The organism is Metallosphaera sedula DSM 5348, assembly GCF_000016605.1.
In the GTDB taxonomy this organism is placed as follows: domain Archaea; phylum Thermoproteota; class Thermoprotei_A; order Sulfolobales; family Sulfolobaceae; genus Metallosphaera; species Metallosphaera sedula.
On record NC_009440.1, the window covers coordinates 1,017,743 to 1,133,085 of the forward strand.

The 115,343-nt window shown below is 46.1% G+C and carries 91 protein-coding genes and 4 CRISPR repeat arrays (2 of these 95 running past the window's edge); of the genes, 43 read left to right on the plus strand and 48 right to left on the minus strand.

Annotated features, from left to right (window positions below):
• Positions 1-480, minus strand: partial view of a dihydrolipoyl dehydrogenase gene (locus tag MSED_RS05520; RefSeq protein ID WP_012021042.1) — the 5' end (the start) only. The gene continues 855 nt to the left of window position 1, outside the view; 480 of the gene's 1,335 nt are visible here — the first part of the coding sequence; it begins with the start codon at positions 478-480; its stop codon lies off the left edge, out of view.
• 265 nt (positions 481-745) lie between these two features.
• Positions 746-1,633, minus strand: coding sequence for a pirin family protein (locus MSED_RS05525; protein WP_048060047.1), 888 nt, complete (start codon positions 1,631-1,633; stop codon positions 746-748).
• A gap of 156 nt (positions 1,634-1,789) precedes the next feature.
• On the opposite strand from MSED_RS05525, the gene MSED_RS05530 reads away from it, so the two are divergent.
• Positions 1,790-2,203 (plus strand): nucleotidyltransferase domain-containing protein, encoded by a 414-nt coding sequence (locus tag MSED_RS05530; protein ID WP_012021044.1) that lies wholly within the window; start codon positions 1,790-1,792, stop codon positions 2,201-2,203.
• Between the two features lie 199 nt (positions 2,204-2,402).
• Positions 2,403-3,686, plus strand: a complete 1,284-nt coding sequence (locus MSED_RS05535) for an MFS transporter (RefSeq protein ID WP_012021045.1) — start codon at positions 2,403-2,405, stop codon at positions 3,684-3,686.
• An 86-nt stretch (positions 3,687-3,772) separates the two neighbouring features.
• On the opposite strand, the gene MSED_RS05540 is transcribed toward MSED_RS05535, so the two are convergent.
• Positions 3,773-5,224 (minus strand): MFS transporter, encoded by a 1,452-nt coding sequence (locus MSED_RS05540; RefSeq protein ID WP_048060049.1) that lies wholly within the window; start codon positions 5,222-5,224, stop codon positions 3,773-3,775.
• 124 nt (positions 5,225-5,348) lie between these two features.
• Positions 5,349-6,086 carry an NAD-dependent protein deacetylase gene (gene cobB, locus MSED_RS05545; protein ID WP_012021047.1) on the minus strand — a complete coding sequence of 246 codons (738 nt, stop codon included), beginning with the start codon at positions 6,084-6,086 and terminating at the stop codon, positions 5,349-5,351.
• 112 nt (positions 6,087-6,198) lie between these two features.
• On the opposite strand from cobB, the gene MSED_RS05550 reads away from it, so the two are divergent.
• A complete protein-coding gene (locus MSED_RS05550; RefSeq protein WP_048060050.1) occupies positions 6,199-6,954 on the plus strand; it encodes a sulfite exporter TauE/SafE family protein in 756 nt (251 codons plus the stop codon).
• A gap of 89 nt (positions 6,955-7,043) precedes the next feature.
• Here MSED_RS05550 and MSED_RS05555 read toward each other — a convergent pair whose 3' ends face one another.
• The 5 genes from MSED_RS05555 to MSED_RS05575 all read right to left on the minus strand — a co-directional run bounded on the left by MSED_RS05555 (position 7,044) and on the right by MSED_RS05575 (position 11,715).
• Positions 7,044-8,609 carry an ATP-binding protein gene (locus MSED_RS05555; protein ID WP_012021049.1) on the minus strand — a complete coding sequence of 522 codons (1,566 nt, stop codon included), beginning with the start codon at positions 8,607-8,609 and terminating at the stop codon, positions 7,044-7,046.
• A gap of 71 nt (positions 8,610-8,680) precedes the next feature.
• Positions 8,681-9,691 (minus strand): DNA double-strand break repair nuclease NurA, encoded by a 1,011-nt coding sequence (locus MSED_RS05560; protein WP_048060051.1) that lies wholly within the window; start codon positions 9,689-9,691, stop codon positions 8,681-8,683.
• A gap of 104 nt (positions 9,692-9,795) precedes the next feature.
• Entirely contained in the window at positions 9,796-9,981 is a 186-nt protein-coding gene (locus MSED_RS05565) for a hypothetical protein (RefSeq protein WP_048060052.1), read from the minus strand.
• 506 nt (positions 9,982-10,487) lie between these two features.
• Complete coding sequence (locus tag MSED_RS05570; RefSeq protein WP_012021051.1) at positions 10,488-10,970, minus strand: hypothetical protein; 483 nt, start codon at positions 10,968-10,970, stop codon at positions 10,488-10,490.
• A 58-nt stretch (positions 10,971-11,028) separates the two neighbouring features.
• Complete coding sequence (locus MSED_RS05575; RefSeq protein ID WP_309498308.1) at positions 11,029-11,715, minus strand: ADP-ribose-binding protein; 687 nt, start codon at positions 11,713-11,715, stop codon at positions 11,029-11,031.
• 134 nt (positions 11,716-11,849) lie between these two features.
• On the opposite strand from MSED_RS05575, the gene MSED_RS05580 reads away from it, so the two are divergent.
• Positions 11,850-13,085, plus strand: a complete 1,236-nt coding sequence (locus tag MSED_RS05580) for an AAA family ATPase (RefSeq protein ID WP_012021053.1) — start codon at positions 11,850-11,852, stop codon at positions 13,083-13,085.
• An 11-nt stretch (positions 13,086-13,096) separates the two neighbouring features.
• Positions 13,097-13,825, plus strand: coding sequence for a hypothetical protein (locus MSED_RS05585; protein WP_144418757.1), 729 nt, complete (start codon positions 13,097-13,099; stop codon positions 13,823-13,825).
• A gap of 257 nt (positions 13,826-14,082) precedes the next feature.
• On the opposite strand, the gene MSED_RS05590 is transcribed toward MSED_RS05585, so the two are convergent.
• Positions 14,083-15,012, minus strand: a complete 930-nt coding sequence (locus MSED_RS05590) for a hypothetical protein (RefSeq protein WP_012021055.1) — start codon at positions 15,010-15,012, stop codon at positions 14,083-14,085.
• Positions 15,013-15,353: 341 nt separating this feature from the next.
• On the opposite strand from MSED_RS05590, the gene MSED_RS05595 reads away from it, so the two are divergent.
• Positions 15,354-16,538 carry an AAA family ATPase gene (locus MSED_RS05595; RefSeq protein WP_012021056.1) on the plus strand — a complete coding sequence of 395 codons (1,185 nt, stop codon included), beginning with the start codon at positions 15,354-15,356 and terminating at the stop codon, positions 16,536-16,538.
• A 145-nt stretch (positions 16,539-16,683) separates the two neighbouring features.
• Here MSED_RS05595 and MSED_RS05600 read toward each other — a convergent pair whose 3' ends face one another.
• The 14 genes from MSED_RS05600 to MSED_RS05665 form a co-directional block, all read right to left on the minus strand.
• Positions 16,684-17,154 (minus strand): hypothetical protein, encoded by a 471-nt coding sequence (locus MSED_RS05600; RefSeq protein ID WP_012021057.1) that lies wholly within the window; start codon positions 17,152-17,154, stop codon positions 16,684-16,686.
• Positions 17,141-17,764, minus strand: a complete 624-nt coding sequence (locus tag MSED_RS05605; RefSeq protein WP_012021058.1) for a molybdopterin-dependent oxidoreductase — start codon at positions 17,762-17,764, stop codon at positions 17,141-17,143. The genes MSED_RS05600 and MSED_RS05605 overlap by 14 nt, the downstream gene beginning before the upstream one ends.
• Before the next feature lie 290 nt (positions 17,765-18,054).
• A complete protein-coding gene (locus MSED_RS05610; RefSeq protein ID WP_012021059.1) occupies positions 18,055-19,524 on the minus strand; it encodes a thiamine pyrophosphate-binding protein in 1,470 nt (489 codons plus the stop codon).
• 63 nt (positions 19,525-19,587) lie between these two features.
• Positions 19,588-20,037: a 4Fe-4S dicluster domain-containing protein gene (locus MSED_RS05615; RefSeq protein ID WP_080512764.1), complete on the minus strand. Its 450-nt coding sequence runs from the start codon at positions 20,035-20,037 to the stop codon at positions 19,588-19,590.
• 18 nt (positions 20,038-20,055) lie between these two features.
• A complete protein-coding gene (locus MSED_RS05620) occupies positions 20,056-21,291 on the minus strand; it encodes an RNA-guided endonuclease InsQ/TnpB family protein (protein ID WP_048060053.1) in 1,236 nt (411 codons plus the stop codon).
• Entirely contained in the window at positions 21,257-21,904 is a 648-nt protein-coding gene (locus MSED_RS05625) for an IS607 family transposase (RefSeq protein WP_012021061.1), read from the minus strand. The genes MSED_RS05620 and MSED_RS05625 overlap by 35 nt, the downstream gene beginning before the upstream one ends.
• A 42-nt stretch (positions 21,905-21,946) precedes the next feature.
• Positions 21,947-22,198, minus strand: coding sequence for a 2Fe-2S iron-sulfur cluster-binding protein (locus MSED_RS05630; RefSeq protein ID WP_052292728.1), 252 nt, complete (start codon positions 22,196-22,198; stop codon positions 21,947-21,949).
• A gap of 4 nt (positions 22,199-22,202) precedes the next feature.
• A complete protein-coding gene (locus tag MSED_RS05635; protein ID WP_012021062.1) occupies positions 22,203-22,526 on the minus strand; it encodes a hypothetical protein in 324 nt (107 codons plus the stop codon).
• Positions 22,523-22,924, minus strand: coding sequence for a succinate dehydrogenase (locus tag MSED_RS05640; protein WP_012021063.1), 402 nt, complete (start codon positions 22,922-22,924; stop codon positions 22,523-22,525). Before MSED_RS05640 ends, MSED_RS05635 begins: the two co-directional genes overlap by 4 nt.
• Before the next feature lies 1 nt (position 22,925).
• Complete coding sequence (locus MSED_RS05645) at positions 22,926-24,647, minus strand: FAD-binding protein (RefSeq protein ID WP_012021064.1); 1,722 nt, start codon at positions 24,645-24,647, stop codon at positions 22,926-22,928.
• A gap of 1 nt (position 24,648) precedes the next feature.
• The gene (locus MSED_RS05650; RefSeq protein ID WP_012021065.1) at positions 24,649-25,224 is read right to left on the minus strand and encodes a FumA C-terminus/TtdB family hydratase beta subunit; all 576 of its coding nucleotides are present in this window, start codon (positions 25,222-25,224) and stop codon (positions 24,649-24,651) included.
• Between the two features lies 1 nt (position 25,225).
• Positions 25,226-26,110, minus strand: a complete 885-nt coding sequence (locus tag MSED_RS05655; RefSeq protein WP_012021066.1) for a fumarate hydratase — start codon at positions 26,108-26,110, stop codon at positions 25,226-25,228.
• Between the two features lie 500 nt (positions 26,111-26,610).
• Positions 26,611-27,996 (minus strand): MFS transporter, encoded by a 1,386-nt coding sequence (locus tag MSED_RS05660; RefSeq protein WP_012021067.1) that lies wholly within the window; start codon positions 27,994-27,996, stop codon positions 26,611-26,613.
• 143 nt (positions 27,997-28,139) lie between these two features.
• Positions 28,140-29,498 carry an FAD-binding oxidoreductase gene (locus MSED_RS05665; RefSeq protein WP_012021068.1) on the minus strand — a complete coding sequence of 453 codons (1,359 nt, stop codon included), beginning with the start codon at positions 29,496-29,498 and terminating at the stop codon, positions 28,140-28,142.
• 88 nt (positions 29,499-29,586) lie between these two features.
• Between MSED_RS05665 and MSED_RS05670 the strand changes: the two genes are divergently transcribed.
• The gene (locus MSED_RS05670; RefSeq protein ID WP_012021069.1) at positions 29,587-31,023 is read left to right on the plus strand and encodes an aldehyde dehydrogenase family protein; all 1,437 of its coding nucleotides are present in this window, start codon (positions 29,587-29,589) and stop codon (positions 31,021-31,023) included.
• A gap of 26 nt (positions 31,024-31,049) precedes the next feature.
• Here MSED_RS05670 and MSED_RS05675 read toward each other — a convergent pair whose 3' ends face one another.
• The 3 genes from MSED_RS05675 to MSED_RS05685 form a co-directional block, all read right to left on the minus strand.
• Positions 31,050-31,625, minus strand: a complete 576-nt coding sequence (locus MSED_RS05675) for an MFS transporter (protein ID WP_048060054.1) — start codon at positions 31,623-31,625, stop codon at positions 31,050-31,052.
• 7 nt (positions 31,626-31,632) lie between these two features.
• Positions 31,633-32,403, minus strand: a complete 771-nt coding sequence (locus tag MSED_RS05680) for an MFS transporter (RefSeq protein ID WP_158497969.1) — start codon at positions 32,401-32,403, stop codon at positions 31,633-31,635.
• Between the two features lie 348 nt (positions 32,404-32,751).
• Positions 32,752-34,224 carry an APC family permease gene (locus MSED_RS05685; RefSeq protein WP_012021070.1) on the minus strand — a complete coding sequence of 491 codons (1,473 nt, stop codon included), beginning with the start codon at positions 34,222-34,224 and terminating at the stop codon, positions 32,752-32,754.
• Between the two features lie 303 nt (positions 34,225-34,527).
• On the opposite strand from MSED_RS05685, the gene MSED_RS05690 reads away from it, so the two are divergent.
• From MSED_RS05690 to MSED_RS05720, 8 genes are all read left to right on the plus strand, one after another.
• Entirely contained in the window at positions 34,528-35,514 is a 987-nt protein-coding gene (locus MSED_RS05690; RefSeq protein WP_012021071.1) for an Ldh family oxidoreductase, read from the plus strand.
• Between the two features lie 108 nt (positions 35,515-35,622).
• A complete protein-coding gene (locus MSED_RS05695; RefSeq protein ID WP_012021072.1) occupies positions 35,623-35,910 on the plus strand; it encodes a UxaA family hydrolase in 288 nt (95 codons plus the stop codon).
• Entirely contained in the window at positions 35,907-37,067 is a 1,161-nt protein-coding gene (locus MSED_RS05700) for a UxaA family hydrolase (RefSeq protein WP_012021073.1), read from the plus strand. Before MSED_RS05695 ends, MSED_RS05700 begins: the two co-directional genes overlap by 4 nt.
• Positions 37,068-37,096: 29 nt before the next feature.
• Positions 37,097-38,239: a mandelate racemase/muconate lactonizing enzyme family protein gene (locus MSED_RS05705; RefSeq protein WP_012021074.1), complete on the plus strand. Its 1,143-nt coding sequence runs from the start codon at positions 37,097-37,099 to the stop codon at positions 38,237-38,239.
• A 34-nt stretch (positions 38,240-38,273) separates the two neighbouring features.
• Positions 38,274-38,933 (plus strand): GntR family transcriptional regulator, encoded by a 660-nt coding sequence (locus MSED_RS05710; RefSeq protein ID WP_012021075.1) that lies wholly within the window; start codon positions 38,274-38,276, stop codon positions 38,931-38,933.
• Positions 38,934-38,944: 11 nt separating this feature from the next.
• On the plus strand, positions 38,945-39,097 hold the full coding sequence (locus tag MSED_RS12305; protein WP_155464936.1) for a hypothetical protein: 153 nt from the start codon (positions 38,945-38,947) through the stop codon (positions 39,095-39,097).
• A gap of 95 nt (positions 39,098-39,192) precedes the next feature.
• Positions 39,193-41,118, plus strand: a complete 1,926-nt coding sequence (locus MSED_RS05715) for a hydantoinase/oxoprolinase family protein (RefSeq protein ID WP_012021076.1) — start codon at positions 39,193-39,195, stop codon at positions 41,116-41,118.
• Positions 41,115-42,647 (plus strand): hydantoinase B/oxoprolinase family protein, encoded by a 1,533-nt coding sequence (locus MSED_RS05720; RefSeq protein ID WP_012021077.1) that lies wholly within the window; start codon positions 41,115-41,117, stop codon positions 42,645-42,647. Before MSED_RS05715 ends, MSED_RS05720 begins: the two co-directional genes overlap by 4 nt.
• Before the next feature lie 44 nt (positions 42,648-42,691).
• On the opposite strand, the gene MSED_RS05725 is transcribed toward MSED_RS05720, so the two are convergent.
• The 7 genes from MSED_RS05725 to MSED_RS05750 form a co-directional block, all read right to left on the minus strand.
• Positions 42,692-43,486 carry a hypothetical protein gene (locus MSED_RS05725; protein WP_012021078.1) on the minus strand — a complete coding sequence of 265 codons (795 nt, stop codon included), beginning with the start codon at positions 43,484-43,486 and terminating at the stop codon, positions 42,692-42,694.
• Positions 43,487-43,651: 165 nt separating this feature from the next.
• Positions 43,652-44,674 (minus strand): ATP-binding protein, encoded by a 1,023-nt coding sequence (locus MSED_RS05730; protein WP_012021079.1) that lies wholly within the window; start codon positions 44,672-44,674, stop codon positions 43,652-43,654.
• A 153-nt stretch (positions 44,675-44,827) separates the two neighbouring features.
• Positions 44,828-45,451, minus strand: a complete 624-nt coding sequence (locus MSED_RS12310; protein WP_012021080.1) for a hypothetical protein — start codon at positions 45,449-45,451, stop codon at positions 44,828-44,830.
• Complete coding sequence (locus MSED_RS05740) at positions 45,448-46,524, minus strand: AAA family ATPase (RefSeq protein WP_012021081.1); 1,077 nt, start codon at positions 46,522-46,524, stop codon at positions 45,448-45,450. The genes MSED_RS12310 and MSED_RS05740 overlap by 4 nt, the downstream gene beginning before the upstream one ends.
• A 431-nt stretch (positions 46,525-46,955) precedes the next feature.
• On the minus strand, positions 46,956-47,831 hold the full coding sequence (locus MSED_RS05745; protein ID WP_230842413.1) for an ATP-binding protein: 876 nt from the start codon (positions 47,829-47,831) through the stop codon (positions 46,956-46,958).
• 127 nt (positions 47,832-47,958) lie between these two features.
• On the minus strand, positions 47,959-48,186 hold the full coding sequence (locus tag MSED_RS12480; RefSeq protein WP_225938853.1) for a hypothetical protein: 228 nt from the start codon (positions 48,184-48,186) through the stop codon (positions 47,959-47,961).
• A gap of 127 nt (positions 48,187-48,313) precedes the next feature.
• A complete protein-coding gene (locus MSED_RS05750) occupies positions 48,314-52,681 on the minus strand; it encodes a coiled-coil domain-containing protein (RefSeq protein WP_012021082.1) in 4,368 nt (1,455 codons plus the stop codon).
• A gap of 523 nt (positions 52,682-53,204) precedes the next feature.
• Here MSED_RS05750 and MSED_RS05755 point away from each other — a divergent pair.
• Both MSED_RS05755 and MSED_RS05760 read left to right on the plus strand, forming a co-directional pair.
• Entirely contained in the window at positions 53,205-54,584 is a 1,380-nt protein-coding gene (locus MSED_RS05755; protein WP_012021083.1) for a purine-cytosine permease family protein, read from the plus strand.
• Complete coding sequence (locus MSED_RS05760) at positions 54,585-55,361, plus strand: BtpA/SgcQ family protein (RefSeq protein WP_012021084.1); 777 nt, start codon at positions 54,585-54,587, stop codon at positions 55,359-55,361.
• A gap of 195 nt (positions 55,362-55,556) precedes the next feature.
• Here the strand turns inward: MSED_RS05760 and cas6 (MSED_RS05765) are convergent, their stop codons facing one another.
• Entirely contained in the window at positions 55,557-56,405 is an 849-nt protein-coding gene (cas6, locus tag MSED_RS05765; protein WP_048060056.1) for a CRISPR system precrRNA processing endoribonuclease RAMP protein Cas6, read from the minus strand.
• 521 nt (positions 56,406-56,926) lie between these two features.
• On the opposite strand from cas6 (MSED_RS05765), the gene MSED_RS05770 reads away from it, so the two are divergent.
• A complete protein-coding gene (locus MSED_RS05770; protein WP_012021086.1) occupies positions 56,927-58,174 on the plus strand; it encodes an ATP-binding protein in 1,248 nt (415 codons plus the stop codon).
• Between the two features lie 250 nt (positions 58,175-58,424).
• Here the strand turns inward: MSED_RS05770 and csaX are convergent, their stop codons facing one another.
• The 7 genes from csaX to csa3 (MSED_RS05805) all read right to left on the minus strand — a co-directional run bounded on the left by csaX (position 58,425) and on the right by csa3 (MSED_RS05805) (position 64,441).
• Entirely contained in the window at positions 58,425-59,453 is a 1,029-nt protein-coding gene (gene csaX / locus MSED_RS05775; protein WP_012021087.1) for a type I-A CRISPR-associated protein CsaX, read from the minus strand.
• Positions 59,443-60,201 carry an HD domain-containing protein gene (locus MSED_RS05780; protein WP_012021088.1) on the minus strand — a complete coding sequence of 253 codons (759 nt, stop codon included), beginning with the start codon at positions 60,199-60,201 and terminating at the stop codon, positions 59,443-59,445. Before MSED_RS05780 ends, csaX begins: the two co-directional genes overlap by 11 nt.
• Positions 60,198-61,676: a CRISPR-associated helicase Cas3' gene (gene cas3 / locus MSED_RS05785; RefSeq protein WP_012021089.1), complete on the minus strand. Its 1,479-nt coding sequence runs from the start codon at positions 61,674-61,676 to the stop codon at positions 60,198-60,200. Before cas3 ends, MSED_RS05780 begins: the two co-directional genes overlap by 4 nt.
• Positions 61,660-62,385 carry a type I-A CRISPR-associated protein Cas5a gene (gene cas5a, locus MSED_RS05790; protein ID WP_012021090.1) on the minus strand — a complete coding sequence of 242 codons (726 nt, stop codon included), beginning with the start codon at positions 62,383-62,385 and terminating at the stop codon, positions 61,660-61,662. Before cas5a ends, cas3 begins: the two co-directional genes overlap by 17 nt.
• Entirely contained in the window at positions 62,385-63,356 is a 972-nt protein-coding gene (gene cas7a / locus MSED_RS05795) for a type I-A CRISPR-associated protein Cas7/Csa2 (protein ID WP_012021091.1), read from the minus strand. The genes cas5a and cas7a overlap by 1 nt, the downstream gene beginning before the upstream one ends.
• 26 nt (positions 63,357-63,382) lie before the next feature.
• Positions 63,383-63,748, minus strand: coding sequence for a type I-A CRISPR-associated protein Csa5 (gene csa5, locus MSED_RS05800; protein WP_012021092.1), 366 nt, complete (start codon positions 63,746-63,748; stop codon positions 63,383-63,385).
• Between the two features lie 69 nt (positions 63,749-63,817).
• Entirely contained in the window at positions 63,818-64,441 is a 624-nt protein-coding gene (csa3, locus tag MSED_RS05805) for a CRISPR-associated CARF protein Csa3 (protein WP_048060057.1), read from the minus strand.
• A 58-nt stretch (positions 64,442-64,499) separates the two neighbouring features.
• A CRISPR array of direct repeats spans positions 64,500-74,154; the repeat unit is 24 nt; unit sequence CTTTCAACTCTATAGGAGATTAAC.
• Positions 74,155-74,564: 410 nt separating this feature from the next.
• Between csa3 (MSED_RS05805) and cas4a the strand changes: the two genes are divergently transcribed.
• The 9 genes from cas4a to MSED_RS12320 all read left to right on the plus strand — a co-directional run bounded on the left by cas4a (position 74,565) and on the right by MSED_RS12320 (position 85,992).
• The gene (gene cas4a, locus MSED_RS05810) at positions 74,565-75,383 is read left to right on the plus strand and encodes a type I-A CRISPR-associated protein Cas4/Csa1 (protein WP_012021094.1); all 819 of its coding nucleotides are present in this window, start codon (positions 74,565-74,567) and stop codon (positions 75,381-75,383) included.
• Complete coding sequence (gene cas1 / locus MSED_RS05815; RefSeq protein WP_012021095.1) at positions 75,384-76,292, plus strand: CRISPR-associated endonuclease Cas1; 909 nt, start codon at positions 75,384-75,386, stop codon at positions 76,290-76,292.
• Positions 76,292-76,651 carry a hypothetical protein gene (locus tag MSED_RS05820; RefSeq protein ID WP_048060058.1) on the plus strand — a complete coding sequence of 120 codons (360 nt, stop codon included), beginning with the start codon at positions 76,292-76,294 and terminating at the stop codon, positions 76,649-76,651. Before cas1 ends, MSED_RS05820 begins: the two co-directional genes overlap by 1 nt.
• Positions 76,652-76,655: 4 nt before the next feature.
• The gene (gene cas2 / locus MSED_RS05825; RefSeq protein WP_012021097.1) at positions 76,656-76,916 is read left to right on the plus strand and encodes a CRISPR-associated endonuclease Cas2; all 261 of its coding nucleotides are present in this window, start codon (positions 76,656-76,658) and stop codon (positions 76,914-76,916) included.
• Positions 76,913-77,428, plus strand: coding sequence for a CRISPR-associated protein Cas4 (gene cas4 / locus MSED_RS05830; RefSeq protein WP_012021098.1), 516 nt, complete (start codon positions 76,913-76,915; stop codon positions 77,426-77,428). Before cas2 ends, cas4 begins: the two co-directional genes overlap by 4 nt.
• 514 nt (positions 77,429-77,942) lie before the next feature.
• Entirely contained in the window at positions 77,943-78,593 is a 651-nt protein-coding gene (csa3, locus tag MSED_RS05835; protein ID WP_012021099.1) for a CRISPR-associated CARF protein Csa3, read from the plus strand.
• Between the two features lie 977 nt (positions 78,594-79,570).
• A CRISPR array of direct repeats spans positions 79,571-82,248; the repeat unit is 24 nt; unit sequence CTTAATCTCCTATAGAGTTGAAAG.
• A 95-nt stretch (positions 82,249-82,343) separates the two neighbouring features.
• Positions 82,344-83,133: a CRISPR direct-repeat array (repeat unit 24 nt).
• Between the two features lie 408 nt (positions 83,134-83,541).
• The gene (gene cas6 / locus MSED_RS05845) at positions 83,542-84,396 is read left to right on the plus strand and encodes a CRISPR system precrRNA processing endoribonuclease RAMP protein Cas6 (RefSeq protein ID WP_012021100.1); all 855 of its coding nucleotides are present in this window, start codon (positions 83,542-83,544) and stop codon (positions 84,394-84,396) included.
• 1,230 nt (positions 84,397-85,626) lie between these two features.
• On the plus strand, positions 85,627-85,764 hold the full coding sequence (locus tag MSED_RS12315; protein WP_155464938.1) for a hypothetical protein: 138 nt from the start codon (positions 85,627-85,629) through the stop codon (positions 85,762-85,764).
• Between the two features lie 63 nt (positions 85,765-85,827).
• Positions 85,828-85,992: a hypothetical protein gene (locus MSED_RS12320; protein ID WP_155464940.1), complete on the plus strand. Its 165-nt coding sequence runs from the start codon at positions 85,828-85,830 to the stop codon at positions 85,990-85,992.
• A 592-nt stretch (positions 85,993-86,584) separates the two neighbouring features.
• Positions 86,585-96,930: a CRISPR direct-repeat array (repeat unit 24 nt; unit sequence GTTAATCTTCTATAGAGTTGAAAG).
• A 134-nt stretch (positions 96,931-97,064) separates the two neighbouring features.
• Here MSED_RS12320 and MSED_RS12325 read toward each other — a convergent pair.
• A complete protein-coding gene (locus MSED_RS12325; RefSeq protein ID WP_155464942.1) occupies positions 97,065-97,220 on the minus strand; it encodes a hypothetical protein in 156 nt (51 codons plus the stop codon).
• A 596-nt stretch (positions 97,221-97,816) separates the two neighbouring features.
• Here MSED_RS12325 and crn1 point away from each other — a divergent pair.
• Complete coding sequence (gene crn1, locus MSED_RS05850; protein ID WP_048060060.1) at positions 97,817-98,356, plus strand: CRISPR-associated ring nuclease Crn1; 540 nt, start codon at positions 97,817-97,819, stop codon at positions 98,354-98,356.
• Positions 98,357-99,048: 692 nt separating this feature from the next.
• Here the strand turns inward: crn1 and MSED_RS12485 are convergent.
• Positions 99,049-99,180, minus strand: a complete 132-nt coding sequence (locus MSED_RS12485; protein ID WP_256464098.1) for a hypothetical protein — start codon at positions 99,178-99,180, stop codon at positions 99,049-99,051.
• A 242-nt stretch (positions 99,181-99,422) separates the two neighbouring features.
• Here MSED_RS12485 and csx1 point away from each other — a divergent pair, with 242 nt between their 5' ends.
• The 3 genes from csx1 to MSED_RS05860 all read left to right on the plus strand — a co-directional run bounded on the left by csx1 (position 99,423) and on the right by MSED_RS05860 (position 103,061).
• The gene (csx1, locus tag MSED_RS05855; RefSeq protein WP_048060061.1) at positions 99,423-100,634 is read left to right on the plus strand and encodes a CRISPR-associated CARF protein Csx1; all 1,212 of its coding nucleotides are present in this window, start codon (positions 99,423-99,425) and stop codon (positions 100,632-100,634) included.
• Between the two features lie 379 nt (positions 100,635-101,013).
• The gene (locus MSED_RS12330; RefSeq protein ID WP_155464944.1) at positions 101,014-101,172 is read left to right on the plus strand and encodes a hypothetical protein; all 159 of its coding nucleotides are present in this window, start codon (positions 101,014-101,016) and stop codon (positions 101,170-101,172) included.
• Positions 101,173-101,318: 146 nt separating this feature from the next.
• Entirely contained in the window at positions 101,319-103,061 is a 1,743-nt protein-coding gene (locus tag MSED_RS05860) for a hypothetical protein (RefSeq protein ID WP_048060062.1), read from the plus strand.
• Between the two features lie 165 nt (positions 103,062-103,226).
• On the opposite strand, the gene MSED_RS12490 is transcribed toward MSED_RS05860, so the two are convergent.
• Both MSED_RS12490 and MSED_RS12170 read right to left on the minus strand, forming a co-directional pair.
• Positions 103,227-103,355, minus strand: coding sequence for a hypothetical protein (locus tag MSED_RS12490; RefSeq protein ID WP_256464099.1), 129 nt, complete (start codon positions 103,353-103,355; stop codon positions 103,227-103,229).
• The gene (locus MSED_RS12170; protein WP_144418759.1) at positions 103,355-103,555 is read right to left on the minus strand and encodes a hypothetical protein; all 201 of its coding nucleotides are present in this window, start codon (positions 103,553-103,555) and stop codon (positions 103,355-103,357) included. Before MSED_RS12170 ends, MSED_RS12490 begins: the two co-directional genes overlap by 1 nt.
• A gap of 317 nt (positions 103,556-103,872) precedes the next feature.
• Here MSED_RS12170 and MSED_RS05865 point away from each other — a divergent pair, with 317 nt between their 5' ends.
• The 12 genes from MSED_RS05865 to MSED_RS05915 all read left to right on the plus strand — a co-directional run bounded on the left by MSED_RS05865 (position 103,873) and on the right by MSED_RS05915 (position 114,015).
• Complete coding sequence (locus tag MSED_RS05865; protein WP_230842416.1) at positions 103,873-105,105, plus strand: YeeE/YedE thiosulfate transporter family protein; 1,233 nt, start codon at positions 103,873-103,875, stop codon at positions 105,103-105,105.
• The gene (locus MSED_RS05870; RefSeq protein WP_012021105.1) at positions 105,102-105,365 is read left to right on the plus strand and encodes a hypothetical protein; all 264 of its coding nucleotides are present in this window, start codon (positions 105,102-105,104) and stop codon (positions 105,363-105,365) included. The genes MSED_RS05865 and MSED_RS05870 overlap by 4 nt, the downstream gene beginning before the upstream one ends.
• Before the next feature lie 161 nt (positions 105,366-105,526).
• Complete coding sequence (locus tag MSED_RS05875; protein WP_012021106.1) at positions 105,527-105,859, plus strand: CRISPR system precrRNA processing endoribonuclease RAMP protein Cas6; 333 nt, start codon at positions 105,527-105,529, stop codon at positions 105,857-105,859.
• A gap of 56 nt (positions 105,860-105,915) precedes the next feature.
• Entirely contained in the window at positions 105,916-106,374 is a 459-nt protein-coding gene (locus MSED_RS05880) for a hypothetical protein (protein WP_012021107.1), read from the plus strand.
• A 7-nt stretch (positions 106,375-106,381) separates the two neighbouring features.
• On the plus strand, positions 106,382-107,146 hold the full coding sequence (gene csx7, locus MSED_RS05885) for a type III CRISPR-associated RAMP protein Csx7 (protein ID WP_012021108.1): 765 nt from the start codon (positions 106,382-106,384) through the stop codon (positions 107,144-107,146).
• On the plus strand, positions 107,146-107,994 hold the full coding sequence (gene csx7, locus MSED_RS05890) for a type III CRISPR-associated RAMP protein Csx7 (RefSeq protein WP_012021109.1): 849 nt from the start codon (positions 107,146-107,148) through the stop codon (positions 107,992-107,994). The genes csx7 (MSED_RS05885) and csx7 (MSED_RS05890) overlap by 1 nt, the downstream gene beginning before the upstream one ends.
• Entirely contained in the window at positions 107,969-108,796 is an 828-nt protein-coding gene (locus MSED_RS05895; RefSeq protein ID WP_012021110.1) for an RAMP superfamily CRISPR-associated protein, read from the plus strand. Before csx7 (MSED_RS05890) ends, MSED_RS05895 begins: the two co-directional genes overlap by 26 nt.
• A 3-nt stretch (positions 108,797-108,799) precedes the next feature.
• Complete coding sequence (locus tag MSED_RS12335) at positions 108,800-108,949, plus strand: hypothetical protein (RefSeq protein ID WP_155464946.1); 150 nt, start codon at positions 108,800-108,802, stop codon at positions 108,947-108,949.
• Positions 108,946-111,606, plus strand: coding sequence for a hypothetical protein (locus MSED_RS05900; protein ID WP_012021111.1), 2,661 nt, complete (start codon positions 108,946-108,948; stop codon positions 111,604-111,606). Before MSED_RS12335 ends, MSED_RS05900 begins: the two co-directional genes overlap by 4 nt.
• On the plus strand, positions 111,603-112,238 hold the full coding sequence (locus MSED_RS05905) for an RAMP superfamily CRISPR-associated protein (protein ID WP_012021112.1): 636 nt from the start codon (positions 111,603-111,605) through the stop codon (positions 112,236-112,238). The genes MSED_RS05900 and MSED_RS05905 overlap by 4 nt, the downstream gene beginning before the upstream one ends.
• Complete coding sequence (locus MSED_RS05910) at positions 112,235-113,185, plus strand: hypothetical protein (protein ID WP_012021113.1); 951 nt, start codon at positions 112,235-112,237, stop codon at positions 113,183-113,185. Before MSED_RS05905 ends, MSED_RS05910 begins: the two co-directional genes overlap by 4 nt.
• Positions 113,182-114,015, plus strand: coding sequence for an RAMP superfamily CRISPR-associated protein (locus MSED_RS05915; RefSeq protein WP_012021114.1), 834 nt, complete (start codon positions 113,182-113,184; stop codon positions 114,013-114,015). The genes MSED_RS05910 and MSED_RS05915 overlap by 4 nt, the downstream gene beginning before the upstream one ends.
• Positions 114,016-114,297: 282 nt before the next feature.
• On the opposite strand, the gene MSED_RS12340 is transcribed toward MSED_RS05915, so the two are convergent.
• Both MSED_RS12340 and MSED_RS05920 read right to left on the minus strand, forming a co-directional pair.
• Complete coding sequence (locus MSED_RS12340) at positions 114,298-114,438, minus strand: hypothetical protein (RefSeq protein ID WP_155464948.1); 141 nt, start codon at positions 114,436-114,438, stop codon at positions 114,298-114,300.
• 242 nt (positions 114,439-114,680) lie between these two features.
• Positions 114,681-115,343, minus strand: partial view of a PIN domain-containing protein gene (locus MSED_RS05920; RefSeq protein ID WP_012021115.1) — the 3' portion only. The gene runs 591 nt beyond the window's last position; the window shows 663 of its 1,254 coding nt (coding positions 592-1,254); its start codon lies beyond the right edge, outside the window — the gene reads right to left on this strand; it ends in the stop codon at positions 114,681-114,683.

Consider the following 115,343-nt stretch of genomic DNA (forward strand, 5'->3'; position numbering starts at 1 on the left):
TATCCTAGTTTTCGGCATAAGGAGTTCGTGAGTGGTTATCCCGGCCTCATATCCCTTTGGGATCACGGGATCGGCCCCGGTGGCTATCACTAGGTACTTGGTGCTATAGACTCTATCCTCCACCTTCACGTGGTTTTGATCCACTATGATTCCAGACTTAGCCAAGAAGGTTAGGCTCTCGTGTTCCCTAATTTCGTCGTCGTGTTGCCTGAACCTCCTCTCCTGTACCTGATCCTTCCAGTCCACGAGCTTGGGGAAGGAAATCTCTGCCTTCATGAAGGGAACTCTCTTCGCAGTTTCGAGTTGTCGCGCTCCATACCAGTAGGTCTTAGAGGGTATGCAACCTTCGTAAAGACAATTTCCTCCTAGAACGCCCTTTGGGTCGAGCATGAGGACCTTCATTCCGCCCCTTGAGAGCTCGAAGGCTGTGGTGTAACCTGCGCCACCTCCTCCCAGGATTATGGCATCGAAATCAGTCATGGGATTACATGTATTAAAACAGTTAAATCTTTATTTACTGTGAATAGTGGGGGAAGCGTTTTTATGGAGGTTTTGAAGATTTGGGTTTAGTCCCGATGAGAGGAGTTATTTTATCCAGCGTCTCATCTCCCCACGTAAAGTGAATGTGCCAACCTAGATCCGACTTGAAAGTTCAAGAGAATCTCTCGTGAGAATCTGAACAGTTCTACCTAGGTTTTCACGCCCTAACGAGGTTCAGGTCACACCCATATCCTAGACTCTTCAGTCACTGGGTGATCGGGGCCTTCTTCACGAATGTACCTCTTCTCAAATCTATAAGGGCCTGGGTTAGCTCCTCCTCAGTGTTCATCACAATGGGTCCGTACCACGCTATGGGCTCATTGATTGGCCTCCCAGACAGGATGATGACGTGGGCCCCCTTTCTCGTGGAGATCTGAACCTCGTCCCCATCATCGTAGATCGCTAGGTTACCCTCAGACAAGGTCACGGAATCATCCATCTTGGCACTTCCCTCAACCACGAAGGCAAGGACAGTGTAACCTCTCTTTACCTTGGCCTTGAACTCCTTCTCGGGTTCCAGCTTGACCTCGTAGTAGGTAGGATCCACGGGACTAGTCACCCTAACGGGGCCCTCCACCCCATCGTACTCACCCGTGATGATCCTAACCCTCCCACCGTCTATCTTGACCTCTGGTATGTCTCCTCTCCTTGCGTCTCTATATACAGGGTCGGTCATTTTCATGTTCCTCGGAAGGTTAATCCACAGCTGTAATCCCTTGTTCATCGTGTTCAGTACGGTGGCGTGAAGCACGTCCTCCTCTCCCAGGGGTTTAGGCATTTCCTGGTGGAATATTCCGCTCCCGGCAGTCATCCACTGTGCATCCCCCGGATAGAGAACGCCCTTACTCCCGGTACTATCCTCATGTTCCACCTTGCCCTGGATCAAATAGGTGAGGGTCTCAATACCCCTGTGGGGATGCCACGGAAACCCCGCAATGTAGTCCTCAACCCTATCTGAACCGAAGAAGTCTAGGAGAAGGAAGGGGTCAGTCAGGGAGTACGTGTGAGGTCCACCAAAGACCCTGTAAAGCTTTACCCCAGCTCCATCCCTAGTCTCCTTTCCCTCTAACATGTATGAGACTTTTCTAATCATAAACTAACTTTACCAAGTAAAGTATTTAAGCTTGTTTCAACTTGGGCAAGTCTATCTTGAGAGGGTTGAGATGGTGTAGTTAACCGTTACTGGTTTTTAGATCCTGTTCCTTCACTAGAAGCGGAGCTAATTAGTCGGATTCGCACTTATCCTTATATGCCAGAACCACTCGAACTTTCGCGTTACTTAGACAGGTTGAGGGCCTTCAAATGGAGGGACTTTGACGTATACTACGCAATCCTCTTTGGGTCACTGGCCAAGCGCGGTCGGGGAAACGACATTGATATAGCTGTAGAGTTTAAGAGGAAGAGTCTGGACGCGTATTCCTCTCTCCTCGCATCCCTAAGGAATTATCTAGATGAGGATAGGGTGGATTTAGTCATGATATCAGACAATTCCGATTGCTTCCTTGTTCATGAGGTCTTCAGCGACTCACTGATCCTATACATGGAAGATTATGATAGAATGCATAGGATAGCGTCAATCTGCGAGGACTTCCTCATAGATCTAAAGAAGTTACAGATACTGGAAAACGCTGGGAGGGCGATCATGAGGCGATGGCAGTCCTAGATAAGTTGCTTAGAACAGTTGAGGATGTGACTAACAATCTTGAAGCTCGTCCCTCGCAGTTATGATCTAAGCTGGGAAGACCAGATGGCAATCCATAACAACTAGAAAGGCCTGGTTAAGACCTCGTTCTCAGGTCTACTGAAAGGCGCGGAGCTACCTGGAAGTGAAAGAATTTAAGTGACAACTGGAAGAGGAGACTGTGTCCAGTCCTCCTGGAAAACTAAAATCCTTCTTCATCTCCTCCGCAGGGTTCCTCCTTGACGGATATGATCTCTCGGTGATATCCTTCGCGCTTCTGTTCCTTCCGAAGGAACTTCATCTTACCCCATTACAGGAGGGACTCGTTAGCTCTGCCTCGCTCATGGGAATGATACTCGGTTCAGTCCTACTCGGGTTACTCTCCGACAAGATGGGGAGGAAAAGGCTCATGGGCTTGGATCTAGTAATCTTCACGGTCTTCGCCATAACCTCGGCCCTGTCCCAGAACTTCCTGGAAATGTTCCTATCTAGGCTACTCCTGGGGGTTGGCATAGGTGGAGATTATCCCCTAAGTAGTTCCCTCATGGCTGAGTACTCCCCCTCAAGGTCGAGGGGAAGGTACCTCGTGGGGGCAGTGTCCATGTATTGGGTAGGAACACTGCTCTCTGCTGTCGTGAACCTAGTCTTCCTTCCCACGGGTGACTATTTCTGGAGGTATTCCTTCGCGTTTGGAGCCCTTCTATCCATCCCAGTCATAGTAGCCAGGTTCTCTCTCCCCGAGTCACCCAGATGGTTAATAAGCAAGGGTAAACTTAAGGGAGATGGAATCCCAACCCAAGAGGAGGAAAACAAGGGAGTTACAGGTTTCCTTGACCTGTTCAGGATGAGATTACTTCCATACCTCCTCCTAGTCTCAGCAATCTGGTTCTTGTTTGACGTTGCGTCATACGGTATAGGACTTTACTACCCAGCAATATTTAGGGAGTTCTCTTTACCCTCCAACTACGAGGTGATTTACGCCACCATGATAATCGCGGTGGGAGCAATCCTCGGCTATATCCTGGCGGAGGTCGCCATAGATTCGCTGGGAAGGAGAGCTGTTCTTCTATCCGGGCTTGGCGTAATGGCACTTCTCCTGGCTGTGGGAGGTGTCCTGAGGCTTACCGGGGTTGTTTTGGTGCCATACTTTGCGGTCTTCGTGGCAATGGAGCAGTGGGCTGGCGCGGTCACACTCTTTTACCCCGCTGAGCTCTTCCCTACCCCAGTTAGGTCATCCGCTCAAGGATTTGCGACAGCAGTGAGCAGGATAGGAGCTGTCCTGGGAGTCGTGTTTTTCCCTAGCATGGTGAAGGTCCTTGGTCTCTCTAACTCCCTGATTCTGTTCTCTGTAACGTCGGCTATCGCATTCATATTGGCACTCCTGCTGAGGGAAACTAAGAGAAAGGAACTAGAGGAGATCTCCCTTGGGCTAAAGGAGGTGAAAGGGAGAAATCCGAGTACATGATGAAGGCGTTCAGGTTAAGGATGAAGGAACATGAAGTCGCGTAGCGTTGGCCCGTCAAGGGCCTGATTTTAGTCTCCAACTTCTTTTCATCCAGGATGTTTGGCCTCAACTACTTCCCTTTTCACCTCCTGTCTGGCCTTTATAACATAGTTTTTCGTGAACAATGAGGCTATCAAACTCAGGAACATAAGGGCAATTGCTACCATGTACATGTAGTGGAAGGCCGAGTAGTCAGGTACCTGTGCCACGGGAATGAACTGTCCATTAACGTCATATAGCAACCACGTGACATAAGTGTCCATGAACACTGTTGATATCACTGGACCGATTGCGCTTCCTATGGTCCTTATCAAGGTGTTCATTCCGATCCCTATTCCCCTTTGCTCCTCAGGTAAAGCCAAGGCGACCATGTTAACTAGGGGGATAATCAGGTTAACCAATCCTGCAGCTGTCACTATCACGTCAAATAGAACCTCGTACTCGCTATACCTAAAGGTGTCCAGTAGGAAGTAGCCCAACATGCTGACCGATGATCCTACGACGAGCAGAGGTTTCGGGCCAATCACATTTATAGCTCTACCCACAATAGGACCCAAGGTCATCATGACCAGGGCAACGGGTGCCATGAGGAGACCTGACTCGATAATAGTTAAACCTAGTCCGTAGGGTCTGGGTAGCTGAAGGTAGTAAACCAATCCAGTGAACATCAGGAACATACCCGTACCGGAAATGAGACCAGCCACGTTTGCCACCATGAGGTTCCTTACCCTAAAGAGGTCAAGCCTCATCAAGGGCTCCGAGGTTCTCCTCTCCACGATCAAGAAGATAGGGAACGCTACCACTGACACCACGATGAGGGCTATCTGGCTCAAGGTGGTCCACCCCACGTTGGGCCCATTGGAAAGATAAACTAGGAGTGGCACCACTGTTAACATGAGGAAGGTAGCACCAAGGTAGTCAATCTTTTCCCTAGTCTTCTCAGGGATTTCCACGATGTACTTGGCCGAGATGCCCAGCAAAATCAAGGAGAGGATGAAAGCCGTGTGAAAGGCGTACGGCCACCCCAAGTCCTGGACTATATAGGATCCCACAAGGAGACCTAGTGCAGGACCAGCAGCCAAGGTTGCGCTAAGTATGCCCTGTGCCCATGCCACCCTTTCCTTGGGGAACAGGTCAGTGATGATGGCAATAGCCAAGGGAAATGTGGAATATCCTATTCCCTGAACTCCCCTAGAGAAGATCAGGAAGTAAATGTTCGGAGAGAAACCTGCCATCAAAACCGCAAGCGAGTAGAACCCGATTGAGATCAGGTAAACCTTCTTTTTCCCGTATCTGTCGCCCAGTTTGCCGAAAATCGGAGACGCGACCGCCCCCACAATGAGGTATGCCGAGGTTACCCACGCCACGGTGGTCGCGGTTGTGGAGAATTGGTCCTCTATCTTAGGCAGTGCTGGAATCACCATGGTCTCCACGTAGTTCACAAGCATTAACATAAGGGTTAGGGAGAGAAGAGTTCTCATAACTCCCTTGGGATTCATGACATGATATTGTATTTAACACGAATTAAACTTTTCGATATATCTTTTTAATCAGGGCTTAAACTCCTTACCGTCAAGGGTTTTCCAAGCTCAAGGATCTCTAGGTCCTGTCGGGTTCATGATTCTAACCATTTCCGACGAGTTCCTTAATCTTCTTCACCGTTCTCGGCAGGACCTCCTCTGCTCTTTCCCTTATTACTAGGTCCGCAAATTCGTCAAGAGGAGTCTCCTCCATGTTAATGATCACGAGCACCCCTCCATTTTGCTTCACGACCTGGGGGATAAGATTTGCTGGGTAAACCGTCAGTGAGGACCCAACTACCAGGACAAGGTCGGACTCCTGTGCAATCCTTAAGGCCTCGTGAATCAAGTGAACTGGTTCGTCGAAGAGAACAACTCCCGGTCTGATCACCCCTCCGCACCTACAACGTGGCGGGAGTTCCCCATCCTGAACCTTTCCTAGGACCTCTTTCCTTTCAAAGTTCATCCCGCAATCCTCGCAATAGAACCTCCTCGAGGTACCGTGGAGTTCTATTACGTTCCTCGAGCCCGCGTCCTGATGAAGACCATCTATGTTCTGCGTGATCACGTACTTGATCAGGCCCATCCTCTCAAGCTCTGCGAGCGCGTAATGGGCCGGGTTAGGGGCCACAGAGTCCATGGCCTTGAGCCTGAAGGCATAAAACTCCCAGAACCCCTTGGGGTCCCTCCTAAGGTAAGATGCAGAGGATAACTCCTGAGGATATTTCTTCCAGAGTCCCTGAGGACCCCTGAAGTCCGGGATTCCTGAGGCTGTACTAATTCCAGCCCCAGTGAAGGCAATTCCGTGAGTTGAGGTCAGGAGGAGTTCAGCGAGGTCCATAATTTACTTTTCTAGATCCTAATTAAAATCTTGAGTGAACCTGGTTAGGTAGAGCTCACAGCCTTCAAGGGTTGGGGTAATGATATTAACTGTCTGGTTTGGTAAGTCTCACATGGATTCGATAATTATCCTCCTGCTTGTAGGGATCGCTGTTGGAGCCTTAACAGGGATAACTGGGTCGAGCGGTGTCCTCATTGTGGTTCCAGCCCTATCCTACCTAGGTCTCAGCTTCGTGGACTCCGTTGGTTCAAGCCTTTGGGTTGATATAATCACGACGTTGTCCGTTATCTTCGTCTATTTCCGTCACGGAAACGTGGACCTCAAGACATCCCTGATCATGGGGGTTGGGGCGGTCCTGGGCGCTCAGCTTGGATCAAGGCTCGCCTTCATCACTCCGGATAAACTTCTGGAGGGAGCCTTCACCGTGTTCACCACCGTGATGGCTTACGTTTCCTTCCGAAGGTCCAGGAATCCCTCCCTGAAAATAAGGACGAGAAACCTCGGGACCTGGAGTTACGTTTTAGCGCCAATTCTGAGCGTGGTCATAGGTATAGTTACGGGAACCTTAGGAGCCAGTGGTGGTATCATGTTCATAGCCGTGATGATGATGCTTTTCTCAATGGATGTAAGAAGAATGATTGGAACCGCTACGCTGGCCATGTTACTGTCAGCGGTGAGTGGGGGAGTATCTTACGCAATTGCGGGAAGGATAGATGAGTTAGCCTCCATCGTAATAGGAGTGACTGCCCTAGTCTCAGGCTACTTCTTCGCTAGGTTGGCCAATGGGATGAGGTCGTGTCACATTTACCTCTTTCTAGGTAGCGTCTTCGTCATAACCTCGGTGAGCGAAGTACTCAAGATGGTGTAACGCCTCCTCGAGTTAAGTCACGGTGAGGGAGCCTTGCCATGTCTCATCCCTGGACTCACTCTATTGCTAAACGTTCCCACTTAATTCCCTTACTCGTACTTATCCGTCCTGAACACTAGGTCCTGGACCTTCAAGGAGAAAGTCCTCATAACTGCGTACCCAGGTGGTGAGGCCTGCAGTATGTTCGCGTACTCCTCCATCCCTATCTTCTCGAGAGCATCCTCGTCAGCCCTCATGGCGATCTTCGTGTTCGTGAGTGTAAGGATGAGGTCGTTTAGGTCCGTCGGCCTGTGGGTAGCCAACACCGTGCCCATTCCCCTTACCCTCCCCAGCCTAAGTATTCTGTTGATGAGTCTCTCAAGCCCCTCCTTCTCCTCATCCCTCCTTGACTGCGGGAAGTACTCGTGAGCCTCATCGAATACGAGGAGGTAAGGAGTCTCAACCCCCTCATTCTTGTATTTCGCGTCTATCAGTCTGAACAATCTGTCCACAATGAGGAAGGCCGTGGTGGTTGCGGTGGAAATTCCTTTCTCCATTACCCATCTCAAGTCCACTATTGCCTTCTTTCTTACTAGGTCCTCGTAGTTGGGTTCCCCAAGGAACCCCTTTTCCAGGGGTATGTCCAGGATGCCAGTCTCCTTCAGCATAATAACTGACCTCCTTATGTTGTCCTCTGTGGTCTTATGAACATGAAACTCAGAAAAGAGTTCCTCACATTCCCCAATCCAATTGTCAATTTCCGTTAGGCAGTGCTCTGTGATCAACTTGAAGAAATAGGCTCCCTGCCCAGAGAAGAGGGGCGACACATCTGGAATCTCCTTGTAGGTCTCCCTCAACCTGAAACCCAAGAGCTCCACGTGAAAGGTTTTCTCACCGTTGGTCAACGTGATCCTTTGGCCGTCAACCTGGGATATCCTGAAGTCCTGCAGGTTGCTCCTCTTCAAGAAGAGCGAAACGAATTCAGTTACCTTCCCCATATCCCTCGTCACAGGAACAAGGACGGTTCCCCCAATCTTCGCCATGGTCTTCACGTAATCTCCCTGAATGTCGAAGCCTAGGACCGGGATCCTGCTCCTGGTGATCAGGAGGCGAAGAAGGTTTGTTTTCCCCGCACCCGTAGTTCCCACTACGAGGACGTGGTGTCTCAACGCCTCCTCGGTGAGGTTGACAGGTACGTCAAGGATCCTGTAACCCTCGACGATCTTCCCTATGGGTATTCCGTCTTGCGGTAACCCCAACATTTCCTTTATGAACTCCTGGCTTGGAACGAAGATAGGACTCTGCGGGTCCACAGGTGAACTGGGCGGAACCACCTCATTCTCCACCTTCTCGGACAGGAGCTCTATGGTCAGGGAGAGAGGGGTGGTAATAGCGGACACGTCTTCAACAGGGGAGAGAGCTGGGATCCTGGAGATTGCAAGGATGTCTGCCCTCTCGACCGAGGTAATCCTCCCCAGCATGAGAGTCCCTGACACGGGTATAGATATCCCCACATAACTCCCTATGAGGAACTTCCTCTTGAGATAGACCTCGTAGGGGATCTCAGCCCTAATCTGGTTATTGTCCTTTCCGTGGGAGATTGGGGTCACCCTGCTAATGAGACCCACAACCTCGCCGTACTTACTCGCACGACTCTTAGCGTCCTCAAGGCTCATGGAATTAAAGGAGATTTTCCCTTTTTAAATTATCAAGAAGTAGTTCAGCTTCAGGTGAGACCTGTCCAGCCTTATCCCATCTCTAGGTCGAGGTTGGCCTGTTGAAACCTGTTCCAGTCGTCGTAGGTCACCTCAACTTGCCCCTTTGCGTATATGAAGGAGAGGATGAAAGTTGAGGCGCTCAACTTCCTTGATAACCTATCGGCGACCTCTATGAAAGTTGGTAATCCCCTATACGATGCGTGGGAAAGCGAGGTCGCGACTCCTTGACAAAGGAGATTCCTGGATGGGCTCTCAACCCTGAAAACAGAGTCCCGGACCTTCACGTAAACCATGTAACGCTGAAGCGAGGAATTGGAGAGCTGGAATTCCTCCCTTAGGACTGGAGTAATGTAGGTGATCTTGCCTTTCCCCAGTTCTAGGGTAAGCACGTCGTCTGTGGGAGTTACGTCACCTTTCCATAGTTCCTTCACCCTCGATAACTTCCTTGAGGTGGAGAGTCTCTTCACGATACCCACCAGTTGATCCTTTCTTCTCTCCTGGATGAGTCTCTCGTACGCTGACCTGTAGGGCTCCCCCACCATGGGCAGATAGGGTCCAGGGAAGACTGGTCCGTCAACTACGGCTATCCTGGCTCTCTCAATGGCCCTATTCTCCAGGTAAATCCTCAGCTCGTCAAGGATGTTATCGTCCTTGTACCCAGGGTCATAAGGAACGTCGTTCACGTTCCTGGTTCTCACCACCTTGGAGAGTGGAGAGGTTTCTATCATCTCCACGACGTCCCTAGATCCCTTTATTGCTAGGAAGGGGAACGAGGCATTGAGCGGAACGGTCATGTGCTCCCCCTCAATATTCGCGTAAAGTGAGGCGAGATATATGTTGGCTCCCCTCACAGTCATATACCTCGAGGAGGTATCTAGGTAGGAAAAAGAGGAGAGGGGGTCACACTTCTCAAGGGGACCCTCAACCTCAACGGGCCATGAGTCCTCGAATTCCTGAAGGGACACCCCTAGAAAGACTTTCTCCTTGGACAACCTTGATAGAGTCGTCATAAGATCCCTGATAACCTCGTGAACCTCCAAGATTATCGTGTTGGGATAGACAAGCCCAATTATAAAGATTCTTAAAGCTTAAGATTCTGGAAAGAATATCAAAGAGATTTAGCTCAATCCCTATAGGTTTCTCCTCAGGTCCTGATCATGAATGATACCACAATAAATACTGCAAAGAGAACAATCTCAAGCACTACGACGTATAGGAACGCTAATCTTAGACCCGGAGTATCCTTTGTACGCAAATATGCTATCAATCCTGTCACCCAGGATATGAGAAGTCCTATGGCGACTCCTCTAAAATAGTCCGAATTAGCCATAATAGTAGTGTAAAATATCAAGAATAAAAGGATGTATTTGGTTAGGTTCTAATTTTCTACTTCTATGCGGTTCAAAAGGCGTGAGGGTCTATTGATCTTGATCTCTGCACTCTAACCCCACTAATCCTTGAGACCCAATTAAGGTTTCAAGTTACAGGGGTGTAACTTGTTTTCGACGCATGGCCTAAGGACTCCTTCTAAGGCCTCTATGGCAAGGAAGGATAGCTAAGAGGGGACTACCCTTGGCAAAATTCATTCTCATGTGGGACTCTCATCGTACGTGGATTTCCTGAGTAGATAAAATCTTACTGCTATATCTGCCTGATATTATTTAGGTCGGAGCTCACTTTCTCCAACAAAATTAAATTCAACGTAAAATCGTAGATATTTTATATCAGTTGGGATGGTAATCCCCGAACTTCACCTATACTATCCATACTAGCTAGATCTGACTTCAGTCACCAGATAAAACTAGTTTATCGGTTTCATGATTTGATATGTGCAACTCACTCTCCCTTAAGTAGTTTCACCTTTCCTCCCTCTATCTTAACCTTCTTGTCCTTCATGGGTCCACGAACATAGGCTGCGTATTCTTCTCCCAAGGCACTCCTTATCTCCTCGAGAGTACTTTCCCCTCCTATGTCCCTCAGGAAATTGATGATCTCCCTCTCCATGAGTTCAGGCGTTAACTCCTCCTCTTCCTCGTTCTCTGCCCTCTTGGTTCTCTTGTATTGTTCGTACGAGAGTTCATCAAGCTTGGCGAAGGTTCTCACATGTCTCCTGTAGGTCTCTATTATCCTGTAGGCTATGTCGAGGGCTTCTTGGTCGGACAACCTTATCATTTTATCTCCAGAATCGTCGCCGATTCTAATGAAGAAACCGCCATCTATTACAGAGCCGTCCTTTATTATCGGGGAGGAGTCTCCGACTCTTATCCAGACAGTTGTTCCGTCGTCCCTTTTGTGAACCTTTCTTACTATGATGGCCATTACCTGAAGTTGGTAAAGGGTGAATATAAAGGTTCTCGATTGCCCCCAGTAAGGAGACCTAGCTAGACTCCTGTAGTTCCCTTGTGAAGACCTTCTCAAATGTGGAGTATGCCATGTCGTCGTAAAGTACCACAATCACCTTCTCGAGGATTTTAGGCTTGTAAGATCTAAGAACGCTAGCCATAACCCTTGCGCATACCTCCATGGGATAGCCGTAAATCCCCGTGGATATGGCTGGGAGAGCTAGACTCCTCAGTCCAAGTTCCTCTGCCTTCTCCAGAGATCTCCTAATGGCAGAGTGCAACTTGTCCTCTCCCTCCAAGCCATACCTCGGACCGACAGCGTGAATCACGTATTTCGCCCGCAGGGATCCTGCACCAGTGACCGCAACCTCTCCGACGGGAACAGGACCGTGTTCCCTGACGTATTGGTCACTTTCCCTTTGAATGGCCTCTCCACCTCTCCTGACAATGGCCCACGCTACTCCCCCTCCATGGGAGAGGTATGAGTTTGCTGCATTAACAATAGCATCTGCCTCGATCTTCGTGATGTCTCCCTTCATCAGGTCAACCTCAAATCCAAGGTTGAAGGTTTTCACGAGATAATCTTCGAGTACTATCTTAAATCGTTCACGTTGACTAGCCCCTGTCAAGGTGAAATCTTCAACGATCCTCCTCTCAGACCTTATGTGGTGATTATGTATGACCAGTTTCGGACTCATAACACGTAAATTTCGAATCATCATAAGGAGATTTGGGGGTCTTGTTCCCTGATAAACAGGAGCTATTACGTGAGATTCTTATTCATCCATGCCCTCTCTGATCTAAACCTTCTCCAAGAAACGATAATATTTATTGTTGTTGACTGATATCGTGTAGTATGATATACAGGGTAATTCCCTCGAGGCCAGTGACAGTGATAGAGAGCTTACCGAACAAAAGTGTATCCTCTGACGATCCGAGCAGTTTCCTTGTGGTTGATCAGGAGGATAATCCCCTGGACTCTTATTGGGACGGAAAGAGACTCTACGTCGTTCCTAAGGAGAACACCACTGCTATTTACCTCATAGAGGCCTCACCTGGTTCCACGGAGTTCAAGGGATCCAACCCGCCCATGACGGAGAGACCCTCATCACCCGGTATTCCACGGGAAGTTGGGGTTGATAGGTTGAGGTTCTCCAACTTCAAGGGGATCGCTGAGGGTGAGCTTGATCTTAGGGACGTGGCGATCATATTAGGAGGAAATAACGCAGGCAAAACAACCGTCCTGGAGGCCATCTACCTGCTCCTTAATCCCGACATAAGGGAGGCGTTCAACGTCCTTCCATATCTTCGTCAGGTCGATGAATTGAGTGTAAAGGCTGGCATTAACGAGATCCAGAATTGGGTAAACCTGTTCCGATACTATCAGAGGGGAAATTTTAGGATTGAGTCTGGATCGAATTTCGTGGAAGGTCGTTACGATAACCAGAGAATTCTCCTGAAGCATCCGGATTATGAGGCTGGCATGACTCCTGGTGAAGGATTTAGCATCATGAAGGGAGTTTCCCCCGAGTCTAGAATTGAAACCTTGTTATTCAGTCCAAGACTTGCATACGTTTATTTCTCGAGAATAGCTCAAAATTGGGAGGAAATATCCAATCTAACCGAAGCCGTAAACTCTATTCTCGACGAGTTGAATGAAATTAGCAATGAAAAGTATCAATTTATCACCTTCGAGCCCTTCAGAGGTATTCAGACGCTGTACCTAGTGAAGGATGATAAGAAGAGAGTTAGGATTGCTGATGTAGGTGAGGGGTTCAAGATATATGTAATCCTGAGGCTAATGTTTGAGTATTATAAGCCAAGGGTTCTCCTATGGGATGATATAGAGAGTCACATGAATCCCTTCACCCTAGCCTCGATTTCAGGTTGGCTCTATAGGATATCCAAGACAAGGCAGATCCTTGTGTCTACCCATAGTCTCGAGGCTGCGAAGATCGTGATGAACGCCACAGGAAAGGACAGTATAATAGTGGATGTTATCGATGGTAAAATGACATACAGGAGACTTTCCCTCTCTGAGTTAGAGAGATATGAGGATTTGGGAGTTGATCCCAGGACCCTGAGGGTTTAACGATGAATATAGTGATCAGAGCTTCTCATCTGTTTTCTAGGGCGAGGATAACGATAGAGATCCTTCGTGACTTAAGCAAGGTCGATCAGTCCCTCAAGGTAAATATCCCCAGCTTAATGGCAGGTGGGAAGGCTGATAGGGGTCTATTAATCCTTAATGGTAGGTTGGACCTCGAGATCATATTGGCCGTTCTATCATCGGCAGGGCTTAACAGCGAGAATCCCTTGGATATTTTGCAACCTAAGGCTATGAGAGGGCTAATCAACTGGAGAAAAGCAATCAAAGAGGTCTCACAACTTGGGCATAGAGTATACGGGGTCATAGGAGATATAGATAGCGAGGAAAATATTGAGAGAATTTTTGACAACAATCAGAGTTACCTTCAATCCCCTTACGAGTTTACGGATCCTGATAGGAAGATATTTCTAGCATTTAATGGTGTACCCAGTGATAAAAGATTCAGTCAATTTGAAATGGAACAGAACATAATTAGATGTTTTGAAAGAGTTCCCAAGTATGCCCCTGTCGTCAAGGAGCTTCTGAGATCCGGACCAGTGGACCCAAAGATAGCTCTGAGGAACTTTCAGGAAAAGTATGAGCGTGACGGTAACCTAAAGCAGAAGGTTGGAGGAAGACCATTAGAACTTCATCAAGCTTTAATGTACTTCATCGTGAAAAACCAGGAGTGCAGAAGCGAATTCCAACATCTATATGATCTAGTGAAGAAAGTGATAGCCTAAACTTGTCCGTTAACCCTTCTCGGTATAGTAAGATGCAATCTAATTGGAGTGTGAATTTTATCAAAGATGTAAAATCTAATCCACAGGCCGTGATGAGATTTAGTACACGAAACATGTATAAAAATCAATTCCACGTTGTTGAACCATACCATACTAGTAATTCTCGAGGCATTTCTATTTAGGCCAGCTTCTCATGCTCCTCTTAAAGGAACCGTCAAAAATGAAATAGTAACCCGAAAACTCCTCGATTAGTGATCTCATCTCACTTTCCTGAGATTGATCGTGAGCGTATCATTAACTACCCTCTTTGAGACCATTTCCGCTACCCCAGGCAAGTTCACCCTAATCTCCTTTCCCCTTACCTCTATCACGAGCTCGTCTCGCTCAACTCTGGCGTTCACCTCATCCTCCCTTGCGTCACTGAGCTCCATCACTACAAGAATGACGTCTCCGTTCACAATTACCTCAGGCTCACCTGAGGCAGAGATCGGCTTCCCAAGGTTAAACCTCCTCACTACTCCCTCCAGTAATGAATGTAGGGTGCTCACTTCGAGGAGTAACTCGTTGAGCCTGTCCCCAAGCTCGTTGTATCTCACCATTACTTTCACTAACCCTTCAACAGTGTCCATCAGGTCCTGAACAACCGGAGTCAGCCTAGATTTCAGATCCTCTAGTCTTCTAATCTCCAACTCTGGATCTATCGAGGAGGGGTCCTTCTCCATCATTTCCACAACCCTGATAACCTCCTGGTACTCCTGATTTAGAAGGCCGGCCTCCTTCACAACCTGCATGGACTTGTCCCTAAGTTTCTCAGTTTCCGCAGACAAGGTTCTACTCATCTCCCTAAGCCTCTTGAACTTGTCCCATAGCCCATTGGCCTTTAACTTGATGTTAGCCATGTCAAGGAGAAGGTTTCTCACATCGTCGCGGAACTCCCTTGTCACGTTTCCCGGTAACTCGCGTAGGTCCTCTATTGCCCTCCCTATTTCATCCATGTAATACCCGTTAATCCCCGCCAACTTCTCGATCTGTTCTAGGGTCTTGGTCACCCTCTCAAGGACTTCATCTAGGTCCTCCATGACGCGTCTGCTCAGGGATATGGCCTTAGTCATCTCCTTGTGCTTTCCAAACAAATACACGATTAACAGCAACATCCTCCTTTCGTCGTCATCCGTCCATTGGGACATGATTTATTTTAACCTTGAGAAGATATAAACCTGACCTCGAGGACATGAAGGGTTGGGGTGTAGTAGTATTCTCGCGGTCTTTCCCCGCGTGAAGATGGCTCATCACTCCTCACGGGTCTTCCAGGGTGGAGAAGATTTTGGTAACTCCAGGTTAAAGTCAGGTTTCGAGTGTCCTCTCCATCTAACTCGTCAAAGATGTCAGGGAAAGTAAATACTCTTCCTCTAGGCATTGTCAACCGTCCAACCCATACCAAACACGTGAGAGGTTCATAGCTACACACGTTCAATCGCTTGATCTGTGAGGAATAGTTTTATGTATCTAGTCTCATAAGACTAGTCTCATGAGACTAGTACTACAGAGAAAGGAGTGCGAAGAGCTCAAGCGGGTAGATTACTGGATATTGCTTTTCGGGAGAAGGAAAACTGGGAAGACGACGCTAATCAAGAACTGTGCCAAATACGATTATTTCGTCACAATAGCCAATGAATCTGAAGGTCTGCTCGAGGACGGTGAGAGGATAGGAATCCCAGAGCTGTTGAGGGAAATTCGCTCAGAGGTGAGAAGGGGTGGTAGGGTGGTCATTGACGAGTTTCAGAGATTACCAGAGAGGTTCTACGCGGACATCTCCACTCTCGACAGGACGGGAGGGCTAGTCCTAGCCGGCTCGAGTTACGGGGTTCTCAACAAGGTCTTTGACAGTAATTCCCCACTTCTCGGCCTTGTGACCCCAAGAGAGATTCCCATCCTGAGGTATGAGGAGGTCTTGTCCCAGGTTGGGGACCCAGTTCTCTCAACTCTCTTCAGGGATCCGTGGGTTATCCCCTTCGTGAACTCCTACGGGGAATTCCTGGATAGGATAAGGGAGTTCTCCCTCATCTCCAAGGGGTTAGTTGGCGAAATATTCAAGGAGGAGGAGAGAAGCCTGACCGAGCTGTACTATCAGTCCCTCCTGAAGGTGGCTGAGGGCGTGTGGAAGACCTCGGATCTAGCGGGTATCCTCCAGGTTAAGGGAGGAGAGGCCACCGTTTCCTCCCTGATGAACCGGTTAAGTAAGATGGGCTTAGTGAGGAAGATCAGAACCCTGGGGAAAGAACTGTATTACAGGCACGTCTCCCCAGTGATCTCGTTGGCGTTTTACGCTGAGTCAAAATATCTAGTCAGTGACAGAGACGTCAAAATCCCAGAGTTGCCCATTGGCCTCGAGGTTCAGTTCTCAGTGGGCGAGATGATCAGCGAGTACTATGGCGGAGACTTCGTTTACTCCCCTAGGGAAGACATCGACGTGATTGTCATGAAGGGGAGGAGAAGGTTGATTGCCTTTGAGGTCAAGATGGGCGAGATAAGTGAGTCAGAGGCAAGGGAGGCGGTGAGGAGGATGGGTAGGGTCGCGGAGAGGGTGGGGCTGATAAGCTTGAGGGAGAGACCCCCCGAGATCGGTGACGTCTCCTTGGGGCCTACGGAGCTTCTTGAGATGTCCAGGGAGTTGGTGGCGGGGAAAAGGGTCCCAGGTCCTGAGGTGGATTGACGGGGCGGGGACAGGACAGGGGATCCGCTGGTTAGCCCCAATATCACCGTTACCCAGGTTTGACTCCGCTCACATCATAACCTCGAGCGAGATTCCAGAGATTCACTAGTTCCCAAGTCTCCTCTTCCTGGTCCTAGACTTCAGCTCACAGGAAGTATTCCAGATCAAGGTAGAGCATGGCGAGATAAAGCAAGATCCAGGTTATGGGTATTACGTAACTGTAAATTACTTGATTCTTGACTCCCCTGCTCACGAGGAGAGATCCGAAACCCGACACCGTGTGAAGCGTGAACAGCAGACCCAGGGGGATGACCAGAGCCAGGTGAAGTTCTAGGGAGAGGCCCCTGGTTAGGATCCCGAAGGTCAGATTGGAGATCACAGTGGACGTGGAGGGACCTGAGCCGAAGCCCGTCACTCCCTCGAGGATCGAGAGGATCAAGAGAGCCAGCGAGGTGTTTCTCCTGAACCCGGGGGAGTAGATTGAGTCCTTCGTGAACGGATTGAATGCCCTTGACGAGAAGGCAGAGAGGACAATGACAGCTAGGGTCGCGTAGGGATACAGGGCAGAGAAAAAGGAGAGAGCAGAAGCCAGCAGGAGAACCTTACTTCTTTGCATCGTCAGGATACCCCAGCGACTCCCAGTAACCTAGGACATTCCTTGAGGTGAAGTGTAACCTCGTGAGCCACTTCACGTAGGTGTAACCCCACCACCCAGGGACCGCAAGCCTCACAGGGAAGCCGTGATTCACGGGAAGATTCTGCCCGTCAACCGCGTAAACGACCAGGACGTCCTTCATCGCCTTCTCAAGGGGTAAGTCAGCGACGTAGCCGTCGGCACCGTACGCGAGGATCTTTATCACGGAGGATGAAGGGTTGACCTTCTCTATCAGGTAGCTCATGGGAACGCCCCTCCACACCACATTCGCGCTTAACAGGGAGGGTAGGGAGACACACTGAATCGTGTCCTGAACCTCCTGGTAGGGCATCTGAAGGATGTCCTGGTAAGTCAGCTGGAGAGGGTTCTGTACCTCTCCGTCGACCGTGAGGACGTAACTGGAGATGGAGAGGGAGGGAGTATAGTTGCTGTATTGGACCACATACCAGCTGGAGAAGGAGGTGAGGCCGTGGGACCCACTCTGAAGGTTTAGCCCCAACCTCCCGAGGACCAGGATTGACGAGGTTATGACGAGGGCCTTGAGGAAATCTCTCCTTCTCTTTAGATCCATAAGTATCACTGGACTGTGGTTATTATCTATTTTTTCCCAAATCATGACCAGGGAGCTATTCCTAGAGACATATCCTATTTTCAGTCTAGCGAAATCAATTTCTAGGGAGGGTAGTTTGAAGACTGTAGTTACTCGACGGGGGTTAGTAACGAGTTGAACGAAATCTCTGGGGAGATCATGTGGGGCAGTTCACCCTCCTCTCGAAGACACATTAACGCGCCCATCTCTGGACCTAAAATTTTGAAGAAGACGGGTCTCTATGTTTAGTCTTTCCATGACAAGCTAGCAAGTTATTTTAGTACAATTTCCACAACTCTCCTCTTCCCTCCCTTTTCCATTAGCCAATCCACACCATCTGCTAAATGGTCAGTCTCGAACGTCTCAAATCCATAAGCCTCAGCGACTTTTAGGGGTTGTGTCCTTGGATTGAAGAAGTTAGCTTGATAATCAGCTCTCCCCCTCAACGATTCATACCCATGGTTGTTAAGTATCATTATTCTCATTTCTAGGTCATAGTAGGATGCGGTCCAAAGTGTCTGTGGAGAAAAGTGGAAACTTCCATCTCCTATGAGAGTGACAGCCTTACCTCCGGCAGTAACGTAGCCCAGTGATGCAGGTAGAGCCCAACCCAGGAATCCAGATCTATTGGAGAAGAAGAGATGTTTCCTAATCCCAATTACTTTCTTAACTACCTCCTTATGGGACGGAGTCTCTTCAAATATGGCGTGTCCGTTTAGCTTTGAAACCAGGTACTCCATTAGCTCCGTGACCTTATTTTTGTTATCCGGCTTGAGATCGTGAGAACCGACTTTTTCCCTTACCTTAGGGAGAAGGTGTCTCAGGAAGTCCTTTGGATTACAGAGGACGGTTCTCCAAATCCTCTTGGATTTCTCCTCTGGGTCCATGGTAATCTGAAGTATGTTGAACCTGAACTCTTGGTCCATGTACAACACGTTGTGAAGGGTACCTCCGAGGAGGAGGACTAGATCGTATTGACCAAGAATCCTGTTTATCCCACTGGCACTTCTTGGTAATATAACGTCGATCTTTGAACCTGGAGACCGGGAGAAGTGGGGTTCTGTGAAGATAGGTGAACCCACCTTTCTTGCCAACTCCACAACTTCCTCGTGAGCATCCACTATGTCCAATTCGTATCCTGCAACTACTGCAACTTTATTGACTGCATTGATCTCCTCGGCTACCATCTCTACGTCTAGGAGATTGCAGGGACAGTTCCATTCAACTCTTCCAGAGATGTAACTCTCCGTGTTCCCTATCTCCTCCTCCATGATGTCATATGGTAGCCCGAGGATAACCGGTCCGGGCGGAAGAGAAACAGCCGTTTTGATTCCCCTAATCAAGGCTTTACTAACTTCCTCCTTCCTTCTCACCTCTATCACATCCTTTGCATATGGAACGGTCCTTAGATCTACGGAAAGTATGGGCTCATCCAACAACTGGGTAGAAGACTGTTGCCCCACCGTGATGAGAAGGGGAGTTCTGTCAAGTCTTGCCGAATAAACGTAACCCAAGGAATTCATTAACCCAGGAGCTGCATGCGTGTTGGTTACCCCTACCTTACCTGTCATGAGAGAGTAACCACTGGCCATACCTATGGCTGGGCCATCGTGGAGGGCTAGGAAATATCGAAATTCGCTCGGTAGATACTTGAGAAAGGAAATCTCCGTGGTTCCTGGGTTCCCGTACACGGTTGTGGTAGAACTTGACAGGGTTTTGAATATTGATTCTGCTACATTCATTTTATCACCTTAAACAGGATGTTTTGCCATGAAAAGCTGTGACCGACAAGACCTCGAAAATACTCACGGTTTACCACCTCTAAGAAGAGACGATTTAACAAGTTGTATGGCGAGGGAGGGATCAACACCCTTGGGACAAACGAAGGAACACGAACCTGCAACTCTACATGACCACACTCCCTCTGGCGTGTCTAACTTTAGAACTCTCTGGGGATTCCTATCCCTTGAGTCTGCAGAGTAGCGGTAGGCCACGTTTATTGCAGCAGGTCCCGGGAACTTCTCGTTTGTCGCAACGATGGGGCAGGCAGAATAACATAGGCCGCATTGTATGCAGTAGTTGAACTGTAGGTATCTCTTAACCTGATTGTCAGTCTGGGTATATGCCCTTGTGGGCCTCTCCTGCTCCTCATCTCCAATTAGATGGGGAGTTACAGACCTGTACTTCTGGAAGAACGGGATAAGATCGGGGACTAGACCTCTTATGGTTGGTAAGTTTCTAAGGGGTTCAACCATTATTTTCTCCGTTTGTCCCTACACTTTCATTTCACTCATTTTATCTTCAATCATGATCAAGTGTAGGGACTTAGCCCTCAACCACCTGCCAGCCTTAACGACAGGTGGGTCATGGGACTCCTTCGAGCCCAACGGCACGGGGCTCACATCTCCAGCTCTTTTCCTCAAATTATATAACGCAACAACATCCCTATGCCACCTCTCTCCTCCCTTCCCACAAACACCAACCCTTGGGGCAGAGCCCCCATCGGGTTGATAAATAATCTTCGACCCGTGAACAAGGCAAATAGAAGAAGTATAAGAAGGATCAACCAAGATTACGGGAACACCAAACTCCCTAGCCTTCTCAACAATAGCATTTTTCATTGAAGAAAATGCCGAACGATAAATCCTCAACCTAAGCTGTTTATCCTTCACGCCCTTAACCATATGCTCCGGAACTCTCTTTGGCAAATCCTCCAAGACTATAGCACTCCTACTCCCAAAAGCCTCCTTAACAATCAACTTAGCAAACTTCCTCCTAACATCAAGCTTCTTATCCCTCTCCCTCAACTTCCTTAACTTCCTCCTAACCTCCCTATCCTTAGTAGACCTACCATTAGTTATCGACCTCCTTTTATACTCATAACCCAGAGTAATCATCCTAGTGTTAGTCTCTAAAAGTATCGGCTTCCCATTAATTAATACAGAGACTGAACCCTCATTCAAATCAACTGGAATAAAACCCCTTGGATCGTAAGATTTAACATCCTTCTTAAAAACTATGAAGAACTCTACAACATTCCCCTTCAACAGTTTAAACCTAGCCTCACTAGCAATTAACCAATTGTCGTTATAATACCTCCAAAAGATCTTTGGAAAGATTGGAGAAATGAAAACTCTACCCCTCTTAGTAGCAATTGAAATCACGCTGAGGCTGAACTTCCACAAGTGGTCATCAAGATGAACAGTAACCCTCCTAACTGACGGTCTGTCAGTGTAACTCCTTCCTCTCTTCTTCAACTTATTGAAGCTATCTAGCCTCTCGCTGGCATCTTCACAAGCGGTGTAAATATAATGGGATGGCAAGTCCCTGTGCTTCTCCCTCTCAGTCTTGTAAATCCCAGCCTTAATCCTAGTGAATGACGTTGTGTTCTTTGCAAGCCCGTAATTTACTGCCTCCTCAAGAACCTCTCTATACTCTTTCTCAACTTCTTTGAGTGCTGAGTAGGTGGCGTAATTAACCTTGACTCTTAACTTCACCGTCCTCTCCACTTAACTCACCTATTAGTTTTTTTGCACCTTGAACTAGGAGTGTTTTTTTATGGCTTCTCATTCCGTAAATTTTTCCAGCGAATGATGTGATGATGGAGATTAAGTCTTCAACTAGTTCTTGTGTAGAATCTTTTGGTTCTTCTCCGAAAACTACTTCAATCTTAACACCCATTGTTGTGAAGAATTCTTCAAGGTATTCAAATCCGAATCTTGTTAGCCTATCTTTGTAGGTTATTAGTATGACGTCGACGCTTCTTTCCTCGACTAGTTTGAATAGTCTGAGTAAACCTTTCCTTTGTGTGTTTAATCCGCTTCCAATATCTTTTATTATTTCTATTGCCTTGTAACCTTTTGCTGTTGCGTAGTTCGTTAGGTAGTTTATTTGTCTCTCTAAATCCTCTTTTTGGTCTGTTGAGGATACTCTTGCGTAAATTACTGCCCTTATTTCCTCCCTTCTTTCTAGGTATTTTTTCACCTCGCCGTAGGGTATTCTGTACTTCCCGCCTTCAGTTGTTATTGCCCTAATTTTTCCTTCCCTAATCCATCTTAACAAGGTTGTGTATGAAATGCCGAGCAGTTGGCAAGCCTCCCTGGGTCTCAGTAGTTTCTCCACAAAATTAGCTGATAATAGACGAATATAAAAAGTTTTCAATTGTCATGAAAAAGGATTCAGCCCAAGGCTTTTTACCTTGGTTAGGCAAGCCAGCCTTGGTTTACCATTGATCACCATTCCGCAAGAACCGCACAATGCCATCCTACAGGAATAGCGGAGGACTAGGCTAGGATCTCTCTCCTCCCTAAGCTTTAGGAGTAACTCGAGCACTGTGGTATAATCATCTATCTCCTCTTCCTTGACGTCAAAGGTCTTCACATTCAAGGTTTTTCCGTCCTTTACCATTACCTTCATGATATCACCCGATCACCGTTAATATGCCGAGGGCAAGTACAAGGGTAAAAATCACGACGATCACCCCCATGATTGCCTTCACTCTGCCTCCGTTACCTGAATCTATGAGAGCTCTCCTTAATCCTAAGCCTGAGTGGACAAGGGTGAAAAGTAAGAGTAGCACAAGCGCAGTGGAGTATCCCACGTTCTCAAGTTCCCTGACCACCACGCCATAGGAGACGTTTCGGCTCAATCCTCCAGGCGAGAGGATAAGGAGATGTACCGTCACGAGTGCCAACACCAGAATTCCCGTCCCGTAGGTCAACATCCTAATTGTGGACTCCCTCATGAGAAGATCACCAGTCCTGCGACTATGGTGAGCACTATCCCTATTACCCCCATTATCATGACGTAGGTCTGGTGCCTTTTTCCCGTGAGCCACGTGGTATAGGGATACTCCTGTTCCTTAGGTTTAGTTAGGAGGTGGCCAGACTCTATCAACATTATCCTAATTCCATTCAACCCGTGGAATATTAGTGCCATCATTATCACGACTAAGAGGACCTTTCCGAGGACGCTCTCGTCAATAGCAAGTAGGGAATTCCATACGTACGAGCCATATCTCACCTCATGAACGAAGACGATGTGGCCCACAATGAATAGTGTTAACCCCCACCCAGTTATCCTGTGGAGAGCCATGAGGGTTCTCTCCTTGTTCCAGCCCAGTATCCTGAACCACTCCCTCACGTTAATACACCCTCTCTGTTGGCTTCCACTTGGTGATGTTTACCGGAATGTAGGATATTACCGGTCCATCGCTCCTGTAGGTTGCCAAGGTATGCTTCAGGAAACCCTGATCGTCCCTTGAAGGGAAGTCCTGTCTGAAGTGGGCACCCCTTGACTCCCTCCTGTTCAGGGCCGATACCGCTATTACCTCAGCCATATCCAGCAAATTCATGATTTCGTGAGCATGTATCCATTCAAGGTTATACTCGAATGCCCTATCCCTAACGTAGACCCCGGTGTAAGCCTCCTTTAGACCCTTTATTCTCTTTATGGCGTCCAGAAGTCCCTCCTCGTTCCTGAACACTCCCACACCATCCTCCATTACCTCCTGCAGTTTGTTCCTCACCTCGTACGCAGTTATGGATCCGTTCTCCTTCTTTATGAGAGAGTAGGATCTTTCCACTTCAAGTTTCACCTTATCGTTCAAGTCCTCAAGGACGTCATTTTCAAGTTTTGAGATATAGTTGAAGGCACTTCTCCCGGCCCATCTCCCCATGACTAAACAGGCCGGTAAGGAGTTAGAGCCTAGCCTATTTGCCCCGTGAAGACTCACGTTGGCCACTTCCCCTGCTGCGAACACTCCCTTTAGTGGAGTCGAGAGTTCAGTTCCCTGAACGTGAATTCCTCCCATAGAGTAATGCGCCGCAGGGAGGACTGGGATGGGCTCTTCTAGGGGATCCTTACCTAGGAACTGGATTGCGTTCTCCCTGAAGGTCTTGTAGATGGTTTTGAGCCTCTCCTCTCCCACTGGCCTAGTATCGAGGAGAACTGCCCTCATACCCCTGGGACCCCCAACGCCCTTACCCTCCTTGATCTCCGTAAGAATTGCCCTAGTTACTACGTCCCTGGCCGCAAGCTCCATCTTCCTCGGGGCATACTTCTTCATGAACCTCTCCCCCTCAGAGTTAAGGAGGAGAGCCCCATGTCCCCTTAATGCCTCAGTCGCTGGAATACCGTATGGAACCATGGTAGTGGGCAACCATTGAATGAACTCCATGTCCTTGAGGGGTATCCCCGCCCTATAGGCTATGGCAAGTCCGTCACCTGTTACCGTGTGGGAGTAGGTCACGTATTTATATATCCTCCCAATCCCACCGGTGGCCATGATCAAGGCCTTACCCTTGAACAGGTAGAAATTTCCCGTTGCCCTATCCATGGCGAGAAGGCCCCTGAACCTGGAACCGTCGTGAATTATGGCAGTGGCGAAATACTCGTGGTAGAACTTTATGTTGTTCCCGCCCAGGGCCCTATCGTAAAGGGTTTTCATGAGGAAAAATCCGGTTCTATCGTAGGCGAAATACGTTCTCGGAACTTCGTGAGCCCCAAAGGCCCTTGCCAGCAGGTTTCCCTCCGAGTCCCTAGCCCAGGGCATCCCCCAATGCTCAAGCTGAAGGATTTCCTGGGGAGCATCCACAACAAATTGCTCCACGGCGTCCTGATCTGCTAGGAAATCTGACCCCTTAACTGTGTCGTATGCGTGTTGCTCAAAGGAGTCTCCAACCTGCATGACCGCAGCTGCTCCTCCCTCAGGAGCCACAGAATGAGACCTCATTACCTGAACCTTGGACAGAACAGAAACCTCGTATTTCCCCCCTGAAAGCTTATCGAACTCTATCGCTGACCTCAGGCCAGCAAGTCCACTTCCCAGCACGATGAGGTCTGTGGTAATTACTTCAGCGTCCATTTCACTCCTCCTTTAGAAGGGCGTTCAAGTTCCTCAGCACTTTCTCCCTATTCTCCATAAGAAGGTTACCTCCCTGAGCGTCTATGGCCACAAAGGCAGGTCCTAAGGAGTTTACCTCAACCTCGAAGAGTGCCTCTCCCCTGAGGTCCTCCCACCAAACCTTGTTAACCCTCTGTATGGATGAGGTAGCTAGTGCAGCGGCGCCTCCCACGAAAAGGAGGTACACCGACTTGGCCCTTGAAAACTCTGGGTTCATCCTCTCGCTCAGCTCTCCCTTCCCTACAATACCCTTCACCCCAAGCTCATTGAGGAGGCGAGGAATATACTTTTCCATGCGCTGGGAAGTGGTTACCCCAACTGAGAGGATTGTGTACCCGTTGGAGTCCTTTGTGAAGCTTGGTGCCCCAAAGAATACAACCTGGTCTTTCAAGTTTACAGGTGGAGCAACTCCCTGCTCGAAGATTCTCCTGAGGGTAGCGTCTCTCATGATGTAAATTTTCCCTGAGAGGTATACCTCTTCTCCAAGACGTAAAGATTGGACAACGTCCTCCTTGAGTGGAGTTTCCAATTTACTCATCTCAATCACCCATGTTAACCTTCATGTCGAGGGTTACCTCAGCCGTAGCCCTTTCTCCCCTCCAACACTGGACGTTCACGGCAACGGGCAAGCTACTTATGTGTGTTTCCCCAATTTCAACGTGAACCCCTATGGCCGTGAACTTTCCTCCAACACCCATGGGACCCACTCCCAACCCATTCACCAGGTAGAAGAGCTCCTCCTCAAGTTTAGCTCCCTCAGGGTCCGAGCTCCTGGATCCCACAGGACGCATAACTGCCCTCTTAGCTAAGTGAGACACCGATTCGAAATCTCCTCCAATTCCTACCCCCACTATGTAGGGAGGGCATCCCTTCCCTCCAGCGTTCGCTATGGTCTCTAACACGAACTTCTTCGCCCCCAAGATACCATCCGCGGGCCTAAGCATTTTCAGGGATGACATATTCTCAGAGCCTGAGCCCTTCGGTAGGGCGGTAATTCTTATTTTATCCTTTAGTTCTTCGTTGATTTCAAAGTGTATTATTGGTGAACTTCTCCCCGTGTTATCACCCGTGTTTTCCCTAGTAATGGGATGTACCATGTTGGGTCTCAAGTGATACTTCAGCGTAGCTTTCCTCACGCCCCGCGCGATACTATCCCTAAGCTTAGGAAGGGAGATCTCGAAATCTCCCAGCTCTACGGAGTACACTGGCGTTCCCGTATCTTGACATACAAGTAGGTTCCTTTTGGTCGCTACCTCTATGTTCTTCATTATCGTATCCAACACTCGCCTTCCCAGCTCACTTTGTTCCATCTCGTAGGCCTTTCCTATTCTTTCAACCACGTCCTTTGGAATGACTGTAAGGGCCTTATAGTAAAGAGTTTCTGATACCTCCTCTACAAGGCTATAGAAAGTATCCGAAGTCATTAACTATAGTAAGATGAGCATGATATATATACCTTTCTGTATACCAATTAGTATATAATGATTATTCGGTAAGTTTCTATCCTTTCGAAGACATTAGGGTTTATTATCTTGAGATCATGGTCTGAAATCATCTGCTCAATAACCTAACACTTTGTTATGCGATTACAGCTGAATGCTTAAGTTCGCGTTTAGGTTATGACTATGATATACTTTATCTATGTTAGCCCAGGACCTATGGTTCGCCATAAACCTATAACTCTAGGCTAAGGTTCTCTCCTAATTCTTCGTCTATCATGCGTAGTCACGTTCATATATCCTACTGTCAACGACGTGTATTTTTATCGGTTCAAGATCTGGCTACATCACTGTCAAGGGAAACTATTTGTATCAATTGGCTACATCACGACAATCCCAATACGCTCTCTAACGGATGGTTATATTGATAAAGAAAATAAAAAACTTTTATAATAAACTATCCTCTATAATACAATGATCTGCAGTTATCTAAATCTATCAGTTATTTCTTCTAACGACTTTCCTTCCACCGAACCCCTCTTACCAACCAATATCATTACGGTCATAACTCCAATAAGAGATAATAATCCTAGGAAAGCGTATAGAGCCGGAACACCACCTAATGATAACAGCACAGGTTCAATGAACCCTGTTGACGCCAGGGATAGCCTAAATGCCATTATGTTAATTCCAGATGCTATACCTCTCATGTTTGTAGGATATAGCTCTGCACCCCAATTTATAATGATTGTCTGAGAAAATACGCTACTCCCATTGGAGATGAATATCAAGGGAAGTAGGGCATCCACATTATGCGTTAGCGGAATTATCAGTAACGTAGAAATTATTAATACAGTACCTCCTATTATCAGTGAATTTAATCTACCAATTTTATCTGTAATAAGAGCTAAAATTAAAGTAAATACGATTTCTGATACCCAGACAACTGGGACTTGCAACAGCACTGAAGTAAGCTTAGACAATCCCAAACTCTGCGTGATGTAAGGGAAGAAATAGGTGGATAGTCCTGCGGGCATAGCGGTAGCATATATCCCAATAAACGTTGGGACAATGAGGAGAAGTAACAGAGGTATATTTTTACGAATATTGAATGAACTAGTGATATTATTTACCGTCTCTTGGGGTGAACTCCCCGTGACCTTCCTTACCGCCTCAACTGCCTTATCAGTTTTTCCCTTGAATAGAAGCCATCTAGCAGACTCTGGGACAGTAAACCTTAATCCTGCTCCGATAATGATGGGTATCAAGCCTGTCACGAATATAATTTTCCAGATTTCTGGTGAGATCGACGATATTGACAAAAAGTAGTAGCTCACCAGTGTTCCGACCACAAGTCCGCTTTGCGCCAGTACCCAAAACAGCGCCAATATTCTTCCCCTAATTGCCTTTGGCGCAAACTCAGACAGAAACGGCAGTGCGGCGCCGTAATCGCCCCCTATTGCAAAACCTGTTAGTATCCTGAATAGCTCAAACTCGTGGAAGTTAGTGGCAAATATGGACAAGGTCGCAAAGACAAGCATAACAACCAAATCCACGAAGAACATTCTAGCTCTGCCTAGGAGGTCCACCAGTGGTCCCCAAGTTATTGCGTCTATCAATATACCTATATTAAGAAAGAACACGAATTGGCCATAGACTGACGTCGTCACAGAGAAATACTTTAAATAACTCAAGCTGGACGGTGTCAATATCCCCGCAGTGTTATAATAATCGGCAAATGCTCCTATTCCAGCTACCAATAGAATGAAAAATATCTTTCTATTGGAGCGAATATTATCCAATGCATCAAATGGGTTATGAGTCTTTTTTACTCCTTCACTATCCTTGTCTGGATTACTCTTGATAACCATATGTATGCACTCTCTTATATAATGTTGTATACAATGTTTCTTAAATAGTTTTTGTTATTTAATAGTACAACGTGTTTTATGCTCAATGAGAATTTTTAGAAAGCCGATTTCATTAGTTATTAGTATCTCCACATCATTATAGATTAATCCTTATTAATTAGGTAACGACTCCAGGCTAGCTCAACGAACTTGCCAGGATTCATAAAGTGGTGCGGATCGATACAACCTTTAATGTCATTCATGATTTTAAGAACCTCAATGCCGTTATGAGCTGTTAACTGTTCCTTCATTAAATCAGCTTTCATGTAGCCTATTCCATGTTCACCCGAAATTGATCCTCCTAGTACTATTGCTATCCTTCCTATCTCGTCATAGATTTTCGTAAGTCGAGGATCGTCTCTACTCGAGATCAGAATATTTGGGTGTAAATTTCCGTCAGCTATGTGCCCCAAAATGGCTATCTTAACGCCGCTCTTTTCCTCAAGTTCCTTAATTTTCATAAAAGCTTCATCAAGTTTAGATAGGGGCACAACAATGTCCTCCGAAACTCTTTCGTTCCACTCAGCCTTTAGGGCCAGTCCTGCCAAGGCTCTTTCCGATAGAGTTTTATCCTCATCCACCTCTGTGAATGTAATAGAGTGCTGTCTTAACACTTTTTCAATTTTTTCTCGATAAGTCGAAGAAGAGGATAGTGTAATCGTCCCACCGACGCTCTCCGGTATATTAGTATTAAAATGTTTATTTATTGTTTTAGCTACTAATCCATCCATATATTCTGCCACATCTATAACGACGCGATTCTTTCTAAGTTCCCTGATTATCTCGGTACCTTGTCTGAAGTCAGACAGTTCCATCATGATCGAGTATTTTACCTCTTCAGGGACAGGAATGATCTTGAACCAAATCTCCGTCACTATGCCAAGCGTTCCCTCACTACCCACGAAGAGGTGAACTAAGTCGTACCCGGCTCTATTCTTGACGAACGGCTCACCAACTCTTATCACCTTTCCAGATGGTAAAACCACCTCTAAGGCAAGCACCCAGTCTCTGAAAGTGCCGTACCTTACACTTCGCATACCTCCTGAGGCGTTATTGACTACTCCTCCCACGGAACATGCAAAGGAACTAGCAGGCTCGGGAGGTATGAAGAAGCCGATTTTTTTAAGCTCATCATTTAATTTTGAAAGGATCAAGCCCGGTTGTACTCTCACGTACCATTCCGTATCATTTATCTCGACTATCTTGTCCATGAACTTCATGTCAATTAAAATACAACCATCACATACCAAGTGCCCGGCTAAACTGGTACCTCCACCCCAGACTACGATGGGTAAACCATGTTCTCTTGCAATATTTACTATTTTCGCTACTTCCTCAGTTCTAGATGGGTAAGTCACCACGACTGGTCTTACTCTATTATTGAGGAAATCTGTCCTTTCTTCCAACGAACACTTAATTCCATCCAATTCCCTTAGAATGTTTTCGGACAAAGAAATCCACATTCTCAATTGAGTCTTTACTCTTTATTAGTTTTTACTTATTACAAAGGTCAATAATAAGGTTTATAATGAAGAATACTGAATTGTATACATGGAAGCTCTAATAGGAGGAAAAAGAATCTCATCCGAGTCTAAGATATCGGTTAGGAATCCTGCAACCATGGAGACAGTGGATACGGTTCCCTTGCTGTCAAGGGAGCAAGTTAAGGAAGCCATAGAGTCAGCATGGACAGCTCTAGATGCCTTGAATTCTCTTTTAATTGCAAAAAGGTCAAGGCTACTCCTCCAGGTTTCGCAGTTGATTAGGGAAAACCTCCAGGAACTCGCAATAACAATGACTAGGGAGACAGGTAGACCAATAAAGAGTTCCAAGGGTGAGATAGAGAGGACAGCACAGATCTTTGAGCTTGCGTCCTCTGAGGTAAGGAGGGTTTTTGAGGGCAAATATATACCCCTACAAGAGTACGAATTTCCTGCAGGAAACGAGAGGAGGATGGCCTTAATCACTAGGGAACCCATAGGTGTGGTGGGAGCCATTACTCCTTTCAATTTCCCGGCAGCCAGTTTCGCTCATAAAGTCGCTCCCTCTCTTGCAGTGGGAAACAGTGTAGTGTTTAAGCCCTCATCCCTGACCCCCTTGACACAACTGAAACTGGGGGAACTAGTATCAAGAGTTTTCCCTCCTGGTGCCATTAACGTGGTTACAGGGGATTCTAGCATGATAGGAGACGAATTCGTAACAAATCCCAAGGTTAGCGTGATCACCTTCACTGGCTCTGCGTCTGTGGGACTGGGACTAGCAAGTAGAGCCATAAGGGAAGGTAAAAGGGTTATCATGGAGCTAGGGGGAAGCGACGCCATGATAGTACTGGAGGATGCTGACCTAAAGAGGGCCGTTAAGTCCGCGTTGTTGGGCAGGTACGACTTCGCGGGCCAGTTCTGTAACGCGACCAAGAGAGTCATAGTCAGAAAGGAGATAGAGGACAAGTTCTCGGCCCTATTGCGTGAGGAAGTAAGCAAGCTCAGGATTGGGGATCCGCTAGACGAAAACACCGACCTATCCCCCTTAATATCTGGGGAGGCTAGGGAAAGGATGAAGCTATTTCTAGACGATGCCGTCTCCAAAGGGGGAGAAATAATATACAAGGGAGAAGTTCAGGAGAGGGGCAACTATTTCCCTCCCGTAATCCTTAGATTGAGGCCCTTCTCCGACCTTAAGGTACTTAAGGAGGAAGTCTTTGGACCGATTCTTCCCATAGTGAGCGTAGATAGCGATGACGAGGCCGTGGACGTGGCTAACTCAACTGAGTATGGACTTGACGCATCTATCTTCACAAAGGACTTCGGCAGAGCTCTAAGGATTGCCTCTAGGTTAAAGGTCGGAACGGTTGTGATAAACGATACCACCAGACTAAGGTGGGATAATCTCCCCTTTGGAGGTACAAAGAAAAGCGGAATAGGAAGAGAGAGCGTCCTAGACACAATGCTTGAAATGACAGAGACAAAACTAATAGTCTATAGTGATTAAAAAATTTTTATCTTTTTATAAATTTTCTATTTCCATAATTTCTCCAGCGATTTCCCCTTTGTTTCTGGCATCATTACTACGGTTGCAATGAACGCCACAATTGCTGCAGCTAGCATGACGTATAACGATTCATGGAATGACATCAAAGGAAATACAGCCGTAGAGAAACCTGCTGCAATAATCCTAGAAACTCCTTGCTTCCAGCCCTCCATTGTGCCCCTGATCCTCGTGGGAGCAAGCTCCGCTGAAAGATCCAAGTGGAGCCCACCCTGGAAATTCAAGAAAAGTGCCAACAATGAGTAAATGACCAAGAGGGCAATCTTACCTACGGTACTGGGGACGAATATTAACGCCAAGAATGCAAGGATACTGCCTATCCATCCTATGCTAGCCATGGGTTTACGCCCAAACCTATCAATTGTATAGGCAATGATCAGTATTGCAATAATATTCTCGATCCAAAATAAGGCACCCGCAGTCTCCACAGGTATCTTCAAGGAAGTGGCGAAGAGTGAGCTGAGAACACCCGCTGCGACGAACGCTATCTGATAGCCAGTATAATATATTGCAATAAACGCTGAGTTCCTAGAGAATTTCGTCAATAGTTCTTTATAATACGTGGTTCTTAACTTTCTCTACCTTGGCGGACTTAATCGCTTGTTTTTCCTCGTCTGAAAGAGGTCTCTCTATGACCCTTTCCACTACGGCAATAGCTTCGTCAACTCTATTCTGCTCCAGGAGCCATCTTGGCGATTCTGGACTACCCAGTCTGGCCACAGCGATTATGACAGCAGGTATTATTGCAGAGGCAACGGCAAACCTCCATGCATCTAAACCTCCAACTGACAATAGCCAGTAACCTACCAATATTGCAGCTAAGGCTCCTATGGGATAGAAAAGAATATCGTATGCCATGAACTTGCCTCTAGACTTGACAGGAACAAATTCCGAAAGATATGAGCTGGAGATGGGATAATCGAGACCTACACCGATTCCGACTAGTAGTCTGAGCGCAAATAGCATATACCCATTTAACGAGAATGCCGACAACCCTGCTATTATGACGAAGAAAACCAGGTCTATGATAAACATTGTCTTTCTTCCTATCTTATCCACGAGGTAACCCGAGATTAAGGCCCCTATACCTGTTCCTATGACTACTGCAACCCCGATAGCAGTCACTAACAATGCGGTGAGATGAAATACGGACTTAAGTTGGTTTAAAACCGGAGTCAGCACGACCGTATTATATGCGTCTACGAATACTCCTCCTCCCACGAGCAAGAGCATCTTATAGTGGAACCATTTTTCCTTCGAGAGATCTAGATTGTTGAATAGTCTCTCCTTTACCTCTTCCCATGAAAGCGATTTATCTGCCATAACATTCCTCATTATAGATTAGAGCATGTAGTATATATTTTTTTATTATATGTCATATCTTATGCTGTATACTATAACGAATTCACTGTCATATACATAGTGATAGTCTTCTGTAGTGTCTGAAACGTTAGAGAATGTACCAATGCCTAGATGAGGGATTTTACCATTCGGATATCAAGGTGGAACATATTGGTGAAGGAGACGGTTATAGGCAATGAATAAGGTCTAGGTGTCATGTATATCCGGGCACTTCTGGGAGCCTTTCCCTACACGGAGATCTTTACCTATTTAAAGGCCCAAATAGTCTATAAAAATAATTAGATTATGTATTTTTTAATAATAAAAATATCATTCCAGGGGTAGCTCTTTCTTTATTAGATCATTTAGATCGATGTTTTTAGTCCGTTTGTTATACATTTTTGCGATTTCATAGATGAGGAAACCTATCACTATAACCAATATCACTTGAAACGAGGGTTGAAGGAGAATTGAAACGTGGGGTACAACGGCGACGCTTGGAATAATAATAAGCGTGACTATTATACCTGCTAACCCTGCTATGATCGCACCTATTGTCGTCACTTCCTTTTCCCATTCTTTCTTGCTACTCTTGGTCGAGATAAGAAGTACCCCTGCCCCGAGAGCCATCATCTCAAGTAGGACAGAGAGGGATCTTACGTCCACAGCGGACACACCCACGCTAGTTGTATAAACTAGGTATATTGATGCAAATAGCGCGCATACCAGCAGGGAGAAGTCGGGTGCCTTAAACTTGTTAGTGTGAGTGAAGACCTCAGGAAGTATCTTGTCTTGGCCCCAGGCAAAGAGCGTTCTACTGGAGGTAAGTAACTGGGGCATGATTGTCTTCATTATAATAATTGTAACTATGATTGAGAATATAGCTCCGATAAGTTTCGGTTCAGATATGCTCAGTATGCCAGGAATGGTAGCGTAATAGGAATACTTTGATTTTATTAACGCAAACACTTGCCCTCCAGTTATTGCGTGGAAGACTGCAAGCGAAACTAAGGTAAACAGGACTAACGCAATCAACCACGCTAGGAATATACCCCTTGGCATGTCCTTTTTGGGATCCTTAGCCTCTCCACCTAGGAGAGGGGCCGCGCTTATGCCCGCATACGCAAAAATGAACAGGGTTACTGTACCGAAAATATCCGAGTAAGTTAGGGGAGGTGTAGTGTAACTGGGAATCGTTCCATGAAATATTTGACTCGATAAATAACCAGTGTAGACAGAATTAGCGGTGCCGAAACCCGCAACCATTGATATGATTGCCCCTAGCAAAACGAGGGCAAACAGCAGAGTTACCACAACTCCATAGCTTCTCACGCCCGTGTAATGAATTAAGAAGAAGGACCATATTAGGGCCAACCCCAGCACAATATGCCCTGTAAATGTAGCGAACCACGCCCCAGAGGATATCCCCAATGACACGAGTGTTGAAGCTAGGGTAGATCCAACAGTGTAGCTAATGAACCCTATGGCAGATACTATTCCAATCCAGTATAGAAAGTGAACAATAAATCCCACCTCCGGAGTGGTAGTTCTAGATATCCAGACGTATTGTCCTCCGCTTCTGCTTGCCACCTTGCCAAACTTCTGATACATGAATACCTTGGGAAGCATGAGCAATCCAGTTATGAACATGATTGCTGGAACAAGGTTGAGTATGGCAGGATATGATCCAATACTCTGTGTGGCTACCGCGTTGATACCAGCTCCGTATTCTTGACTTACTGCCGAGGCTATTATGGCCACGGGTCCTATTACCTTCGCCAATTTGAAAGGTTTGTCTGACACATGAATATATGCTTCTGTATACTTTAAAAACTTTTATATAGTATACGATAGATTATGTCAAATCTTACCGATATCTAATCATTCTGTGGGTAGACATTTTTCAGTTCAATTACGGTTTAGCCTCGAGAAATATTGCAGTAGTCAAGACACGCAAAACTGGGAAAAATGCTGTTAGTCCATGGAGCTGAGGCCACACATCCCGTGTTAAGTCAGCTTCGCTTCTTGCACGTTGAACCTAGAGCTATTTCCTGTCCAGATCCCTATACTCCATGGAGGAATTGAGATGGGCTTAATAGGGAGAGCATGTCTGTCTTAAACAGGATGAACGTCAGCGCAGAAGAACTGAAATCCATTATCGTGGAGATATTGAACGAAAGGGAAGTCGAGGGAAGCGAGGTTATAGCGGACCACATGGTTGAGGCAGAACTTAGGGGACACTCCTCTCACGGAGTTCAGAGATTGATACCCCTTGTGAAGGGGGTAGAACTAGGAACGATCTCAAGGAGATTACAATACGACGTCCTAAAAAAGGAGAGGGGATCCATGTGGATCGATGGAAAACATAGCGTCGGAATAGTCCTGTGGAACCAATTAATCCAACACGAGTTCGACGAACCCTCCAGTGTCATAGCAGTGAAGAATGCTTCCCACATTGGTTTCCTAGGTTATTACACGGATAAACTAGCCACACGAGGTTATGTGGGGATCATGTTTGGAAATGCCGAGCCCGCGGTAGTTCTCCCCGGTACCTCAAGGAAACTCCTGTCCACAACGCCCCTCTCAATTGGTATTCCCCATGCCCCTCCCATTGTCTTGGATATGGCCCTGTCATCCACGTCAAGGGGGAAAATATTGGAGGCCCAGAGAAAGGGCGAACCCATACCCGAGGGATGGGCAGTGGACAGCGAGGGAAAACCGACCACCGATCCTGAGCTTGCCCTAAGGGGTGGGATACTCCCAATCGGGGGAATAAGGGGTTTCTACCTCATGCTAGTCCTTGAAATACTGACGTCATTCATTTCGGGATCGGCAATGGGTCCTAACGTGAAGGGGGTACTTAACACTGAAAATCCTCCTAATAAGGGAGAAATATTGATTGTAATAAATCCATTCTACTTTGCGTCTTACACTGAACAGATCGATGAAATCAGGAAACTTCTGGGAATGGAGTTCCCTGGGGAGCACGGCCTTCAATTGAAGGCCAGGAGGCTGACCGAGGGCATACCCATTGATGCACAGCTTTGGAGTACTCTGGTCAAGATGAAGGAAAAGATTCCCTTCTTTATCTAGTTCAGTCTTTCTCATGTTTCGACGTTCCCCGCAGATTTTCATTCTCTTGTTTTGTATACAGTATGGTATATACACAAAGTATATTAATAACAGATACATTCTTAACATATGCCACGAGGTCTTATTCATTCGGAAAAGGATGATGTGTGCGTGGCCACCACAGACGTCAAAAAGGGAGAGGAAGTTCTTTGCGCGTATTTAGAGAACAACTCTAAACATGAGATAATCAAGACCTTAGATGATGTTCCCCTGGGTCACAAAATAGCACTCAGGGACATAAGGCAGGGGGAGAAGGTACTAAAATACGGTAGGCCGATTGGTGTGGCCACCACCAACATATCCAAGGGACAACATGTCCATATTCACAACCTCAAATCCATAAGGTGGTCAAAATGATGACAATCAAGGGTTACATAAGGGAGAATGGAGCTGTTGGCGTAAGGAATCACGTCCTGGTTCTTCCCTTGGATGACCTTTCCAATTCCGCAGCCTTGGGGGTTTCCAAGATAGTTAACGGTGTCGTGGCTGTTCCTCACCCCTACGGTAGGTTACAGTTTGGTAGAGATCTTGACCTCCTATTTCACATCCTTTCAGGGACCGGGGCGAACCCAAACGTCGCTGGGGTCATCGTAATAGGGATTGAGGACAATTGGGCCAATAGGGTGGCAGACGGTATCGCCAAGACAGGTAAACCCGTTGAGGTCTTCCCCATTGAGGGATACGGTGACCTAAAGACCATTGAGAGGGCCTCAAGGAAGGCCAAGGAGATGGTTCAGGAGGCAAGCGAGAAACAGCGCACAGAGGTGGACATTTCTTCCATTGTTATGAGCGTTAAGTGCGGGGAATCTGACACTACCTCGGGTTTAGCATCTAACCCCTCCGTCGGGGTCGTGGTGGATAAGATGGTTGACCTGGGAGCAGTTGCCATGTTTGGCGAAACCTCAGAGCTTACGGGTGCAGAGGACATCGTAGCTGACAAGATGGCCAACGAAGCCTTAAGGGAAAAGTTCCTGAAGATCTATAGGGAGTACATTGACGTGATAGAAAGGGAAGGTGCGGATCTCCTTGGATCCCAGCCCACCCAAGGAAACATTAAGGGAGGACTCTCCACGATAGAGGAGAAAGCGCTAGGGAACATTCAAAAGCTCGGACATAGGAAGGTTAACTGCGTCCTTGATTACCTAGATCCTCTGGTTAGGGAGAAGCAAGGTACCCTATGTTTCGTGAACACCTCATCAGCGGCTGCCGAGGCGGTGACGTTGTTCGCCGCTAAGGGATCAGTGCTCCACCTGTTCACCACGGGTCAAGGAAATATTGTGGGTCACCCCTTAATACCTGTGATAAAGATAACTGGCAATCCCAAGACGGCTAGAACCATGAGTGAGCATATAGATGTGGACGTTTCGGATCTGCTAGACCTCAAGATCTCGCTAGAGGAGGCTGGAGAGAGGGTGTTCAATTACATGCTTAGGGTCATGAACGGAAGGTTAACTGCCGCCGAGGTACTTCACCATGAGGAGTTCTCGCCGATAAAACTATACATAAGTGCATAAATAGTGGAGTTACTGGAGGGAACCACCGGGTGAACATTCAGATTTTTCCCCTATCTATTCCATTTTTTACTGATCCTGTGTCAGAATTTTCTGATCAATGGTCAGTGCAGTTATACGTGAAGGCAAGTTGGGATGACGTGAGTGGTTGGGGAGAGACCGGCGTCTTCGGGAGCGGAATACTAGGGGCCTACGTCTCAATCCTCAAGGAATTGATTGTCCCTCTTCTCAGTAGGTATCCCATCACCTTACCTTACGACGTTGAGACCTTCCTAGAGAAGGTAATGTTAACAGCGGGTAACTGTGGAGTTGTTACGGGGGCCATAAGCTCAGTGGAAATGGCCATGTGGGACGCTAGGGCAAGGAAGCTTAACACGTCCCTGGCGGAAATGCTTGGCGGGAGGGTTAGGGAAAGGGTGCCCGTTTACGGCAGTTTCCCAAGGTTTAAGTCCAGTGAGGATGTCGTATCCACTGTAGTTAAGACGACCGAGAGAGGTTACAAGATGATCAAGTTGCATCAACCTCCGTCCTCCGTGGTGGAGGACCTCCACGAGATCAGGGAGAAGATCGGATACGACGTGAAGGTTGCCCTAGACATGAACGCTCCCTTCGACCTGGAGAGCGCGAAGAAGTTCGTGGACGCGGTGGCTAAATACGAGGTGGAGTGGGTAGAGGAGCCCATCTGGCCCTTGGATGATTACGATTCATTGAGAAAGCTATGCGATTACTCCCCTGTACCCATAGCTGCAGGGGAGAACGAGTACACCATACACGGCTTCAGGAGGCTATTGGAGACCGGAATCGCCTACCTTCAACCTGACATAGCCAAGATTGGGGGAGTAAGTAAGTTCCTGAAGGTTCTGGACTTAGCCTCAGGTTATAACGTGAAGGTTGCCCCGCATGACAGGCCAGATTCCTCACCGCTTTCCTTGATGTATGTCCTTCAGATCGCCTCCGCAAGGTCCGAAATTAGTATCATAGAGTTCACCATCTCGGATTTTCCATCAGGTTTATTCGAAAACATACCCAGATTTCGTCACGGGACACTGGAGGTTCCAGCGGGTCAAGGTATTGGGCTCAAAGTTAAAGAAGATCAACTAGAAAAATATTCTTACGAGGAAAAACTAAGAATACTCGCCTTTAGCGACCTTGAAGCCAAACTAAGGGATAAATAGCAAGTTTAATAAAATAGTATGCAGATTTGTATTCATGTCTAACAGTTTAAGCGAAACTGCTTACGACGAGATCCTCAAGAGAATACTGAGAGGAGATTACGCTCAGGGACAACTCCTCACAGAGGACAAGCTATGCAAGGATCTGAACATGAGCAGAACGCCAGTAAGGGAAGCACTCAAGATGCTGGAGTCTGAGGGAATAGTTAAGAAAATGAATAGATCCTACGCTGTAATACATATTACATCAGACGAAGTGGAGAAATTATATGAGGTTAGAATTCCGCTAGAGTCCACGGCGAGCAGGTTGGCTGCAGTTCGGGCCAAACAGGAGGACATTGCCAAGATGGAGGAGATACTAAATAAGGTGAAGGAGGAAACGTATAAGGAGAATCCAGATCCGTCGAGGTTGGCGGAGCTTAACGGCCAGTTCCACGACAGAGTCGCCATGGCCACGGAGAACCCTTTCATGTACTCCTACCTCAGGGAGATAAGATTGAAGTTAAGGGTGGTTAGGGTTACGCTGTTTACCAGTTTCGATAGGAGAGTCGAGGAGCTTAGGGAGCATCAGGGTATATTGGACGCAATTAAGGCCAGAGATGCGGAAAGGGCATACGAGATGATGATAAGTCACGAGAATAACGTGCTAGAGTACTTAAGGGCTAAGGTAATACCCATCTTGCTGACAAGGAGATAGGACTGCGTGAAGTGATAGAGACTTGCAAGACTTACGTATGTGAAGTAATGGATCTATCTCTTGAAGGCCCTGACTTCGCCAAGCTATGGAAGGGAGTAAAACGTGTCAGAACCGCCCACATCCGTGAGAAGCTGGAGATCACGGATTTAACTGTGTTGGGCTAGTAGACTTGGATCTGACCTGAACCTAACGTTCGAATATCTTTTCGCCTTTGTCGACCCACCGTCATGAACTTAAGCCTCTTCCCGTCATATAATCCATGGAGTGCAGGGTTGCAATTGACGTTGGTGGGACATTCACAGACTTCATAGCCCTAGTGAACGGGGAGATAGTCACGGTAAAGACTCTAACAAATCCAACGAGGCCCTCTCAAGTCATTAAGGACGTCCTGTCCTCGCTTGGATGTGAGGTCACGGAGGTCGTTCACGCGACCACTCTCGCTACCAACGCCCTCCTGGGACAGGAGAAACTGGATCTCCCGAGGACGGCGCTCCTCACAACTAGGAGTTTCAGGGACGTGATAGAGATAGGGAGGCAGAATCGACCCCGTCTCTACGACCTCAACTTCGAGAAGCCGAGGCAACTGGTACCAAGGGAGTTGAGGGTTGAGGTTCAGGAGAGGGTTGACGCTCAGGGTAACATACTAGAAAGAGTTGAGGAGTCCGAGATCGAGAAAATTGCCCAGAACCTAAGGGAAAGAGGCGTTGAATCCGTCGCGATCAGTTACCTTCACTCTTACCTTAACCCCACTAACGAGATCAGGACTGGGGAAGTCCTCTCTCGTCACTTCAGGTTTGTGTCCCTTTCCTCTGAGGTCGCCCCTGAACCGAGGGAGTATGAGAGAACCTCCACCACCGTGGTTAACGCTGTCCTCATGCCCCTGATCTCCTCGTATCTGCAGGAACTCAACTTCCTTCCCTCCTTTCTGGTAATGTCAAGCTCAGGTGGCCTAGTTGACGTGGAGGAGGCCTCAAGGAAACCTGTCCAGCTCGTGGAGTCGGGCCCAGCCGCAGGGGTGATAGCCTCAGCCTCCCTCTTTCCAGGTAACGTGATCAGCTTTGACATGGGCGGGACCACGGCGAAGGCTGGGGTCGTCATCGACGGAAAGTTCGAGATCACGACCGAGTACGAGGTAGGTGGTGAGGTTCATCACGGCAGGGTGGTGAAGGGTAGCGGTTACCCCGTGAGGTTCCCCTTCGTGGACTTGGCAGAGGTCTCAGCTGGAGGAGGGACGGTGATCTGGAGAGACGACGCTGGGGCCTTAAGGGTTGGTCCCTTGAGTGCAGGGGCAGACCCAGGTCCCATGTGTTACGGAAGGGGAGGTGATAAGCCCACGGTGACGGACGCAAACCTTGTCCTGGGAAGGGTGGGGGAGGTGATCGGTGGAGGGATGAGGCTAAAGCCCGAGTTGGCGAGGAAGGGGCTATCCAGGCTCGGTGACCTGGAGGACGTGAGTAGGGATGCCCTTGCCCTGGTAAACCTGGAGATGGCCAGGGCCATAAGGCTTGTCACGGTGGAGAGGGGGCTGGATCCTTCAAGCTTCAGTCTCGTGGCCTTCGGTGGGGCTGGGCCACAGCACGCGGTTTACCTGGCAGAGGAACTGGGAATTTCCAAGGTGTTGATTCCACCTTACCCTGGGTTGTTTAGTGCCCTAGGCCTCCTCCTGGCTGACTGGCGCTTTGAGGCTAGGAAATCCTTTCCCAGGGACCTCGAGGCCGAGTTCGTGAAGCTGGAGAGGGAGCTTTACGACAGGTTGAAGGGGAAGGTGGGTCACTTCCTCAGGTACGCTGACGTCAGGTATCAGGGCCAGGGCTGGGAGCTCACAGTCCCCGTGAACGACGTCAACGAGATCAGGCAAGTCTTTGAGGAGAAGCACCTCTCAACCTACGGCTTCGTGATGAGCGATAGGGAGATTGAGGTCGTGACCATAAGGGTGTTCGCCGTGAGAAGGAGACCCCTCCCACAGCTCTCAGTTGTGTCGGGGCAGGGGGACAGCCCCGTCAAGAGGAGGAAGGCCCTCCTAGAGGACGAGTGGGGTGAAGTGGACGTGTACGTTAGGGAGAAGTTGAGGAGGGGGGTTAGGGTGAGAGGTCCCGCAATCATAGAGGAGTTCAGCTCCACTACGGTGGTCAAGGACGGGTGGGAGGCCCTAGTAGACGAGTCCATAACCTTGGTGAGACCATGACCTCCTGGGAAATAGTGAGCAGGGCCCTCGAGTTCGTCGCCGAGGAGATGGGGGTAATGCTCAAGAGGTCTGCGATGTCGCCCAACATAAGGGAGAGGATGGATCACAGCTGTGCCATCGTCAACGAGAGGGGTGAGGTCGTGGCCCAGGCGGAGCACATCCCCGTTCACCTGGGATCGTTCAGCGTTGGGGTCAAGAATCTCCTGCAACAGGTTGAGCTCGAGGAAGGGGATATGGCGATCGTGAATGATCCCTACGTGTCGGGGACACACCTCAACGACGTCATGGTAATGGCACCGTTACCTGGGGGACTGGGATATGTGGTGAACAAAGCACATCACGTTGACGTTGGAGGGCCGATGCCGGGAAGCCTCAACCCCTCAGCCTCCACGCTGTATGAGGAGGGTTTCGTCATACCCCCTCTCAAGTTGATGAGGAAGGGGAAACTCAACGAGGATGTGGTGAAGATGATCAGGGAGAACTTTAAGGTCCCTGACACCTCACTTGGGGACCTGAACGCCCAGATCTCGGCTAACCTTGTGGGGATAGCCAGGGTAAAGCAACTAGTGGAGAGGTACGGCGTCTCGCAGGTGGTTGAAGCATGGAACACCTCAATGGAGTACGCAAGGAGGCTCACGTTGACAGAGCTGGCGAGATGGCCCAAGGGGTCTGGGGAGGACGAGGACTATCTGGAACTTGATAGGCTGACCAGGATTAGGGCGAGGGTGGAGATTAGCGACCAGGGAGTCTTGGCCGACTTCACGGGCACGGATCCCCAGGTTGAGTCCCCCTTTAACGCCGTGTATGGGGTAACGTTCTCCGCGGTTAGCTTCGTGATAAGGTCTCTCCTTGGGAAGGACGTCCCAACAAACGAGGGCTTCTATAGCGTGGTCAGGGTTAAGGCACCCCTGGGGAGCCTCGTGAACCCCACGAAGCCGTCAGCTGTGGGTGGAGGAAACGTGGAAACCTCACAGAGGATAGCTGACGTCACGTTCAAGGCCCTGTCCCACCTGATGCCCGTCCCGGCAGCCGGGTCCGGGACAATGATGAACATCATGATGGGAGGGTTGAGAGGGAGGTACTGGGCCTACTACGAGACTGTGGGAGGAGGCATGGGGGCCAGGCCTAACCGCGACGGAGTCTCAGCGGTCCAGGTCAACATGACCAACACCTTGAACACGCCTATAGAGATAGCGGAAAGGCAGTACCCCCTTCTCTTCACGGCATACAGGGTGAGGGAGGGAAGCGGAGGAAGAGGGAGGTTCAAGGGAGGTGACGGGATAGTTAGGGCCTTCAAGGTCATGGACAGGACGAGGTTGTCAGTGATGGCTGAGAGGTTCCTTATCCCACCTTGGGGGCTATTAGGTGGTGGAAACGGGAAACCAGGAAGGGTGACGATCGTGAGAGGTGGAGTCAGAAGGGAGATGCCCAGTAAGTTCTCAACTGTTCTGGAGTCAGGGGACGAGGTCGTGATAGAGACGCCAGGAGGCGGGGGACTAGGAAAAGAGGAGGAAACCTCGGAAGGCTAAGATTGAGAAGTCCATGAAAACATCATTTAATCTATGACGATCTCTCAGGAGACCTGGCCTAGTTCCTTGTGGAGGGGAATTGTCCTTATCACCGGGTTCACGGTCACTTTGGTCATCCCGTATCTCGGAAGCATCCTGATGGCAACAAGTCTGTCCAAACTATCGGGGGGATTGATTATATCCCTACCCCCCGTAGGCCTATTACCGAGGAGACCGGTCATAACACCGTCGATGATAACCTTGAGATTACTCGAGGATATTTTCTCTGGTGTCACCCATATCGATATTGTAAGCTCGTAATTCCCGACACCTCTAACTTGCCTGTTCACAATCTCAGCAATTTGGGCTTTCTTCTGCTTATCATTACCACTTGGTTGAACCTCTACGCTCAGTATGGGATCGCCCACCTCGTAGTGTTGAAAAGTGGAAGAATCGTTTCTATAGAAGAGGTACTCTGCGAGGGCCCTTGGCCTGACAGGTCGAGGCATCTTCTCCAACACTACACCCCTCTTCATCGCCTCATCGTACTTCCTCCCCTCATTCCTGTTTAGATTATAAGCAAGGAGATTGTCCAGGTCAGGTAATTTATTATCCTCCGATTTGGCAAGACAGTAGTGCACTTCCCCATGAAGTATTCCCTGAGAGCCAAGGGAGTGGACATAGTTAACCAAGGTGTTCCTGGCAATGCCCACCTCGATGGGGCTTGGGTTCAAACTGAGCATCTCTTGGAGCGAACGCATAACCCCTGACGTGAAGGTTATGCGCCTTTTGTCAGCAATCTCTCTTCGAGTGTTGGGATAGGGGATCGTCCTATCACCAATGGCATATACGAAATTCATCTATTCTATTATGAATATCACTCCTAAAAATTTTCACATGACAATCTCATACAAATCAAGACGAGAATCTCTCCATGTCTCTGATGACTTTTGTGTGAATCTTTCCAAGAATGCATCGAAAGAAGTGGATCTCATCCTTTCCCCTAGAGATAAGCCTTCACCAATTCAACCCCTCAGGTCTATCCCTAGTTCATTTATGTACTCCCCGATCTCTTTTCCCCTATGGACCCTCACTAATACCTCATCCTTCTCCCTAAATCTCTTGAACTGCCACACCTGAATATCCTTACCCTCATCCAGGAATTCGAGAAATTCAAGGGACTGGGTGGTCACGAACCATTGAGCCCGTGAAGTCCTCATAATCTCAATAAGTTTCACCATCAGCGTCTTGTGTAGGTGATTTTCAACATTATCGTACACCACCACGTCAAGTGAGGAAGCCAGGAGGAGAAGTACCATGGACGAGATTCCGCCACCCAACATTGGCAGATAAAGCATCTTCCCCCTCTCATCCAGCACGGCAATTTGATTTCTGCCCAGCTCATCGGGAACATAGCCTATGAAGTCGAGTCCCAGAACCCGCTTTATCTCCTCCTTTCCCTTGGCAAGTCCGGGGCTAACGCATGAGAGGAAGTTCCCATAGAATAGGCTGTTCATTGGATTTGGCATGGAATAGGCCACAAAATCGATCTCCCTAGATCTCCCTTTCCTTGATACCTGAACCGAGTTCGAATTACCCGTGCTGGTTGCCACCGAGTAGTATGCAATGAGGGTTTCCTCTTCTGAAGGGCCAGTAACCTTGAGCCCGCTATACCTTAAGGGGTGGCCAAAACTCGTGGGGAGCAATAACTTGAGTACCTCCTCACTACTGGCATTGCTAAGGGTCAAATCGTTCACGGTCATGGAAACCTCTTCACTGGCTAGATAATACAACCAAGAGTCGTCCATTCTCAGGGTGGGTAATAGCCCAACGACGTTGTTGGGCGACCTGGAGTAATGAAGTAACGCGGTGGACAGGGCCTCGAGAAATAACGTCTTAAGGCTCCCGTTAGATCCAGTTATTATGTTTATCTTTGAGGGTTTAAGTTCAACCTCCTTACCGTCCTCATTCATGAAGCTTACTCCTCTAATCTTCCTTATGATCACTTTCTCGACAACGGGATACTTAGTGGTGGCTTCGCTTCGCATGAAAAAGAACTGTACGCCTAGTTTTTATCCCTTCATGAGAACATACTGAGTGTGTCCAACAAGTCCAAGAACGAGCACATGGAGGTTGGTTCTCATCCCCTCTTCCTTCTGCGCACTAACTGAATAATATACTCTCCTGGTTCCCAGGCCAACTCACATTGGAAAGTAAGGCAAAACACATTTCTTAAAGATCTCCTCCAGATCGCTCAATCGTTGTAAGGTTAAATCCTTACATACCTCTGCCTTCCTACCTTTGGCCTCCTCTTCGTTGACCTGAAGTAAATTTTCCATGTTCGGCATAACCACAAGCGAGTGTACACTAAACCCCCCAATTTTACACTTAACGTAAATGATCCGACACGTAATATCCGACCTCGGATCGGCATCCTCGCATCTTATCTTGTTACTGCAATCTTCGTACTTATTCGAGTCGCAATCCAGCATGATCATCAGGTTTACTCTGTCTTTCATCCAGGGGAAACGTTGAGTAATGGATTTCGTGAAGTTAGGAAGAGTTTTAGTGTACAATAGCTTGGTGGTCTCCTCCTGGCTAAACTGAAAAATAAAGTAGAATTTATCATTCTTAAAACGCACGTATTTCCTTCGGTTTTTTATGAAGAAGTTCTCAATAAACTGTTTTAATTTCATATCTTGCTCCGACAACCTCATAAAAAGGTCACTGTTGTCCTCGCTTGAGTTATTATCACTTAATCTGAGCAGTGTTGTAAGGAATGCCTGGTCGCAATCTCCCTCAACAAACATAACGTAAAAGTTCATAGTCCTCTCAGGTCCTCCCCAATGTCCTTGAGACGTATCATGACCTCCCTTCCGGGTATGGTCTCAACCCCATTCATATCCAGCCTAAACACGGTCATATCATCAATCGCCCTCTTGATTTCCAGCACGTCAACCAGTGCCTCGATAGTGTCTAAGCTGTGGGTGGATATAAGGAGTTTTGCCCTTAGGTCCACTATCTGATCCAGGAAGGATCTCAACAATCCTGGATGAAGGTCATTCTCAGGCGTGTCCATGGCTATATATTCAGCGTTTCCTGAAATCAGTTCCTTCAAAAGCGCTCTCTTGGCACCTGAGCCTATTTGACTGATGGGTATGGGTTTACCCTTAATGATAAGATAAACTTGGTTTTCAACTACCCTCACATCCTCAATATCAAATTCCTTCATGTACTTTTTAAATGAGGTCAATACTTTAGTAAAGTATTTGTAATCATTTTTAATAGAGTTATTTATTATGTATGCAAGTGCCTTGGTGGAATAAAACATATGATCGGTTACGAAGTAGACGGGCGAGGGCTTAAGTTCGCTTGAACTGTCATTAATGTGTCTAAAGATGTTTATTGATCCCATATCTACCTCCACGTAATGGCTAACCATCTGTTCACCATGCTTAGCTAAGGCGTATGTGCTTGAGTACTCGGGATGCTCTACCTCTGGCATCTCCTCGACTAACGCAGATATCATGTACTTCAGTGCGTCAAGGACCTGCAATCCTTTTTCTTTCTCCTTTTCATCAGAGATTTTCTTCCTAAGGATTTCATTCTCTAGCTCTTTCACTATTTCTACCTTCTTATCGCCTAGGGTAACCTCCGCTTTTTTGGCTCCTAGTTTCACAAATTCAAGATAGTAGGGTATCTCCCTATTGAGCAATATTGACCTGAAAATCGATGAGCCCAGCGAGTCAGTGAGATAGGGTGCAGAGGCTGCCAGTGCAAAAGCCTCGAGGATAGTGGTCTTCCCCACGTTGTTTTTCCCAACAATGACGTTGATCTTGTTTAGCTCAAGTTCAAGTGAACGGAACCGTCGAAAGTTTTTCAGGACCAGTTTCTCCATCAATTAAATCTTCATCCTCTTTACTAAAAATTCTTTCATGTGTTGCCGGAGGGACATGAGTTGGGAACAAGAATGATCGGTGAGAGTTTGCTTGAAGAGTTCACGGGCCCGGGTGAAAGCCTGAGTTAACCATCGTGAGGAGGTCTGGGTAAAAACTCTCCTACTCATCCCTTCACCTTGACGTAGAGGTCGATCGGATCCGAGTTATTTAGATAGACATAATCACAACCGCGCAGTCTCTAGGCCAAACCCTTGAGGTGTTCTCAGTATTTCTCACCTAGCACTTAGCTAACCAGTATACTCTGACGTGGGCAGTAAAGTTCCTTGATCCGCACCTCCATCATCTAAACCTTCGTCTATAGTGCACGGTTACTGATCCAAGAGTCGGGTATGGCCCATCCCCAACAACCACTTCCAGGCCTTCATCACCTTCACTCTCTGCCCCCCCCCCCCCCGTCGTAAGTGATCACGCTCGCCCTAACCCTCCTGATCCTGAGGAGCTCCATTATCCCCTCGGTCTCCCTCTCGTCCCCCAGGGAGTACGTAACCTGAAGTATCTCCCTGATCTCATTCCTGTCCTTCACCACGAAGTCGACCTCCCTCCTATCCCTATAATAGAACAAGTTTCCGAGGCCGTGCCTCCTCATCAACTCCACGAAGACCAGGTTCTTGAGGAGGCTCCTCAGGTTCTCGTTGAGCCTGTGCTCAACCACGTTTGAGATCCCGTTGTCCACGCAGTACACCTTCCTCTGCGCCTTGACCATCTCACTCAGGCGAGGGCTGATGGCCTTCACGAAGAAGACCAGGTAGGCGTTCCTCAGGCACTCCGTGTACCTTTGCAAGTTCCTAAGAGGGATCACCATTGACCTTGAAAGGTGTCTGAACCCCACCCTGTTCCCAACGTTTGAGACGTAGAAGAGGGCGAGGTCGCTGAACTCACTCACATTCCTTACCCCGCACTCGAGGATCGCGTCCCTGTGCGCTATGTCGTCGTAGAGCTGAGCGAGTATCCTCTCCCTGTTCCCCGGGTTCAGGGCAACGAGGGGAAAACCACCGAACCTCAGGTACTCGTCGAAGAGGGCCTTGATCTCAGCCTCCCTCGCAACCAGGTCCAGCTCCGTGAACACGTTGACGTTCTTGGATCTCAGGAACTCTAGGTAGGATAGCGGAGAGACCTCAACCGTCAGGTACCTCCCCGCCAGGGAACGCCTCACGGCCTGGGTAAGGTTCGCGGTTAACCCTGAGACGGTCACGTGGGCCTCCCTCCTATCCACGACGGAGCGAACGAAACCCTCCCATCCCTCCACCTACTGGATCTCGTCGAGGAAGAGGTATGGCCTTCTCTGTAACTGTCCCCCGACCCCTGGTAGAGATCGTACAGGGAGAGGAGGTCGTTCGCGATCCTCATCTCCTGGAACCTTGGGTTCTCGAAGTTCACGATGAGAAGTTTAGCGGGTTGACTCCCGAGTCCACGAGCACCTTCGCTACCTGAGTTATGATTGTGGACTTTCCGGCCCTCTTAACTCCGAGGATCGTGATCGCCTCCCCCGTGCCGAGCAGGTCAAGGACTTGGCCCGAGTATTCTCGCGGAACTGCGGTGAACCGATCCCTGTACCAAAAGTTCCAGTCTACCATGGCCCTCAGGAGTAAATCCCTGTTCACGAGGAATCGGGTTCGCAATCCTAATAAACTTGACTTGTGATGTGAGTCAAAACTTCATGAAATAAGCACTGGGTCTACTTTCGCCTAATGCCTAAATCTCACGTGAATAAAGGATCATGTAAAACCGCTAAGCTTGGAGGTAGAAGAGTTTAATGAGCGCCATCCTGCAGTCATTACTGCATCTGTCTCCACTAAGGGATTTGCCTAACTCATTCCATAAACCCTCAGGCACAGGCTTACCCCTTGACCGTGAATCATTACGCCAAAACTCGGCGATTAGTCTCGCCTTGTTGAGCTTGCCCTCGATAATGAATCTAAGAACCTCGACAAAGGACAAAAAAGACCCAGAAGGTGATACACCGATCTCAGTTATCTCGTAGGGATCGTCAATGTCCTTTAACAACTGACTTAAAATGTCCCTATACTTCTCCTTAGGTGTGGAAATTATGAGGCTTTTCATTAACTTGGGATTATCCTTGGCTTGGATCAGTTCACAACATAATATGCGATCATCGAGATCTTCTATCGATTGACACATTGTTTCACATTCACCATCTACTTCGAGGCAAAGCAAAACCTTCCTGAATGGTGTAGGTGCTTCCTCCATTATGGCATCTCTCCTTGCCTCGTAAAAGTCCTCAACACGCAGTCCATAGACCCTCATCAACCCCGCCACGATAGCCCAATAAATCGGCTTATTAACTAGGAATGGACGAAATGTCCCGTACTCCTCCTCCACCCTGCTTAGGTCATTCACCGCCAAGAGTGAAACCAAGTAGTGAGCAAGAGTGGAAGAGACACCACCTCTATCCATTTCTGTAAATGTTTTGTCTAATGCTTCTTTCCAAAGCTCCCCGAACTCCTTTACGCCATTCTCGACGTTACCTGATAAGAAGTTTAAACGAGCCCTTAAACCACAAGTGCTAGCTATATCATTCATAAGCCCTATCTCCCTGGAAATGTCGCACACCTCTTTGGCATAATTCAATGCAACCCCTAAGTCAACATTCATCTTCACTATTGCTGTGTGGTGGTAAAGGTGAGCTCTTACACTCTTTAATTCTTTATCAATAGTCTCGCTTATGTCCATAAATGAGCTCCTTAACCTTAATGCGTTCTCAAGCCCCCTAACTAACTCTTCCCTGCTTCTCTTACTTAATTCCTCCATCGCCTTCACTGCCTCATCAACATACTTATTAGCCTCATCGAGTTTACCTATCATTGACTTGTGGACAGCGATAAGTGGATATGATCTAGCCTTTGCGTATAGGCAACGTACACCATGCAAACTCTCATCCCTACAAATATCATTAACGGTCTCGGATGCAAGTCTAGTCCAATCATCCACCTTCGACAATCTCGAAAGAGTCATCATGTAAATTAATTTGCCAGCCCAACTCAACCTGGCATGGAACACATCATGATTAGGCAAAACAACTTCGGAATGAATCTCTTCGGCAGTATTTTGATCCTGCAACGTAATTTTATGCAGGAGACGTACCATCTCATCATACTCACCATTTTCAATTAACCTTCTCGCTAACTCCTTAAGTCCATGTATAGGAGTAATCGCGAGTTGTACGTACTCAATATATTTACCTATGATTCTGTTTGCCTTGTCCAGGCACTCCTTTCCAAATTCTCCACCTGTTATTACCAGCAGACCCAATGCCTCAAATACCCTTGTTAATTTCACTCTGCCACTCTCCTTGACTTCTCTATACAATTCATTAACCATCCCACAAGCATCAATGAAGTCCCTGAACAAAGAGGCCTTCTCATGCAGGAGCACCCTTACAGAAGGTGGCATCTCATTCCCAACAAGTATCCAGTCTCTCAACTCCTTAACCAACTCACCCTCATCAGTTTCTAGAAGGAGCTCAATTGGAATTGGGTATGGTGTGTGGGCTAGTCCCACCACCATGGCCAATTCGTGCGGATGACTCCTTAATACCTGCTCCTCCTCACTTAACAACCTATTTGCCGCTGCGGTAAAGAATACGTCTATCACTGCCACTTTTACGTTAATGGAGCCTTTTATCTTCATCAAATTATCGAGAGTCCATTTGATGACCTTCTCCATTCCCTCAGCTCCATTCACTACTGTTCCGAGCCTACCTACACCTTCGTACTTCTTCAGTTCCTTCGATAGTTTTCCGTCGATTATATCCTCTATGGTTTCTTCGATTAGGTCCTCGTGCTTCATTGAGAGCCACCTACCAACATGGTCTGGGAATTCCAAGTGTATGGGCACGTCATAGGCAATTTCCGATTTGCCCTTATTATTAATGACTGCTGGTACTCTGCCTATCAGCCACTTTGGCGGCATTCGGCCTAGAAAGGCCCTCGCTGCAAAGGCGAGTGCGTACTTTCTGAACTTCTCCTTGAAGCTTTCGATGTTGTCGTCGCCTCCTAGTATTGCCTTGTATATGTACTGGGATATGAATGCCTTTGCGACGCCAGCACCTGCCCCTATCGCTTGCTCAACGTCCTCGACACTGCACTTGTTGGCCTTGAGCCATTCCCCAACGTATCTAGCCACTAGTGTATATCCATCCCTATATCTCTCATAAACCTCCTTACCCAACCTCTCATAAACCTCTTCAGCACAAATCCCTCCACTATAAGATCTGATTACCCCACTCAAGAACTGCGAGGTGCGTAGGTCAATGTTCACAACACGCTCCTTCACGAACTCAACCTCGTAAGTCTCCAAACCCTTATTGTTCATGAGAAGGTTGTCTATGACTAGTTGGAGTACGTCACTTGGTAGCACAAGCATCACGGGCACTTGCTTCCCTGACTCAGACCGCCTCTGGTAGAACCTCATCAACTGTTTCACAGTATTCGCAACCTTTGTCTCTGGCGTCAGGTCTTGTCCCGGTTCGTAGTGCTCCGGGACAGATGGGTCATAGTAGATTATGGGCACCTCGCCAAAGGCGTTGTCCGCAATGTAGTGAAGCCTTTTAACATTGTGGACAACGGTCAGCTCCTTCGCCTCATAAACCACATAAGGGCTAACCTTGCTCTTCAGTAACTCAGCTAACGAATACTTGATAAGGACTGACTTACCAATGCCCTTAGACCCAGTGAGTATTACGAAGTCGCCCCTCGCAATCCTGTCCATAATCTCTCTCGAGTAATTCTCAAAGTTCTTGTCCACAACCAAGGCATACTCCACGTCCTCAACCCTCAACGTCTTCCTCTCCAGGTTAATTCCCAGTATAGTGGGATCGCGATAAACACCCTCCAAGACCTGCGTCGTCTCCAACTCCCCCTCAATCTTCTCGATATCACGAGTTAACTCCTCAACTTTTTTCTCAAGTTCGGTTAATCTCTTGTCCACTTCCTCCAATATCTTGTTCATCTCCTCCTGTATCTTGTCCACATCCTCCTTGGTAGCCACTCTCTGCGTGGCCACCTTGTACGTGTTGTCTATGAAGTTCCTGAACGTGTCCACGTCAAGCCCCCACTCGCTGGCCACCTCATCCACAATCCCCTCAAACCTATCATCGACCACGAACTCTTGTGCTACTATTACGGCCTTCAGGAGCTGGCCCATGGACTTAAGGAACTTGTTCCTAGCCTCACCCTTCTTGGTGAGCCAGCCGAGGAACCTCTCGGAGAACTTCTTGATCGGTTCCTTCACTGCATAAATCCCAACCCTCTTGGTGAACTCCTCGAGGAATCGTCCAATGGCCAAGGAGATTGCGGTCAACCCGTCGGCCAAGACCAGGGCCTGTATTACCGGCGCCACGAGCATCGCGCCGGCCACGTAAGCTACTGAGGTTAGTACTACGGTCGGCATTATCACCTTTAACTCGCCGGCGAAATCCCTGGCTAACTCGTCAAATCCAACGCTACCCGGGCTCAGAGCCCTGATCGCCTTGACACCGCTCTCCAGCTTCTCCCCCAGCTTGCCCTCCCTATTCCAAAGGGCTAGGCTTATCCCCTCGCTCTCCCTGACCAGTTCCTTAACCACGTCGTCCCTCCTGAGCAACTCGTGGCGAGTCTCAATGAGAGTGAATTGTGAGCGGGACTCCTCAAGCTCCCTCTTAAAGATGCTGGAGAGGTGGTTAATGACTACATGCTTCTTGGCAGAGCCCCAATCCCTACCAAGCTCTTCCCTAAGCCTGCGAACCAGCACCACGGCATCCATGGTACTCCTGGGCACTATGGCAACGCGTCTAGTGCTTAATGCCTCCTTTATGTTACTGTAATCACCCTTGATATACTCAAGAATGTCCTTACCCTCCACTGATAAGCCTCTAAGTGGTTTAAACCTTGACCTTAAGTCTTGGTCGTTAAGCCTCTTATAAAGCTCCTCATAAACTAAGAACTCGACATCCTCGAGCTTACCAGCCAACCTCCTAACAATCTCTCCCCGGGAGGAACCTGGAGGTGTCAATACAAGTATGAAACTCTTGAGATCATGAACACCGTCTAGAATATTACTCACAGCAGAACCAATGAAATTCTCAAGGGATAAAGACATTATAATTATGTGTCTAAAAAGGCTTATAAATTAATTCTAACATTCTACTCCTACCTAGGGTTAGTACAGGGATATGACGGTATCGATAACTTAGTAATCATAACACGTAAGAGGCATCTTAATTGATAAGTGAGCCTCAATAGCGAGTTTAGTTTGAGAGTTTTCTCCGAGATTTGGTAATTCAGATGTTAAACGTAGGTATTCTTTTCATTATCTAATATTGCAATTTTAATGAGATTAAGAGGATACCGTAAAGTCGACGAACATCTAAGATGTTTCCCTATTCTTATGGAGTGCACTTCAGTAAAACATACCGTACTTCATTTTTATTAGATTGTACAGAACGTCAACTACCACGCCACAATACATATAATCATGTTATATGGAAAATATGTCCCTAAATTTATCTTGACCCCATTCATTCCGCACCCACTCTTCGCCACCCTCCACAACCTCACCATTTGTCTTTTTTGTGCTAACTTCCTAAAAAAGCTTAAATATATGACTTCATTTTATATCACCCATGGAGGAGAAAAAGCAAGAAAATCCAACCGAGGAGGTTTACATGAAGAGAACAGGTTTCGAGGTAATAGGGGTTAAGCCCATACCCGAAACCTCCAGGTACATGACGGCCCCGAAGGTATTCATCTTCTGGGCCATGGCAAGCGCTTCCGCCACAACCCCCCTCATAGGTTACCTCCTCGAAAACCTGGGTCTCGTGAACCTTCTTCTCGTGTTCACGATCTCCCTCGCAATAGGCCTGGTCCCGGCAGGACTCTTTTCCGAGATGGGGAGACAGTTCCCTGTCCCGGCCCTAGTCGTGTCCAGGAAGACCTATGGATACCTGACCTCTAATGCACTGTCTGCGCTGTACACAATAGTCAACATTGGGTGGTTCGGACTCAACGACTCCACCGGTGGGCTCATCGTCGCCTCACTACTTCATTCCTCTCCCGTGATATGGTACCTAGTTTTCGGGGCGATCCAGATAGTCCTCGTCCTGTACGGTGCAAGGATACTGGAGTACTTCTACAGGTACACGGCCTTCATTCTCGTGGTGTGTTACGCCGTTCTAACCTATTTCCTGATCAAGTATTTCCCCGTGAACCTGCAGGCCCTCCTCTCCTCGTCAAACGTGGATTGGGGCGCATCCATCGGCCTGGTCCTGGCATTCTCCCTCCTGTCCTGGACTTACAAGATCTCCACGGCAACCAGGTTCGCGAAACCCTACAAGGGGAGGAGTCTGTCCAACTTCGTGTCTGCCCCCCTAGGGATCATGGTCCCCGTCTACCTCATGGGCGTGCTCGGTTTCATCTCGCAGAAGACTGCAGGGAACTGGAACCTGCCCGCCGTCTCATTTCCCGTGGCTAGTTCGCTGGCCATAATCGTTGGAATAGCCTCAGTTGGGGCAGCCCTCGCAATCCTCCACACAAACGCGATGAACCTCTACCCTGCCGTGGCTGACCTCATTACGGCAATTCAGCCAGCACTCAAGAGGAAATGGGAACACCTGTCTCAGCCCGTCTCAACTGTTTTCATAGGCCTCGCGGGAGCGATTGCAGCGGTGCTTGGAATCCTTCAGAACGCGACGAATTTCCTGAACTTCGTGGGTGACATAATATTCCCGTACACCTTCATCGTCCTTCTAGACTGGTACCTCAGGCTGAGACCAAAAATGCAGGAGGGTAGCCTGGGGGTAAGGGACTTCTACCAGGTCCCCCGCGGACTCAGGGATAACGTGAACCTCTACTCCGTGCTTGCCACGGTGGTAGGGACAGCCCTCAACGTGGTTACCTTACCAGGGCTCACCACGCTGTACCTCTACTTCCCCCAGGACCTCTTCGGGTCGTTGATAGGGGCCCTCCTCTACTTCATCTTCCTGCGGCTGAACCTGGTGAGGTGAGTGGGAGGGATCTTCATAGCAGGGATGATCCACTTACCGCCCTTACCTGGGTCACCGAGGGGTGGGCAACCGCTTGAGGAGATCGTGAAATATGCAGTCACCGAGGCGGATAAGCTCCAGAGCGCAGGGGTTGACGCAGTCATCGTGGAGAACCTCGGGGATTATCCCTTCTTCAAGGACAACATGCCTCCGATCACCGTGGCCTCCATGAGCGTGATAGTTAGGGAGGTTAGGAGAAAACTTGGGTTACAGGTGGGAGTGAACGTTTTGCGAAACGGGTGCATCGACGCCTTCTCCTTAGCCCACGTTAATGGGGCAGACTTCATCAGATGTAACATCTTGATTGGGGCCTACGCCACAGACCAGGGGGTGATTGAGGGCAGGGCTGCCGAACTCCTCAGGTTAAAGAGATCACTTAACTCCCGCGTGAGAATATTGGCTGACGTTCACGTGAAGCACGCATACCCGCTCTACAATCTTCCCACAGAGTTGGTTGCTCAGGACTTGGCAGAGAGGGGAGGAGCTGATGCCGTGATTGTGTCGGGGCCGAGGAGCTCACTTCCACCGTCCATTGAGACCGTGAAGAAGGTGAAGGAGTCGGTTCAGGTACCGGTGATTGTGGGGAGCGGAATTTCGCTCGGAAACTTCAAGGAGTTCTGCGGTGTTGCGGATGGGCTAATTGTTGGTGAGGTTGATTTCAAGGAGAACGGCATGATTGGGGGCCCAAGTAAGGTTGAGGCATATAAGAAGCTGGTGAAGGGTTGTAAGGGGGTCTGACGCCCGCAGTTCTTGAGTCCACCTGAAGAATCGCGTAAGAGGCAGAGTAAAGATGGGAGTGGACTAACTAAGCACTCCACGCAAGAGGAACCCCAGTTTCGCGGAAAGAGTTAAACTTTCTTCCAGCTCGGCACTGCGTGATGTTAAGTTCTCTAGAGAGCATGTTCACAATGACCATTTTACGCCCCTAGGGGTTCAGTGACTATTCTCTCCCCTCTCGACCATCTTGAAGTGAACCTCCCCTAGCCCAATCCCCCTACTCCTCCCAATCCCTAGGAAGGAGGCAACCTCAAGGTACTTAGCCGCACTTTCCTTCAGCTTCCCCACGATGTCAAACTCTATCCAACCCTTCACCCCCCTCGTTAGCCTTAATCTGCCTTTCTCGTCCTCCCCAATCACAACCGTCTCGGGGTAAAGCCTATACCCTACGACGCGGGACAGGGCATTCGCCATAACTAGGAGCTTAAAGGTCTTTATGTCGTTCTCGTAACTGTCAGTCTTCCCGAGGAGGGCGAGGTACTGCCTATACCCATATGCAACGACGAGACCAGGGGTTGGGATCAGCGAGAAACCAATCTTCTTCCTCCTGTACTTCTCCCTGAGAAAGGGAGGGAGGTAAATCTTGGAGCAAAGGAGGGCTGGAGTCAGGAAGGAGACCCTGAGATTCCCTCTTGTCGAGGTTGAGGGGGTCTCATCTAGGACGGACACCTCCTTCAGGGAAATCTCGTACTCACCGTAAACCGTCTTTACCCTCCCTCCCCCAACGTTAAAGGCCTCCTTGGAGAAGGGGAAAGTGACCGAACCCGTTAACCTTGTTTTCGCCTTCACTGTGATCGGCTCTCCCCTGGAGTAAAGCCTCTTCCCATCTAGGGCAAGGTTGGAAATGAAGAGGGGCTTCTGCTTATCCTTCGACCTTACAAGCTCCTCGAGGAACGGAAGAACCTGTTGAGATAGGACCAGGTACTTCAACACCTTTGAGGACAGGGGTGGCAGAACCACGTCGTGAAGGGGCGTCACGTTGAAGGTCATTTTCATGAGTTGCATAAATTGACATGTCAAGCGCGGATAATAAGAGCACTTGGGTGGGGCGTGAAGGGCCAAGTTTCTGTGCATGAGGTAGCAAGAGGTTCATCAATCAGCGTGATAGCCTGGTTATTGATTTTCTAGGCATGGGCCCAAGACCATAACGTGAGGGGAGCCGTCCAACTATGGGACACGTCCAAACATGTGTGAAGTTCGGTCCTTTCCATCCACTAGTAATCCTGGTTAGAGGTAGTTCACACATGTTCAATACGAAGATATGAAGGGAAAAGACGTTCGCTCAAAAACTTCATCTCAAGGAACCTTGAGACCCCTCGCCAGGAGGCCCACAACCGCTGATAAGAACCGAGATTGATCCTCTTAATAACGGGAGTCATCAGGTTCAGAGTAATTTTAAATTATTTTTATTGTCTCTCTAGAGGAAAACTGTAATGGAAATTCCCCTAAAGTGGTCGGGTTTGGCTACCACTTTTCCCGTAAAAGTGGTCAGAAAACGATAATACTTTCCTTGGCTAACTTTACCCATGAGAGTTGAGGACTTCAAGGCGGTGATTGCTGAATTCCTTAACTCGGAGATACCCAAGACCACGGATAGGGAGACCAGGTTGCCCCTTGACACAAACTACGTGATCACGTTGACCGGTGGAAGAAGGGTTGGGAAGACCTACATCCTCTACAACACCATGTCCAGGTTAGTTTCCGAGGGCAAGGCCTCCAAGGACGAGATAGTTTATGTGGATTTCGAACACCCCAGGCTGAGGAACTTAAGTGCCGTTGATCTTGACGACATATTGACTGCCTTCTACGAGTTAACAGGGAAGAAGCCAAGGTATCTCTTCCTCGATGAGATACAGACCGTGAAGGATTACGGGAGTTGGTTCAGGAGGAGGCTTGACGCGAGGGTTTTCCTGACGGGGTCCTCCTCCGCATTAACTCCCTCAAGGATAGCCGAGGAGCTCAGGGGAAGGAGCCTGAACTTTGAGGTCTTCCCCCTCTCCTTCAGGGAGTACCTGTCCTTTCTGGGAGTACGTGTGAACCCTGAGATCACCCTATACACAGAGGAAAAGGGGAAGATCCTATCCCTATTGAGGGAGTATCTCAGGTATGGCGGATATCCAGCGGTGGTCCTTGAGAGGGACCCAGGTCTCAAGAAGATGCTGTTACGATCCTACTTCGACTCCGTCGTGGTGAGGGACCTGAACGAGAGGTATGCCGAAACCTTTGCCTCCTACATCGTGTCAAATTACTCGTCGCTGATCTCGTACAATAGGGTTTACAACTACCTGAAAACCCTGGGTTTCAAGGTAAGTAAGGAGAAGGTGATCGAACTCTTTCGCAGGGGGAGGGAGGCGTACTTCCTGTTCGAGGTGGAGGTGTTTGAAAGGAGCGAGACTAAGAGGAAGGTGAATCCTAGAAAGGTCTACATCGTGGACATGGGTTATCCCTACGCCTTGGGGTATGACTCAGTGTCTAAGGCTATGGAAAACGCGGTCTACCTCCAGTTGAGGAGGGAGGGGAAGGAGGTGTATTACTGGAGATCTGAGGACGCGGAGGTGGATTTTGTGGTGAGTGAGAAAATGGAACCTAAGGAGCTCATACAGGTGACCTACGCCGAGGACAAGATAGAGGACAGGGAGGTGAAGGGATTGAGAAAGGCTGAAAGGGAGATCAACGCGGAAAGGTCCACGATCATAACCTGGAGCTACCAAGGGAGGGTCAACGGTTATCAGGCAGTTCCTCTTTGGTATTGGTTATTAAGGAGAGAGAGATAGCGGTATGCGTTCTGATGGGTTAGTGGTGATCCGTGTACCTGGGTAAATCTTCACCATATTCAAGTTTTTACGTCATACCATCCGAATTTCCTCCTAGATGGATTATATTATAAATCATCTTGATAGGCTGGCCCAGTCATGGGACACCTAAGCTTCATGCATAAAACTCGAAATGCGGGAATCACTTATCCAGATAGATTCCCTACCAAGCCAATTTAGCGAAAGATAACTACATTACAACACCACATCCCTACACTTCCGCGATCTTACGGGCCAGCATCGACATCATTTCGTAAAGTCTCTTATCCTCCTTAGATTTTGTAAGGTTGATTGATAGTAGCTCCCTGTTTGCGAAGTACATCAATTCCTCGCTTCTCCTAGATCCCATAAGAACCTCATACAGTAGGTTAGAGATTCGTATTGCGTAATCTCTCTTACCTGAGTCGTATCTAAGAGCCTCCCTCGTCACGGCCTCTACGGCGTAGGCCTGTTCGTCCCTGAAGATCTTATTCTCGAGCAACCTCTCAACGCTAGTCGTGAACCCACCCACTACCGTAGTTGGTGATTGTCCTCCAGCGTCTGAAACCGCGTAGATATTGATTCCAGACCTTATCTCCGCCTTTCTGCTTACCATCTGATACGCTAACCAGAGCAGGAACGCCGTACTGGGATAGAAACCTGGGATTAGGGGCGAATCCTTAACCAGTGACGGTAATACGCTGAATTGCCTATCAACGCTGACCGGGAATAGGTGAATTCCAACCCTATCACTGTTACTTATCATGGCCTCCCCTAGCCTGCTTATTACCCAACCTGCAACTGCCACAACCAGGTAAACTGGATCAACCTTTACCTCGACCTTTGTACTCCCCCTGTACCCTGGGTACTTCCCGTACTCATACATCTCAGGCTTCACAAACGACGGTGCACTCACCTTCTGGCACTCTTTCTTGGCCATGTCCGGATTCGCCTTTCCTAGAATCTCGGATATTGTGGACTGTGTCGGAATGTTGAGGCAGGACAGGGCCTGTTCAAAGGGCTTCTTATCATTACCGCTGAGCGGTAATATCCTGAGGATACCCTCTATCTTCTTCGTCTTCTCTATCCTCTTTCTCCTCTCCTCTTCCTTTCCCCTAGCAAGCGATGACGCAAGTTGCATAACGTCTAGAAACCTATTATCCGGAATCTCGAGGCCCCTACCTCTCCACTGCCCCTCACCCAGGGAGGCCACTGTGATCACATAGTAGTCCCCAAATATGTCGTAAGTGTTAACTAGCATGATACATCTCCTCCAGTGCCCTGATGAACCTCCTCTTCCTTCTCGAGTCCTCGTCCCTTTCGCGTTGGGCGCTACTGTCAAGATTGTCGCCAACGATGACAGGTAACAGGAGAAGGAGGTAGCCCTTATTCAGGCGAAGGTTCGTCTTGTCCCTAAGCCAAGTCTCCATGTCCTGAAGATCACCGACATTGTAATTCTCCGGTGGAGTAACCTTGACTGCCCACGAAACGCGTTCTGCAAATACCTCGAGCTCCCCAAGTGATCCATACCTCCTCAGGTGAAGAATAGCAGGCTCTTTCGATATCCATCTCCTAGCCTCCTCAAGGTTGTCGAGACTCCTGATGGCATTTAGGTGATTCATCGTTGTCAGGACAGACCAGAACCTTAGAATGTCATTCCTCCACCTCAACCTGTAGAGGTAGAGCGAACTGCCAACCTCATGGAAGGCAAAGCTAGCTCTCTCCTTCGGGGTGCAATCCTCGTTAAACTTGTTCTGATAGAATTCACCGGCTTTACCAATATCGTGGAAGGCAACAAGGAAGAACGTTAGGTCCCTCCACTGTTCTGCGGAAATTCCCTTAATGAAGGAGGAGTCGAGGGACTGCTTGTTATCAAGCCTCCTCACAAGGGCATCAATCCTCCTTTTCATTACCTGGAAGTAACTTTCCCCGAATACCCTCTGGACCTCCCTCACTGAACCTAGGGCGTGATCCCTCAACCCCTGTCCCTCAAAGGCACAAGGTTTCATAGTATCGCCCCAACCTCCTGATTGTAGTCCACAGAGATTCCGTCAATTCCCTTCAGCATGAAATCTATTGAGAGGCAAAGGTTCCCAGGTTTCCAGTCAACTAGTTCTCCATCGCGAAGTGGCTTGGCCCCTCTCTCCAACAAGTCCTTAGCCTCATCCTCAGTTAGCGGGATCCCGCAGGCTGAGGATCTACATCCTTGGGGAAAGCCCATGATAAGGGATGTCTCCCTTGTGATCGAGCATTCCTTCTTAAGGAGTTTCGCAGTTGCCTCCGACGAGAAGAAGGGCCCCTCATCCAAGATATTTAACGAGAACAGAAGATCGGAGTTCAGGATGTAACTGGTGTTAAAACTCGACATAAGTGACGAATCAAGTTTGCCCTCCCTTCTCACAATTTCAAGGCTCGTCTCAACATCGTTCCGATCGTAGACGTGACCGCTGAAGGGAAGAATGTGAACCTCTCCCTGTCCGCCATACCTCGCAACTCTGCCAGCCCTCTGGACCAAGTTGGGGAGTGGGGCAGCCTCGGTGTAGAGGACGTCAAACGAAACGTCAATTCCGGCCTCTATCACCTGCGTTGAGATGACCAGTTTAGCGTTCTTGATCTCGTCAACTTTCCTTCTCCTATCCATGGCGCTGAACTTCGAGTGAATCAGAACGGGGGACAGTCCGGCCTTCTTGGCCTCTTGGTACGCGGTGATGGCCCCCTTCCTGGTGTTCATGACCACGAGAGTCCTTCTATCAAGCTTATTGAAGTCCAGCTCATCCACGAAGTCAACGCTAACATCCCTCTCTATCTTGAAATTGTCCTTGACCTCCACGACCTCAACGACGTCCTCAAGCTCCTCCTTGATCAAGTCCCTAAGGGAACCTGGAAGGGTTGCCGTCATGATTACGAAGGGGACCTGCATCGCCCCAAGTCCCCTAAGTGACGCTATCACTGAGGTCAGGCTTTTGTCCTTTCCTCCGTCATCGGAGAAAAGATGGAATTCGTCAAACACAACCACTGAGGAGTAGATCGCCCCCCTCGGAACCTCGTAGTGAGTCCCCATCCCCTTCATACCCCTAGTAATCTCGGACACAGGTAGTTTGAACATGTTCAATACGAATGAGTCAAGCGTCGTAACGTTCACCTTTCTCAGGAAGTAAGGAGTGTCGTGGAAGTCCATGTCGTAGGCCCCAACAACTGTGTTGGAGTAACCCGCTAGCCTCATGAAGTTCTCGAGCTTTGAGGTAAGGTCCTGGACAATACTTCTAAGGGGCAGGACGTGTATTACCCTATCAAAGTGCCCGTTCCCCCTGAGACTGGCCAGTCCCAAGGCATACGTAAGTGAGGTCTTGCCGTAACCCGTTGGGGCAGTTAGGATGACTGCTTTCCCCTCCTCTATCTTGGAAAGGGTCTCCTCTATCCCCTTCCTAGGCTCAAACCCTTGTAGCTTACAAGCCTCTCCGTAATAATCAACTAAGGACGACATATTCATCACCTACCTTGTAGGCCTCTTGGGCCTCAACCTCGAGCTCCGAGCTCCTAAGCGGAACTTGTTTCATGGGTATCACATACCTCACCAGCTCAGCTTCATGTCCCCAGACCAGTCCTCCTTCCCAGAAGTCCACGTAGACTGCGTCGCCCATTAGGTGAGGGATAGATGCCTTGAAATAGTAACCAGTCCTAACCCTCCCCTTAACAACTTCTGCCCTCCCCACCTCAACGTCCTCAACGCTCACGAGTCCCTCCTTGACCCCAAGCCTCGTTATGGACCAGCTCAACCTCCTCAACTCATCCTCAGGGAAGGTTGTGACGTAAACTAGCTTAAGCAGGCTACCGGGTGAGTAGACCTTTCCCGTTGGTACAACGTTGTAGGTATACTTCCTGTCAGCCCTCCTCTCGGGTTTCTGGAAATAGCTCACCACATTCCTCACAATGTCCTCGACGTAGGTGGCCTGCCCCTCAAGTCTTGCTGAGGCAACCTTAACCCTATCCAAGATCGAGATCGCAGGTGAGCCCTTCATGTCCCCGCTTACGTCAAACCCCCTGAACTTTCCGTAACTCAGGGCACCAACCAGTGTCGTGGGCGGAGGTAGTAAGGTCGCCCTCTTCTCCTTAGAAGCAGTTGGGTAGGAAATTGAGAAGCCCCAGTGAAGTCTGACCCAGACCTTCGAGTAGGTTAACTCTGAGGGGGGCACTATCCCTTCACTTCCTTGAGTAGGGCCTCCACAACCTCCTCTGGGTTGGACTTAACTTCCGCCTTTCCCGTGTCGAGTCCTTCCCTGTTAATGGCGAAGGTCTTCACCTTTTTCCCCATGAGGATTGACTTGGCCCTCTCAGCCCTCTCGTGGCTCAACTTAATGTAGTCGTCAGAGTGACCTGGTTCCACGACGAAGGGGAAGTCCGTCACGGTAAGGACAGCCGACTTCAGCTCCAGCTGGGGAAGGAACCTCGACCTCTTGGCTCCAAAGTTCCCGGTAAGGAGGTGGTACAGTGCCCTGACTGAAGCCTCAACCCTAGCACCCCTGATCCTCAGGAGTTCATCCTCCTTGTCAGCTTTACCTGGGTTAGAGGGGACACCAATTAGGCCGTCATCTAGGAGGAAGCTAACTGTGTAGAGGGCTGACCCAACTTCCACGTTGTATATGGCCTGCTTGTCCTTGGAACTCACCACAGAATACCTAACGTGAAACTGGGCCTCGAGCTGTGCAGGGATCTCGTCGGTCTTCAGGGAAGGTATCATGTAGCCCACGGAGAACTTTGAGCTCCTCCTGACAGGGTTCTTTCCAGCATACATGAACCCCCCAACGTCCGCAACCACGTCCTTCAGCATGACGTCAACCTCAAACCTCCTGGCATCCTTCTCGTCCTTGGGTGAAGCAATGTTCTCTTCCTTAAGGACGTCGTCGTTTGCGAACTTGATTAGCTCCCCCTGTTTCGTCCTGTGGGTCACGGGTAACCCCATCTTCTCCGCAATCTCCACGAGGGCCATCTGATAGGCGTGAGCTAGGGACTCGCCAGAGATTACCGGAACGTACCTGATAACGTACTCTCCCGTGGACTTCCTCGTGACTATGGGGGCTGTCCTGTGCCTGCTTAGGTTACCCACCGACTCAACGCCGTTCAGCGACTCAACGTTCACCAGGAACCTAACACTACCTGAGATCATGCCTTAACCTCCTCCTTCTTTCTAGGTCATAGGACACCGTTGACTGTTGCCATGGCTACCGCCCCAACCTTCCTTGCAGTGTATATGTCCCTCTCCACGTCTTCAATGAACTGAGTGACGTCCTCACTTGAGGAGAGTGAACCATAGAGCTCATACGTCTTCGTCCTCTCCCCCTCCTTTACGTCAATGTAAATTCGCGGGTTTTCGCCGGTCTGTAGCCTAATCTCTCCCCTGTTTAGGCCTGTGTTGACTATCCTCTCGCAGTCGCCTATTACCTTGACGGCTGCCTCCTTGGATAATGCGTTCGAGATCCTATCCAGTAGGGTAGGAGTCTCGGCGTAGATAGAGGCCGTGGCCAGTAGGTTGGCCACCCTCCTTAATCTGGGCTCCATGCTCTCATGTATCTTTCACTTTCCCCCTATATAACCCTTTCGCATAAGGAAGTGAAAATGTTTTCAGTTTTATGAAAAGTTAAGGTTTGCGAAGATCCTGCCCTTCTGCGTCAGTTTGAGACCGTCTGCGTCCTGTGTCACGAAACCCGCTGTTTGAAGTTCCTTTACTCTCCTCCAGGTTGTGGCGAGCGGAAGTTTCATCTTTCTCGAAATTTCTGACACCTTGTTTTCACCCAGGTGAATGGCCCTAAGGATCTTGAGGTCGCTCTCCTCAAGTTGATATGGGATGAGGTCCTTCACCCTGAAAGTCACGAGCCCCTGAAGGGTCTCGGTCTCAACCTCAACCTCAGCGTCAATCTGGAGGAGAAGGAAGGCAGTAAGGATCTCAAGGTCGACTATTCTCATTCCACTGGATAGGTTGAGGAGGTAGTCCGAGTGAGTCGACCTCTTAACCCAGGACATTATTCTAGAGACTGAGGAGACGAAATCGTCGTGATTGATCTCAAGGGTCTGGAGGGGGGTCGAGGCCTCGGACAGGAGTTTCATCAGGTTTGAGATTGCGATCTCCGTCTTCTCGTTTTTCGCGGAGGGTTTAACCAGGAGAACCTCCTGGATCCTCGATTTGCCGTGCCGAAGGAAACTTCTCACGATGAACTTTTCGTCGAACCCGATGGGAGTTATGAGGCATGTCACAGGGAATAATTGGGAGGGAGTAAAAAAGGTAAACTTTCCGATATCAGAACGTGTGATTCTTTCAATTCTATAAGAGATTAACATTCTATACCACTGCATGGTCTCGGCAGTTGAAGGTGACTTTCAACTCCATAGGAGATTAACTGATTTTGACACGGCCTATCAAAATGTAATAAAAACGCATACTTTCAACTCCATAGGAGATTAAGTAATAGGTATAATATTGGGCATTCTCGCCCTAGTTCAATTCTTTCAACTCCATAGGAGATTAACAGACCCAAAACCTAAAACTCCAAAAAGTCTTTGAGCAATTCTTTCAACTCCATAGGAGATTAACTTACTTCTAATGATTACAGGGATTTCTCAGAACCCTTCTCTCTCAACTCCATAGGAGATTAACGCTGAAATTGGCAGAGGTAAGGAAGCTAATCGAGTCGAACTTTCAACTCCATAGGAGATTAACGTGAGGATTCACCGAATCCTGCCTTAGACGATACCGAGCAGAAGCTTTCAACTCCATAGGAGATTAACAGAAGAAAAAGTATACTTGAAAAGAAGATTGAATTTTTAGACTTTCAACTCCATAGGAGATTAACATCAAATGATGCCAAAAAGTGATCTACCTATTCTTTTCATCTTTCAACTCCATAGGAGATTAACAACATGATAAGGCTTTACTTAGAAAGTTAGAGAAAAAATTCTTTCAACTCCATAGGAGATTAACCGTGATTCATTAAGGTTATCATAATGAATTGGAAAACAGTCTCTTTCAACTCCATAGGAGATTAACTTCAAAAAATGGTCAAGGTGATAGAGAGTCAGTTATTAGCTTTCAACTCCATAGGAGATTAACAGTTCTACGGAAAACTATCAATCCAGATAGCAATAAAGACTTTCAACTCCATAGGAGATTAACATGCGATTACCACCACGGCTCCGTTTTGCCCGTTTGCTCCCTTTCAACTCCATAGGAGATTAGCCATCGGTGTATTACTACTCACTGTGATTGGTGTATCAAGCTTTCAACTCCATAGGAGATTAACTCCAGGTACATCGTCAGCGAATGGATCAGGAGGAGCAGGCTTTCAACTCTATAGGAGATTAACTCCACTCGGTGCCGTGAAAGTTTTGACAAGACTCATGTTTGACTTTCAACTCTATAGGAGATTAACTCAATAATTGACGAGCAAGATTTAGTGATTCCAGACGAGGCTTTCAACTCTATAGGAGATTAACACAGTTCACAAACGGAATTGTTTGATAACTTCTTGGAATCTTTCAACTCTATAGGAGATTAACCTTACTTTCCATGTTCCTCCATTCACAAAGTAAAGTACTCTTTCAACTCTATAGGAGATTAACCGGTCACTGAAGCCGATCCACCCTTAGTTGAGACCACGAGCTTTCAACTCCATAGGAGATTAACTAATTGAAGTTACAGTAGAAATACAAAACCAAAAAATGACTTTCAACTCCATAGGAGATTAACATCAAATTACTGGAGAAGAGTGGAACAAAATAATAAGGGAACTTTCAACTCTATAGGAGATTAACTTATACGGTTATTGGATGACGCGAGTATATCGTGAAAGTTACTTTCAACTCTATAGGAGATTAACAAAGCCTTCGTATCTGATGACGGCTCAGTTCCAATCGTTACTTTCAACTCTATAGGAGATTAACATGAAGATGTGGAGTCAAAGACCGAAAGGCCCTGGGATTACTTTCAACTCTATAGGAGATTAACATATTTTCGTCTTATGTAGTTTGTAATTGATCTTTTTTTCTTTCTTTCAACTCTATAGGAGATTAACTTAGGACCGTTGGGTTCACGAGTTACAACGAGATGGTGAAACTTTCAACTCTATAGGAGATTAACTTCATGCAGACTACGAAGTCGCTCTAATTTATCTTAATCTCTTTCAACTCTATAGGAGATTAACGTCATAAACCACTGATCACTAGTAGTATGTTCGAAACTATCTTTCAACTCTATAGGAGATTAACTGTTGTGTGAATCTGAACCCGAAGACGAGGACATGTACCCTTTCAACTCTATAGGAGATTAACCAAGTGTTGTTTGTGGGGATAACGAACTTGGGGAAGGAACTTTCAACTCTATAGGAGATTAACTATATGACAAGTTGAGAAGGAATATTCTTCAACGCGGGAACTTTCAATTCTATAGGAGATTAACAAGTTAGTGGGGGAAGCCCGTGTAGAGTTCAGATTAGGTACCTTTCAACTCTATAGGAGATTAACATCATCCCCCTCATCAAAACACTCATCAAGATACTCATCACTGTACTTTCAACTCTATAGGAGATTAACTCTCGACGCGGAGAGGATAGAGCGGTTGGTCGAGGACGACTTTCAACTCTATAGGAGATTAACCGAATTTTTCCCCCGTGAGCGGGGGGTTAGAAAGAGTTTGACCTTTCAACTCTATAGGAGATTAACCCCATAGTGGTCCCCTATGAGTTTGAGGATACAACTTCATTAACTTTCAACTCTATAGGAGATTAACCGGGGTCCAAAGGTTCCCTGAATGTAAATATATTATTACCTTTCAACTCTATAGGAGATTAACCATATGACGCTCTCAAGGTAGTCACTCAAGATATCTTAGCCTTTCAACTCTATAGGAGATTAACTTACGATCAGCCTTTTCGTTGCAGGTCTAATTCTCAGACTTTCAACTCTATAGGAGATTAACCCAACTGTCCAGCCTGCCCTGCTGGACTAGGGTTTTCGAACCTTTCAACTCTATAGGAGATTAACCTCGTTAAGATATGCATTGATCACTTACGCTTCCAAAAACTTTCAACTCTATAGGAGATTAACTCTTTTTTTGCGGTTATACAATTAAACGTTTCGTGAATCTTTCAACTCTATAGGAGATTAACACGTCCTTCTCCGTGATGTAGAGCGTACTGCCTGAAGTCCCTGTCTTTCAACTCTATAGGAGATTAACAAAGGACCATAATACATCACAACCTAGTCTGCTTGCAAACTGACTTTCAACTCTATAGGAGATTAACATAACCGGAACGAAACTAGAGGAATACTGTGAACCGGTAACTTTCAACTCTATAGGAGATTAACCAATGAGTGTTGGTCTCATCCTTGAGGGTCCTGATGGAGTCTTTCAACTCTATAGGAGATTAACCAATACGACTACGGGTTCGAATCTTGAAAAGTTCGGTGCTTTCAACTCTATAGGAGATTAACATGGTCAATTATGTCCTTAATATGATGGTAGAGATATTGACTTTCAACTCTATAGGAGATTAACTGGACATGTCTACATCAAAGAAGTCCAAGTACTTTGCCTCTTTCAACTCTATAGGAGATTAACTACCTGAAGTTCTCCCACTCTAGCAGGGAGCTGCTGTCCTACTCTTTCAACTCTATAGGAGATTAACGGCGTAAAAAATGCAATAGGAGGAGTAGGAAGCTTCTTTTCCTTTCAACTCTATAGGAGATTAACTTACTATTTCTTAAGGAACGACGTAAGAGAAAGTAGTAATCTTTCAACTCTATAGGAGATTAACGGAATAAAGGACAAGGGATTCTTCATCAGTTTGGGACTTTCAACTCTATAGGAGATTAACACAAGGAGTAGCTCTTACTGGTAATGAGGGTATAATAAGAAACTTTCAACTCTATAGGAGATTAACCGCTCTGGACCTCCTTCTTGACGTAGTCATTTCTCTTTAGTTCTTTCAACTCTATAGGAGATTAACAGACAAGTCCAGAGGGTTAGGGAGGAGAGGAGGTCCAGTCTTCTTTCAACTCTATAGGAGATTAACACTTTAGCTTTCATGACTTACACAACTTCATATCCACCTCTTTCAACTCTATAGGAGATTAACTGAATAAACCAACTCTCCTTCATAGTTTAAATTAATTACATCTTTCAACTCTATAGGAGATTAACAAGAGAATAAGGGTAGTATATAACCCTGCAATCACCTTAACTTTCAACTCTATAGGAGATTAACCAGCTTGTGGTATTCCTCCTAATATTACTGCATTGACCCCTTTCAACTCTATAGGAGATTAACTTTAAGATAATTGGAAAAGAACAATTAACTAAGAACATTACTTTCAACTCTATAGGAGATTAACATGGGGGTTCAAAGGGGGTGAAATACCCCTTCCGTCAAGGACTTTCAACTCTATAGGAGATTAACTGCATACAGTCTTTTGCAACACTTATTATTCTGTCATATTCTTTCAACTCTATAGGAGATTAACCTTCGCTATATCTACCATGAATAAGTCTTGAATGTAAACTTTCAACTCTATAGGAGATTAACTTATATTTAGTTAGAATTTTTCTCAAAAAATCATCTCGATCTCTTTCAACTCTATAGGAGATTAACCTAACCGTATTGAGTCCGTGGGTCGCACCGGCCCACAGTACTTTCAACTCTATAGGAGATTAACAGTCTGCTGGCTTTAATCTTCATGTAGTTGCCAGTAGGTTCCTTTCAACTCTATAGGAGATTAACTTTTGCTTTTCCTTTCTCAAATTTTCTTCTCCATGATTCACTTTCAACTCTATAGGAGATTAACCGGTCTGAGTCTCTGGCTGAGACTCTAACTTCTTCTTGAGACTTTCAACTCTATAGGAGATTAACATACCCTAGAGGAAGAAGTTGAGGAGGTCCTGGCTCAACTTGCTTTCAACTCTATAGGAGATTAACATGAAAACGACCGTGACGTCATTGCAATCATGAATCTCAACTTTCAACTCTATAGGAGATTAACACATGCTAGATTTTGATAAAAATTGAATGCAGAATTTAACCACTTTCAACTCTATAGGAGATTAACAACTGTTGCAGAATCGTACTGGAAAGCGGTCCCTGCATTCTTTCAACTCTATAGGAGATTAACAGCTTTACGGCAAAGAGAAAGAGTTTGATGAGTTCACTTTCAACTCTATAGGAGATTAACACGGACACGACCCAGGGGTGATGGTCGTCCCGCTCATGTCTTTCAACTCTATAGGAGATTAACTCAGAAGAGCCATCGAGAAGATGGTTAAGGAAGAGACTTTCAACTCTATAGGAGATTAACTCGATCTAATGAAATTGGCTAGGGAGTTCGGTCAGGGGTTCTTTCAACTCTATAGGAGATTAACGTAAAATAGATGAAATCCATGTCCGCTCCACATTACTAGAACTTTCAACTCTATAGGAGATTAACCCTCTCAACCTCATGAAAAAGGTGGATGGGAGGGTAGCTTTCAACTCTATAGGAGATTAACCTTCCCTGATGGTTACACCCCTTTGCACCTAGCGGTAGAACTCTTTCAACTCTATAGGAGATTAACACGGACCAATCTTTTGCCTTGCCTCCTTGTACTGCTCATCTAGCTTTCAACTCTATAGGAGATTAACCCTCAGTGGGACGTTGGCTTTTGATTGGAGAGGTATTCCTTTCAACTCTATAGGAGATTAACATTTAACATCTTAGGTGTTATCTTAAGATATTCTGGCTTCTTTCAACTCTATAGGAGATTAACTTCTAAGACGTGCTCCCTATGTGGGGAAATTCATGAGAGCTTTCAACTCTATAGGAGATTAACCACCTGAAAGGTTACGGCATTCAGGTAGGACGCAATCCTACTTTCAACTCTATAGGAGATTAACTTATCATGGCGAATATCAGACGTATTAGGTCACTCATCTCTTTCAACTCTATAGGAGATTAACCGCTCCATAATGATATAGTCATGATACAAGGATGGCGTTACTTTCAACTCTATAGGAGATTAACAAGCAGGAACTGCTTTACAAAATCAAATGGCTAATACATACTTTCAACTCTATAGGAGATTAACTTTTTCTCTTCTCTTTCTCATACGATAAAATACGTAAAGTCTTTCAACTCTATAGGAGATTAACTTGCTTCTGGAAAGCGGCGCAAGAGAAATTGAGGTTTTAACTTTCAACTCTATAGGAGATTAACTACAGATAAGGAAATTCAAAACCTACAGCCAACAGAGAAATCTTTCAACTCTATAGGAGATTAACTTGTCTTTTGATTTTCTACTCAACAATTTTGAGTAGAAAACTTTCAACTCTATAGGAGATTAACCGTACGAGGCTATCACATGCCTGGGCAAAGGCGTGTGTTCCTTTCAACTCTATAGGAGATTAACCTTGACGTGGAAGACAAGGCATTATTCACGAAATGGATCTTTCAACTCTATAGGAGATTAACGGAACAAAGTGCTACAGCCTTATTGCTAAGGCAAAACGAAGCCTTTCAACTCTATAGGAGATTAACCATCGGGCGCCGGGAATGGTTCTAAGCCGTAACGCTTAAACTTTCAACTCTATAGGAGATTAACATTCCCAGGGCATTATCTACAGAAAATGGCAGAAATATAACTTTCAACTCTATAGGAGATTAACCAAATCGCCCCCGTTTCGCCCGCCCGTTCTCTTTCCTTTTCACCCTTTCAACTCTATAGGAGATTAACATTGATATTAACGTTAAACCCCACGCCCCCAGTGAACTTCTTTCAACTCTATAGGAGATTAACAACGCAGAAAGATGCGTGAGAGAAGCAATGGCGTATCTAGTCTTTCAACTCTATAGGAGATTAACCCCCCGCTTAGTTTCTGCCACGCATACCTCTGTTCTGCCCTTTCAACTCTATAGGAGATTAACTCTGGAACCTTAGTACTTCCATGTTAACCACCTGTGTATCTTTCAACTCTATAGGAGATTAACTTCACTCTCCCAGTAGACGTTCAGACGTTCAAGATCGTTCTTTCAACTCTATAGGAGATTAACATATGGGATGTTCCTATTTAATAAACAAGGAAAAAAGAAGGCTTTCAACTCTATAGGAGATTAACTCTCACTTATGACTAAAGGTTCTTTGTTCTCAACTTCTTTCTTTCAACTCTATAGGAGATTAACAGCCACAACCGACGACGGAAACTTACTATTTTGTGTACTTTCAACTCTATAGGAGATTAACGCACCCCACCAAGTCATGGTAGTGGTAGCACTAACAGTAGCTTTCAACTCTATAGGAGATTAACAAGCTAGTTACATGAATCGTCACATTAAATGTGTTACTTGACTTTCAACTCTATAGGAGATTAACCAGTCCGTAATTACCCTATTGCTAACTAATTTCATAGGAATAGCTTTCAACTCTATAGGAGATTAACAGTTAGGTTTTCTACTATCATTATCATTATTGAATCAGCGCTTTCAACTCTATAGGAGATTAACTAGTATGGTGCGCCCAGCCTCCGTGCTGACGACATCATACTTTCAACTCTATAGGAGATTAACACTGTCTCTATCGGTATCCAAAAATGTAAAAAATTCTCATTCTTTCAACTCTATAGGAGATTAACACCAATTGACGGCCACGGATGGAACTCCGACAGTGACTTTCAACTCTATAGGAGATTAACATTGCCAGCATACGCTAGATCAAAGCTAAAAGATGAGTACTTTCAACTCTATAGGAGATTAACTGAATCCTAAAGCGTCAAGAATTACCTTCCATTCGTCATCTTTCAACTCTATAGGAGATTAACATCAAGCGATTGCATTTGTTCTCAAGCAGAGGTTACAGGACTTTCAACTCTATAGGAGATTAACATGAGAAGTAAAGAAGAATTGAATGAAGCGTTGGAGCAAACTTTCAACTCTATAGGAGATTAACATGGGAATACGTTTACCAATTACTGATGCTGATGGGAAGGCCAACCTTTCAACTCTATAGGAGATTAACAGATTGGGAAAGGTGGTTCAAAGGTACAGACAATAACATCTTTCAACTCTATAGGAGATTAACATCATAACTGACGTTGACACCTGCCATAGTTGTTCTGATGGCTTTCAACTCTATAGGAGATTAACGCAAATGCCTTCAAAAACTACTTCAAGCGCTAATGTTAGGGCTTTCAACTCTATAGGAGATTAACGAGAGAGAAAGATTTATATACTTGACATGACATATGTATAAACTTTCAACTCTATAGGAGATTAACCTATTAACATCATAAACAATTTCGCCACACTAACAGGACTTTCAACTCTATAGGAGATTAACACGCAATGGATTATCTGGAAGAGATGCTGGGCAATAAGCTTTCAACTCTATAGGAGATTAACCACGATAAATTATTGGATGAAAACATCTTTTAACTTGTCGCCTTTCAACTCTATAGGAGATTAACTGAAAATATTTCAGCGTTATACTTTTGCTTAATGTACTCTTTCTTTCAACTCTATAGGAGATTAACAGGCGGAAGCTAAGTATTTGTTAGAAATAGAGAAATATACACTTTCAACTCTATAGGAGATTAACTGTTGATCGGAGACATTATTTAGGTCTTTAATCCCAAATCCTTTCAACTCTATAGGAGATTAACCGATTTACTGGGACTGTGATACCCAACAGCATAGACATCAGTTCTTTCAACTCTATAGGAGATTAACTAGGATTTTTTTTCCTAGATGATAGATTAATTGGAAATTCCTCTTTCAACTCTATAGGAGATTAACGAAGTGTTCGCGCCTCTGCTAGAACAATACGGAATGAAAGTGCCCTTTCAACTCTATAGGAGATTAACACACGTGGTGATTGATCCATTCCAACTAAGGCAAATCATTCCTTTCAACTCTATAGGAGATTAACAAGTTATTCGGCGCTTTGCGCCTTCTTTTTTTGCTTAAACACTTTCAACTCTATAGGAGATTAACAAATAATTAGTTAGTAGGAGGATAGTTTTGAAAACTTTTTAGAAGCTTTCAACTCTATAGGAGATTAACGTTTGTTTTAGCGCAATATTTAGATCAACAGAAGAAGAAGACTTTCAACTCTATAGGAGATTAACACCCAAAAACGTAGTGGGGAAAATATAATCTTCATTATTTCTTTCAACTCTATAGGAGATTAACTAGCCCCAGTCGGTTTAGGCGGAAAATTCAACATTAAATTCTTTCAACTCTATAGGAGATTAACTGACGGTTTGACAGAGGTCTATGTGTTCACATACAGTAACTTTCAACTCTATAGGAGATTAACTGAGAAGAGAGAACTATATTTTAGTGAAAAAAATGTCAGCCTTTCAACTCTATAGGAGATTAACACTATCCATCTTCCACAATTTATATTATCCATATTTTCATTACTTTCAACTCTATAGGAGATTAACAGAATTTATAAGCCAAATTCTTGATAGTTTCTAACAAACGCTTTCAACTCTATAGGAGATTAACAATATTTGTAAATTTCATCAAACATTTTCCTAACTTTATCCTTTCAACTCTATAGGAGATTAACAAAGAAGAGAATACAAGCTGTATTTTGTGAGGTTTAGCACTTTCAACTCTATAGGAGATTAACATTTGGCAAAATCCTAGCCAGAAGATAGGGGGCGACAACCTTTCAACTCTATAGGAGATTAACCAGTGAAAAAGAAATTACTTAATGTAGTCGAAAAGTGCTTTCAACTCTATAGGAGATTAACATATGATGGAGAAACTCAAGTATATATTTTCACTTCAGATAACTTTCAACTCTATAGGAGATTAACAATCCAGAACACTACGCTTTACCAATACATGAAAAGTATCTTTCAACTCTATAGGAGATTAACTATAGAAAGCTGTTGGACGAAGCGGTCTCTCCTGAAGAGCTTTCAACTCTATAGGAGATTAACTGATACCTTTTATATTACTTCTATTCATTATCTATCTTCTTCCTTTATATAATCTTTTCTGTCTCATTGTCTTACAATTTTTATCAGATCTCGTCAGATCCCTACAACTCCCGGGACACTAACGTATTCTCTATAAATGTAATGAGATACCTTTAACGACGTACCTGGTCACGATAGTAGGACAGCCTAACTCAAGGACTATAGTAGGGAATCAATATTTTACTCCCATCAAACTAAAATTGTATCATTTCACGCCCTAAACTTCACGATCAACTCCCCTCTGTCCCGGTCTTCCTAGGGATCAGCCCATCCCACACACCGTCCACCCCCACTCCAATCCCGCCACTGCACGGGAAGTCTCTCAACCCCCACGTTTGAATGAATTTTAGATTCCCAACCAACATAAACCCATGAGGTCGCAGATTACGAGACAACTCAGGCTCCTCCACTCGTATAGGGCCTCGGACCCGATTGAGGAGGAGCTCAGGGGTTGGAGTTATCATCACCCTCCCATTAAGCCTAGGCGCTACCTCTCACTCTCGATGGGAGACGTTGCCTACAGGTACTGTGAGACCAAGAGGGATGTTTACCTTCGCAGGAATGGGGTTCAAGGAGAGGCAAATCAGGCCTTGAATCACGGACTTTCAGTCCACAGAATATTCTCGACGATCTCTAGGGAAGTCTCTAGACTTACCCTCTCCGGTCTACCTCCCTGGGACGTGGTCTCCATCCTCATGTCGAGGTGCTCCAAGCTATCAAGGGAGTGCCAGGATAGGTCAGGTTGTGAGCAGGCGTGCAAGTCCTTCTCCCTTGACCTCATCTCAGACTACTTCGACTCAACTTCCTTCATCCCAACGATCTCGGAGTTCAGGGTAGACGGGACTCCCCTAGGTTTATCCCCACGCCTCTCCGTGGACGCCATAACCCAATTCTCGATGGTGGTTGAGATAAAGACCGGAACCCCTCAGGACTTTCACAAGCTAGCACTAGCGGGATACGCCCTTGCCCTGGAGAGCTCCCTCGAGTTACCCCTGGACTTCGGAACCCTCATCTACGTGAGGGGTGGGGAGTTAAGGTATGAGTCGCACTACGTCTCGCCTGATCTCAGAAAGGAGTTCCTGGACTCAAGGGATGAGGTGATCAGCATGCTGTCTGAGGATCGCGACCCAGGTTTACCCACGGTGTGCTATCCAAGTTGTCCCTTCCTTTCCCACTGCAGGGGTGGTTAAATGAACTCACTCGTCATCTCGGATTACGGGAGTTACGTTACCGTGAAGAGGGGAATGTTCCTAGTCTCGCGAAAGGTTAACGACAAGGAGGAGAGGAGGGAGGTATCCCCGAGCGAAGTTGATGAGATTCTGTTCTGCTCCACGTCTTTGGTCTCAACCCACGTGTTAAGGGTGGCCTTGTCAAGGGGAATAACGGTTGCCTTCCTGGACTCAAGGGGGCAGATCTGGGGCCTCCTCCTCCCCTCAGTGGTTACGGAGACCGTGAGGACAAAGAAGGCCCAGTATGAGGCAGTTGCCTCTGGACTGGATTACGGGAAGGAGATCATAAGGGCGAAGATAAACAACCAGGTGGTCCATCTCAAGTATTGGGCAAGGAGAGGGGTAAAGACGGATTACCGTGAGCTTGAGGGAAAGGATGAGGCCACTGCTGCAAGGATTTACTGGCAGAACCTGTCTCAGGTTGTCCCTGGCTTTCGCGGAAGGGACGTTGAGGGAGGGGATGGATTCAACTCAGCGTTGAACTACTCCTACGCTATCCTGTACTCTCGGGTAATGAGGGCCCTAGTCCTAGCGGGTCTCGATCCCTACCTGGGATTTGTACACAAGGACAGGCCAGGTAATGAGAGTTTGGTCTACGACTTCTCGGAGATGTTTAAGCCCTACGTGGACCTGGTACTGGCTAAGGCTTTCAAGGATGGTCTAGAGGTGAAGTTGAAGGGAGGCCTCATGGACAAGGAAAGCAGGGGAGCAGTTGCTAAACTCGTGGTAAAGGGCCTAGAGGAGAAGGTTAAGGAGGAACTTGACCACAACCCCAAGAGCTTGAACCAGGCGATACGGGCTCACGCCTTGAAGTTTGCTTCTGCGTTGAGGGAAAAGAGGGAGTATAGGGGGTTCAGGATGGTGGTTTGATGATCTATCGAGTTGTTCCCAAGGTCAGGGAGAGAACGTGGGTAGTTAGATACTATGAGCATCGCTGGGAACTCAATCCTGCCGAGATTCAGGAAATGAGGGATTGGTGGTCCGATACAGGGACTCTCAATCTAACGTGGTACGAAACGTCACCTCGCGGAAGTTACGCCTCTGCAAGGGGGAGAGGTGAGGAAGGAGAGTCCTGGGGCCCTGAATCTAGGAACAGTAACCTGGAGAGTCTATGCGGAGATGAGACTAGGGAGGCCTCCGCACTCATGACACTCACTCCTCTAACCCTCTCCAGTCTCGTGACAACCCACGTCCTCGACACCGCAGAACTGAAGTGGAACACGGGGTGAAAGCATGAGAGTCCTAGTCGTCTACGACGTCTCTGACAACGGGAAGAGGACAAGACTGGCCAACGAACTCAAGAGATATGGCCTGAGCAGGATACAGAGGAGTGCCTTTCAGGGCAACCTCGACTCCCAGAGGATGAAGAACATGGTAAGGTCAATTGCCCACCTGATTGATCCGAGCACCGACATAATCCACGTGATCCCCATGGGACTAAGGGATTGGGAGGAGAGGATAGTCATAGGGAAGGAAGGGGGTGAGATCGCTTGAACGTTACAGACGTGAAGGACTACGTTCTTTGCCCCGCAATTCCGTGGATTAGGAGGAAACTTGGGTGGAGAGAACCTGACACCGAGGGCATGAAACTAGCTAGGTCATTCAAGGTAAACGTCGAGAGATGGATCAAGGATCCTGTGTGGGAGGTCTGGTTAAGGGATAGGGACACCCATCTCTCTGGAGTGGTCGACGTGCTGGGGTCAGGCGCAGTAGGGGAGATAAAGGCCTACTTCAGGAGGACGGCATATCACTTCAGGATTCAACTACTGGCGTACTCCTACCTCGCGGACAGAAACGGGTTTAGGGTGAGGAACGCCCTCCTGTTCATGGGAGACTCGGTTAGATATAATCTCGAGGTTAGGAGGGAGCACCTGGACCACGTGGAGAAGGTGGTCAAGAGGGTAGCGGACGTCTTGGAGGACGACTCGCCACCTACGGTTAATCCTGGGGAGATGCTGTGTAAGGCCTGTCAATACAGGAGAGTCTGCCCCGTCTCGGTAGTGTAGTCAAGGAATCGTGAGAAGCCTGAGCTCACGGTTGCGTGTCTCCCCTCTCTCTCTCGGTAGTGGGAGTCCTAACCAAGTAAGGGTCTCTGGTATCTTGTTAATGCTCTCGAGTCCCTCCATTGGAATCCTGAAGCCTAAAGAATGGTCAACACCCCTGATATGGTCCGAGCAAGTCCATTTACTGGAAACCTGAACACCGAGTGATGGTATCAGCGCCCCGCTCAAGTAGGGAAGAAAGTCTAGGCTTCACATGTGCTCCTTAGATTGCCCTCCTCACGAGAATGAGTCGATTCTCACAACTATGGGTTGATGGGTCACAAACCTCTGAAAATCTCTTGAGTTGGTAATATTCAAGAGCCAAGAAAAGTCAAGCGTGAAAACAAGTTGTTTCAAGCTCTTCTGCATAACTCGACCAACTGCTTAACGGCCAGTTTCACTGTCCTCTATCACCGGTGGTTATGTAGCCTGTCAACATATCACCAGGAGATTTAAACTTTCATTATAAATTATCCATATGAGATCTTACTTCGTCACGCTTGGTTTCAATGAGACTTTTCTGTTAAGACTGCTTTCTGAAACTTCAGCCAGAAAGGATGACTCCCTCACGATCATCGTTCCTTCACCTATCTCCTCTGGGACAGAGGCAGCCCTAGACAACTTGAAAGTTCAAGCTGAGAGGCTCTACGGGTTAACCCCGCGCGTGGTTGAGATAAGCCTAGAGGGTTCCTTCGTGGAGCTCCTAGGCAGGGTACTCGATCAGGTTCTTGTTCTGGCCCAACCCATAATCACGGATCTCACCCTGGGGATGAGGATGTTAGACTCGCTCATCTTGACTGCGCTCATTGTGACGGGGAAGGAGTTTCAGGCCTATGTGAGGGATGAGAGCGGAGGGGGCAAGGTCATAAGCTTTGGTAAAAGCGAGATCAACGCGTTGATGAGACAGTACTCGGTCGAGGAAATGAGGCTTTTGGACGCCTTGAGGAGGACTGGGGACATTAGGGAACTTGCGAGCACCCTTGGGAAGTCCGAGAAGACGTTGCAGAACAAGGTGTCAGAGCTGAAGAGGTTCGGGATCGTGACGATGGTAGGAAGGGATAGGAAAGTGAGGTTGACCCCGCTTGGGGAGTGCGTAATGAAACTGGTGGAGGGAAGGACTAGATCTTAGTTTAGCTCGTGGGGTTACGTCTTGATGTTAGGGGTTCATTTTCGTGTTTAAGGAGAAAGCCTCTTTTCATCTCCTTGACGGTCCACGTTGGTCAGGACTTGTATCTCCTCTAGTCCAGGGCTATTCTGGTCATACGTTTGAACGCTGGCTTGAAAGGTTAAGAGAGAATGGGGGAGAAGGATTACTACGGCTAGTGCGTGGAAGACTTGAAAGGTTAAAAACAGGTCATAAATGGTCCTCAACCAGGGTGCCTGAGAGATGAAGTTAAGTCGCTTATCAACATTTATTTGCTTGACTCGGTTAAATACACAAGAATCTTTACGTTTTAAAAGACTACTACCAACTTAAACTATGAATATTGTTTTTGGTAAGGCATTAGACGGTAGCCATGGGATAGGGCGTATTTCCGTCTCGAGATTGTTTACCATGATGCTCAGTATATAATCAATACTGACCTTTATAGACCGTTTGATGTCATTTCACAATGTTTGGACTGATGAAAGGGTGATATCACCTCCGCACGAAGGGCATGAGTGGTCCCTAGTCCTTAGTACCAGATTCCTCTAAAACTAGTTTAAGTCAGGACATAAACCTCCGTGACTCCTTATGGTAGACCCACATTCGTTAGCTTATCCTCACCCTTTGCATCTTGCGCCCATCTCGCGTCTGAAAATAAGTCTTATATGATCGACCTTAGTATCCTGTGAACCTGGCATGAGCAGATCCATGTATTAATTGTGTCATTAAAAATTTATCTGAAAGTCTCTTCCCGGGAGCCGTCATGAAATGACGCTGACGTTAAGATGATATTGGCAACGATGTGGATCATTGTTCATTATCTAGATCAAGAATACGTTAAGTTCCCAGTTGTTGAAGGGATTTCATGACTTGGGATAAAAATTGATGATCGTAAGAAGAGAAAAGTATATAAGTTGGGGAGAAAATGGTAGATGTGTTGAAGAACACAAAAAGTTTCACTTAATCTCCTATAGAGTTGAAAGAAGGCGAAATGCAGAAGATGTAGTAGCAAAGACAGCTGTGACTTAATCTCCTATAGAGTTGAAAGCAACTCTCATGATTATAATCCCTCCATTTTAAAATGTATTCTTAATCTCCTATAGAGTTGAAAGAAGTTTACTTCAGTTAATGAGCAAGTCAGCGCAGTGCTAACTTAATCTCCTATAGAGTTGAAAGTTATATTTACGGGTAAGACGGCGTTAACGAAGCGTTAGGCTTAATCTCCTATAGAGTTGAAAGAGTTTAAACGTTACAACTCTCGTTTCCAAACACCTCGTTTGTCTTAATCTCCTATAGAGTTGAAAGAAAACGAGACCTTTGGCTAAATAAACCGCACCATAGATATCTTAATCTCCTATAGAGTTGAAAGCTATGAAATTGTCGCATTCGTATGCAAAATATTTCTGGATCTCTTAATCTCCTATAGAGTTGAAAGTACATATCCTTCAATTGTGATCTAGCGTATGCTGGTAGTCTTAATCTCCTATAGAGTTGAAAGATTTGGATTTTGATAATTTTCTTTTCTTTGTCATAATAATCTTAATCTCCTATAGAGTTGAAAGTATAGTTAAGTCATTTTTTCTTCTTGTGGTGGTATTACCTATCTTAATCTCCTATAGAGTTGAAAGTACCAATTTCTGCTAATAACGTGAACGTACTCTCGCTGAGCTTAATCTCCTATAGAGTTGAAAGTAACTTATCCCCTACATGATTGCGAAAAAACAACAATCTTAATCTCCTATAGAGTTGAAAGTGTTTTTAAGGACCTGGAGGCAGTCCGCCATTTACCCCACCTTAATCTCCTATAGAGTTGAAAGTGAGAACAGCTGTCTTCACTGCTGACCATCGAGCGACCTCTTAATCTCCTATAGAGTTGAAAGTTTTCTTTCTCATACATTACTCTTATTAGTTTACTAACAACTTAATCTCCTATAGAGTTGAAAGCTTCTTGTTCTTCTCTCTGCTTTACGCCTTCTTGTTCTTCCCTTAATCTCCTATAGAGTTGAAAGTCTGTACGTGGGTCAATAAATGTCACAATCGCGTACTTCTTCTTAATCTCCTATAGAGTTGAAAGATAATAATCAACGAGGCAAACTCCATGTTCTACAAACCACTTAATCTCCTATAGAGTTGAAAGACTAGGCAAACGATACTGAGACACAGCGGGACTGCAGCTTAATCTCCTATAGAGTTGAAAGTTGGAAACACTCCGTATCAATCCTTTAGACTGCAACTCCTCACTTAATCTCCTATAGAGTTGAAAGAACATTAGTGTAAAGCCTGCAGCGTTTGCTGGAAGCACGGCTTAATCTCCTATAGAGTTGAAAGTCTCGTCCTTAAATTTCAAAACTTCCATGTAGCTCGCCCCCTCTCTTAATCTCCTATAGAGTTGAAAGCTTATGTACACACCACCTGAGCTAAGGAGTGTCTTAATCTCTTAATCTCCTATAGAGTTGAAAGAAATGGGACGATGAGGGTGTTCAACAGATACAACACCACAGCTTAATCTCCTATAGAGTTGAAAGATTATATATAATATATGAATAATAGCCCCCGTGCTTCGCGCCTTCTTAATCTCCTATAGAGTTGAAAGTCTTTTGCACTATCCATTCCGACCACATCTCTCGGCTTCGATACCTTAATCTCCTATAGAGTTGAAAGTTGACGACGTGCTTACTCTTCTTTCCAGTTCTTGTTACTTCTTAATCTCCTATAGAGTTGAAAGTTATCGATAAAATCGTAAACGATTTGTTGCCTTATTACGTGAACTTAATCTCCTATAGAGTTGAAAGACACCTCTACTAACTTTACCAAAGCCTATCATAGTCCCAACGCTTAATCTCCTATAGAGTTGAAAGCCTTTATTCTTGCTATTAGATCGAATAAATCGCTCGCGCTTAATCTCCTATAGAGTTGAAAGTAAGTGGACACTATTGATCACCTCAGGGCTAGATATATGCCTCTTAATCTCCTATAGAGTTGAAAGTCATTGAAATACTCAGCAACTGTATCCCTTAACTCTTCCTTATTACTTAATCTCCTATAGAGTTGAAAGAGTATACCTGGGAGTGCTGATGTAGATGCGTCACCGACCACGTTCTTAATCTCCTATAGAGTTGAAAGACTACGGGTCTCAAGGTAGTCGGTGTTCTTCTAGTAGCTGCTTAATCTCCTATAGAGTTGAAAGATCGTACTTTGCGCTGTACCTTATGAACAGTGGAATGTCCCCTTAATCTCCTATAGAGTTGAAAGGTAAAGGGGTTGTGTTTTACGTTTTGAGTGGTGTTTACGACCTTAATCTCCTATAGAGTTGAAAGCTAAACATATATGAGTTCATTTTTTCCGACTTTCCTAGACTTAATCTCCTATAGAGTTGAAAGTAAAGTGATAGAATAAAAGCTATTATTCCAACTATTTCTCTTAATCTCCTATGGAGTTGAAAGCCTTGGCAACTCGGACCCCCTCAAGCGTACGGAAGAGATTCTTAATCTCCTATGGAGTTGAAAGAAACTCTCGATCAAGACATTTATTGTCTCTTCATCTATCTCTTAATCTCCTATGGAGTTGAAAGTCTAAGGAGGATAAAGAGGAAGATTGGGCATTTTGTTCTGTCTTAATCTCCTATGGAGTTGAAAGTTAGTGTTTACGTATGCTCTTTGTTGAGCTAGTTGTTGATCTTAATCTCCTATGGAGTTTTCACGAGGATGATTATAAGCTCAGGGAGAAGATTGTCTTAATCTCCTATGGAGTTGAAAGACGTAACCTGTAGATGTGTAACCAGGCTCAGACGAGAACTTAATCTCCTATGGAGTTGAAAGGAACATCCGCCTTATCGTTATCTTTCTTCTTGAACAGGAACCTTAATCTCCTATGGAGTTGAAAGTCAATTTATCATACCTACCTAGTCTTACTAAAGTACAGTCTTAATCTCCTATGGAGTTGAAAGGTTGGACTACCTGAAGTAATCGAGCTCAGTGGAGGCACTTAATCTCCTATGGAGTTGAAAGGTTTTCACGTGATACTTTATGATGTCGTTGCATCTATCGACTTAATCTCCTATGGAGTTGAAAGAGGACATAAGGCCTTGGCCATGGTCTCAATATCCCATTCTTCTTAATCTCCTATGGAGTTGAAAGGCACTGACGTTTACTATCTGCAGCCCACTTGGTGACTGCTTAATCTCCTATGGAGTTGAAATACACTGCCTTGATGAGCGGGATGCTTCCAATTCTCCCTCTCTTAATCTCCTATGGAGTTGAAAGAGGATTCTTCTAAATGCTGTGACAAATGTTAGAATTAGATACTTAATCTCCTATGGAGTTGAAAGCAACGAAGAAAGAGTCGAGAAACTAAGCAGAGTCGAGCACTCTTAATCTCCTATGGAGTTGAAAGTATTCGTCGTACGATTCCACTTCAACAGAGTTCACAATAACTTAATCTCCTATGGAGTTGAAAGAGTTGCTCTAGCAGGAGAAGATCCTGCTCTTCGATTTTGAATGTTAATCTCCTATGGAGTTGAAAGATTACACTAAATACTACGTAATATGAATAGGTACTGTGAGACGAGAGTGGACTTTTACCTTTGCGGACGGTGTTAAATTTCAGAATCAGTATCCTCTACTACGAAACAAGCCCGAAAAATTACCCACCATCTTGAGGCCCCGTTCATTACATTGATTCTTGGATCTCGTGAGATAACAACTCGTTAAGTTTCCTAGGTCACGATTCACTCAAACAAGAAAACACGTTCATTATTTCCACTTCCGGTATCAAGAGGACATCTTGAAATTGAAGTGACCTAACTCTCCTAAACATGAGGAAAGACCAGGGAACGCAGAGGTTTCCACATCACGGGATCTGGTTATCCTCTCGATATCTTACCCGTCCTCACCCCCTCTCGCCTTAAATACCTCTGAAAGTACTTTACCCCATGGAAATCGTAAAGGCCAGCCTTACCTTGATTCCCACAAGGGACGTGATCCTACCGCCGGTGACCTCGAAAGTCCTGAAGTACCTTATCATGTCGGGAGAGCTTTTCCCCTTCTTGAGGGACCTGGTTAGTTCAAGGGACAAACATAAACCACTCTTTATCTCGAACCTTGGCGTAAACGGGAGGAGGCTAGTCTTGATGAAACCGGTCCACGTGTCTAGGGGTACCGCCCTGGACGCCTTCATCTCCTATCCTCTAAGGCCTGACGCGATAACCCCAGTTAACGGAGTGTTCAACACGCCGTACGGCGAGTTCCAGGTCACGCTTAACTCCTTCATGGTCCTGGACGAGTTTCAGCCTCCCCAGGGCAACGTGGTCAGGGTAAACTTCGTATCGCCAGTTCTCCTCTCGTCGATGATAGGTCTTCCACCCTCTCTTAACCCTAGGTTCAGAGGGAGGGGTTCCAACTTCACGATTCCGTCTCCTGGCCTAATCATAGCGTCGGCCTATAAGACGCATCAGGGGCTCACGCGGAGGTTTGACGACGTGAAGTCCTTTAAACTTGCGGTCCTGGTGAATGCCCTCTCAAAGGTGATAAACTTCAGGATGAGGCCTGTCACCGTCTCCCTAGGCGAGCGAGGCGACAAGGTGAGGAAGACCAGGGGAGTCAAGGGATGGATTGAGTTTGAGCTACCACCCGAGTTCAGAGGGACCATGAAGTACCTGATGGTTGGGTCCTATCTAGGAATTGGGAGGAGCAGAGGGATAGGCCTAGGGGAGATCTCTCTTGAGGTGAAGGACCTAGGGGCCTCCTCAAAAGCTGACCTGAGTGGTGAGCAGGAGCCCAGGTCTTAGGAGGTGCTTGATGCGTTGAGGCCTCCCGCGACAGAGTTGGGATAAGACCACGTCACCGGTGGACCTACCTTCGCCACGAGGTATAGCGTGGCTCGCTCACCACCTTTTCATAACGTCATATGAATGTGGGGAGTGTGAGGAGGTCCTGGACAAGGAGACGGCTTGTAGGAACTGTCTACTGCTCCCCGCACCTTGACGAGACGACTCAGACCTTGGGAGGCGCTTCCCAGAGGGTGTTGTCATTAACTTCACCAGGTGTACTGCCTCATACAACGTTAGTGGCTTAAGAAATCCAGACTCAGGTTGGCTTGATTATGACACGCTAAGCACAACTTAATGCTAGATAACTGACCTTTACTCGAGTCCCGGAGTTCACCTAGTAGTGATAGTGACGCTGAGATGAAAATGTTCGCTAGTCCTAAGGCGTCGCGGACTTTAGCCCCACAGGGTAAGATAGGCTAAGCCTGTTCATGGGTTATTATTTAGACCGTGAAACCTGAATGGTCCTCCCTAAGGTGGAGAAAACGCCTCTCTAGGATCTTCGGCTTTAGAGGGACATAGGGTCTTCACATCTCCTGCATGACTCTCCTGGCTCTCATCACTTTCAATTATTTACTCACCTTATGCCTAGGTGATGAGGCTCAGACTAGCCTTTAATATCACAGGGCATGGGCGTCAAGGTCTTGTAAATCCTGATTGTGGCATGAGATGGACATGCCTTTACTCTAAATACCGTGGGAAAAAGCATCAGAACTGAGAAAGTAACCTTATTGCTACCTATAGACACAATTGTCACAGAAGAAAACGCTGTAAACTTTTCAGTCCCATTCAACTCATTTTGTTCCTGTAGATACCATCCTAATTTAACGTAGAGCTTTACGTTTCGTTCGTAGTAAAACTTGGTATTATCAAGAGAGTATATTTTGATTAGTAGATTTACGTCATAATATAGAAAGAGAAGGGGAGAAACTCTATCTATATTAACAATTTTTTAATCAATGGTTGAAACCAGAGGTATGCGTAAACCATGATGGTTGCTTTAGGTTAGCTCACCTGACCCTAAGGCACCTCTTTGCAGGATGGGGTCACACGGCACCGTCGGAAATTGAGCCCCTCCCCCGTTCCTAGTATGCCCTGAAAATAGAAGTTGAGGTCATATGTGGTCAGATAGGTATAAACACTTGTATAGTGGTGTAACGTTACGGACAAGAGGGGAGAGGACCTGTTTACATGAAGATATTCTACCTGCGATACAGCCATGTGATCAAGAAGGGTAAGCCTAGGGTGGAGTATCTCTGCAGGAGTTGTGGGAAGTTAGAGGGAACATTGCCACGACTAGGCCTGAGGGAGGGGAGACTAAGACTCTAACGGGATGAGCACGATCTCTAGGGTACTTTAAGTCTACCTTGGGATCTTCACGTGGATCAAGAGATGGAAAGAGGTACGAAGCTCCTCGATCTGTGTAGCGTGAAGGAAGTTACAGGGGATATAGAGAGAACAGGATGTGGACATGAAGAGAACACGGAGGCCTTCTACGTGCAGGTCTTCATTTTCTTGCTCTCCAGAGGGAACATGTATATTACTTTCTCTCTGTAACGGGGGAGAAGGGAACTTTCGAGAACTTAGATATCTAGCCGAGAAGAGAATGTGGGTAAGTGATGACAACTTGTACTCTCCTCACCCGATGCCGTCGTATTCCCCGTGAACTCCAACTAATGCATCGCCTCTACACAATTCTTCTACCCACTCCGGGGGAAACTTTGTCGTGAACTCCAACTAATGCATCGCTGCTACTTGACAATATGCTCGTGAGGTTCAAGATGATCATTAAGGCAGTGAACAGGAACCTCGAAATAAGAATTGCTCAGTAAAACTCGTTCTGTAGGACGCGGTTCACTCCTGGAATTTGTAACTTTATAACCACACTATTAAACGCAGCTAATTAATTGTGTAACTAAAAATTTATCTGAAAATCTTTTCCTGGGAGCCATCATGAAAATGCGTCGACGTTAAGATGATATTGGCAACGATGTGGATCATTGTTCATTATCTAAATCAAGAATACGTTAAGTTCCCAGTTGTTGAAGGGATTTCATGACTTGGGATAAAAATTGATGATCGTAAGAAGAGAAAAGTATATAAGTGTAAGAAATAAGATCATGTTAATCTAGCGGTATAAAGAGTGTCAGTTAATCTTCTATAGAGTTGAAAGTCTCAATCTGTAGGCCAAGCCACTATTATCATAACTCCACGTTAATCTTCTATAGAGTTGAAAGTGAATGCAAGCCTGTCGTACATTACTATTCTACCTTGTTTGGTTAATCTTCTATAGAGTTGAAAGTTTGTCTGTTTCGATTGGAATAATTTCAGCGTTACCATAAACGTTAATCTTCTATAGAGTTGAAAGTACCTGTATGACAATTCGCTAAAAATTTAAACTATCTACGTTAATCTTCTATAGAGTTGAAAGTCATTTCCATTTCTTTCAATTTATCAACTATTAACCTAAGTTAATCTTCTATAGAGTTGAAAGGAGGAAAAGAAGGCTAACGCATTAAAGGCGTGGCATTTAGGGGTTAATCTTCTATAGAGTTGAAAGGACCCATATTTAGGAGTTATGTCAGCTATATCCAAGCATGTTAATCTTCTATAGAGTTGAAAGTCTTGATTTCCATGTCTATCCCCTGCGCATATCTCATATCAGTTAATCTTCTATAGAGTTGAAAGCATGAGCTGTCCCTCCGATAAGATCATATTTGATGCAGAGTTAATCTTCTATAGAGTTGAAAGTGAAATAACCGCCGACATCCAACGCTGGAAATTTATATCTGTTAATCTTCTATAGAGTTGAAAGAATCTTAAACCGCAACCTTTTATAAAATCTTCAACTGTAAGTTAATCTTCTATAGAGTTGAAAGCCTATAACCTAATAGCATAATATTTACTATGTCCCTCCATGTTAATCTTCTATAGAGTTGAAAGTGCTCACCCTCTTCAGTTTCTGCGCCTTCTCCCTCACCGGTTAATCTTCTATAGAGTTGAAAGTTGATATTTGAGTGCCTGCGCAAATTCCTCAAACAAATCTGTTAATCTTCTATAGAGTTGAAAGTCTTTAGTCGCTATAATGTCGGGTAATGGTTGCTTACCAGGTTAATCTTCTATAGAGTTGAAAGTCTGATTCTGATACCTCCTCTTCGCTCCCTTCTTGTTCACCTTCTTGTTAATCTTCTATAGAGTTGAAAGCTTTTTTGCAACCTAGAAAGCCTTGTTGCGAAATATGGCGTTAATCTTCTATAGAGTTGAAAGATTGCTTCTACTTCTGCTGGCATTTTTTTCCACTAAAAGTTAATCTTCTATAGAGTTGAAAGGCAATATTGGATAGGATTCATATCATCCAAGTTGCAATAAAGTTAATCTTCTATAGAGTTGAAAGGCAATCATTGCGAAAATAACGGGGCATAAACGCCTGGACGTTAATCTTCTATAGAGTTGAAAGTAGGTAGAAGGCAGAAGGAAGTTTTAGCTTCGATATTGGAAGTTAATCTTCTATAGAGTTGAAAGCGTTTCTCTAATCTCGCCAACCTAGTTGCGAAATATGGCTGGTTAATCTTCTATAGAGTTGAAAGTATATTTCGTCGCTATATCGCCCAGAAGACGTCTGATATGTTAATCTTCTATAGAGTTGAAAGGTTCACGAGTAAAACTGTATAAGAGTGAGGTAACAAATCTGTTAATCTTCTATAGAGTTGAAAGAAAGTGAAAGTGATGCTGGAGGTGAGGGACAGACTGGGAGGTTAATCTTCTATAGAGTTGAAAGATTTGGATCTTGAGAATTTTCTTTTCTTTGTCATAATAAGTTAATCTTCTATAGAGTTGAAAGAAGGCGTATAACAAAACGGCGTATGTCATATGTTCTGCTTCTAGTTAATCTTCTATAGAGTTGAAAGAGAGAGGGCTTCACTTACAAGTAAATCAGCACACCTTATGTTAATCTTCTATAGAGTTGAAAGGAGAAGTACCCGGGCGTATCCAGGCTAAGCCAGTTATCAAGTTAATCTTCTATAGAGTTGAAAGTTTGCCATGGAAGAAGCGAAATGTCAGTGTTGGTAGCTCCGTTAATCTTCTATAGAGTTGAAAGGAATAGTAAGTAAATCATCACCTGCAATTATCGTGTATTTTTGTTAATCTTCTATAGAGTTGAAAGATATAACGAAAGAGCGTTCACAAAAGCGTTAGTAGGTTAATCTTCTATAGAGTTGAAAGATTGCTATAAACCACATCATGGCTCCTAGCATCAACGGTTAATCTTCTATAGAGTTGAAAGTACAATCTTATCAACTATGTCTTCCAAAAATGGTGGTAGAGTTAATCTTCTATAGAGTTGAAAGCCAAAAATCGAATTCAAGGACCAAAACGTAAAACCACCTGGGTTAATCTTCTATAGAGTTGAAAGTATGATGTTCTCATTGTATTTGTTGAGATCATGTTTAAGTTAATCTTCTATAGAGTTGAAAGGACACGGCTTTGTAAACAGAGAACCCAGGCAGAACAGATAGTTAATCTTCTATAGAGTTGAAAGATACCGGTGTCCATACAGCCAATACCCCCAACACCGCCACGTTAATCTTCTATAGAGTTGAAAGTAATTATATAAGCCGAATTGATGTAAATAAGACAAGATGACTGTTAATCTTCTATAGAGTTGAAAGCTTGTTTTTGTTCTTTTTCTTTGTAATCTTCTATTCTTAGTTAATCTTCTATAGAGTTGAAAGTCATGAATCAGTTTGAAAGAAGAGAAGATTGGTTAAATGGTTAATCTTCTATAGAGTTGAAAGGGTTTTGTCTCTTTTTCTGGCTTTCCCGCCAGAATCTTTGTTAATCTTCTATAGAGTTGAAAGATTTCGCAATTCATTTCGAATTGTTTCAATTCACTTCAAATGTTAATCTTCTATAGAGTTGAAAGCTTTCTTCTTCTATTCCTTATCTTTTCCTTCTTTTCACTATGTTAATCTTCTATAGAGTTGAAAGCTTATTTCAGAGGATCTAATAGACGAAGGCGGAATCTTTCTGTTAATCTTCTATAGAGTTGAAAGCTGGCATTACCCAGGCTTGGCGACACACCAGAAGACAGACTGTTAATCTTCTATAGAGTTGAAAGGTTTTTGTTGTTTCGAAGAGAATTGGCGGGGCGCTGTAATTGTTAATCTTCTATAGAGTTGAAAGGTGGGAACAGCGGTGCTATTCATGACCCCTCGCCCAGGTGTTAATCTTCTATAGAGTTGAAAGAGACTTTATTTCCAGATTTTTCTATATTTATCATTCCGTTTGATGTTAATCTTCTATAGAGTTGAAAGGAGCACTCTGGGGGATACCCCCCCGACCCCCTACTGCTAAGTTAATCTTCTATAGAGTTGAAAGTGAGACCGGGACACCGCCGAAATTAAATCCGGCAACGCCAGTTAATCTTCTATAGAGTTGAAAGTCTTCTTTGTCCATCTGTATATCCCAATCACGCCATCTGTGTTAATCTTCTATAGAGTTGAAAGACTACATATGACGCCGTGGATTGCAGATCTGCTATATTCTTGTTAATCTTCTATAGAGTTGAAAGTCCTCTATCACGTCATCTATAGCCACACACTTTTGAGCGTGTTAATCTTCTATAGAGTTGAAAGATGGATAAAGACGAATTGAAAGAAATTATTAAGAATTTAGTTAATCTTCTATAGAGTTGAAAGTACTTTTAATCCAGCTTGTCAATGGATGCAGAATTAGAGAGGCGTTAATCTTCTATAGAGTTGAAAGCGTGGGGCTCGCTCTAACTTGTAACGACACATGTTCCTAGTTAATCTTCTATAGAGTTGAAAGCCTGAGCTAAGGAGTGTCTTAATCTTATCGAAGTCGTCTGGCTTGTTAATCTTCTATAGAGTTGAAAGCTTCGCCGTATAACGATCCTACAACAATAATCACTGATTTTGAGTTAATCTTCTATAGAGTTGAAAGGTAATGAAAGTAATGTCTTTTCTCATACGAAAAGACCAAGTTAATCTTCTATAGAGTTGAAAGAGATGATGCACTGGCAGAGGCGACAAGAGAAAAACCAGGCTGTTAATCTTCTATAGAGTTGAAAGCAATGAATTCAGAAAACAGCTGTTCATCCTGGTTCTCAGGTTAATCTTCTATAGAGTTGAAAGACAAGGACGTTTTCGTGATCCAGGTGAGCGAATACACAGTTAATCTTCTATAGAGTTGAAAGAGCAATAATTTAATTGCACTATTTTTAACTGTGCATGAGTTAATCTTCTATAGAGTTGAAAGTTCACTGTCTACACATAAGTATAAGGGGCTTCGCCCCTTGTTAATCTTCTATAGAGTTGAAAGCATAATTCGTTTCTGTATTTGGCGTCAAATTTATTTTTAATGTTAATCTTCTATAGAGTTGAAAGATTTGAAATAAGACAAATCAGTGCAGAAGAGGCAAGGAAACTAGGTTAATCTTCTATAGAGTTGAAAGAGATACCATTTTTTCTCTTGTTTAAACGTATCTACGAACCAGGTTAATCTTCTATAGAGTTGAAAGACCCCGCCAATCAGTGCGTTGATGTTCGCTGGCTTCATATCGTTAATCTTCTATAGAGTTGAAAGTATATATTATATTATGAATTATACCACACACTTCTTTTTCGCGTTAATCTTCTATAGAGTTGAAAGAGAAACGAATTGTTAGTTTACTTATCACGCCTTCATTCCCAGTTAATCTTCTATAGAGTTGAAAGATATCCACCCTTCTCACCAAAAGAATAATACAAAAATTTAAGTTAATCTTCTATAGAGTTGAAAGTTGTCAACAGTTTCCGATAAGTCGTGAAGTTCATGTCATTTAAGTTAATCTTCTATAGAGTTGAAAGATTCTAGCTCGAATTCTGTATCTGAAATTTTACTTACTTTTTTGAACGACAGTTAATCTTCTATAGAGTTGAAAGATTATTACTACTATATCATCCGGATTCATTTTCTATCCCGGTTAATCTTCTATAGAGTTGAAAGCTTATTTCTTCGCGGTTTATAATGGACCCGGAACGGTTAATCTTCTATAGAGTTGAAAGTATCTTCCTGACGTAGATGATGCAGTCCAAACAATAGATAGGTTAATCTTCTATAGAGTTGAAAGTGTACCAAGCCTGGATGGGTAGACCAGGACCGTGATCAATGTTAATCTTCTATAGAGTTGAAAGTCTTTCATTGGGTTCGTATAAAAATCCTTGACCTAAGGAGTTAATCTTCTATAGAGTTGAAAGCAGACAATACGATCGAGTAGGGGACTGTGTGTAAAAATGAGGGGTTAATCTTCTATAGAGTTGAAAGTGTACACTTCCTTCTTCTTAGGCAAGGTTATTTTAACCTTGTTAATCTTCTATAGAGTTGAAAGGGCGGGTGAAAGAACTACTCGAGAAAGAGAAAAGAAAAAGTTAATCTTCTATAGAGTTGAAAGAGTATCATTCAGTGGAAAGTTGTACGGTATGAGGAGTCATAGTTAATCTTCTATAGAGTTGAAAGATTCCACGATTTTAACCTTTACAGATTCCCCATATCCTGGTTAATCTTCTATAGAGTTGAAAGCCTAGATCACGGGGCCAATCCAAACGTGAAAGATCTAGATGTTAATCTTCTATAGAGTTGAAAGTCAAAGGTTGCTGAGGACTGTTATAGGGATGCACTCTCAGTGTTAATCTTCTATAGAGTTGAAAGTTGATCGTTAAAAAGTAACGTAAGACGTTTCACAAGAGAGTTAATCTTCTATAGAGTTGAAAGATATTGATTATGAAGACTTTAAGAAAGATACCAATTCTATGTTAATCTTCTATAGAGTTGAAAGTAATTCCTCTTTGATCTCTCTGGATTCTTGTTTTGTTGAATGTTAATCTTCTATAGAGTTGAAAGTTATTTCGAGTTTCTCATATATCTCCCACGTTATGTCAGAGTTAATCTTCTATAGAGTTGAAAGCTCTCGTTAAGGAACTTACTCAAAGCCCTCAAAGACGATGTTAATCTTCTATAGAGTTGAAAGTTCAACTCCACGATTGATTTGATAATTATCAAGGCTTTTGTTAATCTTCTATAGAGTTGAAAGAATGAGAGAGTCAGGCCGAGGCCCCTCATTACATCTATCATATGTTAATCTTCTATAGAGTTGAAAGATAAACCAGCGTTTCCCTACAAGTATGAGGCAAAGAACAGTTAATCTTCTATAGAGTTGAAAGAGGAATGAAGTGAGTTGTCCGGGTGGTACACCAGTCAAGTCAGGTTAATCTTCTATAGAGTTGAAAGGCTTGTTGCTCAGCCATTGCGTAACCTCACCCCACGTTAATCTTCTATAGAGTTGAAAGTGGACACGTTGGGAAGGCCTTGCCACGCGGAACTCAGAGTTAATCTTCTATAGAGTTGAAAGAGAGACTGGACCATAAAAGGAGTTCCTAAAGCGGGTAATAAAGTTAATCTTCTATAGAGTTGAAAGTAAAGATTGACCTTATTACTCTTGACAAATATATCCCGGTTAATCTTCTATAGAGTTGAAAGAACTTTGAAGTCAGAGTTTTCTGCTTCTTTTATTACTTTAGTTAATCTTCTATAGAGTTGAAAGTACATTACCTTGATTATCCATTGTTGCGTTTAGCTGAAGGTTAATCTTCTATAGAGTTGAAAGTATGATTTTCTCGCTATTCACCACCTCCTTGATATACTGTAGTTAATCTTCTATAGAGTTGAAAGTCCATATAGAGATTTCTAATAATCAATTGGGGATAGATATGTTAATCTTCTATAGAGTTGAAAGACGTTGAACCAACGTTACCCCCCGCCGTCAAAGACGCGTTAATCTTCTATAGAGTTGAAAGTCCACGGAGGGGTGGAGAATGAAACTATTCGAAGGGACGTTAATCTTCTATAGAGTTGAAAGATGAGATCTACCTCGAAAATACGAAGGCAGACGTTGAGGGTTAATCTTCTATAGAGTTGAAAGGAAAATCTCAAAGACTTGTTAATCCCATCAAAAAAATGGGTTAATCTTCTATAGAGTTGAAAGATATCGTTATCCGCGGTCATTCTCACGTGAGTGATTGGTTAATCTTCTATAGAGTTGAAAGACGGTACGCCGTCGCCGACGCGGGGGATACCCTGTATCAGGTTAATCTTCTATAGAGTTGAAAGAATAGTCTGCGTGGAAGTAAGTGACCTTCACGAACTTTGTTAATCTTCTATAGAGTTGAAAGCGTGACCCCGCTCGTGCGGTCACGGCATGCTAGGAGGAGGGTTAATCTTCTATAGAGTTGAAAGAAATTTTTAGAAGAAATATACGAATGTGTAGATAAAAAGTTAATCTTCTATAGAGTTGAAAGTTTCTTTGTTCACGATCACTAACTCTAAGATATAATCGGGGGTTAATCTTCTATAGAGTTGAAAGCAATAAAATCGTGATCAAAACGTTTTTGAATGAACTCATGGTTAATCTTCTATAGAGTTGAAAGCTCATCAAGAGGCATTATTTTCTCATCAAAACCGCCAAGATGTTAATCTTCTATAGAGTTGAAAGAAAAATTATTCTTGTTGGATCTGTTGCTGCTATATTGGGTGTAGTTAATCTTCTATAGAGTTGAAAGTTAGTAAGTCCCCTAGGGCATGATCCCAGAAATAACCACCAGTTAATCTTCTATAGAGTTGAAAGGTAGATTATCAATCTTACCCAACGGTCCAAAGGAACTAAGTATGTTAATCTTCTATAGAGTTGAAAGTTTATCCTTAGGTATCTCATAGAGACTGGTTTAGCTTCGAGTTAATCTTCTATAGAGTTGAAAGGCTATCAAAAGCTGGAGAGCAAGTAGCGACCTTTCTTTTGTTAATCTTCTATAGAGTTGAAAGTAATCGGTTAAACCGCTTTTGAAAGGAAAATAGAATGATGTTAATCTTCTATAGAGTTGAAAGATCCAAATCATTAGAATTAACGATAATTTCGGTAAGGATGTTAATCTTCTATAGAGTTGAAAGTACTGGAATCCGTATATAATTGATTCATTTAGTGGAACCAGTTAATCTTCTATAGAGTTGAAAGAACTTCCTACTTAGACCGCGAATTAGCGATCTAGGAATCGAGTTAATCTTCTATGGAGTTGAAAGAGTCTAACCCCCTTCTGTCCCTGATATTTTCCTCTATAGTTAATCTTCTATAGAGTTGAAAGTTCTCAATTAGTCCACCCCAAGGTATCGTGAGAACCATAGTCGGTTAATCTTCTATAGAGTTGAAAGAAAATTCGACGAGAAAATACAGAGAATCGCGAAGGCAGTTAATCTTCTATAGAGTTGAAAGCTCCGCGAATTCTCTAAGTTTCGGAATAGCGTTGCCCTGAGTTAATCTTCGATAGAGTTGAAAGACAAGCCAAATGATGAAGTTACTACTACTAATACTACTACTAAGTTAATCTTCTATAGAGTTGAAAGTTGCCATCGCCTCAACTACTGCCAGACCAAATGTCTCACGTTAATCTTCTATAGAGTTGAAAGTTCAGCTTAAGGATGACACTCTTGATATGTTGAGTCTTTCCGTTAATCCTCTATAGAGTTGAAAGGTAGGTGTGAAAATCACTATAGTCATCATACAGCCTCATGTTAATCTTCTATAGAGTTGAAAGTGCTTTGTACGTAAAATGACGTGCTTCTCCTTATACCAAGTTAATCTTCTATGGAGTTGAAAGTGCACCAGTCCCTAGTGTAAACCCTTCCAATATTGACGTCTGTTAATCTTCTATGGAGTTGAAAGCTTCATATCTTCAGCTTCAGGGTACCAGAGACGAATCTCACCGTTAATCTTCTATGGAGTTGAAAGAGTAAAATAGGTCCTGCATTTGTACTAGGCGTTACGAATAATGTTAATCTTCTATGGAGTTGAAAGAGTATCGCAGCGGGCGGGGATGTCGCCGAAAAATCTACGGTTAATCTTCTATGGAGTTGAAAGGTAATATCGGTCAATCCCACGAATGTGGACGTATACAGTTAATCTTCTATGGAGTTGAAAGCGATGAACTGAAGGCAACGCCAAAACAACTGTTCAGGAAAAAGTTAATCTTCTATGGAGTTGAAAGAGAGAGTCTAGGAGCAGGGATACAGAATGCTATAGGATCCGTTAATCTTCTATGGAGTTGAAAGTATTGCGGACAAAGTTCAAAGTCATATATTTCTTTGCCCCCGTTAATCTTCTATAGAGTTGAAAGATTCACCCAGGGACGTTAATGCCGAATTCTATGAGGACAGGTTAATCTTCTATAGAGTTGAAAGTTCTATAGTCAGGGGCATTTGGATTTACCTTAAGTTTGAGTTAATCTTCTATAGAGTTGAAAGGAATATTGCAATTTCTGGATTATGAACACTGGAAAGTGATAGGTTAATCTTCTATAGAGTTGAAAGTCGAAGTCCCTGTACCACCTCCACCCGTGCTAGTTCCTGTTAATCTTCTATAGAGTTGAAAGCCCTGATCATCTTTAGCACTCATATGTTATCATGATAGTTAATCTTCTATAGAGTTGAAAGATCCAAGAACTCAATCAACTCCAGCGTATTTTCCCCAAAGTTAATCTTCTATAGAGTTGAAAGATCTTCCTCACCCTTATGTCCCAATGCCCCGAATTAGACCGTTAATCTTCTATAGAGTTGAAAGGTAGCGTTTGAGGAACTAACCAATGCGACGATACAAGTAGTTAATCTTCTATAGAGTTGAAAGGCACAATTGTTGTCGGTAAAGGAGAATGGAACAAACATAGGTTAATCTTCTATAGAGTTGAAAGGCACCTCCGCCTCCCCCACCTCCACCTGCTCCGATTGCTGTTAATCTTCTATAGAGTTGAAAGTAATTTTCTCGGTTACGGTACTGCCACTACTGGCAATGTTAATCTTCTATAGAGTTGAAAGTAAGGATGAACCTAATTGCTCAAGGAGAATAAGATCCTGCGTTAATCTTCTATAGAGTTGAAAGGATAATGTAGCGTATATCCTCAAGCAGTTCTATAACAGAAGTTAATCTTCTATGGAGTTGAAAGATTATACTACTGTTATGTACTGTACTGTATATATTCCTTAGTTAATCTTCTATGGAGTTGAAAGATCTTTTCCACTGTATATTGACCATATCTTCTATCTAGAGTTAATCTTCTATGGAGTTGAAAGTAAAGGAATGAGCTCTTGAATGACAAAACCCTTCGTTATACGGTTAATCTTCTATGGAGTTGAAAGTCACTTTGCTCTTTATCGCATCTCCGACGTCGTTGAGAAGTTAATCTTCTATGGAGTTGAAAGCCTTATGTAACTTGATCCATCTTCTGCACAACCTAGATCCTGTTAATCTTCTATGGAGTTGAAAGCTCATGGTTCCCTGTCTCTCCTAGATGCATTAGACCAGACCCTGTTAATCTTCTATGGAGTTGAAAGTATCATAAGAACATAGTAGAGAAGGCTCAGGATTACGCAGTTAATCTTCTATGGAGTTGAAAGTCCTAGTATAGTACTTGAAACTAGGTGACCCTTAGATCGCTTAGTCTTATGTGGAGCTGATGCGTAATGATTGATTACGTAACGCTCTCCCTACGAATATTTCTAATTGACAAACTACACCATTTTTAAGTTCTTCACACTAATGGGACTGAAATCTCATAGACCCTATGCCTGACCTTCCCTAACATGACCTTGATCAATCTTGGAAGAGACTGAAAGAACCCCTTTAAGGGCCTAGGTTCACTCCTCTGTTCCTTTAGAATTGAGAAATACAGTACCACCTTTACCAAGTCTAGCAGATCTCGATTTCATGACTCTAAACTTGATTGGGAAAAAGTTAAGGATGGGGAAAATTTGCTGCTAGCACCTGATTTTCTCTCTATGGTCCAGTGTTGCCCTAGGTTAATGGGGGGTAAATGTGTCCTAGAGTTTTCCTCACGCAGTACGGTGTGAAATTCATGTACAGCAACCAGTCAATTACTGATCCTTAAGGGGATTCCCTAAATCCTTGATCATGTCAACCACACACAACTGGAGCCAGGACTAGGGTTCATGATGGAGTGTGGGCCCTTCTCTAGATTTCCGGTATCTTCCCATCCCTATTGATCCTCAACTTTATCCTACACTTGAGACCAAACATGAAGGCTACATCGATTCGTCGCGCCAGGTATTCCAACAAGCACGTGGACCAAAATTTTCCTCATCCTAGTCAGAAATATTCTATTACGTCACGTCAAGTGATCAAGTGCTACTTCTAAGCGTGAAAACACGACCTGAGCTGATCACGATGTAACTCAATACATGTCAAACCCTACTCAGGACACCTCTTACCCATCCACGCGACGCTACCTAGTAAAGTTTATTTATGTCCGCCAAATCCCCTCTCATGGTCAAACTCGTATCCACTCTAGGAACAAGCCCCGGTGGCGTCTTCGAGACGTTCATGAACTTAAGGCAGGGGAAGTATGAGGCTGAGAACCCTGTCCCCGTGGACATAAAGGAGGTTTACGTGATAAGGACCTCTGACCCTGCAGTCGAGAGGGCCTTCAGGCTCCTGAAGGCGATCTTTGCGTGCTGTGGCGGAAGGGAGGTCGAGGTTGCTGGTATACCGCTGGCGATGAACGACATCAATACTAGGTCAGACTATCTCCAGTTTAGGAGGGAGGTCCTATCACGGATCTCTCCTGGAGACTACGTGGATTTCACTGGAGGGAGGAAGGCCATGAGCGTGGCAGCGGTCCTCGCCGCGAGACAGAGGGAGGCCCACGTGGTCACGTCGATTATCCCACAAGCGGATTACAACGAGATCCAGAGCAAGATGAAGGACTTCAAAGATGAGGACATATTGGAGGGCGAAAACGGAAGGTGCAAGGTGGACTTCTGCGTCCTGACCTCGAGAAATGTAAAGACCATTCTCCTGGAGTAGGGGACGGGTAAGAGTTGTTTCACTGAGAATGCAAGTCTTCCTGGGTCCTCTTTCCTGTCATGATGGTACCCAAGATTGCTGATGTCACGGGAGAAATACCTAGACCAGCAAATGATCAGATCTCCACGTCACACGTCATCCCTTCTTGGAGAACGGAGGGCTCAGTTTAAACGCGACTGGGCACGCGTGTCAATCTTCTGTTTCCGTGGTCTCAAGGAAAAATCACAACACAACTCACCTCGCGATTACCTTCACTCCCCCCCCCATGAACGATGTTACAACCATGACCCTGCCAATACGTTCTCCTGGATCTCGTGGAACTCCACCAGACTGTCAGGACATCCCTCTTCACTGTAGACCTGATTCAAACATGGTCTCGTGATCCTTCATCACTTAGTACCTGACCTGAGGCAGTACCTATACACGTACCCTTTCTAGTTGGAGACTTGTAGGTTAAGCTGGGTTCCTTTTCCCTCAAGATCTCGTTCGCTCCTTCCCCGTAGGGTTCATGTTCATCGCCCCAACCCTTGTGCAGAGATTGAGGAGTCTTAAGTCTGTTAATCTTGGTTTTTCAGTTAAACGTTCCCATCATCCTTTCTCCCTGACGATGACCTTATCCTTGGTTTTCTAGTTTCCGAGACATGTTTGATCTAACCCACGTTAAATGTCTGGAACATTATCTTGACCAAGGCCTAGTACGGTACACCTGGCCTCTGGATCAGGACCTTGACCACGATTGATGGACTCTCCATAGCCTTCTCTATTTCGAGTGATGGGATTCCAGCTACCTCACAATCAAGTTGAAATCCTTGAGGGTCCTTCACTCTTGGTGATGACGGGACTTACGTTATGTCTAGACATTGAGCTGAAACTTGTCCGCTTCCTTCTAGCTGACCCAAGGAGAAAGTTGGGTTGGCAATACCACGTAGAGAGGGTGTGTGCCAATACTTCACGCCTTTCCACAACTCATGAAAAGCAGACATAGACCCCAGATCACATGCTAGGTTTACTAGATGTACACACTCCTCGCATCTGGTTTTATATCCACCCCCTCCCAATTTATTTCATGTCCCTCGTGTTCGCAGTAGTCGGAGACCCGAAGAACTACGCTGAAGTCAACTATCAGTTGGACGAAACGATTGTCAGGTCAAAGACGAGCTTCTCCGTCTTTAGGGGGAAGGAAAAGATAATCATAGCTGGGGTCTCCCTGTGTAAAAACCTCACCTCATTCGAGGATTGTGAGAAAGAGGTCAAAGACTACGTCATTCCAGCGATCACTTCACCAGAGGGGGGAGACCCCATCAATCACGATAATGTGATAGTGGCGCCTAACGTGATGGGGAAAATCAAGGGAAATCTAGGCCTATTCTTCTCCCACGTTTATTTGTCGGCATTGCGTAAACTCCTCGAGAAGGAACCAGATGGCGTGGTCCTTGACTCCACCCACGGGATAAACTACATGTCCCTACTCACTAAGGACGCGTTAACTTTGGCCCTATCAGTTTACTGTGCAGTGAAGCGGAAGAAAACAACTTTCTCGATCTATAACTCGGATCCTTACGTGAAGGACCATGAACCATTCGTTATTAGGGAGGTCAACAGCTTCACGATAACCCCAGTCTCGGGATTGAAGTACGTTACTTCTCAAATTTTAAGCAAGACTCCTGACAAATACAAACCAGGTAGGATATGCGACAATTGCTCGTCACTCTTCTCGGAAAAGGACGTTCACAGGGTTGCTAAGGCCATGGATAGCGGTCTATTCTTGTACGTGACTCAGAAGCTGAAGGGAATAAACCTAAGGGATAATGACGAAGGTAAGGAGGCCAGGAAACTGGAAGTGGACAAGGTTCTCGACGTCTTGGAGAGGGCAATGACTGTGGTTCAGTGGAGTGAAGCCAACAACGAGTACGTGTACATGAGTAGGGGTAACGTTGAGACAGCGGAGGCCCACGCGTTGTTTAAGATTGCCTCGCAGATCGATGTAGAAGACCTGGATCAACTCGAGTCGGCCGTGGAGATGTATTGCGATGACGTGACCAGCACCATAGTTAAACAGGAGATATCTCACATAAGGCAGAGTGAAGGTGGCATTCCCCAGGACAGGTTTGAAAAGTATAGTAATGTAATGGGTCTCCAAAATGTAGGACAAACGGATAAGCGAATTCTTTACGCCCATGGTGGGTTACCATACGATTTAACCTTGCTGAGGAAAGAGGGAGGCAAGATTCTTATACGGTACGAATCCATCATCAAAATTGAGAGAATGCTTGGCTAGTCTTATGTCGTCTCATCCTTAGTACGTAACGAATTTGTTTCTGCTCATTGCGGATGATTGACTGGATCTTCCTGTTCAATTTCTCGGGGTTGCGTCTTAGAAATTAACCCTTCCATGAAATTGTTCAGGCCTTATCCCACAACGATCCTTGCAAGTTAACGAAAGATGATCACAATTTAACCTATCCTCTCCCTAACCACAATCCGCTCAGTTAAAGGCTAGTCTCCCCAACCATATTCAAAAGTCTAGATAACCTCCCCGGTTAAATGATATAGATAAATTCCTCCAGTCACGTAAGTACTAATAAGTTTTACTTTCCTTAAAGTATGGAATATCAAGATATTAACTCGAAGGGTAGTATGTGTTTATGACAGAAAGTATGGAGCCTAAAAAGACTCCCACCATTGAAGAACTGTTGATAGCCGACCTAGAAGTGACCTTGCATACTCCTGGGTGGCCCAAGATAAAGCCAGGGAGAGAGATGACGCTATACGATGTTCTCATGCTTTCATCTCCTAAGAAGAGGGGAAATAACTAAAATTTTTTGATGAATGAAATCAAGACTCGTTTTAGATAAAATTTCGTCTAGTTGCTTTGTCGTAATGATTAACTCGGTTTCAAAGACCCGATTATCTCGCGTCATGAAACCTTATATTTTCCTGAGAATTTTATTCCATGATTTTGATGCCACATTCACTAGAATATACTGTCTTCACCAATATTCAATTGAGGATTTCCTCCGATGCAGAGAATGCATCAACTAAAAGAGTTGAAAAGAATATTAAAATCAAAAAGATTGAAATAACGGTTAAGGAAGAGAAAGCGAAGGTTAGGGTATGGACAGATCAACAAGAGCTCGATTTATTTGCAGAAAAATTGACTATAGACGATATTAAGATTCCCACACAAATTACAATCTCCATGAAATCCGTCTCTGAGGTGTTGTCTGAGCGCCGTTTGACCTTTGAAGTGACCAAGAAATCTCTCGATGTAGCTATCATGGAGGTAAAATTGGATTCTTCAAAGAAATTGGGTCCCTTACCGTGCTATGTGAAATTTTACGGAAAAGTTTACCACAACGGTACGGGGATTATTGCACACGAGTTAAGAATCTACACCAGGATAAAAATAAGTAGGGTCAGGTACTTCGTGACTAATAGGGATAACAAGAACATTAATGTTCGACTCGAGTATCAGATTGAAAATGACCTGGACTTCGTTGTTAAACACGTCTTTGTCCCACTTAAAAATTTCGTGATTGGGTTAATGATAAGGGACGAGAGCGGAACACAACTAAGTTTCATCAGTAGGAGAGAGATCATGACAAGGCTCTCGCTTGACCGCTCACTAGATGAATTGAATTACTTTGTGATAGTTCCTCTTCAAGGTGGGCTGAAGCCAAGGCAAAGGAAAATCCTCAACTTTGAGGGAATTGAGGTCTTACCGCCTAGTAAACCCAAGGAGAAGAGTGGGTCAAAGGAGAAGAATGAGCCAGGGACGGAAAGCGTATTTGAGACAGAGTTCAATGGTGATGCTGCCTTGGGAATAATCATCGAATCTCCTTCATCTAACAAGGACATTGTTGTTAAGAGTATTACTAGTAAAGTTGTTAAGAAGATTACTAGTGGACAAGAGGATAATCAAAGTGGTCAAAAGGAAATACCACTCAACCCTTGCAATGATATGAAGTCTGAAGAGAGTTCAACCCCTACAACAGTTGCCTCAAGCAATTCACAGCCCGAGTTTTACTGCGAGCCCAGGAACTGTGATGATTATGAAGGTCAACATAATATAATCAGATCGTCCCACAGAATAGACCTAGAATTCAGATCGAGGGGCGGTAATATATCTACATCATCGCCAGTGACGGCGATTATTTCAGTCACTTATAACATAGTTCCAGAGAAGAAGGCTCAGGATTACCTGTGGTTCCTTACCGCCTTCTACTGGTTAGCCACAACAACCATATTTGGGCTATTCGTCGAGGAGTTATCCATGGATTTATTTGGATTTAACTTCTTGACCTTCGTTGTGGGATTATTAGCAGGTGGTGTTGCGGGAGCCTTTTTATTCTTCCCCTACTATATAAGCCATGTAGGAAATTTATTTGAGTCAGATAGTATAAGCTTCCTGAGGGAGGCCTTCAGGAGAGTTATACGATACAAGTTCAACCTAGCCCTTTTCATGGTGAGCATATTCATCCTGGTGATATCTATGAGCCTGAGGATATATCCCGCCTTGCTCGAGTCAACTCCCGCCATCACCGTAATCAGAGAAGTTTATTTGGACATAAATTTTGCCCTGGCAGTTATATTGGAGTTCTCGACAATAACCTCTGAGGAGCTAGAGTACAAGTCTCCGTTCGAGGTGCTAACAATATCCCTTCTAAGCTTGATACTGATCTCCATGTTCCTCCTGCTTATTTAATACATATTGGAGAGTGTGAGTATTTGAGTGTATAACGCCAATTCTATGAATTGTTCTGATTCCGAGAATAACGTTATTTTTCGAAGACTCTACCACCGCACGTTTCACTAATCTTTGTGGGTTAAATCTTTGCATCCTAGAATTTGTTGTGTTCATTCTAAAACTTCAGGGAAGGGCATCTTCGATGAAGATTGTTTTCAAGTTCTCAACGAGGCCGTTCTCTGACACCTCCTTCTCCTCTGTCATCCCGTTCACTATCTCATAGATCTTCACCCTACCTGAGGAATATCCCATTACCACTGGAATCCAAGGTGAGTGGTTATGAGGAGTCTCTTGCTGAATAGCACCATTTTCTCCTCAGCCTTGATTTGGCCATCAGAGTGAAGGTTAAGGTCAGGCTCCTCCAGAATCAACCAGTTCATGAATTTATTATTTGAAGTTTCACCTAAACCTGATACATAGACGAAAGTGTAGAGGTCACGTCGATCTCCCATGTAATCTAAGATAATTTGTGATGTTTAGGCCTCTTACTCAACGTGTTAACGCCTACCTCAAACCTCGAGTCTCGGGACTTTCGCCTTCATGGAACAGTGAGACTCGGCCCCACTGAATACCATATTTTTTGAATTGACTATCTCTAATCTCTATTCAATAGACCACGAATCCTCAGCACCATCTTTCATCTCTCAAAACCCAATTTGGCCTTCTCGCTCTCAATTATTTCTTAAACCTCTAATAAACCGAGTTAATTACAAGTTACGTAAAAACTAAAGTATATTTATTTAGTCTTTACTTGAGATATGTAATCTTGGTGCTTGAGATGATAACCTTTACAGCACCCATGTGGGTTGGAATCCTCATAGGCTTCATCATAGGCGCAGCAGCGGAGGCCTGGGGGATAGCAAACCCAGAGACGCTAATAAGACTAGCGAAGTGGGAGGATAGACTCTTCGTAATATGCATCGCCCTGGGCCTGGCGATCTCGACTCCCGTACTATTTGGGCTCTATGCCCTCGGGGTGGGTTTCCACTTCAGCCCGAAGCCACTCTACCTAGTTGGAGTTGGCCTCGGCGGAGTCCTGTTTGGAGCAGGGCTGGCAATAGCCGGGTATTTCCCTGGTTCCATCTGGATGGCCCTAGGTGAAGGAAGAAGGGACGCAATCTATGCTTTACTGGGAGCACTCCTCGGAGCTGCCTCGTGGACGGCCCTGTACCAGACCAGCGTTGGCCAGTGGCTAGTGAGTACTCTGAACTTCGGTAGCCTCGTGATCGGTGGAAAGCACGTGTCTACCTTCGTGATTCAGCCGTTCCAGGGACTGACCCCCGTGGACCTTTTCGGGATATCCCTAGTTTACGCGGTCGGCCTCTTCCTAGTCGCATATTACCTTCCGAGGTATAAGGGAGGACAGAGGAGTTGCATTAGGGAGAACCTTGAGAGGAGGAACACTCCCGTCGAGGTCCAGAAGCACCTCGACACAGCAATCTACTTGACCGATGGCGGTCTACCCTACTCCCAGACCTCTCTAGCCAAGAAGGTGAACGAGTACTACGCAACGGAGAGCAACGTAACCAGGTGGTTCATGGTCTCCATCGCCGGTATCGTGGGGCTTACTGTGGTACTGGAGATGTTCCTTCACCAGATATTCGGCGAATCCACAACCTACTCCTGGATAGTTGGGCAACTCTTCATGCCATCTTTCAAGTATAGCCAGATAGTCTTCAAGGGGATTGGATGGGAGCCCTTCAGCGACATTGGGACCTTGATGGGAGCCTTCTTCAGCGCAGTCTTCATTACTAGGAGGTTCACATCCTTTAGGAACATCATACCGCCAAGCTGGGCCCACAGGTTCGGGACAAATGAGGCAGTGAGGTTCGTGGGTTCCTTCCTGGGAGGTTACCTGATGCTGTTCGGAGCCAGGATGGCAGGCGGTTGCGCCAGCGGACACATCCTCAGCGGTGACATGCAGATGGCCCTGAGTGGTCTCGAGTTCACAGCAGCCGTTTTTGCAGCAATGATCATAACTGCGAAGGTGGTGTACAAATGAGCGAGAGACTGGAGAGAATGGATAAGGCCTTCAAGGTGTTCTTCATCGTCGCCTTCATACTGGAGCTAGTGGTTGCCGCCCTGGTCACGGGGAACACGGCGACGAAGCCGTTGACGGCTCAGCAAGTGGCTGCAGTCGGAATAATTCCGGTGATAATGCTGGTGGTCGCGACTGTAGTGTATGAGCAGTTCCCCTACTCTGTCCTGGGCAAACCGAAGGAAGAGGCAAAGAAGGAGAGAAGGGAGGAAGCGAAGGCCTGAAGTTTTTTGTTAAGGCCAACTAGACTACTTCATCTTCTGAATTTGTCTTTACCTAGAGGAGGCGATAACAAAGGCGCTCCTCAATCTTAGGGATGGGGAAATCTTCAACACGCGCTGGAGAGTGAGAGACGTGAAGGTAACCCAAGTAAAGGTAAAACCCCGTGGAGAAAAGCCGAAGGAAGATGTTCACCAACGATCCTGCAGTGGTTTTCTTCGTTAACGTCATGGAAGTCACTGGACTACCTAGGGAAAAGCTCTGTATTACCTGGGAAAAATTAGGGGAGTGGTTATGGCCCGAACCTTCTTTACTCGACTACATACAGGTCACCTACGCCGGAAAGGTTGTTACGGGTATGACGGGCAAACTTAGATATTCCCTAACGGAGTGTGCTGACCGTGACTCAGTGAAAAAGCTCCTGGAAAACGCGGTGTCACGGGGGATTGGAACCTCTAGGAGAAACGGGTTCGGGAGAGTTGAGGTGAGAGTTAGATGAATTACCGTAATTTTTCCCTTTTTATATGTAACCGAAAGGTTAATAAGGTGAAATAGATGAGTAATCCTATGTCTTCTACTTCATCGGTCAAGGTAGACGACAAGTTTCTTCTAGATAGGGCTGCTGAGGTCGCGTGTCTAGCCCTTGGAAGTACGGAGAAGACTCAGATTAACAGCCTGCTAACCTTCATGCAGAACTTCAAGAATGCGGAGAAGCTGGAGCTCCTTATCATGAGGCAGATCGGGAGAGGTTTAATAGGGGAGCAGGCTGGAAGGAAAATCATCCAGACAATCGAGGACATAAAGGCTGGCAAAGGGAATCAAGGAGACATTATAGACACGATCTTAGATTTCCTAGGTTACGTGAAGTGGGCCTACGAGAGCGTCGAAAACGAGAGGCAATGCTCTAACATCAAGGACTTCAACTCGCTCGTTAAGCATGTGGCCGGATCGGGTTCAGGAACTGGTCAACCACCTAGACCACAGGGTTATGGTTCAGGACCTAGACCACGTTAAATCGGTGATGTTTGTGAATGAAGAGCGACCCTGCTATGACCTTGATAGGATCAAGGTAGTCACTGAGGTCACGGGCTACCTCACTAACCTTACCCCACTCAGGATAGGAAGCGGTAAGGGATCGGCAAGCTTCAGGGACACGACGGACAACCCAATCCTAACCAGGGGAGACATGCCGTACATTCCAGGGAGTAGCCTCAAGGGAGCTCTTAGGTCATGGCTTGAGGCCAACGTTGAGGGCCTCTACGGACGACTGGGGCAAAAGTACACGAAGGTTTACCCTATTACAGCTAGGGACAACGAGGTCAAGAGTTGCGTCAAGTCAAGTGACACACAGGGTAATCAGGTAGAGGAGTACTGTATACCCTGTATCATCTTTGGGCATAAGGACCTTTCCGCGAGGATGAACATCATGGACGCCACAGTGGAGGGAAGTTTCAAGGTTGAGTCCTACACAGGAGTCTCCATAAACAGGGTATTCGGAGGTCAGTCGCCTGGGCATCTCTTTACCTTCGATTACGTGTCCCCTGGTGCAAAGTTCAGATTTAGGTCGATCATCTACAACGTAAACGTTGAGAACGAGACTGAGGAATGGAGGGAACAGGTGAGACGTGGTGTTGTCTTCCTCCTGAGGTCACTCGAGGAGGGGCTCTTCATTGGCGCCAGGAAAACCACGGGAGCAGGCCTTGTTAAGCTTCAGGATATCAGGGTTAGGACCATGGTTCCTGGTCAACCTTGGAGAGAAGTGAAGTGGGCAGAGGTGAAGCTGTAATGGAGATGTACCTGATTAGAAAGGACGTGATAAAGAGGGTTGTCGTGTTTCAGGGGGTACTGAGGGCTGACTCCCCTGTCCTGGTGAGCACTGGAGAAAGGGGTCCAATCAAGGAAGTCATCAGGGACGCGGATGGTAACCCATACATTCCCGGGAGCTCTTGGAAGGGGGTCTTCAGGTCTGCAGGGGAGAGGATAGCGAGGGAGAGGGGCCTCACGGTATGTTCTGGGCTCACGAACGACAGTTGCCTACGGAAATACCAAAAGGAGAGAGATTTCATGAATGCCTTAAGGCAGGGACAACAACAACTTCCTACCGCGATGGAGATAGCCTGGAACTACACCTGTCTCAACTGTAAGGTGTTCGGGACGATGTCGATTCTGGGCCAGGTTAGGTTCATGGACTCGGTCTCTGCAGATTACAGGGTGAATAACCGCACCATGATAGCCATAAGCAGGAAGGACGGCTCCGTTGCCGGAAAGGCGCTTGTTACCCTAGAGTACCTAGATGTGGGATCGCATTTCCCCTTCACGTTGTACACCTATAATCTCCCGAACTACGCCCTAGGCTACCTGATCAGGATCATGGAGGACATTCACAAACACCTGGTTCAGGTTGGGGGGAACAAGAGCAGAGGTTTCGGTTTCCTCTCCTTTGAGAAGTTGTCCATGAACATCATGGTACCAGAGAACTCGACCGTAGAACATCTCCCAAAGCTGGACGATGACGACGTTGACGTGAAAATAAACGCGAAGGAGTTGAGGGATCTCCCGGGAGACAGGTTCTTCGAGTTGACGTCCCCGCTAAAGGAGGCATTCAAGAATGCAAGGATCTCGTACCCTCGCTAGGACTCCAAGGGATGAGGGCACTCCCACAAGGGTGGAGATTACCCTTGAGGTGGTGTCCGATTACCTTCACGTGGGGCAAGGGAAGGCAACAATACCAACGGGCATTGAATCCACTAACCTGGATTTTAACAAGGTATTGGCCATGTTTAACAGGGGCGACCCACTGGCCTATTCGCAGATTGACAATCTCTTTGCTGACTATAACGCATTCCCACGGGACAGTGGTAAAGTAATTATCCCAGGAAGCACTGTGAAGGGAGCTGTGAGGACTAGGCTTGAAATGTCAATACCGAATTCCTGTTACATAGTGGATAGGACTGGGAACGGAAAGTCACCTGGATATGTCAAGATATTCAACCCAGACCAGAACAAAAGGAGCGACAATTACGCTAAGGGACATTCGGTGAATCCAGGCAAGGTATGCCCTGTGTGTGACCTGTTGGGAAGTCCTGGCTTAGGTAGCAGGGTTTCGTTCAGCGACCTGGTTTTAACATCCGGCCGTCTTGGCGTGGCAGAAATCGACAAAATGGAGTACGAAGTGGCGATGAAGGGCTCTAGATTCTCGGGCTTCTTCCTCGTGAACCTCAAGAAAAACGAGATTGGGGCAATACTTTACGGTCTAGGGATCAGGTGCGAGGCTGGTAAACCTTTCTCTAGGACAATCTTGTTGGGCAGGTTCAAGTTTGAGAACCCACAGTTTGGTAGGGTGAAGTTCACGGCAAACCTCAAGGACCAGGAGCAGTGCAATCAAATAAACGATTTCGTGAAGGAATACAGACCGAAGGACATTCGTGAGGTGTAAAAAATGAAGATCTGTTTCTCTAGATCGCTCTCCATCCTTGAAGGTGAGGAGTGCAAACCAGGTCTAGCCATAATTAACCTGGAGGTTGAGGTAAGGGACAAGATTAAGGTCAAGACCGAGAAGGGCGAATTTACTTTAGGTGAAGAGAAATGAGGGGAAAACTTTACCTTCTGGAGGATGGTTCAGACGTTCACATCGTGAACGAGGCGAAGGCTAAGGCAATTGTGGATGAACTGATGGATATACTCGCATATCTGGCCAAGATCATTGACGACATGACCAAACCAGACGGATCTCCCCTTCCTCCACAGAGCAAGGTGAGGCTGTTCTCTGAGCTCGCCGTGGCCATCTTCAATTTCCCTATAGTGATAGGATACGCCACAGTTGTGGAAAGGAAGTCCACCAAGGAGAGAGTTCTCATAAACAACTTCGACTACCTAGTGGCATACGCCGTTGAGAGATATATTAACGAGGGAATTAGGTCCGACCTTTACGAAAAGCTGAAGGAGGGTAAACTGGAGGATGTACTGGAAACTCTAGAGAAGGCACAGGCCATGAGGCTCGTAAGGCACCTAAGCAGTATGAGGCCTAAACTTGCGGAGATCTACGAGGTGCTGAGGGCTATTCCGTCCGATACTAGACCCGGACTAAACCTAACCTCGCTTCCCTCCCACATGCTCCTGACCTCTGTGATTGCCTGGAGTCTTCAATCGCAGGGCTACGATCTCCCTACCATAAGGCTAGCCTCAATATTTCACGACGTTGGTAAGATCGCTAGCTACAGGAATCACGTCAAGGGTGGGGAGGAATTCTTCGATCAACTCTTGGGCAAACTTGAGGTTTCCCGCGAGTTTAAGAGCGAACTTATCAAGGTTGCAGGGAAGGCCAAGACCCATCACCAGGGAGAGGGGTTCCTCGACGTTGCCGATGACCTGTCCTCGGCTATGGACAGAATCAGCTCCGTGGTACAGAAGGCGGTTAAGGAGAATCCTGGGCTCAAGGATGTGGAAGAGTGTTTCAGGAGGAGTGGAAAGGAAAGCTTCGACTGCTTTGACTCCCTTCCTCAAGACAGGTACAAGGAGGCCACTCGGGCGATATTCGAAAAGTTGAGGGAAGAACTTGAAGGGTTAAAGTCGCCAGAGGGTGAACCTGTCTTAAACTTGGTATATATTGACTTTCAGGGGATACAGAGGTTTATCTCATCCTTTCCGAAGCTCAAACAGCTGTCCACTGCCAGCTTCCTCGTGGACTTCCTTGTGTCCACTGTTCCCTTCATCGTAATAGACAACCTGATCTCTGGCTACAAGGACAATTACCTACCCCTTGAGGCTATGCTATCAGGTTACGGTGGCCACTCAATGCTTGCCGTGATCGCCAAAGTCGGAGATAAAACCCTGAGTAGGGAGGAGCTGTCAAAGAGGATCATGGAACTGAAGTTACTGAAGTCCCTAGACGTGAACCTTGGGGTATATGCTTCACCAATGGTAGTTAAAGGCGAGGGGAGAGAGAAGGTTAGGCTCTACACCCAGATCTGGAGGGACCTAGAGGCTCAGATGCTGGATAGATCCCTAGTGACCCTAGGAGAGAACGTTCTTGGGGTGTATAATCACAAGCCGTGTCCCAACTGCGGTGTTAGGCCTGCGAATAGCTCAGGGCTCTGCAGTAGATGTGACACAATTGACAAGATCTCGGATAAGAGAGGGTTCTCAGCCAAGGTTGGTGTAGACTACTCATTGAACGGGATACAGGTTCGAATCTCCTTTAGACCCAAAGACCCCAACACACCCGACCCAATGGACTACCTAGCTGGTGATACTGGAAGAAAGAGAGGGAAGAGACCACATTACATTTCCGTGGTTAAGTTTGACGCCAACAACGCATCTGCTATCTACATGAGGGCAATTACCCTGGGCCTGTTCCTGGACATCAGTTATACCATGGACTTTGCCATTAAGCAGGGCTTTTACGAGACCCTTACCCAACTCCTTGGGGCAGGCTCAACCATGAGCTCTGAGAAGCAGGAAGGCGAACCTGCGGAGGCAACGGGTTCAAGGAATAACAATAACGATCTTGAGGAGGCGTCCCACTTCCTGGCAGAAAGGATCCTAGTTGGGGTAATCTACCTTGGAGGTGATGAGGGGCTCCTCATAATCCCCGCGATTATCTCGATCCCCTTCTCCCTCGTGTTCCTGGAAAGGGTAAGCGAGAGGTCAAAATTCAAGTTCAAGTGCGGAGTAGTCACGGTGAAACCTAATCATCCCATACAGTTCGCGATTCAGGGGGCTGAGGAAGTCATGGAGAAGGCCAAGCTTAGCCTGGGCACAATAACTGAGAACACGATCGGCATAGTTCACGCCTCCTCTGGTCTCGTGACCGATGAGACCGTTGAGACTACCATGGGGAAGTATGCCGATGTCTTACAGGTGACCAATGATCTCAAGTTCTTGAGGGAAGTGCTGAGTGCGATCATGGGGATTCAGGACTCAGATCTCCTGCGGGAAGTTGTGAAGCTTTACCAAGACACAATGAACGAAGAGCCTAGATTTGAAGTAACCGAGAGGGTTAAGGATGCCATAAGGACATTTGAGGACGTGGTATCCGCGTATGCAGGGAAGAGGAATAGGCTTCACCTCATAGCTTACCTCCTGAAGAGGAGGGCCGATTACCAGGAGTTAAAGAAGCAAAACGTCGTCGACGCGATAGAGATCATTCTAAGAAGGGTAGCCAACTCAGATGACGTCCTTAAGGCCAGTCTACCCGTCCTCGATGTCATGTTTCTTCTAAAAACCTTGAGGAGTGGTATGCAATGATCTTCCGTGTCTGGATCAAAAACCTAAGTTCGCTCACCATAGGCGGTTCAACTGATCTAGGGGAAGTTGATATACCCATGAACAGGTTCCAGTTCCCCGGTTCCTCCTTGAAGGGTGCCATGAGATCTTCGCTTCACAGGGCTATTCTAGAGTGGGGTGAAGAGCTGGAAAAGATGGGGTACAAGCTCACGTCCTGTGGCGAGATTGACCCTGATTTCATTGAGAAGGCCCATCAAGAGAGGCCATGCGATGTATGTTCGCTTTTCGGTAGGCCATCTCTTGGCGTTGAGGGTAGAAGCAAGGTCACGGTGATCCGCGATGAAGAACAGGAAAAGAAGGTGTACAAGTTGACTAGGGTAGGGATAGACAGGAAAACTAGGGTTAAAAGGAATGCAGCTCTCTTCTCGCAGGAGGTCTTCAAGCCTGGTGAGGTCTTCAGCTTCAGGGTAGAGGTCAGCGACGATCCAAGGGAACTTTCGTTGGTTTTACTTTCACTTCTCTACCTAAGATACTGGAGGCTTGGGAGGAGCGGAATGGTTGACGTAAAGGTGGAGAACCCGTGCAGGGGGCAGTGCGACGAACTTGGGAATAAGCTAGCCAATAGGTTGGAGGAGTGGGAGGTGGAAGAATGAGGTTAAACCTGTTCCAGGTTAGGATCGGTTACGCGACCGTGAGCTCTAGAAGGATAGAGCACTATTACTTCTCGGAGAAGGACTTCATCCCGTCCACGACAGTGAGGGGAGCCTTCCTAAACCAATTGGTGAGGGATAGGGGTCTTGAGGAGCTTGAACGATACTTTTTCTCTCCTGGCTACCCCATCTACGGGAGACCTTCTGGACCCATACATCCGCTGGCACCGGCACTCGGAAGGAAGAGGAATGAGTACGTTGAGCTGCCAGGGATCCTGCAGAGGTGGGGGAAGGAGGACTACGGAAAATTGTTGGCCGAGATTGTAGGTGGATCAGGGCAGGAGAGGATTAGGCCAAAGCCGAAGACGGGAGATATCGTGGTCCCGAAGTCGTCCGGTAAGGTTAACTTCTTCTCACGGATCTCACTGGACACATTCATCCAGGACAACGTCGCAATAGGGAAGGGCTCCGGATCCAGTAAGACAGGGATGCTCTTCTCCTACGAGGTCAAGGACTACGGAGACGTTTGGGTGATTTCAAATCTCGACGTTGAGGTTACCGAAATTCACGTGGGAAGGGGTTGGACCAGGGGACTCGGCACAGGCAAGGTGGTGAAGAGGGGAGAGGTGGACCTCGACCTCCCTGGACCTGGTGATGTGGGATACTGCCTCACGCCATGCGTTCCCTCCCTTCTAGGAAGGGAGTTCTTCTCGGCTGAGGAGGTGAGGGGGACAACTGACATCTACATGAGTTGGTACACCTGGGGGAAGAGGGCAGGGCTTAGGCCGTCTTTCAAGGTGGTACGCGAAGGATCAATTGTGAGGGTGAAGGATGTGGATCAAGACAGGCTCATGGAACTCTGGCCAGCTGGCCTAAACATGATGGTGAAGGTACCTGATATGGCAAGCCTTCTCGAGAAGGTTGAGAGGGGACTTGGGGTGAGAACATGATAGTCCACGATCTAGTCTTCAGATTGGAGGAGGTTAGGATAGGGACGACCTCGCTTGGGAACGAGCTAGAGGCCCTCAAATACGGGGATACCTACGTCATCCCCTTCTCGACATGGAAGGGGGCCTTTAGGTCAACGACCGAGGCCATAGTGGAACAGCCAGATTCTCAGAACGTCATAAACTTGTTGATGGATAAAGTCAACGCTGCAATTGACAAGGCCGAGGAGTGGAACCCCGTGGTCGCGCGAAGGGTCTTCTGGGAGATTGCAAAGGAGGTGAAAGGGTTGAACTACCCCGAGATCGAGGGCCTTGACAGGGTCCTCAAGGACGTACTTAACCCTGAGGCTACCAGGGACGACACCAAGAGACTCGTCAAGGAAATCATCAGGTCCTACCTATCCCCCGTGGATAGGTTGTATGGGGGTCCAGGTCCTGACGCTGAGGTGAGGGAATTCGGGTTCGCGGGGGCACTCATCTTCTCGGACTCGGTGATGAGGGGAGCGGAGAGAGGAATGGTAACCAAGACCTCAATAGACAGGAGAACTAGGAAGGTTGCAGAACACATGCTGTTCACTGAGGAGGTTGTCTATCCTAAATCGGTTAGGGTTAGGGTGATACTTCACAGGGTTCCAGACTTCGCCTTGAAAGCCTGGGTAAATACCTTGAGGTTCCTAGCTGAGGTTGGGCTTGGGCTCGGGTCAGGGAAGTCGAGGAGGTCTTGGGCAACCCTGGACCCAGGAGACAGTAAAGTGGCTGAGGCATCGTTGAACCAAATACTCGAGGGGCAAAAGTGGAAATCCCTGGGGGAGTGGCTTAAGGGTCGTCCCTAGTCTTAAGCAGACTTTTATTTAAATTTCCTTTTAGAGGAGAGAGAAGACCCCTTACCCTAGCTAATTTGTGGTTTTTCGGTTTAGAGATCGGGGAGCGGACAATATCGCGCTAACAAGTAGATACTTTCATAACGCTCACGGGAGCAAACGAAGCGATCTCACCTTGACGCGTGACCCTGTCTCGGAAAAACGCCTACACACTGGCGTGGAGACCTCCTGAATCTGACATCTATGTTTTCAACAACTTCTTCCCATCCTCCCTTTCTATTACCAGGTCGGCCATTATACCCATGACTCCTTATTACCCATGAGATAGGGAAAGGGTACATAGATTTCTAGTTCTCGCTTTATGGACGGGATGGCGTTGGCCACTGCCACCTTCACGTCAGCTACCTTGAAGGGGGATTCGTGGTTCAGGACCACTCCCCCCACCTGCCATACTCCAGCTTCTCTAAACAAATGATAATCTAGTTAATAATATTCCGTTAATTTTCTATAAGTTAAGGTTTATGCTTTAATCAAGATTTAAGATGCTAGATAATACCTGATTCTCCCACGATCTGAAGGTGAAGAAAGCGTATAATACAAGTGGTAGATACAGGAACAACCCTGAGATTGTAAATACTAAAAACCTTTAATTGATTTTATTTCTCACATTTCCCAAACTATTTCTGGGTAGATGAGCCCACTGTGGGAGGTCCACCACGAAAGTGTTGCCCCTGAAGTGCCTCGAGGACCTTCGCGTAATTAAGGTCTGGTCTTAGGGTTTTTACAACTGTCCTATAATCAGTGTTCAAGGACGGGTTCGGGGACTTCTCTATGACGACCACGGTCTCCCCGTTCACCCTGATCTCGGGGTTCCTCCCCTTGAACTGAAGCTTACCAAGGCACTCGAGATAGGTCCCCCAGTCTCCCTTATCCTCCCTCCTCCCCTCAAGTATCACGGTATCTGCGTGGGCACTGGCCTTATTCCCCAACTCCCTGTCCCCGGTCACGAAAACGACCTTCTCGTCCACGTACATCTTCATGAATCTTAGTTCCTCAAGCAGTCTCTTGTCCCCATAATTCCCCTGAGTAGATCTAGGTGGTACCCTGTGAATTTGATAATAGCTCTCGAGGCCAAGGATAAACCTTGGAAGACGGGGATCCTTTGAACTATTCTCTATCTTCCCAAGGAGCTCGTCGTGAACCCGACTCGACGGAATTAACCTGAGTTCCCTTCCCCTCCTCGCCAGTTCACCCAACCTGTTCCCAAGGTTAATGTAAACGTTGGTATCGGCAACTATCAGGCCCTCCTCCGCCTTCTTGCTCACAAGATCCTCGCTCGA

Excerpts from the sequence above, each read along its gene's own strand:
- MSED_RS05525 (WP_048060047.1), bottom strand. The coding sequence starts at position 1,633 with ATGATTAGAAAAGTCTCATACATGTTAGAGGGAAAGGAGACTAGGGAT.
- MSED_RS05530 (WP_012021044.1), top strand. The coding sequence starts at position 1,790 with ATGCCAGAACCACTCGAACTTTCGCGTTACTTAGACAGGTTGAGGGCC.
- MSED_RS05540 (WP_048060049.1), bottom strand. The coding sequence starts at position 5,224 with ATGAATCCCAAGGGAGTTATGAGAACTCTTCTCTCCCTAACCCTTATG.
- cobB (WP_012021047.1), bottom strand. The coding sequence starts at position 6,086 with ATGGACCTCGCTGAACTCCTCCTGACCTCAACTCACGGAATTGCCTTC.
- MSED_RS05550 (WP_048060050.1), top strand. The coding sequence starts at position 6,199 with ATGGATTCGATAATTATCCTCCTGCTTGTAGGGATCGCTGTTGGAGCC.
- MSED_RS05555 (WP_012021049.1), bottom strand. The coding sequence starts at position 8,609 with ATGAGCCTTGAGGACGCTAAGAGTCGTGCGAGTAAGTACGGCGAGGTT.
- MSED_RS05565 (WP_048060052.1), bottom strand. The coding sequence starts at position 9,981 with ATGGCTAATTCGGACTATTTTAGAGGAGTCGCCATAGGACTTCTCATA.
- MSED_RS05570 (WP_012021051.1), bottom strand. The coding sequence starts at position 10,970 with ATGGCCATCATAGTAAGAAAGGTTCACAAAAGGGACGACGGAACAACT.
- MSED_RS05575 (WP_309498308.1), bottom strand. The coding sequence starts at position 11,715 with ATGATGATTCGAAATTTACGTGTTATGAGTCCGAAACTGGTCATACAT.
- MSED_RS05580 (WP_012021053.1), top strand. The coding sequence starts at position 11,850 with ATGATATACAGGGTAATTCCCTCGAGGCCAGTGACAGTGATAGAGAGC.
- MSED_RS05590 (WP_012021055.1), bottom strand. The coding sequence starts at position 15,012 with ATGTCCCAATGGACGGATGACGACGAAAGGAGGATGTTGCTGTTAATC.
- MSED_RS05595 (WP_012021056.1), top strand. The coding sequence starts at position 15,354 with ATGAGACTAGTACTACAGAGAAAGGAGTGCGAAGAGCTCAAGCGGGTA.
- MSED_RS05600 (WP_012021057.1), bottom strand. The coding sequence starts at position 17,154 with ATGCAAAGAAGTAAGGTTCTCCTGCTGGCTTCTGCTCTCTCCTTTTTC.
- MSED_RS05605 (WP_012021058.1), bottom strand. The coding sequence starts at position 17,764 with ATGGATCTAAAGAGAAGGAGAGATTTCCTCAAGGCCCTCGTCATAACC.
- MSED_RS05610 (WP_012021059.1), bottom strand. The coding sequence starts at position 19,524 with ATGAATGTAGCAGAATCAATATTCAAAACCCTGTCAAGTTCTACCACA.
- MSED_RS05615 (WP_080512764.1), bottom strand. The coding sequence starts at position 20,037 with ATGGTTGAACCCCTTAGAAACTTACCAACCATAAGAGGTCTAGTCCCC.
- MSED_RS05630 (WP_052292728.1), bottom strand. The coding sequence starts at position 22,198 with ATGAAGGTAATGGTAAAGGACGGAAAAACCTTGAATGTGAAGACCTTT.
- MSED_RS05635 (WP_012021062.1), bottom strand. The coding sequence starts at position 22,526 with ATGAGGGAGTCCACAATTAGGATGTTGACCTACGGGACGGGAATTCTG.
- MSED_RS05645 (WP_012021064.1), bottom strand. The coding sequence starts at position 24,647 with ATGGACGCTGAAGTAATTACCACAGACCTCATCGTGCTGGGAAGTGGA.
- MSED_RS05650 (WP_012021065.1), bottom strand. The coding sequence starts at position 25,224 with ATGAGTAAATTGGAAACTCCACTCAAGGAGGACGTTGTCCAATCTTTA.
- MSED_RS05655 (WP_012021066.1), bottom strand. The coding sequence starts at position 26,110 with ATGACTTCGGATACTTTCTATAGCCTTGTAGAGGAGGTATCAGAAACT.
- MSED_RS05660 (WP_012021067.1), bottom strand. The coding sequence starts at position 27,996 with ATGGTTATCAAGAGTAATCCAGACAAGGATAGTGAAGGAGTAAAAAAG.
- MSED_RS05665 (WP_012021068.1), bottom strand. The coding sequence starts at position 29,498 with ATGTGGATTTCTTTGTCCGAAAACATTCTAAGGGAATTGGATGGAATT.
- MSED_RS05670 (WP_012021069.1), top strand. The coding sequence starts at position 29,587 with ATGGAAGCTCTAATAGGAGGAAAAAGAATCTCATCCGAGTCTAAGATA.
- MSED_RS05680 (WP_158497969.1), bottom strand. The coding sequence starts at position 32,403 with ATGGCAGATAAATCGCTTTCATGGGAAGAGGTAAAGGAGAGACTATTC.
- MSED_RS05690 (WP_012021071.1), top strand. The coding sequence starts at position 34,528 with ATGTCTGTCTTAAACAGGATGAACGTCAGCGCAGAAGAACTGAAATCC.
- MSED_RS05695 (WP_012021072.1), top strand. The coding sequence starts at position 35,623 with ATGCCACGAGGTCTTATTCATTCGGAAAAGGATGATGTGTGCGTGGCC.
- MSED_RS05700 (WP_012021073.1), top strand. The coding sequence starts at position 35,907 with ATGATGACAATCAAGGGTTACATAAGGGAGAATGGAGCTGTTGGCGTA.
- MSED_RS05710 (WP_012021075.1), top strand. The coding sequence starts at position 38,274 with ATGTCTAACAGTTTAAGCGAAACTGCTTACGACGAGATCCTCAAGAGA.
- MSED_RS05715 (WP_012021076.1), top strand. The coding sequence starts at position 39,193 with ATGGAGTGCAGGGTTGCAATTGACGTTGGTGGGACATTCACAGACTTC.
- MSED_RS05720 (WP_012021077.1), top strand. The coding sequence starts at position 41,115 with ATGACCTCCTGGGAAATAGTGAGCAGGGCCCTCGAGTTCGTCGCCGAG.
- MSED_RS05725 (WP_012021078.1), bottom strand. The coding sequence starts at position 43,486 with ATGAATTTCGTATATGCCATTGGTGATAGGACGATCCCCTATCCCAAC.
- MSED_RS05730 (WP_012021079.1), bottom strand. The coding sequence starts at position 44,674 with ATGCGAAGCGAAGCCACCACTAAGTATCCCGTTGTCGAGAAAGTGATC.
- MSED_RS12310 (WP_012021080.1), bottom strand. The coding sequence starts at position 45,451 with ATGAACTTTTACGTTATGTTTGTTGAGGGAGATTGCGACCAGGCATTC.
- MSED_RS05740 (WP_012021081.1), bottom strand. The coding sequence starts at position 46,524 with ATGGAGAAACTGGTCCTGAAAAACTTTCGACGGTTCCGTTCACTTGAA.
- MSED_RS05750 (WP_012021082.1), bottom strand. The coding sequence starts at position 52,681 with ATGTCTTTATCCCTTGAGAATTTCATTGGTTCTGCTGTGAGTAATATT.
- MSED_RS05755 (WP_012021083.1), top strand. The coding sequence starts at position 53,205 with ATGGAGGAGAAAAAGCAAGAAAATCCAACCGAGGAGGTTTACATGAAG.
- cas6 (WP_048060056.1), bottom strand. The coding sequence starts at position 56,405 with ATGCAACTCATGAAAATGACCTTCAACGTGACGCCCCTTCACGACGTG.
- MSED_RS05770 (WP_012021086.1), top strand. The coding sequence starts at position 56,927 with ATGAGAGTTGAGGACTTCAAGGCGGTGATTGCTGAATTCCTTAACTCG.
- csaX (WP_012021087.1), bottom strand. The coding sequence starts at position 59,453 with ATGCTAGTTAACACTTACGACATATTTGGGGACTACTATGTGATCACA.
- MSED_RS05780 (WP_012021088.1), bottom strand. The coding sequence starts at position 60,201 with ATGAAACCTTGTGCCTTTGAGGGACAGGGGTTGAGGGATCACGCCCTA.
- cas3 (WP_012021089.1), bottom strand. The coding sequence starts at position 61,676 with ATGTCGTCCTTAGTTGATTATTACGGAGAGGCTTGTAAGCTACAAGGG.
- cas7a (WP_012021091.1), bottom strand. The coding sequence starts at position 63,356 with ATGATCTCAGGTAGTGTTAGGTTCCTGGTGAACGTTGAGTCGCTGAAC.
- csa5 (WP_012021092.1), bottom strand. The coding sequence starts at position 63,748 with ATGGAGCCCAGATTAAGGAGGGTGGCCAACCTACTGGCCACGGCCTCT.
- cas4a (WP_012021094.1), top strand. The coding sequence starts at position 74,565 with ATGAGGTCGCAGATTACGAGACAACTCAGGCTCCTCCACTCGTATAGG.
- cas1 (WP_012021095.1), top strand. The coding sequence starts at position 75,384 with ATGAACTCACTCGTCATCTCGGATTACGGGAGTTACGTTACCGTGAAG.
- MSED_RS05820 (WP_048060058.1), top strand. The coding sequence starts at position 76,292 with ATGATCTATCGAGTTGTTCCCAAGGTCAGGGAGAGAACGTGGGTAGTT.
- cas2 (WP_012021097.1), top strand. The coding sequence starts at position 76,656 with ATGAGAGTCCTAGTCGTCTACGACGTCTCTGACAACGGGAAGAGGACA.
- csa3 (WP_012021099.1), top strand. The coding sequence starts at position 77,943 with ATGAGATCTTACTTCGTCACGCTTGGTTTCAATGAGACTTTTCTGTTA.
- cas6 (WP_012021100.1), top strand. The coding sequence starts at position 83,542 with ATGGAAATCGTAAAGGCCAGCCTTACCTTGATTCCCACAAGGGACGTG.
- MSED_RS12315 (WP_155464938.1), top strand. The coding sequence starts at position 85,627 with ATGAAGATATTCTACCTGCGATACAGCCATGTGATCAAGAAGGGTAAG.
- MSED_RS12320 (WP_155464940.1), top strand. The coding sequence starts at position 85,828 with ATGGAAAGAGGTACGAAGCTCCTCGATCTGTGTAGCGTGAAGGAAGTT.
- crn1 (WP_048060060.1), top strand. The coding sequence starts at position 97,817 with ATGGTCAAACTCGTATCCACTCTAGGAACAAGCCCCGGTGGCGTCTTC.
- csx1 (WP_048060061.1), top strand. The coding sequence starts at position 99,423 with ATGTCCCTCGTGTTCGCAGTAGTCGGAGACCCGAAGAACTACGCTGAA.
- MSED_RS12330 (WP_155464944.1), top strand. The coding sequence starts at position 101,014 with ATGGAGCCTAAAAAGACTCCCACCATTGAAGAACTGTTGATAGCCGAC.
- MSED_RS05860 (WP_048060062.1), top strand. The coding sequence starts at position 101,319 with ATGCCACATTCACTAGAATATACTGTCTTCACCAATATTCAATTGAGG.
- MSED_RS12490 (WP_256464099.1), bottom strand. The coding sequence starts at position 103,355 with ATGGGATATTCCTCAGGTAGGGTGAAGATCTATGAGATAGTGAACGGG.
- MSED_RS12170 (WP_144418759.1), bottom strand. The coding sequence starts at position 103,555 with ATGGGAGATCGACGTGACCTCTACACTTTCGTCTATGTATCAGGTTTA.
- MSED_RS05870 (WP_012021105.1), top strand. The coding sequence starts at position 105,102 with ATGAGCGAGAGACTGGAGAGAATGGATAAGGCCTTCAAGGTGTTCTTC.
- MSED_RS05880 (WP_012021107.1), top strand. The coding sequence starts at position 105,916 with ATGAGTAATCCTATGTCTTCTACTTCATCGGTCAAGGTAGACGACAAG.
- csx7 (WP_012021108.1), top strand. The coding sequence starts at position 106,382 with ATGTTTGTGAATGAAGAGCGACCCTGCTATGACCTTGATAGGATCAAG.
- csx7 (WP_012021109.1), top strand. The coding sequence starts at position 107,146 with ATGGAGATGTACCTGATTAGAAAGGACGTGATAAAGAGGGTTGTCGTG.
- MSED_RS05895 (WP_012021110.1), top strand. The coding sequence starts at position 107,969 with ATGCAAGGATCTCGTACCCTCGCTAGGACTCCAAGGGATGAGGGCACT.
- MSED_RS12335 (WP_155464946.1), top strand. The coding sequence starts at position 108,800 with ATGAAGATCTGTTTCTCTAGATCGCTCTCCATCCTTGAAGGTGAGGAG.
- MSED_RS05900 (WP_012021111.1), top strand. The coding sequence starts at position 108,946 with ATGAGGGGAAAACTTTACCTTCTGGAGGATGGTTCAGACGTTCACATC.
- MSED_RS05905 (WP_012021112.1), top strand. The coding sequence starts at position 111,603 with ATGATCTTCCGTGTCTGGATCAAAAACCTAAGTTCGCTCACCATAGGC.
- MSED_RS05910 (WP_012021113.1), top strand. The coding sequence starts at position 112,235 with ATGAGGTTAAACCTGTTCCAGGTTAGGATCGGTTACGCGACCGTGAGC.
- MSED_RS05915 (WP_012021114.1), top strand. The coding sequence starts at position 113,182 with ATGATAGTCCACGATCTAGTCTTCAGATTGGAGGAGGTTAGGATAGGG.